This is a genomic window from Nonomuraea sp. NPDC005692 (assembly GCF_040631115.1).
GTDB lineage: Bacteria > Actinomycetota > Actinomycetes > Streptosporangiales > Streptosporangiaceae > Nonomuraea.
Map to the genome: position 1 here is coordinate 451,625 of NZ_JBEXYU010000001.1, position 109,452 is coordinate 561,076.

The following is a 109,452-nucleotide window of genomic DNA, read 5'->3' on the forward strand; positions in this document are numbered from 1 at the left end:
GTCCCCGAGGGCGCCGCGCGGCCCCTGGACGTGCCCGCCGTCCTGGCCGACGACCGCGCCGGCATCCGTACGGCCGTGCGCTACCTGCGTGGCCTCGGCCACCGGCGCATCGCCTTCCTCGGCGGCCCCGGCCACGACCGGCGGGCCGCCGCCTTCCGCGAGGCCGTGGGCGCGCCGGTGGACGAGGAGCTGGTGGTGTTCGGCACCGGCAGCCGCGACTCGGCGTACGCCGCCGCCTCCGGCCTGTTCCAGAGCCGTCCCGACCTGTCGGCCGTCGTCGCGGGCGGGAACGTCCTGGGCGAGGCGGCCGTGCTGGCCGCCCGCGAGCTCGACCTGCGGGTGCCGAAGGACGTGTCGCTGGTGATGTACGACGACGTGCCCTGGGCCGAGCTGTGCGCCCCGCCGCTGACCGTGATCGCCCAGCCGGGCCGGGACATGGGATACCGCGCGTGCGAGCTGGTGCTGCGCGAGGGCACCCGGCGGGCGCGCACGGTGGTGCTGCCCACCGAGCTGATCATCCGCGGGAGCTGCGGCCCCCGCAGGTGACGTCGGCGTCACGGGGGCACGGTCTCAGCTCTCGCCGAGGACGTCCCGCGCATGAGCCTCGATCACCGCGGCCACCTCCCGGGGCGCCCTCAGGTGCGCGCCGTGCCCCTGCCCGTGGAGCGTGACGCGCCGGGCGCCGGGGATCACCTCCCGCAGGGCGTCGAGGCGCGCGCCGAGATGGGCGGGGCTGCGGTCGCCGCCGAGCAGCACCACCGGCGTGCGGATCGCCGCGTACGCCGCCCGCCGGTCGCCCAGGGCGTCGATCGCCAGCAGGTCGTCGATCTGGCGCGGCGCGCGCAGCCGCGTCGGCCGATGGCCGGCCACCGCCACGGCGGTCAGCCAGGAGACCGCCGGCGACAGGCCCACCACGTCCCTGAAGAAGATCCGCATCGCCCGGCCCGGCCGGCCCGCCGCCACCGCGGCCGCGGCCGCCTGGCTCGCCGCGCCGCCGAGCGAGGGTCCGAGGGCGACGGGCGGCTCGTACAGGACCGCGCCGGCGAAGGCGTCCGGCGCGAGGAGCAGGGACTCCAGCGCGGCCACCGCGCCGGAGGAATGGCCCACGAGCAGGACGGGCCCGCCGAGCGCCGCCGCCACCGCCACCGCGTCGGCGGCCTCCTGCGCCATGGTCGCGGGTCCGGCCAGATCCGGCCGGTACTGGCGGCGCCGGACGCGCACCACGCGGAACCGCGGCGCGAGCAGCCCCGCGACCTTGCCCCACTGGGTGCCGTCGTCGAGCCCCGCGTGCAGGACGAGGACGGCCGGGCCCCGCCCCTCCTCGACCACCCGGACGTCGGTCCCGTCGGCGGATGTCACCGTGAGCATGGCGCCTCCTCAGTGCGGCCACTGTACGCCTCCTCAGCCCCGTAATACCTCAGAGCTACGCGGAAGGTGCATCCCCTAGCGGGAAGCCGACTACAAGGCGTGATCCCTACCTTCGGTGCCGGAAGGAAGAACCAGCACGGAAGGGACCATCCGCCATGGCATCGCTCAGGAACCGCCTGCTCGCCGTGCTCGTCACCGCTTCGGTGGCGGTGCCCGCGTCCGGCGCCGGCGGGTCCGCGGGGGTGCCCGCGCCCGTTCCCGCCGCCGTGGCGCCGCTGCGCGCCGCGGCCCCCGCCGTGCTGGCCGCCGCACTGACCGAGCGGTACGCCGCCGGGCGCGCCGCCGTCCTGGCCGCCGAGCGCACCGCCGCCGCGCGGGGGCACCGCCTGCGGGCGGCGGCGCTGCGGGCCATGGCGGACCCCTCCCGCACGTTCCTGTCCTTCGACGGGCGCGACGGCGGCCGGACCGTGGAGGTCTTCGGCGACCTGGCGACGGCCCGGCGGATCGCCGTCCTGGTGCCCGGCTCCGACACGAACCTCGACCGGTACGGCCTCCTGCGCGCCGGCGCGACGCGGCTGCGCGAGACGCTCGGGGACGGCTCGGCGGTCATCGCCTGGGCCGGGTACCGCACGCCCGGCACGCTCAGCCTGGACGTGCTGACGCCCGCGCGGGCCGACGAGGCCGTACCCGGGCTGCGCGCGTTCGTACGGGAGCTGCGCGCGGTCAAGCCCGGCGCCCGGCTGTCGCTCGTGTGCCACTCCTACGGCTCGGTGGTGTGCGGACGGGCCGCGCCCGGCCTGGACGTGGCCGACATCGTCCTGATGGGCAGCCCCGGCGCGGGCGTCCCCGACGTCGCCGCGATGCGCACCCGCGCGGTCGTGTGGGCCGGGTGCGGCGGCGCCGACTGGATCTCCGGGGTGCCCCACGCGCTGGTCGAGCTGCCGTTCGTCACGGTCGGGCTGGGGGCCGACCCGGTCTCGCCCGGGTTCGGCGCCCGCGTCTTCGCGGCGGGCGACGGCGGCCACAGCGACTACCTGCGGCCCGGCTCCCCCGCGCTGACGGCCGTCGCCCGCATCGTCTCGGGAGAGGCCGCCCGCGATGTCTGACTCCTCCCTCCGCGCCCGCTCCGGCCCGCGCGGGCTCACCGCCCGCATCGAGGCCGGGACGCCGCCGGAACGCGACCGGGCCCTGGACGCCCTGCGGGCCCTGGCCATCCTCGGAGTGGTGGCCGGGCACTGGCTGGTGACCGCCGTGGTCAGCGACAGCGGCAGCCTGCGCGTCACCAGCCCGCTCAAGTACCTGCCGCAGCTCGCGCCGATGTCGTGGGCGTTCCAGATGCTGGCGATCTTCTTCCTGGTGGGCGGCCTGGTCGGGGCGAAGGGTCACCGGTCGGCGCGGGCGGCCGGCATCGGCTACGTCCCGTGGCTGCGCGGCCGGTTGGGGCGGCTGTTCCGCCCGGTGGCGGTCGTCGCGGCGGTGTGGGCCGTGGCGGCGGTCGCGATGCTCGCCTCCGGGGTGCCGCTGGAGGACGTGCGGCTGCTGGTCAGGATGGCGGCGGCGCCGATGTGGTTCCTGCTGGTGTTCGCCGCGCTGACGGCGGCCACGCCGCTGGCCGCCCGGCTGCACCCGGCCTGGCCGCTCGCGGCGGTGGCGGCCGCCGACGCGGTGCGGTTCGGGCCCGGCGGCCCGGAGTGGTTGTGGTGGGTGAACCTGGCGGCCGGCTGGCTGGTGCCGTACTGCCTGGGCGCGGCCTGGGCCCGCGGGGAGCTGCGGAGCCGGGCCACCGGCTGGACGCTGCTGGCCGGCGGCGCGGCCACGGCCCTGGCACTGGTGGTGTGGGGCGGCTACCCGGCGACCATGGTCGGCGTGCCGGGCGCCCCGGTCTCCAACCTGGACCCGCCTTCGCTCGCGGCCGTCGCCTTCGGGCTCGCCCAGTGCGGCGCGGCGCTGCTGCTGCTCGGCCCGCTGCGCCGGCTGCTGCGCCGCCCGGCCGCCTGGGCGCCCGTGGCCGTGGCGAACCTGGGCGCGATGACGATCTTCCTGTGGCACCAGACCGCGCTGATCGCGGTGACCGAGCTCGGCCTGCTGGCGGGCCGGGCGCTGCCCGGCCCGCCGGGCGGCGCCGCGCTGCCCGGCCTGCACACCCCGCCCGAGCAGCTCGGATGGGTGGCGGCCCGGCTGGCCTGGCTGCCGGTGTTCGCGGTGGCGCTGCTGGTGTGCTGCGCCGCCTTCCACACCTACGAACGCCGGCGGGCCCGCTAGAGCAGCTTCTCGATGGCCGCGACGACGGCCGGGTCGTCGGGGGCGGTGCGGGGGCGGAAGCGGGCCACGACGTTGCCATCGCGGTCGAGCAGGAACTTCTCGAAGTTCCACTGGACGTCGCCCGCCGCGCCCTCCTCGTCGGCGGTCTCGGTGAGCGCCGCGTAGAGCGGGTGACGGCCGGGGCCGTTGACGTCGGCCTTGGCCAGCAGCGGGAAGTCGACGCCGTAGGTCGCCGAGCAGAACTCCTGGATCTCCTCCGCCGTGCCGGGCTCCTGGCCGGCGAACTGGTTGCAGGGCATGCCGACCACGCTGAAGCCGCGCGGGCCGAAGTCCTGCTGGAGCTGGACCAGGCCGGAGTACTGCGGGGTCAGGCCGCAGCGGGAGGCCACGTTGACCAGGAGCACGGCCTTGTCGCCGGCGAGGTCGCCGAGCGTGGTGGGGTCGTCGGCGAGGGTGCGGAGCGGGATGTCGCGAAGGCTCATGATCTGAAGCTTACAGAACGATGCCGGGCGCAGATTGTGACCTATTCCTCATTTTTCCGGCGAAACCCCTGAATATCAATATGTCGTGATCTTGGAATTGCGCCTAATTTTTCATGGTCAATTAGGAAAGAAGGGAGTTTGTCAGGCAGGGTGACGCGGTCCCCGTCCCCTTCGAAAGGGAATCCGCATGCCCATGCTCCGCCGTACCGGTGTCCTGGTCCTCGCCGCCACGCTCGCGACGGTGACCGGCACCACGGCCGCACAGGCGCAGAGCTCCCAGAGCAGTGGCAGGAACAAAGCCATCGCCAAGTCCCTGGCCGCCCAGCGCGGCTGGGGCGCCGCGAGCTACGGCTGCCTGGTCAGGCTCTGGGCCAGAGAGAGCGGCTGGAACCACAGGGCCGGCAACCGGTCGGGCGCCTACGGCATTCCGCAGGCACTTCCGGGCCACAAGATGGCCTCCTCGGGCGCCGACTGGCGCACGAACCCACGCACCCAGATCCGGTGGGGTCTGGGCTACATCAAGCAGCGGTACGGCTCGCCGTGTCGCGCGTGGGCGCACTTCCAATCCCACAGTTGGTACTGAGCCAAACCCCAGGTACGTCCGCGTTTTTACTCAAGGACATGCCATATAGGCGACGGGCCGGGCAATCCTGGCCCAGCGAGATCGCCCTTTATCCGAATTGAGCGCGCAAACACCTGTCCTTCGCGTGTCGAGATCGCGGCCCGCGGTCACGGCCCGTAATAGGAATCGTGCTTGAGGACACGTCGTGGCGCCTTCCGGGCCGTCCAGCACGATCGGGCGGTACAGATCCCGGGAGGCCGCGCGGACCCTCCGCGTCCGAGCCACGGACGCCGGACCGGCAGGGCGCCCCGAGGGGGCGCCCGTCCGCACGCGACCCGATAGCAAGGATCGCCTTGGACAGCAAACGCGTGCTCAGCGGCACTCTTCTCACTATCAGCGCGTTCGGCGTCAGCACCGGCCCGGCCTGGGCGGAGTCCCGGCCCCCGGTGATCAAGATGCGGACCTGGACAACGTCAGCGCAGCCGAAGATCGCGGCCGTACGGCCCGCCGGAAGAAACAAGAAGATCGCTCTGGGGCAGGTCGTCCAGCGTGCGTGGAACTACCGGGAGTTCCGCTGCCTGGACAACCTGTGGACCAGGGAGAGCAATTGGAACCACCACGCGCTCAACCGGTCGTCGGGCGCCTACGGAATCCCGCAGGCGCTGCCCGCGGGCAAGATGAGCGGCGCGGGCAAGGACTGGCGGTCCAACCCCGAGACGCAGATCCGCTGGGGCCTGGCCTACATCAAGGGAAGGTACGGCAGGCCCTGCGGCGCCTGGGGGCACTGGAGATCACACAACTGGTACTGATCTCCGCTCTGGAGGGCATCCGGGTCACCCGGGTGCCCTCCTACTGACCCGCGTGCACCGCGATGGCCTGGATGAGCAGTTCGACCCCGAACTCGAACTCCGCCTCGTGGTCGCACTCGGCCAGCAGCGGCGCCAGCGCGCTCACCTCGGGGAACAACGCCGGATCGACCACGGCGGCCTCGACCGTGCGGCTGTGGACGGGCGCGAACGTGGGCGTCACGCCGACCTCGCGCAGCAGCGAGCCCACGATGAAGGCGATGAACATGCGCAACATCCGGACGGCGTCGGGCCCGTCGAAGCCCGCGCCGCGCAGCGTGGCCAGCGCCCGCTCGACCGGCAGCAGCCCGGCGTGGGAGTGGAGCTGGCGGCTGACCACCACCATGGTCGAGCGCGGATGGTGGTGGGCGATCTGCCGGAAGGCCCGCGCCTGCGCCCGCACCCGGTCGGTCCAGTGGGCGTCGGGGTCGTCGGTGAACTCGATGCCGCTCAGCACGCTCTCGGCCACGCCGTTGAGCAGGGCGTCCTTGTTCGGCACGTGGTTGTAGAGGGACATCACGCCGACGCCGAGCTCGGCCGCGATGCGGCGCATGGAGACCGCGTCGGCGCCCTCGCGCTCGATGAGGTCGATGGCCGCGGCCACGATGCGGGGCCTGGACAAGGGCTCGGTGGTCATAGCTCATTCTATTGACGCACGTACACCGTACGTGCAAGGGTCGAGCCGTGGACGTACACCGTACGTAATCCCCCTCGCGGAGGTCCCCCATGTCGACGCACGATCTCTACACCCTCCCCGCCGAGCTCTCCACCTGGGACGTCGGGATGGCCGGCGCCAGCCGGTTCACCTGGGAGTACGACGAGGGCCGCGACCGCATGCTGGCCTTGTACCAGAAGGGCAAGGACAAGCAGTGGGACTCGGCCAAACGCATCGACTGGGACCTGGAGGTGGACCCGTACAACGTGCTCGGGATCCCCGACACCACGATCGCCATCCACGACACCCCGCTGTGGCACCGGCTCGGCCCCCAGCAGCGCCAGGACGTGCGGCTGCACGGCGCGGCCTGGCAGTTCTCCCAGTTCCTGCACGGCGAGCAGGGCGCGATGATCTGCTCGGCCCGGATCGTGGAGTCGGTGCCCGACCTGGACTCCAAGTTCTACGCCGCCACCCAGACGATGGACGAGGCCCGCCACGCCGAGACCTACGCCCGCTTCCTCCAGGAGAAGGTGGGGCTGGCGTACCCGATCAACGAGCACCTCAAGGCGCTGCTGGAGAGCACGCTCAGCGACTCCCGCTGGGACATGCCCTACCTCGGCATGCAGGTGCTCATCGAGGGCCTGGCCCTGGCCGCGTTCGGCGTCATGCGCGACATCACCACCAAGCCGCTGCCCAAGCAGATCCTCGCGTACGTGATGCAGGACGAGGCCCGGCACGTCGCCTTCGGCCGGATGGCGCTGCGCGACTACTACCAGAACCTGTCGGAGTCCGAGCTGCGCGAGCGCGAGGACTTCGTCATCGAGGGCTGCTACCTGATGCGCGACCGGCTGCGCGGCGCGGAGTCCTGGGAGCACCTGGGCCTGTCCAGGGCCGAGACCGACGAGGTCATGCGGGCCACCGACCAGTCGGAGTACCTGCGGCTGTTCCGCTCGCTGCTGTTCAGCAGGATCGTGCCGTGCGTCAAGGACATCGGGCTGTGGAGCCCGCGGCTGCAGCAGGCGTACGCCGACATGGGCGTGCTGGAGATGGCCGGCCAGTCGCTCGACGCCCTCATGAAGCAGGACGAGGACATCGCCGACAAACTGGACGAGGCCCGCTTCGCCGCCGAGGAGGCCGAGCGGCACGCCGAGGTCGCCGACACGATCGCCCTCGGCTCGTCCGGTACCGACTGACCGGCGGACGCGCCGCGCCCGCCGCCCTCACCGCGCGCCGTGGAAGCGGCGGTGCAGCTCGTGCACCTGTCCGGCCAGCTCCGGGACGGGCCCGTCCACCGCGACGCCCGGCGCGACGGCGTTGACCGGCAGCGTGCTCACCGGCGGCGCCGGCACGCCCAGCTCCGCCAGCCAGCCGGCGAGCTGCGCCGACGACGCCACGTAGACGATGCGCCCGAGGCCCACCCAGGCGTGGGCCGCCGCGCACATCGGGCAGTGCTCCCCGGAGGTGTAGACGGTGGCCGCCGCCCGCTCGCCCGGTGTCAGGTTGGCCGCCGCCCACCGTGCCAGTTCGAACTCCGGATGCCGGGTGCGGTCGCCCCCGGCCACCCGGTTGTGGTCCTCGGCCAGCACGGCGCCGTCCGCGGCGACCAGCACCGACCCGAAGGGCTCGTCGCCCGACTCCAGCGCCTCGGTGGCCAGCTCGACACAGCGCCGCAGGTACGGCAGTTCACTTTCGTCGATCATTGCGACTTCCTGTCCGGTGAGAAAGGTGAGCGGAAAGGACAGCTCCGCCTTAGCGTGGGCCGCGCCCGAGCCGCAGGTGGACGTGTGCCCGGCCGCCCGGACGACGGCGGGCGCGGGGCCGCCGGACGAGCCGTGAGGGTCTCGTTTCCGCCCGTAACCTGCAGAAACCCCCACATTTACCGCAAAAAATGGGTTGATCCCACGTATTAATCTGGATGGGATGCCTCCCGATACTGACACACCTCGCCGTCCCCTGCTCTCCTCCAACTCCCTGTGGCGGATGAAGTCCTACCTCCGCCCGTACGCCGCCAGACTGGTGCTCATCTGGCTGGCCGCGATCCTCAGCATCGCCGCGAGCATCGCGCTCCCCCTGATCAGTGAGAAGGTCATCGACGGTCCCGTGACGCGGGGCGACTCCGACGGGCTGCTCCCGCTCGGTCTCATCGCCCTGGGCGTGGGCGTCGTGGAGGCCGGGCTGATCTTCCTGCGGCGCTGGACCCAGGTCAAACCCGTCCTCGGGCTGGAGACCGCGATCCGCGACGACCTCTACGAGCACCTGCAGCGCCTGCCGATGGGCTTCCACGGCGACTGGCAGTCGGGCCAGTTGCTGTCGCGGGCCACGACGGACCTGTCCACGATCCGCCGCTTCCTCGGCTTCGGCATGCTCTTCCTGGTGATGAACATTCTCCAGCTCATCACGGTGACCGTGCTCCTGCTGAACAAGTACTGGCCGCTCGGGCTGCTGGTGCTGGCCTCGGCCGTGCCGATCGTGTGGACGTCCCTGCGGTTCGAGAAGCGGTACATCAAGATCTCCCGGCAGGTCCAGGACGAGCAGGGCGACCTCGCCACGCTCGTCGAGGAGTCGGCCATCGGCATCCGTACGATCAAGGCGTTCGGCCGCCGCCACCACGTCTACGACCGGTACGACGAGGCGGCCCGCAAGGTGTACGGCAGCTCGGTCGACAAGGCCACGCTGTCGGCCAGGTTCTTCGCCTTCCTCGAAGTGATCCCCAACGTCACCCTCGCCCTGGTGCTGCTGCTCGGCGCGCTCGCGGTGGGCTCCGGCTCGATGACGCTGGGCACGCTGGTCGCCTTCACCACCCTGATGCTCCAGCTCGTCTGGCCGATCGCCAGCCTCGGCTACATCCTGGCCATGGCCCAGGAGGCGATGACCTCCGCCGACCGGGTCATGGAGGTCATGGACACCGTCCCGGCCATCGAGAGCGGCAGCCGCACGATCGAGCTGCCCCGGGGCCACCTGCGGTTCGAGGGCGTCGGGTTCGCCTTCCCCGGCGCCGACGAGCCGGTGCTGCGCGACGTCTGGCTGGACGTGCGTCCCGGCGAGACGGTCGCGATCGTGGGCGCGACCGGCGCGGGCAAGACCACGCTGACCGCGCTGGTGCCCCGGCTGATCGACGCCACCACGGGCCGCGTCACCATCGACGGCGAGGACGTGCGCGACCTCGACCTGACCACCCTGCGCTCGCTGGTGGCCACCGCGTTCGAGGAGCCGACGCTGTTCTCGATGAGCGTGCGCGAGAACCTCATGCTCGGCCGGCTCGACGCCACCGAGGAGGAGATGGCCGACGCGATCGCCACCGCCCAGGCCGGCTTCGTGTACGACCTGCCCTGGGGCCTCGACACCCGCATCGGCGAGCAGGGCCTGTCGCTGTCGGGCGGGCAGCGGCAGCGGCTCGCCCTGGCGCGGGCGGTGCTGAGCAGGCCGCGGGTGCTCGTCCTCGACGACACCCTGTCCGCGCTCGACGTGGAGACCGAGGCGCTGGTGGAGGAGGCGTTGCGGCACGTCCTGCGCGAGGCGACCGGCATCGTGGTCGCCCACCGCGCCTCGACCGTGCTGCTGGCCGACAAGGTGGCGCTGCTGCGCGACGGCACCATCACGCACGTCGGCCGCCACCACGAGCTGCTGGCCGACGTGCCCGAGTACCGCGAGCTGCTGGCCCAGGACGCCGACTTCGACCCCTCGGAAGGAGCCCTGCGATGACCACCGCCCCCGTCTCCTCCTGGCGCGGCGTCGCCTCCGAGGAGCAGGACGAACTGCCGGAGAAGGTGTCGGTGCTGCTGCGGGAGCGCTCCCGCAGGCTGCTCGGCGACCTGCTGCGTCCCTACCGCAAGGCCATCGCGGTGCTCACCGCGATCATCGTCGTCTCGAACGCCGCGGCGCTGGCGATCCCGTACCTGGTCAAGGTGGGGATCGACGACGGCATCCCGCCGATGACCCGCGGGTCGGGGCCGTCGGTCCTGCTGGTCGTGGTCGGCGTGATCCTGGCCGCGGCCGTCACGCAGGCGCTCACCCGGCAGGCGTTCCTGCGCCTGTCGGGGAAGATCGGCCAGAGCGTGCTGCTGGAGCTGCGCAGGCGGGTGTTCGACCACTTCCAGCGGCTGTCGCTGAGCTTCCACGAGAAGTACACCTCGGGCCGGGTCATCTCCCGGCTGACCTCCGACATCGAGGCCATCTCCGAGCTGCTCCAGTCGGGCTTCGACGGGCTGGTCAAGGCGGTGCTGACGATGTTCGGCACGGCCGCGCTGCTGCTCGTCCTCGACGTGCACCTCGGCCTGGTGGCGCTGGTCCCGCTGCCGCTGCTGCTGCTGTTCACGCGGTGGTTCCGGCGGCAGTCGGTGATCGTCTACCGGCGGACGCGGGAGACGGTCGCCCTGGTGATCGTGCACTTCGTGGAGTCGATGACCGGCATCCGCGCGGTGCAGGCGTTCCGCAGAGAGCCGCGCAACCAGGAGATCTTCGCCCAGCTCAACGACGACTACCGGGACGCCAACGCGCGCAGCATGGTCCTGGGCGCGGAGTTCATGTTCGGCATCAAGCTGATCGGCAACCTGACCGTGGGCGGGGTGCTGCTCTACGGCGGCTACCTGGCGATCCAGGGCGAGGTCACGGTCGGCGTGCTGGCCGCGTTCCTGCTGTACCTGCGGCAGTTCTACGAGCCGATGCAGGAGCTCAGCCAGTTCTACAACACCCTGCAGTCGGCGGGCGCGGCCCTGGAGAAGCTGTCGGGCGTGCTGGAGGAGGAGCCGGGCGTGCCGGAGCCGCGCCGGCCCGAGCCGCTGCCCCAGCAGGCCCGCGGCATGGTCCGCTTCGAGGACGTGCGCTTCGCCTACGTCGAGGAGATGCCGATCCTGCCCGGCCTCGACCTGACGATCCCCGGCGGGCAGAGCGTGGCGCTGGTCGGCGCGACCGGCGCGGGCAAGACGACGCTGGCCAAGCTGATCTCCCGCTTCTACGACCCGACCGCGGGCCGCGTGCTGCTCGACGGGGTCGATCTGCGCGACCTGGACGAGACGACGCTGCGCCAGGCCGTGGTCATGGTGACGCAGGAGAACTTCCTGTTCAGCGGCACGGTCGCGGACAACATCAGGTTCGGCCGGCCGGACGCCACCGACCGGCAGGTCCGCGAGGCGGCCAAGGCGATCGGCGCGCACGAGTTCGTCGCCGGGCTGCCCGACGGCTACGACACCGAGGTCGGCAAGCGCGGCGGGCGCATGTCGGCGGGCCAGCGGCAGCTCATCGCGTTCGCCAGGGCGTTCCTCGCCGACCCCGCGGTGCTCATCCTCGACGAGGCCACCTCCAGCCTCGACGTGCCGAGCGAGCGGCTGGTGCAGCGGGCGCTGCGCACGATCCTCGCCGACCGCACCGCGCTGATCATCGCCCACCGGCTCTCGACCGTGGAGATCGCCGACCGGGTGCTGGTGATGGAGGCCGGCCAGGTCGTCGAGGACGGTCCGCCCGACCGGCTCATCGCCGCCTCGGGCCGCTTCGCCGGGCTGCACCGGGCCTGGCTGGAGAGCCTGAGCCAGTGACCGCGACGCCATCGGCCCACCGCGCGGGCGGGGGGCCGATGGCGGACGGGCGCGCTAGTGGTGGGCGGGCGCGACGGCCACGAGGTTGCGGTACAGCTCGTACCCGACGAAGAGGGCGACGGGCACCCCTACCGCGACGAGCAGCCGACCGGCCGAAGGCATCCCGGACAGGGGCGCCTTCGGCTCCTCCAGCACCGGACCCGACGCGGCGCCGAGCTCGGGCACGAGGTCCGGCAGCACCTCGGGCGCCGGCCGCAGCTCGGGGTGCCTGGCCAGGTAACCGCTGGGGAACGACGTCACGTGATAGGCGCCGCATCCCGGGCAGCACGTGCCCGACCAGGGGGGCTGCACGGCAACGCCGGAGCTGAGCCAGATCTCGACCTGATTGCCGTGGTCGTCGGCGAAATGCCGGACGACGAATTCCTCCTCCCAGACACGCAGACAGCGCAGGCACTCGAAGGGCCAGGTCTCGCGGGTCTCGAACCCGTCGCGCACGAGGATCACCCCCGGCTGGGATTCGGTGGTCTAGACCTGAGTCTGCGCCTGACCCCGCGCCTGCGCAAGGCGCACCTTATGACACTTCAAGCTACGAAACGCTTACCAAGTGTCATGGTTTAGCGCCGTTTTTCGGCACTTGCCCGCCCGCCGTCGCGTCCCGCGTCAGTACGGACGCCGCGGCGGAACCGGGCTGAGCAGCGGCGTCGCGTCCGGCACGACGGGCTCGTCCGACCGGAACAGCTCCGGATGGCGGGCGAGATAGCCGGCCGGGAACGTGGTGGTCTGCTGACAGCCGCAGTGCGGGCAGATCACCCCGTACGACGGCGGCGGCACCACGAGCCCGTCCCTGAGCCAGATCTCGGCGGCGTTCCCGTGTTCGTCGTCGACGTGCCGGACGAGGTAGTCCTCTTCCCAGACGTGCCAGCAACCGCGGCACTCGAAGGGCAGGGTCCTGCGTTCTTCCTCCACTGAGGTCACCCCCTCACTACGAGTGTCCGCCTCCCCTCCGGCACATCGCAAGCCGGGGGTCACCGGACCGTGAGCACGAAGGTGACCGCGCCGAGCACGACGCTGAGGGTGCCGAGCCAGGCGAACAACGCGTCGAGACCCGCGTCGATGGGCCGCCCGCCGTGCAGGGCCTCCTGGACCCGGCGGAAGCGCACGCCCGTCCTGATCAGCAGGACCGCCCCGCAGAGCGCGGCCAGCGCGAACCCCGCGACGGCCACGGCGGGCAGGCCGTGGCGCACCGCGAGCCCGGCGGCGCCGAGCCCGCCCGTGGCCAGCGCCACGGCGGTGCGGACCCAGGCGAGGCGGGTGCGCTCGCTCTGCAGGCCCTCGTCCCAGATCTCCTGTGACATCTACACCGACAGGATGATGAGCACGAGGGCGACGATCGCCACGGTGGCGACGCCGTACCCGAAGACGGCCGCGAGAGCGGGCGGCGGGAGCGGCGCCTGGTTGCGCAGGGCGCGCTGGATGTTGCGCCAGCGCGGATAGGCCATGCCCGCCGCCAGCGCGGACAACGACACCAGCATGACCGCCAGCACCGTGCGGACCCACGGCACGAACACGTCGGAGGGCACCGCCGCCATGGCCACCCCGCCCGCGCTGAGCGCCAGCGCCGTGCTCAGCCACGTCAGGAAGGTGCGTTCGTTGGCCAAGGTGAAACGCGGGTCGGGTTCCATGCCTTATATGGTAATTCGTCCCCTTTTCCCCTAGAGAGAGCGGGATTTCAGCTGCACGCCTTGGCGACCTGCTGGGCGTAGTCGACCGCCTCGCTGCCCACCTTCTGGGCCGCGTCGACGGCGTCGTTGACGTTCTGGACGTTGATCCCGGCCAAAGTCTTGGCAAGGTCTTCGCTGGCCTGCTTGAGCGTGGTGTTGGCGGCCTTGTCGGCCACGTCGTTGAGCTTGCCCGCGGCGTCGTCGAGCGCCTTCTCCATGGCCTTGGGGTCGTCGGTGAGGTCCTTGACCTTGGCGGCCAGCTCGGTGACGATCTTCGGCGCCTCCAGACACGCCTGGGCCTTGTCGATCGTGTCGTTGACCTCGCCGCACCCGGCGGCCAGGACGCATACGGCGAAGAGCGCCAGGGGCACGAACCGGCTCTTGATGAGTCGCATACCTCGACCTTACCCAGCGCCCCGCGCCCGCGGCGGCGCGCGCGTTCAGCGAAGGAGCCCCGATCGAGGGCCGGCGACGGCGAAGGCGGCCGTGATCCGGTCGAGCTGGGCGTCGGTGTGGGTGGCGGTGATGCTGACCCGGATGAGCGCCTGCCCCGGCGGCACCCCCGGCGAGATCATGGCCGTGGTGAACACCCCTTCGTCGAACAGCTCCCGCCACAGCCGGAAACACATCAGGTCCTCCCCCACCGGCACGGCGATGACCGGACGGTCCGACGGCACGACGGCGTACCCCAGCCCGGCCAGCTCGCCGCTCAGCCGCCCGGCCGCCGCCCGCAACCGGCGCCGCCGCTCCGGCTCGGCCGCCACGATCTCCAGGGCGGCCAGCGCGGCGGCGGCGCAGGCCGGTGACAGCGCGGCGGTGAACACCATGGACCGCGCGTGGTGGCGCAGGTAGAGGATGATCTCCTCCGGTCCGGCGACCGCGCCGCCGATCGTGCCGAACGACTTGGAGAAGGTGACGGTCTGCACGTCCACGGCCTCCTCCAGGCCGTGCGCCTCGGCGGCGCCGCGACCGGCGTCACCGAGCAGGCCGGCGTCGTGGGCGCTGTCCAGCACGACGCGGGCTCCGTACGCGCGGGCGAGCTTGGCGATGCCCGGCAGGTCGCACACGTTCCCCGAGGTGGAGAACATGCCCTCGGTCACGATCAGCCGGCCGGCGTCCGGGTCGACCGCGGCCAGCAGCCGTTCCAGGTGGTCCATGTCGTTGTGCCGGTAGCGGCGTAAGCGCGCTCCGCCCAGGCGTACGGCGTCGATGAGGCACGCGTGCACCAGCCGGTCGCCGATCACCACGTCGCCCGGCCCCAGCAGCGCGCCCAGCGCGAGGTTGGCCAGGTAGCCGGCGCTGGTCACCATGACCGCCGGACGTCCGAGGAACTCCGCGAGCCGCGCCTCCAGCTCCTCGTGCAGCGCGAGGGAGCCGTTCGTCAGCCGCGAACCGCCGCTGCCCGCCCCGAGCCGCCGGACCGCCGCGACGGCGGCCTCCTTGACGCGTGAATCCCCCGAGAGCCCGAGATAGTCGTTGGACCCGGCCTGCACCAGCACCCGTCCGCCGACCACCACCTCCCCGCCGCCCGGACGCTCCTGGATCGGGTGGTAGTAGGGATAGACGCCCAGCTCCTTGACCGGCTGGTACCCGGGCAGACGACACTTCGCGAACACATCGGCCATGCCTTCTCACTCCCCTGAGTGCGGCCCCCTGAGAGAAGTCTGGTCGACCACCCCGCGAACCGCGCGGAACCCCTCCGCCGAAGGCCCGGCGCGCACAGTGTTCTGGCTGGTCAGGGCCCGTACAGGAGGTCTGGGCGGAAGGCGACGGCGGCCGGGTCCTAGGATCTGATCCATGGCAATGTGCGAGCATCTTTCCCAGGCCGATGACCCGGCGGCGAAGACCCCAGAGGGCTGCGAGGAGTGCCTGGCCACCGGCAGCCGATGGGTGCATCTGCGGCGCTGCCTGGAGTGCGGCCACGTCGGCTGCTGCGACTCCTCGCCCAACAAGCACGCGACCAAGCACTTCCACGAGACCACGCACCCGGTGATCCAGTCGTTCGAACCGGGCGAGAGCTGGCGCTGGTGCTTCGTGGACAACCAGATGGGCTGACCCGGCCGGCCGATGCCCTCGGCGGCGCCCGGCGGGGTCAGCGTTCGAGGATGGCCTCCTCGAAGTCGAGCTGGGCCATCACCTCGCGCAGCACCTCGTCGTCGAGACGGCGCTCGTCACGCAGGCGGACGAACACCTCGCGCTCGGCCGTGAGCATGTCACGGCGCAGCCGCCGGTAGATGCTGCTGGGGGTCTCGGCGCCGCCCTGCGCGGTGCCGCCGCCCAGCCGTTCCCACGCGGTCAGCGACCGCCGCCACGACTTCTCCCTGAGCTGGTCGATGACCTGCTTCTTGATCTCGTCGGGCTCGCCCTCCTGCTCGACCAGCCGTTCGAGCTCGGCCAGGCCCGCCTCCAGCGCGGCCTGCTGGGCGGCCGCCTCGGCCAGCGTGTCCTCGTAGCGCTCCTGCTCGCTCGACACGCGCAGCTTCCTGATCAGCGCGGGGAACGTCATGCCCTGGATCAGCAGGGTGCCGATCACCGTGGTGAACGTCAGGAACAGCAGCATGGCGCGGTCGCGGGCCGGGATCTCCGGCGGGATCGAGAACGCCGCCGCGAGCGACACCACGCCCCGCATGCCGGCCCAGCCCAGGATCACCGTCTGCTGCGGGCTGGGCGCCGGGCCCCGCCGTACGAGCTTGACCAGCGGGGTGAAGGCGAACACCCACACGAACCTGGACACGATCGTCACCGCGAGCACCGCCAGCGCGTAGCCGGCGACCTGCCAGGGGCTGTAGCCGGTGATGCCCTGGACCACGGTCACGAGCTGCAGCCCGATGAGCGCGAAGACGATCGACTCCAGGAAGAAGTCGGTGACCTTCCACACCGCGTCGGACACCAGCCGGGTGCCGAACCCCCGCTGGTGCATGCGGTTGCCCAGGTAGAGGCCGACGACCACGACGGAGATCACGCCCGAGGCGTGCACCGGCTCGGGCCCGAGCCCGGAGACGTGCACGGACTCGGCCGCGAGATAGGCCGCGAACGGGATCAGCAGCATCAGCGTGTTCTCGACCAGCGAGTCGCGGGTGTGCTGGAACACCCAGGCGAACACGAACGCCAGCGCCAGCCCGATGGCCACCCCGCCGAGCGCCGCGAACAGGAACTGCGCCACGCCCTGGAACAGGTCGATGCTGCCGCCGACGGCCGCCCCGATGGCCACCCGGTAGGCCGTCAGCGCCGTGGCGTCGTTGAACAGGCTCTCGCCGATGAGGATCGTCAGCGACTTGCGCGGCAGCCCGAGCCGCCGGCCCACGGCGACGGCCGCGACGGCGTCGGGCGGCGCGATGATCGCGCCGAGCGCGAAGGCGGCGGCCAGCGGGAGCTGCGGCAGCAGCAGGTGGACGACCAGCCCCACCACGGCCGTGGTGAACAGCACCAGGCCGATCGACAGCAGCGCCACGGCCCGTTTGACGTCACGCAGGCGCAGGTAGGAGCTGTCGAGCGCGGCCGAGTAGAGCAGCGGCGGCAGGAACACGAACAGCACCAGCTCCGGCTGCAACGGCACGGCCGGCACCAGCGGCGAGACCAGCAGGCCGGCCGCGACCAGCAACAGCGGGGCCGGCCAGCCCCGCCGCCGCGCCACGGCCGCGACCGCCACCGCGCCACCGGCCATCAGCAGCAGTTGCAGGCCCATGGTCGGGTTCAACGACGCTCCTCCAGCTCGCCCGGGTGGATGCCGAGAGCGTACCCGGCGGGCGGGAGGAGGGTGTCACCACTCCCGGCGGTCGTGCCCGTCGCCGTAGTCCTGCTGCTGGTCGGGGCGCAGGCGTTCGCCGGTCGAGAACAGGGGGTCCGTCACGTAGGGACGGCCCATGTTCGGGTCGGACGACTGCGGCGGGTACTCCTGGCGGCCGAGCGCCAGCAGCGGGTCCACCGGGTTGGGCGGCGGGGACTGCTGGTAGCCCTGGTAGTTGTCGGCCGCGCGGTAGGAGTCCTGGGCGGGCGCGGGGTTGCGCCTGCGGCCGGCGCCGGGGATGCCGTGCATGGGAGTGCCGAGCCCGGCCGTGCTCTGCGGCTGGGCCTGATGCTGCGGCTGGGCCTGATGCTGGGGCTGGGGCTGGGGCGGGGACGGCGGCTGCTGGTAGGAGCCGTACGGGTCCGCGGAGTACTGCTGGGCCGGCGGGAAGGGGTCGGCGGCCTGGGACGGGAAGCCGAGCGGGTCGGTGCTCAGCGGCGCCGGACGGCGCTGGTCGGCGGGCAGCTGGTAGACGGGCTCGTTGCTGTCGACGTACTGGGGGCCGGTGAAGGGGTCGCCGGTGTACTGGGGGCCGCTCAGCGGGTCGCCGGTGTACTGCGGGCCGCTGAAGGCGTCACCCGTGTACTGCGGGCCGCTCAGCGGGTCGCCCGTGTACTGCGGGCCGCTGAACGGGTCGCCGGTGTAGTGGGGGCCGCTGTGCGGGTCGCCGGGGTACTGGGCGGCGGGCTGCTCGACGTACTGGGGGCCGGTGAAGGGGGTGCGCTCGCCGTACGACGGCGTCTCCCGGGGGCCGGTGGTCTCGCTGTAGGAGGCCACCAGCTTGTCCTGCGGCGCCGGGCCGCGCGCGACCAGCACGTCGTTGGGCGACAGCGACGCGGTGGGCCGCTCGTCGAGCGCCGGCGGCGGAGGCTGCTGCTGGGCGTGCTGGGGCGGCCGATGGTACGTCCCGGTGCCCGGCATGACCTCGGTGCCCGGCATGATCTCGGTGCCCGGATCGGCCGCGGGCACCGCGGGCTGCTCGCCCGTGGCCTCGGCGTAGCCGTCGTCGAGCGTGTCGAGCAGCCTGCCGACGTCCTCCATCGGCATGCGGAAGCTCGCTGTGCACATCTCCCCTCGCCACAGGCTGAGGACCAATGTGCCCTCATGCCACGTGACCCGGAGGCACCGCTCCTGACCTCGTGCATCGAAGAAGACTTCGCCGAACGACGGCAACGGGACAACTTCCGACATGGCAGACATACTGCTTTAACCAGCCTTTATTCGTCCACTCAACCCCGGAAAACCCTACCTAACCGCTCTCACCATCGAGACCGTGAACCCCTTCGATCACACCAGCAAGATCTTCCTGACCAGTTGGAGTTCCGTTCGACAGTGTGCCACGCGAGTCCCGCGGGGAGCCCGGGAACGCCGGGATGCGCATGGCCGGACACGCCGCGTCCCGGCGCGCCGGCCCGGGATAGCGGGTACCGTTGACGACCGTGCCGGACTCCCATCTCCCGTCAGTGGACGAACTGCTCAGCATCGCGGTCGGCGCTCTCGGAGGGAGCGAACGGCAGGGCCAGGTCACCATGGTCAAGGCCGTCCAGAAGGCCATCGACGACGAGGAGCACCTGGCCGTCCAGGCGGGCACGGGCACCGGCAAGTCGCTGGCGTACCTGGTGCCCTCGATCCGGCACGCCATGGACAGCGACTCCCCCGTCGTGATCTCCACGGCCACCATCGCCCTGCAGCGCCAGCTCGTCGACCGCGACCTGCCCCGGCTGGCCGAGGCGCTGGGCAAGGAGCTGCCGCACGAGCCGACGTTCGCCATACTCAAGGGCCGGCGCAACTACCTGTGCCGCTACAAGGCGACGGCGGGCTGGCCCGAGGAGGACGAGCAGGACCAGCTCTTCGACCCGCGCGAGGTGAGCGCGACCGGCCGCATGGTCCAGCGCATCCAGGAGTGGGCCGACGAGACCGAGACGGGCGACCGCGACGAGCTGGTGCCCGGCGTGAGCGAGCAGGCCTGGCGGCAGTTCTCGGTGAGCGCGCAGGAGTGCCTGGGCGCCACCCGCTGCCCGAGCGGCCCCGAGTGCTTCGCCGAGCTGGCCAGGGCGCGCGCGGGCGAGGTCGACGTCGTGGTGACCAACCACGCGCTGCTGGCCATCGACGCCATGGGCGACCTGCCGGTGCTGCCCGAGCACGAGGTCGTGGTCGTCGACGAGGCCCACGAGCTGGTCGACCGGGTGACCTCGGTGGTGACCAGCGAGCTGTCCGAGGCGTCGGTGATGCTGGCCGTGCGCCGCGTCGGCCGGCTGATCGAGCAGCCGCTCGCCGACCAGCTCATGGAGGCGGGCGAAGACCTCAAGGCGCTGCTGGCCGCCGCGCCGCCCGGCCGCATCGACGAGCTGCCGCAGGTGCTCGGGCTCACGTTGCAGCTCATCCGCGACACGGCCTGGCGCTGCATCACCGCCATGGGCCCGCGCAACGCCGACAAGGACGACCCCGACAAGGCGGGCCAGCGCAAGGCCGCCTTCACCGCGCTCGACGAGGTGCACGACACCGCCGTGCGCATGCTCGACGCCTACGGCCACGCCTCCGAGGCCGACCGCGCCGAGGTGGTCTGGCTCGACGGCGCCACCGACCGCCGTCCGCCCATGTTGCGGGTCGCGCCGCTGAGCGTGAGCGGCATGCTGCGCGACCGGCTGTTCGGCGAGCGCACGGTGGTGCTCACCTCCGCCACGCTCGCCCTCGGCGGCACGTTCGAGGGTCTGGCCGCGCAGTGGGGGCTGGGCGACAGCAAGCGCTGGCAGGGCATCGACGTCGGCTCGCCGTTCGACCACCCGCGCGCCGGCATCCTCTACGTCGCCAAACACCTCCCCCAGCCGGGCCGCGACGGGCTGCCGCAGCAGTATCTCGACGAGATCACCGAGCTCATCGAGGCGGCCGGTGGGCGCACGCTGGGGCTGTTCTCCTCGATGCGCGCCGCCAAGGCCGCCACGGAGGCGCTGCGCGAACGGCTCGACGTGCCGCTGCTGTGCCAGGGCGACGACTCGACCATGCTGCTGGTCAAGCAGTTCGCCGAGGACGAGCCGACCTGCCTGTTCGGCACGTTGTCGCTGTGGCAGGGGGTCGACGTCCCCGGGCCGTCGCTGCGGCTGGTCATCATCGACCGGGTGCCGTTCCCGCGTCCCGACGACCCGCTCACCTCGGCCCGGCAGCGGCACGTCGCGGCGCGCGGCGGCAACGGGTTCATGTCGGTGGCGGCCAACCACGCCGCCCTGCTGCTGGCCCAGGGCACCGGCCGGTTGCTGCGCGCCCAGGACGACAAGGGCGTCATCGCGGTCCTCGACCCGCGTCTGGCCACGGCCCGTTACAGCGGTTTCCTGCTGGGATCGTTGCCGCCGTTCTGGCGTACCACCGACCCGGCCGTCCCCCGCGCCGCGCTCAAGCGCCTGTCCACCGAGTCCTGACCGTCGCGGGCCCGCGGGGGCCACGGAGTGGGGCAAGGCGGGCTCGCGTGACGGCGGCCCGCCGGTGAAGGGTCAGCGGGCGTTTCCTGGAAGGCCACCGGCCCCGTACGGCGGGTGGCCTGACCAGGCGAAGCCGTAAGGAAAAAAGCCCGATGCGAAAAGTCGAGCACAGTTCTTGAAGATCGCCCCAGGCGGAGGGAACGCCCCTCAGAGCCGGCCTGATGAGGCCACAGAACAGCCCCTCAGAGCCCGCCTGATCCGGGAACGGCCCTGCAGGGGGAAGTCAGAACGGGGTGAGGTCGGGGCGCTTCGGGGTGAGGCCGTCGCCGGAGGAGGTGCCGCGCAGGCGGCGGGACATCCACGGCACCAGGTGCTCGCGGATCCACTGGGCGTCCTCGCGGCGCCGCGCCCGCGGGTCGACCAGCCGATCCGGCCACTCCTTGCGCCAGTCGTCGAACGGCACCCCCAGCACATCGAGCACGCGGGCCGCCACCAGCCGGTGGCCGTCCTCGTTCATGTGCAGGCGGTCGGTGCTCCAGGCCCGCCAGTCGCGTAGCCCCTGCATCGACCACTGGTCGACCAGCCGGCAGCCGTAGAGGTCGGCGATGGAGCGGATGTGCAGGTAGAAGATGGCGAAACGGCCGCGCAGCCGCCGCATCAGCGGTGTGTCGCGCGGATCGACCCCGGTGAACAGCAGCACGTCCGCGCCTCCGGCTCGCAGGTCGCGCACCGCGCGGGCCAGGCGCTTGGCCATCACGTCGGGGTCGCTGCCCGGCCGCAGCAGATCGTTGCCGCCCGCGCAGAAGCTGACCAGGTCGGGGCCCATCTCGATGGCCCGCGGCACCTGCTCGGTGATGATCTGGTCGAGCAGCTTGCCGCGGACGGCCAGGTTCGCGTAGCGGAACGCCGGGTCGTCGGCGGCGAGCCGTTCGGCCACCCGGTCGGCCCAGCCGCGGTAGTGCCCGTCGGGGCCTGGATCGTTCAGTCCTTCGGTGAAACTGTCCCCGAGGGCGACGAAGGACTTGTATTGCCTCATGAGCTGCTGTTCATCTCCGCGATAGCGTGTAGCGCCAGGACGTAGGACTGTAGTCCGAATCCGGCGATCGTGCCCGTCGCCACCCCGGCGACGACCGAGGTGTGGCGAAACTCTTCCCTCGCCGCGGGGTTGCTGATGTGCACCTCGACGAGCGGGGCGGTGCGCTGGGCGATGGCGTCGCGCACGGCGTAGGAGTAGTGGGTGAAGGCGGCCGGGTTGAGCACGACGGGGATGCGGCCGTCGGCGGCCTCGTGCAGCCAGCCGATCAGCTCGGCCTCGTCGTCGGTCTGGCGCACCTCGACCTGCTCGCCGAGCTTGCGGCCGGTCTCGCGGCACAGCTCGGCGAGGTCCTCCAGCGTCTCGGCCCCGTAGACGTCGGGCTCGCGGGTGCCGAGCCTGCTCAGGTTGGGGCCGTTGAGCACGAGGATCATCGCGCGATCTCCTTGTAGGCGGCTTCGAGCAGCTCTTCGGCGGGGTCTTCCAGACGCCCGGGCCTGGCCAGGTCGTCGAGGACGACGAAGCGCTGCTTGGCGCCCCGGTTCTTCTTGTCCAGCCGCATGTGGTCGCGCAGCCGCGGCCAGGCGCCGGCGTGGTAGGAGACCGGCAGGCCCACGGAGGTGAGGATCGCGCGGGTGCGGGCGGCCAGGTCGGCGCGGCCGGACAGCCGGGACAGCTCGGCGGCGTAGACCATGCCGATGGCGACCGCCTCGCCGTGGCGGATCGTGTAGTGCTCGTCGCGCTCGATGGCGTGGGCGAGGGTGTGGCCGTAGTTGAGGATCTCGCGCAGGCCCTGCTCGCGCAGGTCGGCGCCCACGACGTCGGCCTTGACGCGGATCTTGCGCTCGATCAGCTCGCGGGTGTGGGGGCCGTCGGGCCTGGTGGCCCCCTCGGGGTCGGACTCGACCAGTGTGAGGATCTGCGGGTCGGCGATGAAGCCGCCCTTGATGATCTCGGCGAGCCCCGCCACGTAGTCGGCCTTCGGCATGCCGGGCAGCACGGCCAGGTCGCAGAGCACCCCGGCGGGCGGCAGGAACGTGCCCACCAGGTTCTTGCCCTCGGGGGTGTCGATGCCGTTCTTGCCGCCGACGGCGGCGTCGACCATGGCCAGCAGCGTCGTCGGCACGAGCACGACCTGCACGCCGCGCAGCCAGGTGCCGGCCACGAACCCGGCCAGGTCGGTCGTCGCGCCGCCGCCCACGCCCACGACGGCGTCGGAGCGGGTCAGGCCGTGGCGGCCGAGCGCGGACCACAGGCCGGCGGCCACCTCGGGCGTCTTGCACGCCTCGCCGTCGGGGACGGGCAGGTCGGCCACCTCGTAGCCGGCCTCGGCCAGCGCCGCGAGGACCGGGCGGGACAGCTCGGGCAGGCCCTGCGGGCGGACGACGGCGACCGTGCGCACGCCCGGCCGGAGCAGGCCCGGCAGCTCGGCCTGCACGCCGCTGCCCACCACGACGTCGTAGGGGCTGTCGCCGGAGACGGGGATCCGCGTCGCGGTCATGCCGGCAGGCCCTCCAGGATCTCGTCGGCGAGCTCGCCGGGCTCGCGCTTGTCGGTGGCGAGCGTGACCACGGCCAGGCGCTCGTAGACCGGCCGCCGCTCCTCCATCAGCTTCTTGAGCTGGCTGCGCGGGTTGAGCACGAGCAGCGGCCTGGCCGAGCCGAGCCCGACCCGCTGGACCGCGTCGGCCAGGCCCACCTGCAGGTAGACCACGTGGTGGCCGGCGAGCAGGGCCTGGGTCTCCTTGTTGAGCACGGCGCCGCCGCCGAGCGACAGGACGCCGTCGTGCTCGGCCAGCGCGCGGCGCACGGCCTCGTGCTCCAGCTCGCGGAAGCGGGCCTCGCCGTCCTCGACGAAGATGTCGGAGACCGGCTTGCCGGCCACGGCCTCGACGTCGGCGTCGGTGTCGCGGAAGGCGACGCCGAGCCGCTCGGCCAGCAGCCGCCCGATCGTGGTCTTGCCGGATCCGGGCGGGCCGATGAGCACGGCTCTGGTCACTGGTCGCTCACCCCTTCTCGTTCGCTCCGCGAGGCCGTCACTTGATCACCATCGAGGAGAGGTAGCCGGACAGGTTGCGGGCGACCTCCTCCACCGAGTCGCCGCCGAACTTCTCCAGGGCCGCGTCGGCCAGCACCAGCGCGACCATGGCCTCGGCCACGATGCCCGCGGCCGGGACGGCGCACACGTCGGAGCGCTCGTGGTGGGCCTTGGCCGCCTCGCCGGTCTTGACGTCGATCGTGGCCAGGGCCCTCGGCACGGTGGAGATGGGCTTCATGGCGGCACTGACCCGCAGGACCTCGCCGTTGGTCATGCCGCCCTCGACGCCGCCCGCGCGGTTGGTGATGCGCTTGACGCCGTTCTCGGCGGTGTACTCGATCTCGTCGTGGGCGCGCGAGCCGGGCCGGCGGGCGGTCTCGAAGCCGTCGCCGACCGCGACGCCCTTGATCGCCTGGATGCCCATGAGGGCCGCGGCGAGCCGGGAGTCGAGCCTGCGGTCCCAGTGGGTGTAGCTGCCCAGGCCGGGCGGCAGGCCGTAGGCGAGCACCTCGACGACGCCACCGAGCGTGTCGCCGTCTTTGTGGGCCTGGTCGATGACGGCGACCATGGCGGCGCTGCCCTCGGGGTCGGAGCAGCGGACCGGGTCTTCGTCGATCCTGGCCAGGTCGCCGGGGCCGGGCAGCACCTCGGTGGGGGTCTGCGCGCCGCCGATGGAGGTGACGTGGCTGATGATGTCGACGCCGAGCGCCTGCTTCAGGAAGCGCCTGGCGACCTCGCCGAGCGCGACGCGGGCCGCGGTCTCGCGGGCGCTGGCCCGGTCGAGCACCTGGCGGGCGTCGTCGAAGCCGTACTTCTGCATGCCGGCCAGGTCGGCGTGGCCGGGGCGGGGACGGGACCTCGGCGCGTTGCGGGCCAGGCCCTCCAGCTCGGCCGGGTCGACCGGGTCGGCCGACATGACCTTCTCCCACTTGGGCCACTCGGTGTTGCCGACGCGGACGGCGACCGGGCTGCCCATGGTGCGGCCGTGGCGCACGCCGCCGACGATCGTCACCTGGTCCTGCTCGAACTTCATCCGCGCGCCGCGGCCATAGCCGAGCCTGCGGCGGCGCAGGGCCTCGTCGATCGCGGCCGTGGTCACCTCGACCCCGGCGGGCAGTCCTTCGAGGATGGCAACGAGTTCGGGGCCGTGGGACTCTCCGGCCGTCAACCAGCGCAACATGACTCCAAGTCTTCCACGTGCGGCCGGGTGGGATGTCCGTCGTTCACCAGCCGAGACAGAGCGCCACGAAAGCACCGAGCAGCATGAACGGCCCGAAGGGGAACTGGGTGTGCCGGTCGCCCCGCCCGGTGAGCAGCAGCGCGACCGCGTAGAGCGCGCCGAGCACCTGCCCGGCGAACGCCGCGGCCACCCACGTCTGCCAGCTCATCGCCGCCGCCGCCATGCCGATGAGCCCGGCCAGCTTGACGTCGCCGAGGCCCATCGCGGCCGGCCTGGCGAACCACAGCAGGCCGTAGACGGCCGCCAGCGCCGCCGCGCCGAGCAGCGCGCGCGGCAGCTCCCCGGTGGGCAGCAGGGTCAGTGCGATGATCGGGTACGCGGGCAGCGTGATCGCGTCGGGCAGCAGGCTGGTACGCCAGTCGATGACCGCCAGCGCCGTGCCGGCCAGCGCGAGCCCCGCGTACGGCGGCCCGGCGAGCCAGGCGGTCAGCGCCGTCACCGCGGCGGTCAGCAGTTCGACGCCGGGCGGCCAGGACGGCGGGGACGCGAGGTCGTCGTAGGCGTCGGCCAGCGCCCTGACCTGGTGTCCGGCGACCAGACCGAGCAGCGCCATCAGTGCGACCACGAGCAGACACTAATGCGGCGGCCCGGCGGCCGTCCCGGGATCGCGGCGGGCGGCCCGGGTATGGCGTGCGCCAAGAGCGAACCCCCGTCCCGGCGGGCCCTCGCGCCCCGGACGGAGGGCCGCGACGCGCGCCGGCGGTCATGGGTTCGGGGGCGATCCCCCAAGGAACTTTGATCGTCCGGGCCGGGGTGGCACGCGGCTGCGGGGGTGGTCAGGAACCTACTTTCTGTCGTGGCCCCCCGGAAGAGTGACCGAGAGGAAGACCCATGTTCCGTGGCATCCTGGCCGGCGGCCTCGCGCTGAGCGCCGCAAGCCTCATCATGACCGGCCCCGCCGCGTACGCCGACCTGCAGGCCCCGTACGCGCGGGCCGCGGCGATCGTCGACGCGGACGGCGAGCTGAACAACGGCAAGAACATCCTCAAGACGTGGCGGGCCTCGACCGGCCGCTACTGCGTGATGGTCGACAGGCACGTCACCACGTCCGCCGCGGTGATCCAGATCACCCCGCGGGCGCCCCGCCGCCTGCCGTTCATCGCCTACCGGAACTCGTCGGCGACCTGCCACGAGTCCAACACCATCACCGTCGGCGTCTACGACACCAGCACCGGCCGGCTCGCCGACGGCGGCTTCGACCTGACCATCTCCTGACCGAGAACCGAGGGAGCACCCATATGAACATCATCCGGCGCGCCGCCGGCGTCGCGCTCGTCGCGGCCGCCGTCCTGACGCCTGCGGCGGCGTACGCGGACACTCCGTACGCCCAGGCCTCCGCCACCGTCAGGGCGGACGGCGTGGAGACGGCCAGCAAGAACGTCGAGGAGGTCAGGCGCATGTTCCGCGGGACGTACTGCGTGATCCTCGGCGAGGACGTCGACTACGACGGCGACCTGGCGATCCACGTGACGCCGATCGGCCGGTCCACCTACCCGCGCTCGCTGTCGGTGCAGCGTGAGGCTGCGGTCTGCGGCGGGCACTACCGGGCGGTCGCGGTCTACAGCCAGCTCGCCGACGGCGTGGCGGCCGACACCGGGTTCTACCTGACCGTCTCCTGACGACGTCCGGCGAACGCCCCCGGCCGGTGCCCGCCACCGGCCGGGGGCGTTCGCCGCGCCCGGCTCACGGGAGGGCGCGGTGATCAGCCGCTGCTGTGGGGTGGCGCGGGTTCAGCGTGCGGAAGCAAGCGGTGTTCAGCCGTTACGGCGGGAGAACCAGCGGCGGCGGGGCGGGGCGGGCTCCATCCTGGCGACGGTGACGCCGCCGAGCTGGTCGACGGTGCCGGACTCGACCGCGGCCAGCGCCCTCAGCACCTCGCCCTCGATCACGAACTGCACCGGCCCGGCCACGTCGACCACGACCGCCGCGGCCTCCTCGTGCACGGCCGCCCGGCAGACCTGGAGCGTGCCGGTCTGGATCGGGCGGGCGTCCTTGCGCCACCTGGTCAGCGCGTCGGTGCCGGTGAAGGCGAGCACCGCGTGCCGGCCGTCCTGGCCGACGAGCTTGGGCAGCGCCATCTCGCTCTCCTTCTCCTGGCGCAGCCCGTGCTCACCGACCTCGGACTCGGTCAGCAGGGCGACCACCGGCACCAGCAGCCGCGCGCCGCTCAGCGCGGCCAGCACGTCGGCGGGGCCGCACGCGCCCGCCTCGTAGGCGGCCAGGGCGGCGGCCACGGCGGGGGCGGCGCTGCCGTCGTCGTCGGGGTCGAGTGGCTGTGGGATGGTCGGCACAACGAACGAGACTACCCGCGGGCCCCACCGCCCCCGTTCCTGGAGGCGCCCGAACGGCGGTCCGGCGGTGTTCTGTCGGGGCGGGGTGCTAGACAGGGGCGGTGCGGATCTCTCGGCTCCCCCTCGACGAGCAGACGGCGGCCGTGCGGGCCGTGCTGGAGACCGACCCGGTCCTGGTGCGGGTGCTCGGCGGAGCTCTCGCGCTCGGCCTGCCCGGCTGGTGGCTGGCGGCGGGCGCGGTCGTCCAGGCGATCTGGAACCACGTGACCGGCCGACCGCCGGGCTACGGCGTCAAAGACTACGACCTGATCTATTACGATCCGTCCGACCTGTCGTGGGAGGCGGAGGACCGCGCGATCAGGGCCGGGCGGGAGCTGTTCTGCGACGTGCCGGTGGAGATCCGCAACGAGGCCCGCGTCCACCTGTGGTACGAGAGCCGCTTCGGCGTGCCGTGCCCGCCCTACGACAGCTCCGAGGCCGCGATCGACTCCTTCCCCAGCACCACGAGCGCGATCGGCGTCCGGCTCACCCCTTCGGGGGCGTGGCGGATCTACGCCCCCTACGGCGTGGCCGACGCCTTCAACCTCGTGCTGCGTCCCAACCCCCGGCAGGCGCCGCGCGAGGTCTACGAGGCCAAGGCGGCGCGCTGCGCCGAGGCGTGGCCCGAGGTGACCGTGCTCCCCTGGTGCCCGCCGAGTCCGGCCGGTTAGCCGAGGTCGGTCAGCCGAGGTGGGTCAGCCGAGGTCGGCGATGGCCGCGACCGGCCCGCCGCCCGACGGCCCCTGGTGCACGGCGGCCACCGAGACGAACACCGCGGGGTCGCCGGTGACCGAGGCCGCCACCCCGCCGACGGCCGCCTTGATCTGCCGGTGCCAGTGCACGTCGGAGTCGTCCAGCATGATGTTGCGCCGGCCGCGCACCCGTCCCGACGGGTCGGCCTCGCACTTCATGAACACGTTGACCAGCCGTCCGCCGAGGTCGGAGGGGTGGGGGCGGTCCGGCAGCGGCAGCCCGGAGTCCCTGATGGCCTCCCAGATGCCGTCGGCGTCGAGCGCGTCCTTCATGACGCTGTGCCCGATGCGGTAGCGCCCGCCGATGCCGCGTACGTTCCCCACCAGCACGATCTGCGCCCGGTCCAGCTCCACCCCCGACGAGCACGACGCCACCGACGAGTACAGCGACAGGTCCTTGTGGATCTGGTCGGCCCGCGGCATGTCGATCTCGCCGAGCGCGACGGCGATGCCGAGCGCGGTGGTGGAGTTGGACAGGTCCATCGACGGGCCGGTCTCCTCGATGGCGGTGTCCTGGCCGCGGCTCCTGGCCTCGGTGATCGTGGCCAGGGTGAGCAGCGGCGTCTTGGTCTGCACGTAGTGCACGTCGCGCGGGTCGTCGATGCCGGCGATCTTCATGGCCTCCCGCACCCCGGCGGCCACCTTCTCCACCATCGCCGGACGGCCGATGTCCTCGGGCAGGATCACCTCGCTCATCGCCACGCCCACCGACAGGCGCGGCTCGTCGCTCATCGGCGCGTCCGCCGTGGTGGCGAAGACGGTGGCGTGCGGGCTGAGGACGCCGTCGGTGCCGCCCGACCACACCAGCGGCACGCTCTCGGGGGCCGGGTGGCCGTGCTCGGCCAGGACCTCGCGGAAGGCCCGGTCGGCCAGGATGCGCGTGTAGTCGTTGACGCCGCCGTTGCCCTCGGTCTTGCCGATCACCGCGAGCACCCGGTGCGCCTCGATCACCCCGTCCGCGATGAGCCGCGACAGCCCGGAGGCGTCGGTCACGCTCTCGATCGGCACCTTTCGCACTTCAATCGGGTCCGGCATGCGTTGCCCCTTCTCCAGTACCGGCTTCCCCACCGTCGCGACGCTAGCCGAGCGGCCCGGCGGGGTTCATGGGCAATGTCTGCCCATGAACGGCCGCGGCGATGTCAAGGTCCGCTGGCTGGTCAAGCTCTCGGCGGAACCTTGAAGCGCTCAAAGGCACCGAAGGTAGTGTTCCCGGATGTGATTCGCGAAGCCCACGTCAACGGCATCAAGCTCGTCTACCGCGAGGAGGGCGATCCCGCCGCTCCGCCGCTGGTCCTGCTCCACGGCCGTACCGCGAACCACAACGACTGGAACGGCATCACCCAGCACTTCGCCGCCCGTCACCACGTCCTCGCCCCCGACCTGCGCGGCCACGGGGCCAGCGACCGTCCGGGCGAGTACGCGGTGGGCACGATGGCCGAGGACGTCGTGGCGCTCCTCGACCACCTGGGCCTCGACCGCGTCCGGCTGGTCGGGCACTCGCTCGGCGGCATGGTCTCCTACCACGTGGCCATGCGCCACCCCGAGCGGGTCGAGCGGCTGGTGCTGGAGGACGTCACGGCGCCGTACCCGATCGAGGGACGGCAGCCGCTCGTGGAGGACGACTCCACCGGGTTCGACTGGCGGATGATGCACCAGACCGAGCCGTACATCGTCGACCCCGACCCCGCGCTGGCCGCCGAGCTGGGGAAGATCACGGCGCCCACGCTGGTGCTGTCGGGCGGGCGGCTGAGCCCGTTCGACGCCCCCGGGCTGGCCCGCCTGATCCCCGGCGCCGAGCTGGTCACGATCGAGGCCGGGCACCTCGTCCACGCCACCGAACGGGCCGCCTTCCTGGCCGCGGTGGACGCCTTCCTGGACAGGTGAGCCCCGGGACGTCCGGGCCTCTATGCTGGTCACCCCCCACGATCCACGGAGACCCGCTGTGTCCAGCCCCCCACAGGCCCCCCGTCCCGGCATGACCCCGGAGCGGGTCGGGATGTTCAGCGACGCGGTCTTCGCGATCGCGATCACGCTGCTCGTCCTGGAGATCCCCCGCCCCGCGGAGGACGACTTCCGTGACCTCGCGGGCTTCCTGAGCCATCACCAGGGCTCGTTCGCGGCGTTCGTGCTGGCCTTCCTCATGTTGTGGTTCAGCTGGCGGGCCCACCACACGCTCTTCGACCAGCTCCACCGGGTCTCCCAGCCGGTCCTGCTGCTGCACGTGCCGCTGCTGCTGTTCTCGGCGTTCCTGCCGTACACGATGAACCTGTGGAGCGAGATGTCGGCGGCCGACGTCGACGTCCAGGCGTCCAAGGGGCTGGCCCTGGCGCTGTTCGCGGGGACGGAGGCGATCCTGATGTTCTGCCAGGGCGCGCTGTTCACGCTGGCCCTGACACAGGGGCTGCTCAACGCCAACGCGAGCAGGCGGCGCATGGCCACCTCGGCCTGGGTGTACTGGGGCTGCGGCGTGCTCTGGGCGGTCAGCGCGGTGCTGGCCTTCGGCGTCGGCGAGGACTCCACGTACGTGTGGATGGCCACGCCGGTCGTGGTCGCGGTCATCGTGTTCGTCCGCAGGCGGCTCGCCCCCGGCGTGGTTCAGCCGGACGTGACTGGGCAAACGTGACCTCAATGTCACAAAGATCCGCCAGGGTGAAAAGGTGCGAACGAGGCTCAGCGATCACGTAAGGGAACGACTGGGCACGTTCGGTCTCATGGCGCCCTCGATCGCGCAGTGCGCGGTGGGCGCGGCGCTGGCCTGGATCGTCGCCGTCGACCTGCTCGGGCACGCCCGGCCGTTCTTCGCGCCGATCTCCGTGCTGATCTGCGTCGGCGTGGGGCTCGGCCAGCGGTTGCGGCGCGTCGCCGAGCTGGTGGTGGGCGTGAGCCTCGGCGTCGGCGTCGGCGACCTGCTGGTGTCCTGGATCGGCTCGGGGCCCTGGCAGCTCGCGCTGGTCGTCGGGCTGGCCATGGCCGTCGCGCTGCTGCTCAACGGCGGGGCGCTGTTCGTCGCGCAGGCGGGCTCCTCGGCGGTGCTGGTGGCCACGCTGCTGCCCGGCGAGAACGCCGGCGGCCTCGACCGCATGGCCGACGCCCTCACCGGAGGCGTCATCGGCGTCGCGGCGGTCGCGCTGATGCCCGCCAGCCCGTTCACGATCGCGGCCAAACACCTGTCGGGAGTGCTGGACGCGCTGTCCACCGTCCTGGAGCAGGCGGCGGAGGCGATCGAGAAGCGGGACGTCGACCTGGCCGCCGAGGCGCTGGAGGAGGCGCGGACGACGCAGGCCGCCGTCGAGGAGTTCGCGATGGCGCTGGAGACCAGCAAGGAGATCACCATGATCTCGCCGCTGCACTGGCATCGCCGGGCCGCCCTGGCCCGGTACGAGACCGCCGCCACGCCCGTCGACCTGGCCCTGCGCAACGCCCGCGTGATGGTCCGCCGCACGCTGGCGGCGCTGGGCGAGGCGAGCCCGCCGCCCACGGCGCTGGCCGAGGCGATGCGGGAGGTCTCGGAGGCGGCGCTGCTGCTGCAACTGGAGCTGGCCGCCGGACGCGATCCCCTGCTGGCGCGGCAGGCGCTGCTCGCGGTGGCCGGCCGGGAACGGCCCGAGCGGCTGGGCTTCTCGGCGCACGTCATCATCGCGCAGCTGCGGTCGATCGCGGTGGACCTGTTGCAGGCCACGGGGCTGGAGCACGAGCAGGCCAGCCAGGCGCTCACCCCGCTCGACGAGCCCCAAAGCAGCTAGGCCACAGAGCAGCCAGGGCCGCCCTCCCGCGCACGTCTCCCATGCGCGCCTCCCGCGCACGCCTCCCCGCGCACGTCGAAGGCGGGCACCCGTACGGGCACCCGCCTTCTCGGTTCTGCGCTGTCGCGGTTCCACGCTTCCGTGGTTCCGCGGGGAGGTCAGACCGTCTGGAGCGCGGCCTCGGCCTCCACCGTCGCGGCGGTGGCGTTGATCACCGCGGCCACCCGCAGCGCCTCCTGGACCTGCTCACGCGGCATCCCCGCGCCCCGCAGCACCTGCTCGTGCGACTCCAGGCAGCGGCCGCAGCCGTTGATCGCGGAGACCGCCAGGCACCACAGCTCGAAGTCCGTCTTGTCCACGCCCGGGTTGCCGATCACGGTCATCCGGAGCCTGGCCGGCAGCGTCGCGTACGTCTCGTCGCCGATCAGGTGGGTGGCGCGGTAGTAGACGTTGTTCATCGCCATGATCGACGCGGCCGCCTTGGCGGCGGTGAACGCCTCGGCCGACAGGTTGTCGGCGGCGTCCTGCGAGAGCTCGGCGATGACCCGCGCCGACCTGGTGGCCAGGGCGCACGCCAGGACGGTGCCCCAGAGCTGCTGGTCGGTCAGCGACGAGGTGGTCGTGACCGAGCCCAGGTTGAGCCTGGTGTCCTTGGCGTAGTCGGGCAGGAGCGACTTCAGGGTGTCGACGCTCACTGGGCCAGCAGCTTCTGGGCGTCCAGGCCGGCCTCGCCCTTGTTCCAGTTGCACGGGCACAGCTCGTCGGACTGCAGGGCGTCGAGGACCCGCAGGACCTCCTTGACGTTGCGGCCCACGGAACCGGCGGTCACCATCGAGAACTGGATCTCGTTGTTCTGGTCGACGATGAACGTGGCGCGCTGGGCGACGCCGTCCTGGCCGAGCACGCCGCAGGCCTGCGACAGCTCGCGCTTGATGTCGCTCAGCATCGGGAAGGGCAGGTCGCGCAGGTCCTCGTGGTTCTTGCGCCAGGCGTGGTGCACGAACTCGGAGTCGATCGAGACGCCGAGAACCTGGGCGTCACGGTCGGCGAACTCGCCGTTGAGACGGCCGAACTCGGCGATCTCGGTCGGGCAGACGAACGTGAAGTCCTTCGGCCAGAAGAACACCACGCGCCACTTGCCCTCGTAGGTCTTGTGGTTGATCTCAGCGAACGCCTTGTCGGGGTCGAGGTCGACACAGGCCGTGAGTTCGTACTCGGGGAAGCGGTCACCGACGGTGAGCAAGTTCCTACTCCTTCGGAGGAAGTGCGGGTCAGGGCACCTACGTTGCCGCACCTACCATTGATTCGAGAAATCGAGTAGTTGGACCAATCTGAGAGGTGATTCCTATCAGTGAGCCCATGCCCACCCTCGCTCAGCTGCGTTCCTTCCTCGCCGTGGCCGAGCATCTCCACTTCAGGGAGGCGGCGACGGCACTGAAGATGAGCCAACCCACCCTGTCCGGAAATATCTCCTCATTGGAGGAGATATTGGACACGCAGCTGCTGGAGCGGACCACCCGGAAGGTGCTGCTCACCTCCGCCGGCGAGCGCGTGGCCGAGCACGCCTGGCGGGTGCTGGCCGCCGTGGAGGACCTGATGGGCGAGGCCGCCCAGAACCGCGAGCCCTTCAGCGGCCCCGCCCACCTCGGCGTGATCCCCACCGTGGCGCCGTACGTGCTGCCCGCGCTGCTGCCCATGTTCGCCCAGCGTTTCCCGCAGCTCAAGCTGACCGTCCACGAGGCCAAGACGGACACGATCCTGGAGGAGGTCCGCGAGGGGCGGCTCGACCTGGTGCTGCTCGCCCTGCCGACGGACGTGGGCGGCCTGGTGGAGGCGCCGCTCTACGACGAGGAGTTCCTGCTGGCCCTCCCGCACGACCACCCCCTGGCCGCCGACCCCGCGCCGCTCGACCGCGACGCGCTCAAGGGCCTGGACATCGTACTCCTCAACCAGGGCCACTGCCTGCGCGAACAGGCCATCGACGTGTGCCGCGAGGTGGGCGCGCGGGCCACCGCGACCACGTACGCGACCAGCCTGCCGACGCTGGTGCAGCTCGTGGCGGGCGGCCTCGGCGTGACGCTGCTGCCGGAGTCGGCCGTGCCGGTGGAGACCGGCAAGCGGGTACGCCTGGCGCTGCGCCGCTTCGCCACCCCCGCCCCCGGGCGCACGATCGGCCTGGCCTACCGCGCCTCCTCGGCCCGCGCGGCCGAGTACGACCAGCTCGCCAAGGCCGTCCGCACCGCCATCCGCCAACGCCGCCTCCCGGTCAAACTCACCTCATGAACGTGCGCAGCGCCTCAGCGATCTCCGTCACGTCGTCGAGCTTGCCGGAGGCGACGGCGACGACCAGGTCGTAGGCGTCGTCGTCGGCCGGGTCGAGCTCGATTCCGTTCTTCGCGAGGAAGACGTAGGTCGTGAGCCAGCCCGCGCGCTTGTTCCCGTCGACGAGCGGATGATTGGTGACGATCGAGTGGAGGAGGGCCGCGGCCTTGGTCATGAGGTCGGGATAGGCATCATGCCCGAACAGCGAGGTCCGCGGCCGCAGGAGCGCGGCCTCCAGGAGCCCGAGGTCGCGCACCTGAACGGGGCAGCCCACCGCGACCCGGGCGATCCGAAGCCCTTGTTCGAGGCTGACGTGGCGGATCACTCGCCCAGCCTGCGCAACAGGTCCGCGAATCGCTTGGCGCCCTTCTCCGCCAGAGCGTCGGTGATCTCGTCGTCGGAGGCGCGCTCCAGGTATTCCTCGATCGCACGCAGCACGATCTGCTGCATGCTGCGCCCCTCCGACTCGGCACGCTTGCGAAGAGCCTCGGTCTGTTCGTCGTTCAGGCGAAGGGTCATGGCCATGCCCTCATCGTAGGTCGGAGACGGTATCACGGCGATACCACGGAGGACACTTTACTCTCCGCGACCTTTCGGTTACGCCGGTTCGGGGTCAGCGGGGGACGAGGTGGAAGGAGGAGGCGTCGGCGGGGGTGTGGGCGGGGTCGGAGAGGTCGTCCAGGTGGGTGACCGCCTCCGGCGGGAGGGTGAGGTCGAAGGCGGCCAGGTTCTCCCGCAGCTGCCGCACCGAACGCGGCCCGAGCAGCACCGACGTGACGCCGGGACGCCCCGCGACCCAGGCCAGGGCGACCGCGGCGGGGTCGGCCCCCAGGCCGGCCGCGACCTCGGCCAGCCCCTCGGCGACGGCCAGGTTGCGGTCGTTGAGCAGCGACTGCGCCCAGCGGGCCGCGCCGGGCATCGCGGCGCCGAGCAGGCGGCCCATGCGGCTGTCCGGGTCGGGGATCTCGCCGCGCCGGTAGCGGCCGGTCAGGACGCCGCCGCCGAGCGCGCCGTACACGACCGCGCCGAGACCGAACCGGGCGCAGGCGGGCAGGATCTCGGCCTCGACGACCCGTTCGAGCAGCGAGTACTGCGGTTGCAGGCTCACGAACGGCGTGCCGCCCACCCGCTCGGCCGCCCACTGCGCCTCGACGATCTGGGCGGCGGTGAAGTTGGAGCAGCCGAGGTAGCGCACCTTGCCCGAGCGGACGAAGCCGTCGAGGGTGGCCATCGTCTCCTCGATCGGCGTGCCCGGGTCCCACTGGTGGCACTGGTAGAGGTCGATGTGGTCGGTGCCGAGGCGGCGCAGGCTGGCCTCCAGGGCGCGGGTCAGGTGTCGCCTGGACAGGCCCCGCCGCTCCGGGCCGACCGGCATGGCGCCCTTGGTGGCCAGCACGACCCACTCGCGCCTGCCGCGCAGCGCCCGGCCGATGATCTCCTCGGTCTCGCCCCGGTGGTAGAGGTCGGCGGTGTCGATGAAGTTGCCGCCCACGTCGAGGTAGGCGTCGATGACGCGGCCCGCCTCGGTCGCGTCGCCCGCGGCCAGGCCGTGCTCGGTGCCGAAGTTCATGGTGCCGAGGCAGGCGCGGGAGACGCGCAGCCCGGAACGTCCCATGGTCTGGAAGTCCACGAATGCCCCTAGAATCGGAATGACTGTTCCGCTTGGATGCCGGGAACGATACGGAACAACGGTTCCGGATGTCAACGCGAGGAGGGGCCCATGCGTGCCGACGCCCGGCGTAACCGCGCCCGCGTGCTGGAGGCGGCCGAGGTCGTGCTGGCCCGCGACGGGCTCGACGCCTCGATGCGGGAGATCGCCGCGCTGGCCGGCGTGGGCGTGGGGACGATCTACCGCCAGTTCCCCACCAAGGAGGCCCTGTACGCGGCGATCGTGACCGACCGGCAGGAGCGCCTGGCCGAGATGGCCGAAGAGCTGGCCGGCGCCGCCGACGCCGGAGCGGCCTTCTTCGAGTTCTTCGACCGCATCGTGGCCTACTCGACGGTCAAGAAGATCCTGGTCGACGCCCTGACCAGCGCGGGCATCGACGCCAAGGCGGGCGCGCCCGACATCAAGGGCGCGATCAGCGCGCTGCTGGAGCGGGCGCAGCGGGCGGGGGCGGTGCGGCCGGACGTGGGCATGGCGGAGCTGCTCGCCCTGCTCAGCGCCGCCTGCCTGGCGGCGCAGCACCACGACTGGAGCGACGACCTGCGGGCCAGGGCCCTGGCCGTGCTGTTCGACGGCCTGCGCCGGGCTACCCCTGCGACAGGCGCTTGAGCCGGGTCACCGCCTCGTCGATGACCTCGTCCTTCTTGCAGAACGCGAACCGGACGAAGTGCCGGCCGCGTTCGGGATGCTCGTAGAAGACCTGCGTGGGGATGGCCACCACCCCGGCCAGCTCGGGCAGGCGGCGGGTGAGCTCCAGGCCGTCGGTGAAGCCCAGCGGCCGGATGTCGGTCTGCACGAAGTACGTGCCCGCCGGCCCGAACACCTCGAAGCCCGCCGCCGTCAGCCCGTCCATCAGCCGGTCGCGCTTGTCCTGGAGCCCGGCGCGCAGCGCGGCCACCCACTCCAGCTCGGTGCGCAGCCCGTACGCCACCGCGAGCTGCCAGGGCGCGCTCGCGGTGAAGGTGAGGAACTGCTTGACCGTCGAGACCGCCCGCACCAGCTCGGGCGGCGCGCACACCCAGCCGGTCTTCCAGCCCGTGACCGAGAACGTCTTGCCCGCCGAGGAGATCATGACCGTGCGCTCGCGCATGCCGGGCAGCGTGGCCAGCGGGACGTGCTCGACGCCGTCGAAGGTGAGGTGCTCGTAGACCTCGTCGGTGATCGCGATCAGGCCGTGCTCCTGGCACAGCTCGGCGATGACGGTCAGCTCGTCCCTGGTGAAGACGGTCCCTGTCGGGTTGTGCGGTGAGTTGACCAGGATCGCCCGGGTACGCGGCGTGACGGCGGCGCGCAGCTCGTCGGGGTCGAAGGTGAAGCGGCCGTCCACCGGACGCAGCGTCACGGCCGCGAGCCTGGCCTGGGCCAGCGCGATCGAGGCCGCGTAGGAGTCGTAGTACGGCTCGAACGCGATCACCTCGTCGCCCGGCTCGCACAGCGCCAGCACGCTGGCCGCGATGGCCTCGGTGGCGCCCACGGTGACCAGCACCTCGCCCGCCGGGTCGTAGTCGAGCCGGTAGTGGGCCATCCGGTGCTCCGAGACCGCCTGCCGGAGCTCCAGCACCCCGGGCCCCGGCGGGTACTGGTTGGCGCCCGTGATGATCGCCTGCACGGCGCGGTCGAGCATGGCGGCCGGGCCGTCGGTGTCGGGGAAGCCCTGTCCGAGGTTGATGGAACCGGTCTGCACGGCGAGCGCGCTCATCTCGGCGAAAATCGTCGTGCCGAAAGCGCGCATCCTGGAAACAAGTGGTTCGGTCACGCCCCCACACTATTAGTCTCGTCTCGTGATCATCCGGGTCGTGCTAGCCCTCGCCCTGAGCGTTCCCCTCGTCACGCGTGACACGCCCCCTCCCGTGGAGGCCGCGCCCTGCCCGGTCGCCGTGCCGGAGCACACCGTCTGCGGATTCCTGCTGGTCCCCGAGCGCCGCGACGCGCCGGGCCGGACCATCAAGGTCGGGTACGCCGTGCACACCTCGACCGCCCCCGGCCGCAGGCCGGACCCGATCGTCTACATGGGCGGCGGGCCGGCGTCGTCGTCGCTGCAGCTCACCGGGTTCCTGAGCCAGATGTTCCCCGACCGCGACGTGGTGACGATCGAGCAGCGCGGCGGGAAGTACTCCCGCCCGGTGCTGGGCTGCCCCGAGACGGCCGAGGCACTGCTCGGACGGCTGCGCAGACCGCCCGCCGACGTGGGCGCGGCGGCCCGGCGCTGCCGCGCCCGCCTCCAGGAGCAGGGCATCGACCTGCGCGGCTACAACACCAAAGAGATCGCCGCCGACGTGGTCGCCCTGCGCCAGGCGCTCGGCCACCCCTCCTGGAACCTGTTCGGCGTCAGCTACTCCACCCGCGTCATGACCGACGTCGCCGCGGCGGACCCGCAGGGCGTGCGGTCGGTCGTGCTGGACTCATTCCTGCCCGAGTCCGTGGCCTGGTACGACGACGCCGACCGCAACCTGCGCGACACCATGGCCGCGCTCGGCGCGGGCGACGCCTTCGACCGGCTGGTGGCCAGGCTCAACCGCTCCCCCGCCCGGGTGCCGACCACCGATCCGCTGCTCGGCCGGCCGTTCACGGCGACGATGTCCGGCGACGACGTGGCCACCGTCCTCGCCGAGGCGCTGCACGAGGCCGACGTGTCGGCCGTGGCGCCCGCGCTGGTCGGCGGGCTGGCCGAGGGGCACGACGAGCTGCTGCGGCCGCTGGCCGACGCGGTGGGCGAGGGGCTGGTGTCGCACGAGTTCGGGCTGTACCACGCGGTGCAGTGCCAGGACGAGGTGCCGTTCAACACCTTCACCACCAGATCCCGACTTTTCACAGTAAATGGGGACAAAGCGGTGTGTGATGCGTGGCAACTTCCCAAATCCGCCCCCGTGAACGCCGTCCCCGAGACCCCCGTCTACGTCGTCGGCGGCGAACAGGACCCCACCACCCCCGCGAGGACGGCCGGACCCGCCGCCAGGGCCATCCCCGGAGCCCGGTTCGAGACGTTCCGCGGCAGCCACGCCGTCTTCCTCAGCAGCGCGTGCGCCAGGAAGCACATCGCCGAATTCGTCGAGGCCCCGGGACGCGTGCCGCCGAAGCCGTGCGAGCCCGACCCGGCCCAGCCGCCGACGCTCCGGCTCGCCGACACGCACGTCACCGGCGCGCCGTACGGGATCTCGCAGGCGCCCTGGCTGGCCGCGCCCTTCGCGCTGTTCGTGCTCGTCGCGCTCGTCCAGCTCGCCGCCGGCGCGCTGCGCGGCAGGGCGATGACCGCCTTCGCGGGGCTGGCCGGCGTGGCGTTCGCCGGGCTGACCGGCCAGGCCGTCTACGGTATGGCGAGCAGGAACGAGACGGCGCTGGCCGTCGGCGTCCCCGGTTCGGTCGGCGGCCTGTACACATGGATCGCGGTGGCCTCGGCCGTGCTGAGCGTCGCGGCCCTGTTCCAGGCACGGCGGTGGCCGCACATCGTGGCGGCGGTCGCCGGCGCCGGATTCCTCGTATGGTGGTTCACCTGGTTCCTGTGACGCGCATCCGTGAGCTGGACGCCCTCCGCGGCTTCGCGGTGGGCGGCATCATGCTGGTCAACACCTGGCAGCACGCGAGCCACGAGCCCTACACCGGCATCGACCGCACGATCGAGGCCCTGTTCCAGAGCCGCTTCTACCCGATCTTCTCGCTGCTGTTCGGCATCAGCTTCGTGCTGTTCCTCGACCGTTCGGGAAGCCGCTGGGCGCTGGCCCGCAGGCTGGCCTGGCTGGCCTGCTTCGGCCTGCTCCAGCACACCTTCTACGAGGGCGAGGTGCTGACCGACTACGCCCTCTACGGCCTGGTGGTGCTGCTGCCCGCCTCGTTCCTGCCGGGCGGCCTGCCGGTGCTGGCGCTCGGCGTCGTGGCGACCGTCTGGGCCACCTGGCACGGCGCGGGCCCGTCGCTCATCCCGGGCCTGTTCCTGGTCGGCATGGGGCTGATGCGGCTGCGGCCGCCGAGAAGCCTGCTGGCCCCCGTGTTCGCGGCCGCGGCGCTGACCTCCCTGGTCCTGACGGTCACCTGGGCGGGCGTCGCGGAGGCGCCGGGGGCGGGCGACTGGACCGTCTACAGCGTGGCCGCGCTGTCGGGGGCGGCGGCGTACACCAGCGGGTTGCTGCTGGCGCTGCGGCCGTGGTCGTCGGCCCTGCTGGAGCCGCTGGGCCGGATGGCGCTGACGAACTACGTCACGGGCACGGCGGTGATCGCGCTGTGCACGGTCCCGCTGAAGACCGGCGCCACCCGCTGGCCGGTGCTCGCGGTGGCGCTGACGACCGTGGTGGCGCAGACGTTGTTCAGCGGATGGTGGCTCACCAGATTTCGGTACGGCCCACTTGAGTGGATCTGGCGGTGCCTGACCTGGTTTCGACTGGTGCCCAACCGGTTAGAGTCGGGCCGTGACCACAATCGCCCTCTGCCAGATTCCGGTCTCTCCTGACCCGGCCACCAACCTCAAGAGGGCCAGGGAGGCGCTCGCCCGCGCCGAGGGCGCCGACCTGGCGATCTTCCCCGAGGCCACGCTCACCCGTTACGGCAGGCGCGTCACCGAGCTGGCCGAGCCGCTCGACGGGCCGTTCGTGGCGGGGCTGTCGGAGGCGGCCCGCACCCACGGCCTGGCGGTGATCGCCGGCGTGTTCGAGCCGGGCGAGGGCCCGGCCGGCGCCAAGGTGCACAACACGGCCGTGGCGATCGGCCCCGACGGCGAGATCAAGGCCGCCTACCGGAAGATCCACCTGTTCGACTCCTTCGGCTCCAAGGAGTCCGACATGGTGGCGCCGGGCGCCGAGCCGACCGTGGTCGAGCTGGCCGGGCTGCGCGTCGGGCTGGTCACCTGCTACGACATCCGCTTCCCCGAGCTGACCAGGGCGCTGGTCGACAAGGGCGCCGACCTGTTCGCGGTGATCGCCGCCTGGGGGTCGGGCCCGCTGAAGGAGGACCATTGGGTCACGCTGGTCCGCGCACGGGCCCTGGAGAACACGATGTGGACGGCCGCCGTCGGCCAGGCGCCCAACCCGGAGGAGTCGAAGGACGGGTTCGGCGTGGGGCGCAGCATGCTGGTCGATCCGCTCGGAGTGGTCCGGGCCGACCTCGGCACCGGTCCTGGGGTCCAGCTCGTCCGCCTCGACACCGAATGGACGGCGACCGCCAGGGCCATGCTCCCGTGTCTGGATCACCGGGTGCTCAAGGGTCAACCGACCGTAAAGTAGAGCCATGAGCGGAACGCAGATGCAGAAGGTCGTGCCGCCGCGTCTGCTCGTGCCGTACCTGTCGGGCAAGCGCACCGTGATCTCCGGCTACGTCTACCGTGTCCAGGACTGCGTCAGGCTGACCACGCCGGCGGCCCTCTACCACGGCCTCGACCTGTCCTTCGACGGCTCGGAGCTGTTCCCCGAGGTCCCCGAGCTCTACCTGATGCGCTGGCACGCCCGCGACGTCGACACCTACGCGGTGCCCTACGGCCCGCACATGGGCGGCGACTGGAGCGACGTGCCGCCGTTCGCCGGCAACGGGTTCACCACCTCGCCCGACCACGTGGTGCCGCAGTTCCACACCGTCCCGATGCCGATCCCGGCGGGGGCGGAGATCGTCCACGTCGCCGGCGAGGGCGAGCGGCCCTTCGCCGGCTACGACGGCCTGACCTGGCGGCCCGCCGCATGAGCGAGGAGATCACGCCGGTCGCCTCCGGCTTCGTGGCCCGCTTCGGCGAGCGTACGCTGCCGGCCGCGCTCGGCCCGGACAACGACCAGGTCGTGCTGTTCAGCGAGGTGGAGCTCGACGGCTTCGAGCCCGCCTCGGGCTACTGGCGGCGGGTGGTGGCCAGGTCGCGGCTGGAGTGGCTGGTGCTCGTCCGCACCGTCGGCGCCTTCGGCGGCGAGCCGTGCATCGTGCTCGACGAGGACGACGACGGCCTGCACATCGCCTACACCGGCCACAGCGGCATGAAGGCCGAGGCGCTCGGCTACTGGATGGTCGACCACGGCGCGTACGAGGTGGTCGTGCCGCGCGAGGAGGTCTTCTCCATCCGCGTCGAACGCATCCCCGTGCCGTAGGCGGTCAGCCCAGGGCGCGGTAGCGGGCCAGACGGGCCGCCAGGCGGTCGGCCGGGGCCACCTCCAGCAGCTTGGCGATCTCGTGCTCCAGCGCCCGCCCCACGCGCTCACAGAACTGCCTGGGCTCGTAGGCGGCGTCCGGCAGCTCGGGGATCACCCGGTCGACGATGCCGTCGCGCCGCAGGTCGGTGGCCCGGATGTGCTGGGCCTGGGCGATCTCGGGGGCGAAGTCGACCGACCGGTAGAGGATGGCCGAGGCGCCCTCCGGCGGCAGCGGCGACAACCAGGCGTGCTGCGCGCACAACACCCGGTCGGCCGGCAGCAGCGCCAGCGCCGCCCCGCCCGCGCCCTCGCCGAGCAGCAGGCACACGGTCGGCGCGTCGAGGGTGACCAGCTCGGCCAGGCAGCGGGCGATCTCGGCGGCCAGCCCGCCCTCCTCGGCCGACTTCGACAGGTCGGCCCCCGCGGTGTCGACCACGGTGACCAGCGGCAGCCCCAGCTCGGCCGCCAGGCGCATGCCACGCCTGGCCACCCTGAGCCCGGCCGGGCCGAGCGGCGAGCGCCGGCGCTGTCTGCGCCGGTCCTGGCCGAGCACCACGGCGGGCGCCGACCCGAACCTGGCCAGCGCCAGCACGAGCCCCGGCTCGTTCTCGCCGGCGCCGCTGCCGCTGAGCGGCGTCACGTCGGTGGCGGCGAGCTTGAGCAGCGTGCGCACGCCCGGACGGTCGTCGCGGCGCGAGCGGGTGATCGCCTCCCACGCCTCCACCGGCCGCAGGTCCTCCGCGGGCGGCTCGCCCGCCTCGACGCCGGTACGGACGGCGCACAGCACGGAAAGGGCCCTGATCGCGACCCTGCGGGCGTCGTCGGCCGACACGACGGCGTCGACCAGGCCGTGCTCGTAGAAGTTCTCGGCCACCTGGACGCCCTCGGGAAAGGGGTAGCCGTGCAGCGCCTCGAACACCCGCGGCCCGAGGAACCCGATCAGCGCCCCCGGCTCGGCCGCCGTGACGTGCCCGAGCGAGCCCCAGGAGGCCAGCACACCGCCCGTCGTCGGGTGGCGCAGGTAGACGACGTACGGCAGCCCGGCCGCGCGGTGCTCCTGCACCGCAACGGTGATCCGGACCATCTGGACGAACGCCAGCGCGCCCTCCTGCATCCGGGTGCCGCCCGAGGCCGGGGCGGCCAGCAGCGGCAGTCGCTCACGCGTGGCGCGCTCGACCGCGGCCGCGATGCGGGTGGCCGCGGCGACCCCGACCGACCCCGCCATGAAGGAGAACTCGCAGACCACGACGGCGACCCTGCGGCCGTCGAGCAGCCCCTCGCCGGTGATCACCGACTCGTCGTAGCCGGACTTCACGCGGGCCGCGGCCAGCTCCTCGGCATAGGAGGAGCCGGGCTCCGCCGGGTCGGCGGGCGGCGCGTCCCACGACTTCCACGACCCCCTGTCGAGGACCGCTTCGATCAGTGTGCGCGCGTCCGGACGGCTCACTATCGCTCCTAACGATCAACCGATGATGCCATGGTGACGCACGAGGGTACATGCCGGAGCCGGGAATTGCCGATCATCCCTCCCGCTCTTCGAGCCAGGCGAGCACGGCCTCGCCGTCCTGGCCGAGTGCGGGGGGCGCGGTGTGCTCGGCCGCGGGCAGGCCGTCGAAGCGCAGCGGCGGCCCGGGAAGCTCGATCGGGCCGAGCACGGGGTGGTCCACCTCGACCAGCAGCCCCTGGGAGCGGGTCTGCTCCCAGGCGTAGACCTCGTCGATCGACCTGATCGCGCCCGCGGGCACACCGGCCTCGCCCAGCCTGGCCAGCCAGTGGGCGCGGTCGTGGTCGGCCAGGGCCTTCTCCATGTCGGCGATCAGCTCGTCCCGGTGTGCGAATCTCTGCCTGTTGGTCGCATATTTCGCCACATCAGGGTCGATGTCGAGTAGCTTGGCGACCTTCTTCCACTGGCCGTCGTTCGCCACGGCGATCTGCAGCATGCCGTCGGCGCAGCGGAAGGCGCCGTAGGGGGCGATGGAGGCGTGGTGGTTGCCGTTGGCGCCGGGGACCTGGCCGCCGACCGTCCAGGCCGTGCCGTGGTAGGAGTGGACGCCGGTGACCGCGGCCAGCAGGGACGTGCGCACCACCCGGCCCCGGCCGGTGCGCTCGCGCTCGTACAGGGCCGCCGCCACGCCGTACGCGCCGTGGATGCCGGCCAGCAGGTCGGCGATCGATGCGCCCACCCGGTACGGCTCCTCGCGCGAGGGCCCGGTCAGCGACATCAGCCCCGCCTCGCCCTGGGCGATCACGTCGTAGCCCGGCCGGCCGCCCTCGGGCCCGTCGTGGCCGAACCCGGTGATCGACAGGACGACCAGCCGCGGGTTGAGCTCGTGCAGGCGCTCGACGGGGAAGCCCAGCCGGTCGAGCACGCCGGTGCGGAAGTTCTCGATCAGCACGTCGCTCTGGCGGACGAGCCGCTCGATGAGCTGCCTGCCCTCGGCGGACTTGAGATCGACCGCGATGGACTGCTTGTTGCGGTTGGCCGCCAGGAAGTAGGTCGAGATGTCGTGGTCGGGCCCGACGAAGGGCGGCCCCCATCCGCGCGAGTCGTCACCGCCGTCCGGATGCTCCACCTTGATCACCCGGGCGCCCAGGTCGCCGAGCATCTGCGCGGCGTGCGGCCCCGCGAGGGCCCTGGACAGATCGAGGACGACGACGTCGCCGAGGGGTCCGAGCAAGGTCAACCTCCAGCTTGCGTTGGGCCGGAAGAATATTCTCTCAGGCGGCCGTCCACCATCGCCTACCCTGGTCCGGTGAATTCCCTGGCCCGCCGCATCCAGGCCCTGCCGCCCTCGTGCGGGCCCGTCCGCCTGGTGGCCGTCGACGGCCCGGCGGGCTCGGGCAAGACCACGTTCGCCGGCCGGCTCGGCGCGGCGCTCGGCTGCCAGGTGATCCACAGCGACGACTTCCCCGTCCACTGGGACGACGGCCCCGGCGCCTGGTTCCGCCTGCTGGACGAGCAGGTCCTGCAACCGCTGCGGCACGGCCGCCCGGCCGGTTTCCGCAGGTACGACTGGGTGCGCGAGCGCTACGCCGACCAGGTCGCCGTGCCGGCCGCGCCCGTGCTGGTCGTCGAGGGCGTCGGCACCGCCCGCCGGTCGGCCGCCCGGATGCTGGCCTTCACCGTCTGGGTGGAGGCCCCCGAGGCCGTGCGGCTGCGGCGCGTCCTCGACCGCGACGGCCCCGAGCTCGAACCCCGCTGGCGGCAGTGGTTCGCGGCCGAACGCGCCTGGTTCGCCGCCGACCGCACCCGCGAGCGCGCCGACCTCGTCGTCGAGACGTGAACCGGGTCGCCCTCCCGCCCGACTGAGCAGGGTGACGGAAGGACGACATGACCGATGAGCTGCTCGTCGTACGCGCCCAGCTGGGCGAGCGTGCGGCGATCGACGAACTCGTGCACCGCTGGCACACGCCGGTCTGGACCTACGTCCGGCGCATGCTGGACGCCGGGCGGGCCGACGACGTCACCCAGGAGATCTGGGCGGCCGTCGTGCGCGGCCTGCCCCGGCTGCGCGACCCCGGACGGTTCACGCCCTGGGTGTTCACCATCGCCCGCCGGGCGGTCACCGACCGCCTGCGCGCCGAGTACGCCCGGACCGAGAGCACGACCGAGAACGCGGCCGGGCCGGAGCCGGTGACCGACGACCCGGCCGACGCCGTCGTGGACCGCGCCGGCCTGGTCGCCGCCCTGTCCGCCCTGCCCCTTCCCGAGCGGGAGATCCTCGTCCTGCACTACCTGGAGGACCTGCCGGTCGAGGAGTGCGCCCAGATCTGCGGCATTCCGGCGGGGACCGTCAAGTCCCGGCTCAGCCGCGCCCGCCGCCTCCTGCGCGTCCACCTGAAGGAGATCGACCATGACCGATGAGCCGCGCCTGACCGCCGACCAGATCATCGAGCGCCTCGAACCGTCGCTGTCGCCGTGGCGGCGCGTGCGCGCCCTGACCGCCCTGCTCGCCGGCGCCGCCGGGACGGTCTTCGTCTGCGCCCTGTGGTGGACCGAGCCCGGCCCGCTGCCCGGCCGCACGCACCTGGCCTTCGCCGCCCTCACCGCGTTCTGCCTGGCCTGGGCCTGCTACGGCGGCTGGCTCAGCACGCGCAGGACGCCGCTGTTCGCCCGCGACCGGGTGATCGCCGGCTGGATCGCCCTGGCCGCCGCCCTGCTCACCGCCGCGCTCGTCGCCGCCGTGGCCCCCGGCGCGCTGGCGCTCGGGCTGGCGTTCGTGGTGGTGAGCGCCGTGCTGGCCGGGCAGGCCCACGCGCGGCGGGCGCGGCTGCTGCGGCTCAAGCGGGATCTAGGTGGGTGACGTCGTTGAACGCCACCACCTCGAACCCCGCGCCCGCGGCCCGCCAGACCGACACCGAGGCGTTCAGCACCGGCGCGAACCGCAGGACGTCGGCCAGGTCGGCGTCGTCCCGCCCGGCCACGACGTGCCGCAGGGCCAGCACCACCGAGTCGTGGGCGACGATCAGCACCCGCCGCCCGTCGGCCGCCGCGCTCAGCCCGTGCAGGAAGTCCTTCAGCCGGACCACCACGTCGGCCAGCGACTCGCCGCCGGGCGGGCGGTAGGCGTAGGCCCCCTCGGCCCGCATCCGCCGCACCTCGCCGGGGAAACGCTCGCCGATGGCGGCCAGGTTGAACCGCGCGAACGCGCCCGACTCCTGGTCTCTGAGCCGCTCGTCCACGGTCACCGGCAGCGCGCCGGCGCCCCAGGTCTCCTGGGCGGTCTTCCAGGTGTCGAGCGCCCGCAGGTAGGGGGAGCACCACACCTCCTCGGGCGCCTCGCCGGCGGGCAGCCCGGCCAGCATCCGGCCGAGCGCCCGCGCCTGGAGCCGGCCGAGCTCGGTCAGCGTCACCTCGTGGTCGCCCCGCTCGTAGACCAGTGGCCGGTCGCCGGCCTGCGCGTGTGCCAGGTTCGCCTGGCTCTCCCCGTGGCGTACGGCGACGATCCGCGAAGGTCCCATGGCCGCCATCCTCGCATCCGGACGCCGTACCTCGCCGAAGCCGCCGGACGGGGCCGTCGTAGGGTGATCCTCATGACTGAAGTCGCAGTACTCGGGACCGGGCTCATGGGCGCTCCCATGGCCCGCAACCTGCTCAGGGCCGGCCTGCCGGTCAGGGTGTGGAACCGCACGCGGGACAAGGCCGAGCCGCTGGCGGCCGACGGCGCCGTCGTCGCCGGCTCCCCCGCCGAGGCGGTCGAGGGCGCCGACGTGATCGTCACGATGCTCAGCGACGGCGACGCCGTGCACGCGGCGATGACCGCCGCCGCGCCCGCGCTCCGCCCCGGCCAGGTGTGGGCGCAGATGAGCACGGTCGGCGTGGCGGCGGTCGACCGCCTGGCCGCCCTGGCCGCCGAGCACGGGCTGACCTTCGCCGACGCGCCCGTCCAGGGCACCAGGCAGCCGGCCGAACAGGGCAAGCTGGTCATCCTGGCGGCCGCCCCCGAGCCGGCCAGGCAGGCGCTCGCCCCGGTGTTCGACGCCGTCGGCTCGCGCACCCTCTGGCTCGGCGAGGACGGCGCCCAGGGCACCGGCACCAAGCTCAAGATGGCCGCCGTCAGCTACGCCATCTCGATGACCGGCATCGTGGCCGAGGCCCTGGCCCTGGCCAAGGGGCTCGGCCTCGATCCCGGCCTGATCCGCGAGGTGATCACCGGCGGCCCGCTGGACAACGTCTACTTCCAGGCCAAGTCGAAGGCCATCCAGGAGGGCGACTTCGAGCCGTCCTTCACCGTGCACAACGCCGAGAAGGACACCCGGCTGATCACCCAGGCGGGCGAGTCGGCCGGGGTGCGGCTGGACATGGTGGCGGCGGCCGGTGAGCGCCTGCGCCGCGCCGAGGCGCAGGGGCACGGCGACAAGGACATGGTGGCCACCTACTTCGCCAGCTTCGACAAGGAGTAGCCCTCGCCGGTTCCTTACAGTTCGTCCACCTCCGCGAACGTCCTGCCGCCGGACAGCCTCGGGTAGCCGGGGCCGCGGTCGAAGAAGCGGTCCGCGGGCGGGCGGAGGCGGGCGCGGAGCTCGGCGGTGCCGCGTTCGTCGATGCGGTCGCCGTCCAGGACCACGCCGTAGTCGCCCAGGGCGCCGGCGATCGAGACCTTGCCGTCGCGGACGTCGGCCGCCACCGCCCTCGGGTCGCGGTCGTAGGGGGAGCCCCAGCCGCCGCCGCCCGTCGTGCGGATGCGGATCAGGTCGCCGGCCTGGACGGGGTGGTCGTCCACCAGGCCGTCCATCTCCTTGCCGGCGATCTCCACCCGGAACGGGCGCCCGGCCAGGCCGCCGTTGACGCCCCAGCACGACAGGATCGACCGGTCGGCGATCGACATGTACGACGCGTCCCGAAGCATCCTGATGTGCTTGTCGTAGCCCAGGCCGCCGCGGAACATGCCGGGGCCGCCCGAGTCGCAGGCCAGCCCCAGCCGCTCCACCCGGAACGGCCAGCGCGCCTCGGCGAACTCGACCGGGATGTTGCGCGAGTCGGGGACGACGTGGATGGTGTCCTCGCCGTCGGCGTACCAGCGGCCGCCCGAGCCGCCGCCCAGGACCTCGCGCATCAGGTACGGCATGCCGCCCGCGTCGCTGCCGTACACGCCGGTGTAGCGGATGGTTTCCTGGTCGGCGGGCATGCGTCCGCCGGTGGCCTTGGCCAGCACGCCGGCCAGCACGCCGAGCAGGCGCAGGATGACGAACGTGCGGGCGTTCGTGGGCGCCGGGAAGACCGGGGTGAGCAGCGTGCCCTTCTCCGGGAAGACCATCTTGATCAGCGGCACGACGCCCTCGTTGACGTCGAGCTCGGCCATGCGCTCGGGCGTGTCGGCGAGGTTGCGCAGCACCGGCGCCAGCCACTTCTTCAGGAAGACGCCGTCGGCGTAGTCGCCCGCGTGGTTGATCGGGCCCTTGGCCTGGGGCGAGGTGCCGGTGAAGTCGATCGTGAGCGGCGCGTCGGCGGCGTGGTCGACGGTGAGCGTGATGCGCTGGGCGTGCAGGCGGGGCTCGTCAACGCCGTCGTGCTCGGCGTAGTCCTCCCAGACGTACGTGCCTTCGGGGATCTTGGCGAGCAGTTCCCTGCGGAAGGTCTCGGTGGTCTTGGAGACGATCGCGTCGAAGCACTCCTCGACGGCCTGCCTGCCGTACCGGTCGAACAGCTCGCCGAGGCGGCGGGCGCCCATGAGGCAGGCCGAGCACTCGGCGTCGAGGTCGCCGGCGAGGGAGTCGGGCATGCGGGAGTTGCGGGTCATGATGCGCAGCGCGGTCTCGTTCGGCACGCCCTGGTCCCACAGCTTGATCGGCGGGATCATCAGGCCCTCCTCGTACACCGAGCGGGCGTGCGAGGGCATCGAGCCGGGCACCGCGCCGCCGATGTCGTCGTGGTGGCCGAACGCCTGCACGAACGCCACCACGGCCCCGTCGTGGAAGACCGGCACGGTGACGCACAGGTCGGGCAGGTGGCCGATGCCGCCCTCGGACAGGTAGACGTCGTTGTGGAAGTAGACGTCGCCGGGCTTCATCGTCTCGATCGGGAAGTCGCGCACGATCGGCTGGACGAGCGCGCTGTAGGAGCGGCCGGTGAGCTTGCGCAGCCGGGCGTCGTGGATGCCGGCGCGGAAGTCGTGCGCGTCGCGGATCATCGGGGAGCGGGCCGTACGGGCGATGGCCGTCTCGACCTCCTGCTCGACGGAGGCCAGCGTGCCCTCGACGATCTCCACCAGAATCGGATCAATCACGTCGGATCTCCACATTTCCGTATTCGTCCACCTTCGCGGTGAAGCCCGGGTGCACGGGGATCGTCGATCCGTACTCCTCGATGACCGCCGGGCCCTGGACGGTGGCGCCCGGCCCGAGCGCGGCCCGCTGGTGGATCGGGGTGTCGCGGGTCTCCTCGAAGTGCACCGGACGGACCGAGGTGGCCCCCTCCCCCGGCTTGTCGAGCCGCCGGATCGCCGGACGGGTGATGGGACCGATGCCCGAGACGCGCAGGTTGACCCATTCGACGCCATGGCGGGGGTCGTCGCGGTAGGCGTACCCGTACAGCTTCTCGTGGGCGTCGTGGAAGGCGTCGATCACCGTGCGCGTCCAGTCGTCGTCGAGCGGGCCCGCCGGGGCGGTGACACGCACCTCGAACGCCTGCCCGTAGTAGCGCAGGTCGGCGCTGCGCACGTAGACCGGGTCGTCGAAGCCCTCGCGGTCGAGCGCCTCGGCGGCCTGGCCCTCCAGCTCCTGGAAGATCTGGGCGGCGGTCTTGAGCGCGAGGTCGCGGGTGACGTACGTGCGCACGTAGTCGTTCTTGACGTCGACGGTGAGCAGGCCGAACGCCGAGACGTTGCCCGGGTCGCGCGGGACGACGACGGCGGGCAGGCCCAGGATGTCGATCAGGCGGCAGGCCAGCAGCGGCCCCGACCCGCCGAACGTCACCAGCGGGTAGTCGCGTACGTCGAGGCCGCGCTTGACGGTGAGCTGCCGGATCGCGTTGCTCTGGTTGAACGCGCTGATCTCCAGGATGCCGGTCGCGGTGCGCTCGGGGGTGAGCCCGAGCTTGTCGGCCAGCGCCTCGACGCCCTGGCGGGCGGCGTCGGCGTCGAGCGGGATCTCGCCGCCCAGCAGGTGGGGCGGGATGCGGCCGAGGAACACGTGCGCGTCGGTGACCGTGACCTCCGAGCCGCCCTTCCCGTAGCACAGGGGCCCCGGATCGGCGCCGGCCGAGCGGGGGCCGACCTTCAGCGTGCCCTCGGGCGAGATCCAGGCCACCGAGCCGCCGCCCGCGCCGACCGTGACGATGTCGATCATCGGGATCTTGCACGGGTACCGGCCGATCGTGCCCTCGGTGGTCAGCGACGGCTCGCCGTCGATCACCACGGCCACGTCGGTCGAGGTGCCGCCGCCGTCGAGGGTGATCACCGACGGATGCCCGGCCGTGGAGGCGATCAGCGCCGCGCCGAGCGCGCCCGCCGCCGGGCCCGACAACACGGTGGTGATCGGCTGGTTGACGACCTCGCGCGCCGACAGCACGCCGCCGTTGGACTTCATCACCGAGAACGGCATGCCGAGCCGGTTGGACAGGCCGGCGATGTACCCGCGCATGGCGGGCTTGACCGCGGCGTCCACCAGGGTGGTGATCGAGCGCTCGTACTCGCGGTACTCGCGCAGCACGTCGCTGGAGAGCGAGATCACCGCCTCCGGGTGCTCGCGCCAGAGGATCTCGCGCATGCGGCGCTCGTGCTCGGGGTTGGCGTAGGAGTGCAGGAAGCACACGCCGACCGCGTTGATCCCCTTCGACCTGAGCCAGCGCGCCGCCTCGACGGCCTGCTCCTCGGAGAACGGCCGCACCTCGTTGCCGAGGTGGTCGAGCCGGCCGCCGACCGTCCTGACGAGGTGCACGGGGACGATCCGCGGCGGTTTGACCCAGAAGTAGGAGTTGCCGTAGCCGTCCGGCACACTCTGCCTGGCGATCTCCAGGATGAACTCGAAGCCCTCGGTGGTGATGAACCCGAGGTTCGCGATGCGGTCTTCGAGCAGCTGGTTCGTTGCGACGGTGGTGCCGTGGACGATGGAGGCGACGTCGAGCTCGCCCAGCTTCCCGATGCCCGCGACGAACCCGTCGGCCGGGTTCGCGGGCGTCGAGGGGGTCTTGGTGGTGACGATCTCACCGGTCTGCTCGTCCACCGCCACGACGTCGGTGAACGTGCCCCCGGTGTCCACTCCGATTCGGACGCTACGCATGGCTCCTCAGCTTCGGCGACGGCCGAGAACTTCGTCGATGACCCGGGGCGCGTTCTGGGTGCCGACGTAGGCCGCCAGGCGCACCACCAGCTCTTGGGATTTTGCCAGTTCGGCCTCGACTCTGGCCTTCCCCGACTGGCCCGCCTGCACGCCGAAATAGGCGCCCATGATCGTGCCCACCACCCCGGCCACGCCCGCGAACAGCGCGGCGAACTCCTTGGTGGCGAACACCGCGGCGCCGAAGGCGATCAGGATCGCGACGATGCCCGCCACGACGACCAGGAAACCGTACCGCCATCGGGTGGCGTCGGCCTGGGCGGCCGTCACGTCGTCCTGTGTCAGCATCGCGTCGAGCGTCGGTGGATTGTCGGTGACCACAGTTCCTCCTGATAGTCCAGGGGAGAAATGTCCCACGAGGTCATGGAACAAGCCAAGCCGCTAAGCTGGCCTCCTGTGACCGAACTGTCTGCCTTGTCAGCCGTGCCATCTGGAGCCCGGGACGCCGTACTGAAGTTCTACTTCGGCCCCATGGACTGCGGGAAGTCCACTCTGGCGCTCCAGATGAACTACAACCACGGCCGCCAGGGGCGGCGCGGACTGGTCCTGACCAAGCACGACCGCTCCGGCGGCCCGAAGGTCACCAGCCGGATCGGGCTGGGCCTCGAGGCGATCGAGGTGGAGGACTCACTCGACCTCGTCGGCCTGGTCACCTCGCACGAGCGCATCGACTACCTGATCTGCGACGAGGCCTGCTTCTACACGGTCGAGCAGATCGAGCAGCTCGCCGACCTGGTGGACGAGCACGGCATCGACGTCTACGCCTTCGGGCTGGCCTCCGACTTCAGGTCGGTCATGTTCCCCGGCGCGCAGCGGCTGTTCGAGCTGGCCGACGAGGTGTGCCGGCTGCAGGTCGAGGTGTTGTGCTGGTGCGGACGCCCCGGCCAGCTCAACGCGCGCGTGGTGGGCGGGGTGCTGGCGCGGACGGGCGAGCAGGTGGTGATCGGCGACACCGACGCCTCGCCGGTGCGCTACCAGGTGCTCTGCCGCCGCCACCACCGCTCCGGCCAGCTCGGCGAGGGCGGCGCCCCGGCCTGAGCCGGGCGCCTTGAGCCGGGGCCTGGAGCCGGTGGCCTTGAGCCGGGCGCCTTGAGCCGGGGGCTTCACACCAGCCTGACCCGCGGGCCTCACACCAGCCGGTCGAGGGCGCCGCGGAACAGGCGTCGCTCGTCCACCGGCAGGGCGGCCAGGAAGGCGCGCTCGGCCTCCTCCACGGCCGGCACCGCGAGGCGCACGGTCTCGCGGCCGCGCTCGGTCAGCTCCACCGCGTTCTTGCGGCGGTCGCCCGGATGCGGCCGCCGCGCCACCAGCTTCTTGCCCTCCAGCGCGTCGACCATGGCGACCATCGTCGTGCGGTCGATGCCGAGCCGCTGGGCCGCCTCCTGCTGCGACAGCGGCTCGGGGGCGTCGATCACCGACAGCACCGCCAGCTCCCGCCCGTCGATCCCGTAGGGCGCGAGCGCCGGGCCGGTGAACTCGGCCAGGCGCAGCGCGGCATGCTTGAGCAGGTAACCAAGGCGGCGGCTCGACACCTTCCGATTGTCGCACCGCCGCGGGCGGGGCCGTTCAGACCGCGCAGTAGCCGTCGTCGTCGCACCCGTCGGCCGGCGGGGCGAGCTGGATGATCGGCGTCTGGCCGGTACGCTCGGCGACCTCGTCGATCGCCGCCGCGAAGGTGTCCTCGGGCTGCGCGCCCGACACCGCGAACTTGCCCTCGAACAGGAACAGCGGCACCCCGCTGACCCCCAGCGCGCCGGCCCTGGCGAGCTGCTCGCGCACCTGCTCGGCGCCCTCGCCGGTGTCCTGGACGCCGACCTCGCCGGCCAGGCGGCTCAGCACGCCGGGGTCGCCGACGTTCGCGCCCTCGCTGAAGTACGCGCGGAACAGCCGGTCGGCCATCTCCTTGCCGAGCCCCTGGGCGGTGGCGACCTCGATGAGCCGGTGGGCCTCGAAGGTGTGGGAGCTGACGGCCCGCTCGTAGTCCATCTCCAGGCCCTCATCGGCGGCGGCGGCCCGGACACGTTCGGTCATCTGCCGCGCGCCCGGCCCGAACTTGCGCTCAAGGGCCGGGATCAGCGGCTCGCCCTCGACGGGGGCGTCGGGGTTGAGCTGGAACGGGCGCATGGTCACCTCGATCGTGCCGCCCTTGGCACGGAAACGCTCGGCGGCGCGGGCGAACCTGACATGCCCGATGTAACACCAGGGGCACACGACATCGGAGAAAATCTCGATTTTCACCCCATCGACAACCACGCGGCCCGCACGGCGATTCCACCGGCCGCGGGTCAGCCGGCGGCCAGCTCCTCCAGCCGGTACGGCAGGTAGGCCGAGTCGTCCACCAGGGCGGACGCGCCGCGCCACCAGCCGAACCACTCGCCGCTGCGCCACATCCAGTCGACCCGCTCGATGGCGGCCACCACGTCGCCGACGGTCCCCCAGCGCTCGCCCAGCTGCTCGCGGGTGACGCCGTGGCGGACGGCCCAGGCCCGCAGCACCCCCGCGGCGGCGGCCGGGATCTCGCGGGCGTACGGGTCGGGCTTCTCGCCGGGCAGCCGGTGGGGCCCGAGCCCGGCGGCCACCCCCCAGCTCCACTGGGCCTCGGCGGGCCTGGAGTAACGCAGCGACTGGAAGTCGAGATTGGACCCCAGCGCGTCGTCGGGACGGCGGGCGACGACCGCGTCGAGCCGGCCGCCCGCGTCGAAGTGCACCACGAGCCGCTGGCCCGGCCTGACCCCCGGCGGCAGCTCGAAGCGGTCCTCGGCCTGCCAGGAGTTGAGGTCGACCGCGGCGACGGGCCGGCCCCAGAGCTGGTCGGCGGCGTCGTCGGCGATCCAGGCGGCCAGCATCTCCAGCGCGGTCAGGTCGGTCCACGGCTCGATCGCGACGGCCGTGCGCAGCACCTCGTCGGGCGGCGGCAGCTTGCCGCCCCTGGGCCGCGTCCACCAGCCGGCGCCCAGCTCGCGGATGCCGACGAGGAGCGCGGCGATGGCGGCCAGTTCGGCCGATCGGCGGGTGAGGGAGGCGCCGAGCGCGAGCCCGAGCGCGCGGTCGGTCCGCTGGTCGCCGAACACCGGCCGCGCCTCGGCGACCAGGGACTCGGCGGTGGGGCGCTCCTCCCCCAGCAGGTTGCGTACGATGCGCCTGGCTTCGTTCCGTGCGTCTTCAGCGTGTGCCTGCCGCATACCGCCACGCTACGCCCGGAGATCCTTTTCCGCGAGAGCCGTCGTGGCGCGTCCCTCAGCCGCGCCGGCCGCTTGTGTCGCGGCCGAGCAGCCGGCCCACGGCGACTCCGGCGAGCGCGGCGGCCGCGCCCATGCCGAAGGCGGCCAGCAGCGCCCACGGGCGGGTCTCGGCGTGCCGGGCGGGAGGCCGTTCGTAGACCGCCGGGGCGGCCGGCCCGGCCGGGGTGGCGGTCGGGGCCGCCGGGGCCGGGGGTGGGGCGCTGAGGTGGCCCTCGACGGCGGAGAAGAACTCGCCCGCCGTACGTTTCGCGACCGAGCCGAGCATGCGCTGCCCGACGCCGCCGATCATCCCGCCGATCACCGCGTCGGCGTCGTAGTCCACGCGGGTGCCGCCGTCGATCTCGCTCAGCCGGACCAGGACGGTGGCCTCGACCGTGCCCGGCGCGCCCTGGCCGCGGGCCCGCAGCGTGAAGCTCTCGGGCGCGCGCGGCTCGGCCAGCGCGACCTCCCCCTGGTAGACGCCCTTGATGGACGCCACGCCCGCGTTGACCGTCATCCTGTAGGTGTCCGGCCCGGTCTCCTCCAGGCGCTCGCAGCCCGGGATGGTGCGCACGAGCACCGCCGGGTCCTGGAGCGCGGCCCACACTCGATCTCGTTGTACGCCGATCACGGCGCTGCCCGCCACCTTCATGCGGCCACTCTAGGCACCGGCGACCGGCTGGTTAAGGGCAAGACCTGCCAGTCGGGCGACGCGTCGTGTGGATCAGGGCTGGCAAGATGGTGCTCCATGTGCTGGGGGCGTGGAACGGTCATGGGCGGGGCCGGGCGTGGCGGGCTGGGGCCGGCCGTGCTCGCCGGGGTGCTCGCCGGGGTGCTGGTGGCGCTGGCCGCCGGGTGTGCCGGCGGCGGCACCACCGGCGACACCGGCGGGGTCGTGACCGGGCCGTCGGCGAAGCCGTCCGCGACCGGGGGCCCCGCGTCCCGGCCCACCCCGCAGGGCCCGCCCGGGGCGCTGCCGCGCGCCGGGGAGGTGGGCCCGATCAGGGGCGAGAACGGCCTGCCCCCGGTGATCAGCTCGATCCCCACCAAGCGCAAGGTCGTCTTCCTGACCATCGACGACGGCTGGGAGCAGGACCCCGGCTTCGTCAAGCTGGTACGCGACCGGCGCGTCCCCATCACCGCCTTCGCCATGCGCGACGCGGTCGAGGCCAAGGGCAGCCCCGACCCGGCCGGCGGCCCCGGCCGCTACGTGGGCGCCGGCAAGTGGGGATATTTCCGGCAGCTCCGCGACGTCCACGTGCCCGTCGAGAACCACACCCTCACCCATCCCGACCTGCGCCGCCTGCCCCTCGACGGCCAGCGCCGCGAGATCTGCGGCGCGGCCCAGGTGGTCGGGAAGGAGATCGGGGCCCGGCCGACGTTGTTCCGGCCGCCGTTCGGCAGCTACAACACCGACACGCTGCGGGCCGCCCGGCGGTGCGGGGTGCGGGCCGTGCTGCTGTGGACCGCCACCGTCCAGCCGGGCGGCAAGATCGCCTACCAGGTGCCCGACAAGCGCCTGCGTCCGGGCGACATCCTGCTCCTGCACTTCCGGCCCAACCTGGCGGCGGACTTCCGGGTGCTGATCGACAAGATCAGGCGGCGCGGCTTCGAGCTGGGCAACCTGCGGGCCTACCTCGACGCCACGGGCGGGGTCCGCCGGGCGGGGTAGTACGCAGTCCGCCCGGCGGGTGACGCGCCGGGACGTACCCGTACGGGATCCTCGAAAAGTAGGCAGAACCGGGGGATGTGACCAACGTCGCATCGCGATGCTCTACGGCCTGTAGTACTACTACAGGTAGAAGTACTACAGCTTGTAGAGCTATGAGCGGGTGGGGATTGATGGACGCGCTTGACCTGGCACGGTGGCAGTTCGGGGTCACCACCGTGTACCACTTCTTGTTCGTGCCCCTGACCATCGGTCTGGGCATCTTCGTCGCGGGCCTGCAGACGGCCTGGCACCGCACGGGCAAGGAGCACTACCTCAAGCTCACGAAGTTCTTCGGGAAGCTGTTCCTGATCAACTTCGCCATGGGCGTGGTGACCGGCATCGTGCAGGAATTCCAGTTCGGCATGAACTGGAGTGAGTACTCCACGTTCGTCGGTGACGTTTTCGGCGCCCCGCTGGCCATGGAGGCGCTGCTGGCCTTCTTCATGGAGTCCACGTTCCTCGGCCTGTGGATCTTCGGCTGGGACCGGCTGCCGAAGAAGGCGCACCTGGCGAGCATCTGGGCCGCCGCCATCGGCTCCAACCTGTCGGCCTACTTCATCCTCGCGGCCAACGCCTGGATGAAGCACCCGGTGGGCTACGAGGTCGTGGACGGCAAGGCCAGGATGACCGACCTGTGGGCCGTGGTGACCAACTCCACGGCGATCGCGCAGGTGCCGCACGTCATCGGGGCCGCGTTCATCGTGGCGGGCGGGTTCGTGCTGGCGGTGAGCGGCTACTGGCTGCTGCGGACGCGCGCGCCGATGTGGCGCAGCGCCGCCCGCGGCGCGCTGATCATGACGGCGATCGCGGGGGCGGTCGTCGCGGGCACCGGCGACATGTCGGCCAAGCTGATGTACGAGCAGCAGCCCATGAAGCTGGCCGCGGCCGAGGGCCTGGAGCGCGACACCGCGGGCGCGGCCTTCTCCCTCGCGCCCGGCATCGAGATCCCCAAGGTGCTCAGCTTCCTGGCCACCAACGACCCCAACGCCACCGTCCAGGGCACCGAGGACCTGCAGAAGCGCTTCGAGCAGCAGTTCGGCCCCGGCGACTACCGGCCCGACCCGACGATCGTGTTCTGGTCGTTCCGCGTGATGATCGTGTTCGGCATGGCCACCGCGGGGCTCGCGCTGCTCGGACTCTGGCTGACCCGGCGCCGGCGCGAGGTGCCGTCCTGGCTGGCTCGGGCGCTGCTGCTGGCGCTGCCGCTGCCGTTCGCGGCGGTGATCGCGGGCTGGCTGCTGAGCGAGATCGGCCGGCAGCCCTGGACGGTCGCCGGCGAGCTGCTGACCGCCTCGAGCGTCTCGCCCGGGGTGAGCCTGGCCGAGGTCGCCATCTCGCTGACCGTCTTCACACTCCTGTACGGCGGCCTGGCCGTGGCCGAGGTCGTCCTGCTGGCCAAGCACGTGCGCAAGGGCGTCGAGGAGCGGCAGCCCGCTCCCGAGGCGCAGCCGCTCGAACCGTCGCTGATGTACTAGAGGGACCAGACCATGATCAACCTGTGGTTCGTCATCATCGCCTTCCTCTGGACCGGGTACTTCGTCCTCGAAGGCTTCGACTTCGGCGTCGGCCTGCTGGCGCCGCTCCTGAGCAGGAACGCCGCCGAGCAGCGCCAGAGCCTGCAGACCATCGGCCCGGTCTGGGACGGCAACGAGGTGTGGCTGATCACGGCGGTCGGCGCCATGTTCGCCGCTTTCCCCGCCTGGTACTCCGGCCTGTTCAGCGCGTTCTACCTGCCCGTCACGCTCATCCTGGTCGGCCTGATCGTGCGCGGCGTCGGGCTCGAATGGCGCGGCAAGGTCGCCAACCCGATCTGGTGCGACCTCGGCATCCTGATCGGCAGCGGCCTCCCGGCGTTCCTGTGGGGCGCGATCTTCGCCGACGTGCTGTTCGACAGCGGCCCGGCGGCCCTGCTCGGCGGCGCGTTCACGCTGACGCTCTGCGTGCTGCACGGCGCGGTCTTCCTCGCGCTGCGCACCACCGGCCCGGTGCGCCGCCGGGCCAGGACCGCCGCCATGGCCGCGGCGGCGGTGGCCATCCCGGTGGCCGTGCTGGCCCTGTCGAACCTGGGCTCGCTGCCCGCCCTGGCCTCCATGGCCGCGCTGGCCGCCGCGGCGGCGCTGATCTGGCGGCGCAGGGAGGGCTGGGCGTTCGGCGCGACCGCCGCGGGCATCGTGCTGGCCACGCTGGCGGTCTTCATGGAGCTGCGCGTCGCGCCGCTGCCCGGGCTGACCCTGGCGGGGGCCGCCTCGGGGCCGTACACGCTGACGATGCTGAGCTGGATCGGGCTGATCACGCTGCCGTTCGTGCTGGTCTACCAGGGCTGGACGTACTGGGTGTTCCGCAAGCGGGTCATGCCGGCGGCGGCGTAGGGCTCGTCAGCCGACCGTGCGCATCTGGTTCGTGCGGTGGTCCTTCAGGTGGAGGTCGCCGCCGAGCCGCTCCTTCAGCAGCTCCAGCACCTTGCGGCTGGACAGCACGGTCCACAGGTTGCCGACCAGGTGCGGGTTGTACTCGGGGGCGGCGTCCATCCAGGCGTCCTTGCCGGACTGGCTGGCGAACGTCGTGACGAAGAACTGGCCGTCGGCGGTCCGGCAGTAGCCCGTACGGATCTCAGCGGCGTCGACCTGCATGCGCGGCTTGCAGCCGACCTTGGCGGCGAGCTGCTCGACCGTCTGGGGCGCCGCCGCCCGCGGGGCGTTCTGGCCGGCCGCCGCCGGGCCGCCGGAGCCGCCGCCGGAGCAGGCGGCGACCAGCCCGGCCAGCAGCGCGAGGACGGCCAGACGTGGAAGTGTCGTCATGTGCGGAGGTACGCACGCTAGCCCGCCCCGGTTCAGCGTCGGTTGGGCGCCGGCTCAGCGCAGGACGACGCAGCCCCGGGCGCGCAGCAGGTCGAGCACCGGCGGGTCGTCGTAGAGCTTGTTCCAGCGCAGGTCGAGCTTGCGCAGGCCGGTCAGCGCCGCGACCGCGGCGGGCAGCTCGCGCAGCCGGTTGTTGCGCAGGTCGAGATGGGTCAGGCCGGTCGGCAGCGCGGGCAGCTCGCTCAGGTGGTTGTTGCGCAGGTCGAGCACGCGCAGCTCGGTCAGCGCCGCGAGGGCGGCGGGCAGCCGGGTCAGCCGGTTGCCCTGCAGGTGCAGCTCGCGCAGGCGGCCGAGCCCGCCGACGGTCTCGGGCAGCGTCTCCAGCCGGTTGTTGTACAGGCGCAGCTCCACCAGCGACGCCATCGACCCGAGCGCGTCCGGGAGCCCGGTCAGCCGGTTGTCGGTGAGGTTGAGGTAGGCCAGCCGGTCGAGGCGGCCGAGCGCGGCCGGGACGTCGGTGAAGCCGTTGTCGCTCAGGTAGAGGTAGTCGGTGAGCGGCAGGTCGCCCACCTCGGGCGGGATCGAGGCGAGCCGGTTGTGGCCGAGGTCGAGCATGCGCAGCCGGGTCAGGCCGCCGATGGCCGCGGGGATCTCGGTGAGGGCGTTCTCGGCGAGGTTGAGGGATTCGAGCGCGGTCAGCTTCCACAGCGCGGCGGGCACGGAGGTCAGCCGGTTGCCGCCGGCCGCGAGGTGGCGCAGGCGCGGGCCGAGGTCGCCGGGCAGGCGCTCGATCCGGTTGCCGTAGAGGAAGAGGGTCTCCAGGCCGGGCGGGCAGCCGGGGACCTCGCTCAGCTCGTTGCCGTCGAGGTGCAGGGCGCGCAGCGCGGTCAGGCCGGACAGGCCGGGCAGCTCGCGCAGCCGGTTGCCGTCGAGCCGCAGCTCCTCCAGCGCGGCCAGCCCGGCCACCCGAGGGGGCACGTGCGCGATCTCGTTCCAGGCCAGGTCGATCGTCCGCACGTCGTCGGGCACGTCGGGGAAGCGGGTCAGGCCGGCGCCGGGAGCGAGCATGGCGCCGATCATCGCATACGCAGCTCGAACAGGTCCGACGGCGAGATGGGCATACGGTCGATCTCGATGCCCTCGGCGTCCTCGATCGCCGAGGCGATGACCGCCGACACCGGGATCACGCCGGCCTCGCCCGCGCCCTTGATGCCGAGCGGGTTGAGCGGCGAGGGCGTCTCCAGGTGGGCGGTCTCGATCGGGGGGATCTCGGTGGCGTACGGCATGAGGAAGTCCATGAACGAGGCGTTGACGAGCTGGCCGTGCACGTCGTACTCCATGCGCTCGTACAGGGCGCCGCCGATGCCCTGGGCCACTCCCCCGTGGATCTGGCCCTCCACGATCATCGGGTTGATCAGCCGGCCGCAGTCGTGCACGACGGCGTACCTGACGACCCTGATCTCGGCGGTGTCCGGATCGGTCTCCACGACGGCCGCGTGCATGCCGGAGGCGAACGTGGACCTGATCGGCGAGTAGAACTCGCGTCCCTCCAGGCCCGGCTCGTCGCCCTCGGCCACCGGCGGGCGGGCCGGGTCGGCCGCGCCGGAGAACTGGGTCGCCCTGGCCGTCTCCTCGTCGAAGGCGTAGCGCAGCGGGTTGGCCAGCACCGCCACCGTCGAGAGCGGGATCGCGGCGGTCGGCGCGCCCACGACGTGCACCATGCCGTCGTCGATCTCCAGGTCGGCCGGGTCGGCCTCCAGGGCGTCGGCCGCGATGCGCAGCGCCTTGTCCTTGACCTTCCGGCAGGCCAGGGCGATGGCGTTGCCGCTGACGACGGCGGCGCGGGAGGCGAAGGTGCCCACCGCGTACCCGAACCTGCGGGTGTCGCCGGTGACCACGCTGACGCGTTCGATGGGCACGCCCAGCTCGGCGGCGGCGATCTGGGCGAAGGCGGTCTCGTGGCCCTGCCCCTGGGAGGTCAGGCCGGTCGAGACGTGCACCCGGCCGTCGGAGGTGATCTGCACGTGCCCGCCCTCGTACGGGCCGACGCCCGTGCCCTCGACGTAGCAGCCGATGCCGATCCCCCGGCCCGGACGCCGCTCGAAGGAGTCCCAGCCGATCAGCTCCTTGATCATGCGGAGCATCTCCGGGTAGTCGCCGCTGTCGTAGATGAGCGGGCGGCCGTCCTGGAAGGTCATCCCCTGGTCGTAGGGGAACTCCTCGGGCCGGATGAAGTTGGCCGCGCGCACCTCGGTGCGGTCCTTGCCCAGGTAGCGGGCGATCTTGTCCATGGTCCGCTCCATGCAGAACACGCCCTGCGGGCGACCGGCCCCGCGGTACGGCGTGACCTGCACGGTGTTGGTGTAGACCGCGGTGAACTCGACCCGGTAGGCCCCCGGCTTGTACGGCCCCAGCAACTGCGTGGACGTGACGATGGGCACGATGATCCCGTACGGCGTGTAGGCGCCGTGATCATGCAGGATCGTCACGTCCAGGCCCAGGACGCGGCCGTCGTCGTCGAAGCCGACGCGTACGTGGTGGATCTGGGCGCGTTCGTGCGCGGAGGAGATGAAATGTTCCCTGCGGTCCTCGGTCCACTTGATCTCGCGGCCGAGCGTCATCGCGGCCCACGGCACCAGGATCTCCTCCGGCCACGGGTGCACGATCTTGACGCCGAAGCCGCCGCCGACGTCCGGGGCGATCACCTCGACCTGCGGCAGCGGCAGCCCGAGCGTGGCGGCGACGGCCATGCGCACGCTGGTGGAGGTCTGGGTGCTGGAGTGGACGCGCAGGTCGCGGCCGTCCCAGCGGGCGTGCACGCCGCGTCCCTCCAGCGGCATGCTGGCGCTGCGCTCGATGTCGAGCCGGAAGGCCAGCGTGTGCGGCGCGCTCTCGACGGCCTCGCGCGCGCCCCTGCCGTCGGCCCCCGGCACCTCCTGGACGAGGTGCGCCCCCACGTTCCCCGGCACGTCCTCGTGCACGAGCTGGGCGCCCTGCACCGCCTCGGCCAGGCCGACGACCGGCTTGAGCGGCTCGTAGGCGACCTCGATGAGCGCGCAGGCGTCCTCGGCGGCGTACCTGTCGGCGGCCACGACCATGACCACGGGCTCGCCGACGTGCCGGACGACCTCCCTGGCCAGCGGGTACGCCGTGCGCCCATGGGTGAGCGCCGGGTGCGGGATCAGCAGCGGCAGCGGCCGGCCCACCCGCTCGGGCAGATCCTCCCAGGTGTAGATCGCGACCAGGCCCGGCACGTCGAGCGCGGCGGACACGTCGATGTCGCCGACGCGGGCGTGGGCGTGGGGTGAGCGGACGAACGCGGCGGCGAGCGCGTCGCGGCCCAGGTCGTCGAGGAAGCGGCCCTGGCCGGTGAGCAGCCTCGGGTCCTCCCGCCGTTGCACCGGCTCGCCGAACATCCTGGTCGTCACGATCCCCCCACCCGCGGCCCGCCGGCCCGCCCGAAGCTCACGACTCCTCCGCCAGCAACTCGGCGGCGCGGTGGACGGCCTTGACGATGTTCTGGTAGCCGGTGCACCGGCACAGGTTGCCGGACACGCCTTCGAGCACCTCCTCGTGGGTGGGCGCCGGATTGTCGGCCAGCAGGGCGGTCACCGTGCACAGGAAGCCCGGGGTGCAGAAGCCGCACTGCAGGCCGTGGCACTCGGCGAAGGCCCGCTGCACCGGTGAGAGCCCGTCCGGGCCGGCCAGGCCCTCGACGGTGGTGATCTCGTGCCCGTCCACGGTGACCGCGAAGGTCAGGCACGACCGGACCGGCTCGCCGTCGAGCAGCACCGTGCAGCAGCCGCAGACGCCGTGCTCGCAGCCGACGTGCGTGCCGGTCAGGCCGAGGTCGTGGCGCAGGCAGTCGGACAGCAGGCGGCGTCCGGGGACGCTGACCCGCCGGGCCGTGCCGTTCACGGTCAGCGTGATCTCATGTTCCACCGGTCGCCGTCCCCTCCCGTGCCGCCTCGCGCAGTGCCCGTTCGGCCAGCACGCCCACCAGGTGCCGCCGGTAGGCGGCGGTGGCGTGGATGTCCCCTTCGGGGTCGGTCCCCTCCCGCACGGTCCGCGCGACGGCGGGCCAGTCGACGCTCGTGGCCGGCCGGTGGCCGCACGCGCGCGTCACGTCCATCAGGACGGGGACCGGGCCCACGCCGACGCAGGCGACCCTGGCCGCGGCGACGCGCAGGTCCTCGTCGAGCGTGACCACGGCGCAGACGCCGGCCAGGGCGTAGTCGCCGTGCCGCCGGGACACCTCCTCGAACGCCGTCCCCGCGCGCCCGCCGAGCGCCGGGAAGTAGGCCGACACGGCCAGCTCGTCCGGCCGGACGACGGACTCCATGGGCCCGACGAAGAACTCGTGCGCCGGCACGTCCCGTTCGGTGACGCCGTCGGGGGTCCAGCGGGCCAGCCGCACCGAGCCGCCCAGGACGGCCAGCACCGCGGGCAGTTCGGCGGCGGGATCGGCGTGCACCAGGCTCCCGACGACCGTGCCCCGGTTGCGGATCACGGGGTGGGCGACCAGCCGCAGCGCCTTCGTCAGCAGCGGGTGCGCGCCGGACCGGGCCACCCGCGAGTGCCGGGCCAGCGCGCCCACCCGCACCCCGTCGCCGCCCGACTCCACCGTGTCCAGGGCGGTCAGGCGGTTGATGTCGACGATGTGCTCGGGCGCGGCCAGCCGCATGTTGAGCATGGGGATCAGGCTCTGGCCACCGGCCAGCACCTTGCCCCGCACCTCGGCGAGCGTCCGCAGCGCCGCGCCGACGTCGCCGGGGGCGTGGTGGGTGAACGGCGGCGGCTTCACCCGGCCTCGCCCGGGGCCGGATGCGCTGCTCGTCCCCGGGAGCGCCCGGCTATGACCCGCAGCAGGTGGTAGCCGCCCACCACCACGACGGTGCCGAGCGCGATGCCCTCCAGGGAGAAGTCTCCGCCGATCATGTGCGTCACCGGTCCGATCGCCAGGATGATGCCCGCGCCGATCGGGACCATGTTCACCGGGTCGGCGAAATCCACCCGGTTCTCGATCCAGATCTTGGCGCCGAGTAGTCCGATCATGCCGTAGAGGATGACGGTGACGCCGCCGAGCACGCCGCCCGGCGTGGCGGCGACCAGCGCCCCGAACTTCGGGCACAGGCCGAACAGGATCGCGATCAGGCCGGCGATGTAGTAGGCGGCCGTGGAGTAGACCTTGGTGGCCGCCATGACGCCGATGTTCTCGGCGTACGTGGTGGTGGGCGAGCCGCCGACGGCGCTGGTGACGACGGTGGCGGCGCCGTCGGCGATGATCGCCCGGCCGATGTAGGGGTCGACGTCGGTGCCGGTCATCTCGCCGACGGCCTTGACGTGGCCGACGTTCTCGGCGATGAGCGCGATCACCGCGGGCAGCACGAGCAGCACGGCGGAGAACCGGAAGTCGGGCGCGTGGAAGTCCGGCAGCCCGAACCAGTCGGCCCTGGCGACGGCGTCGAAGCTGACCCGGTCGTGCGGGAAGGCCGTGGCCACGCAGTACGTGCCCTCGGCCGGGCAGGCGGCGCCGGCCGCGTCGCGCAGGTTCTGGCCGGGCAGCACGGAGGTGACCGGCCCCGCCACCAGGTCCAGCACCCAGGACAGCGCGAACCCGGTGACCAGCCCGATGAGCACCCCGACACGCCCGGCGAAGCCCTTGAACGCCACGATCACCACGAACGTCACCAGCATCGTGACCAGCGCCACCCACTGGTCCTGCCCCCAGTAGACGTCCGCGACCACGTACGCCAGCCCGAAACCGATGAGCATCACCACCGCGCCGGTGACGACGGGCGGGAAGACCCGGTGGATGATCTGCACCCCGAGCACGTGCACGGCCAGCCCGGCCAGCGCCAGCACGAGCCCGGCCACCAGGATCGAGCCGGTCACGAGGGCGTCGGCGATGCTCTGGTCGGTGCCGACGGCGGCCCTGATGGCGAACACGCCGCCGACGAACGACGCGCTGGTGCCCAGATAGCTGGGCACCTTGCCCTTCACGATCAGCAGGAACATGATCGTCGCGACGCCGGACATCATCACGGCGACGTTCGGGTCGAGCCCCATCACCAGCGGGAACACGAACGTGGCGCCGAACATCGCGATCACGTGCTGGGCGCCGAAGCCGACCATGCGCGGCCAGCTCAGCCGCTCGTCGGGCCTGACCACCTCGCCGGGCGCCAGATGCCTGCCGTCACCGTGTCTGGTCCATCCGAAAACCATCTGCGCCCTCTCTTCCGGGCCGGCGACCGTGCCTTTGCGGGCACATTAGGACCGCTGGGATGCGGCTACACGGGCATGATCTGCCAAATATCCCGCGGTCACCAGAGCGAACCTCCGTACGGAGGAAGTCGCCGGCCTCTCAGAGAGGGGGTTATCGGCCGGTTTCGGGCACCGGTTCGCGGCGCGTGGCGCGCAGCAGGTGGTAGCCGACGAGCAGCACGATCGTGCCGAGCGCGATGCCGCTGAGGGAGAACGTGCTGGTGATCGGGAACGCGACCGGGCCGATGGCGATGATGATGCCGGCGCCCACCGGGACCAGGTTGACCGGGTCGGACAGGTTCACCTTGTTCTCGATCCAGATGCGGGCGCCGAGCAGGCCGATCATGCCGTACAGGATGGTCGTGACGCCGCCGAGCACGCCGTCGGGGGTCGCGGCCACCAGCGCGCCGAACTTGGGGCACAAACCGAACAGGATCGCGATGACCGCGGCGATGTAGTAGGCGGCCGTGGAGTAGACCTTGGTGGCCGCCATGACGCCGATGTTCTCGGCGTACGTGGTGGTGGCCGGGCCGCCGACCGAGGTGGCGACCACGGTGCCGACGCCGTCGGCCATGATGGCGCGGCCCATGTAGCCGTCGACGTCCGCGCCGGTCATCTCGCCGACGGCCTTGACGTGGCCGACGTTCTCGGCGATGAGCGCGATCACGACCGGCAGCACCAGCACGATCGCCGACACCTCGAAGACCGGCCCGTGCAGCGACGGCAGGCCGATCCAGTCGGCCTTGGCGACGCCCTGGAGGTCGACGCGGAAGTGCTCGGTCACCTTGCCGGTGGCGTCGGGGGCCAGGATCTTGCCGCCCACCATGTCCCAGACCCACGACAGCACGAACCCGAAGACCAGGCCGAGCAGCACGCCGATCCGGCCGAGGAAGCCCTTGAAGACCCCGATGAACACGAACGTGGCCGCCATCGTCAGCAGCGCCACCCACGGGTCCTTGGGCCAGTAGACGTCGGCCGCGACGTAGGCCATGCCGAAGCCGATCAGCATCACCACGCCGCCGGTGACGATCGGCGGGAAGACCCGGTGGATGATCCGCACGCCCAGCAGGTGGATGGCCAGGCCACAGGCGGCCAGCACGACGCCGACGGCCAGCAGCGCGCCGGTGACGGTCGCGTCGCCGCCCCCGGCCGCCCTGATCGCCACCACGGCCCCCACGAAGGACGCGCTCGACCCGACGTAGCTGGGGATCTTGCCCTTCACGATGAGCAGGAACAGGATCGTCGCGACGCCGGACATCATCACGGCCAGGTTCGCGTCGAGCCCCATGACCAGCGGGAACACGAACGTCGCGCCGAACATGGCGATGACGTGCTGGGCGCCGATGCCGACCATCCTGGGCCAGGAGAGCCGCTCGTCAGGCTTGACGACCTCTCCCGGCGTCAGACGCTTCCCGTCGCCGTGCAGCTTCCACCCGAACACCGCGAACCCACCTCAATCTTCCGCCTGACCAGCGGCGACGTCTTCCGAAGTATGTCGGAGAGCACAATAAGGGGTGTCGCGGCCATCCGGATACGGTGGGCCGTTATTGCACGTGGATCGTGAACCCGTCGCCGCTCACCACCTGGCCGGTACGGATCTTCGCCGTCTTGCGCAGCTCGACCTCGCCGTCGACCTGGACCAGGCCCTCGGCGATGAGGTGTTTGGCCATACCGCCGGTCTCGGTGACCCCGCAGTACTTCAGCAGGTCGCACAGCGGGATGTACTCGGAACGCAGTTCGAAATCCAGATCCACGAGCCCCAAGCCTAGATGCCGCGCATGCGCAGCACGTGCAGGGCCAGGGTCAGGTTGAGCCGCAGGTGGGGGTCGTCGGTGAAGTTGCCGAGCAGGCGCTCCAGCTTCCCGATCCGGTAGCGCAGCGTGTTGTAGTGGAAGTGCAGCCGGCGGGCGGTCTCGGCGACGTTGAGGTTGGTCTCCAGCAGCACCTGCAGCGTGCGCCGCAGGTCGGCGTTCTCGGCGTCCTCGTCCCAGGCCAGCGGGCCCAGCGTCTCGCGGACGAACGCGTGCAGCTCGCCGGTGTCGTTCACCAGCGACAGCAGCCGGTAGACGCCGAGCTGGTCGAAGTGCGCGACCGCGCCCGGCCCGTGGAGCTGCCGGCCCACCCGGGCCGCCTTCATCGCCTGCGCGTACGCCTCCGGCAGCGTCCCGGCCCCCGGGCTCGGCCGCGAGGTGCCGGTCGAGAACGTCGCGGGCGGCAGGTCGGCGAACGCCGAGGCGGCGTCCTTGGCCACCCTGGCGGCGTCGAGCGAGGCGTCCACGACGGCGACGACCTCGTGCGAGAACCCGGCCACCGCGCCGCGCGGGTCGTGCCGCCGCACGGCCGCCGTCCAGCAGGACACCAGCCGGTCCTGGGCGCTGCGCTCGTCGCCGTCGGGGTCGAGCTCGGCCACCAGCACGATCACCGGCCGCGCCAGGTCCCAGCCGAACGCCCTGGCCCTGGCGTCGACCCGCTCGGGCGTGCCGGCCCGGCCGGTGAGCACGTCGCGCAGGAAGTCGGCCCGGTACTTGCTCTCGACCGCGTTGACCGCCTCCTGCCGGGTCACGACCAGCGCGGCGACGGTGGCGGCGCGTTCGAGGATGCCGATGTCGCTGTCCCTGATCGCGCCGGTGGCGCTGTAGGCGACGATCCGGCCGTGGTGGTGCCCGCCGGCCAGCACGGGGGCCGAGGCGAACGCCCGGCCGCGGCCGGGCGTGTCGGCGGCCCGCGCGGGCGGCGGCCCCTCGCGGGAGATCGACTCGCGCAGGGCGGCGACGTGCTCGGCCGCCCCGGCGGTGGCCAGGACCCGGCCGGAGCCGTCGACGGCGGCCACGGCCACGTCGAGGAGCTGGGCCACCTCGGCGGCGACCTCGTTCAGCCCGCCGCCGGCCAGCACCACGTGGACCAGCGCCCGGTGCGCCTCCTCGGCGCGGGCGAGCACGGCGGCCTGGCGGTTGAGGATGTCGGTGAGCACCTGGTTGAGGATGTCGTCGAAGCCGACGTCGTTGGGCAGCAGGATGAGCGGGAAGCCGAGCCGGTCGGCCTGCTCGGTCATCTCGGCGGGCAGCTCGTCCACGTACCGGCCGAGCTTGATCGCCAGGGCGGCCAGGCCGCGCTCGTCCAGGTCGGCGACCAGGCGGCCGAGCGACTGCGGCGTGTTGCGCAGCGGGTAGCCGGTGGTCAGCAGCAGCTCGTGCGGCTTGACCCAGGCCAGGATGTCGGGCACCTCCATCACGTTGAGCCGCTGCACGATGCGCCCGAGCCCGCTCTCCCCCGCGATCAGCCTGGCCTCGGCCAGCGTCGAGACGCCGAGCACCTCCCCGACCGAGACGCCATGGATGATCGTTCCGGTGCTGGCCAGACGCACGGGGGGCTCCATGTGGTGATTGTGACTCCACAGATGGTCTGTCAGGAAGAGCCAACCTTCCCGCTGACTGTTGGCAAATTTCTCCGTACGGAGGGTTCCGCGGCCGTTCTACGGTCAGGACCAGGGTCCGATGGGAGGTTCGGTGACCGTCAGTACTCATGCGCGGCGTGCGCGGGTCCGCGTGACGGGCGCGGCGAGCACCGCCGTGCGTCCCGTGCTGGAGGCCCCGCGCAGCCCGGCCCGGGTGCTCGCGGCGTTCTCCGCGGGGATATACCTGGAGGTCAGGACCGACTGCGAGCCTTCGGTGATCGCCCTCATCACCGGCGAGGCGGCCCGGCTGCCCAACTCGGTGCTGCTGGCCACGCCGCTGCCTCGGGTCACCGTGGGTGACGACGCCTCCGTGGGCGACCGCGGCATCGAGCTGGGCTCGCTGAGCCTCGGCGTGCGCCGCTGGTGGGACCCGGCTCCGGCGCTGGGCCCGGTCGACCCGCTGAGCCTGGCGGACGTCGTCCTGGACGGCCCCGGACGGCCCGGCCTGGCCGGGAACGACGCGGTCGAGCTGCTGGCGCGCAGTTGCGCGCAGGCCCGGCTGCTGGACGCGGTGACGGCGGCGGAACGGCTCGTGGGGCTCGGTCCAGGGCTCACGCCGAGCGGCGACGACGTGCTGGCCGGGCTGCTGGTGACGCTGAGGCACCTCGGCACGGCGACCGGCACGCGGCGGGCGGTCTGGCTGGCCGACTGGCTGGCGGCGACCGTCACCTACGACGCGCGCACCCGTACGACGCCGATCTCGGCGACGTTACTGCACTGCGCGGCCAGGGGCGAGGCCAGCCCGGAGGTGACCGGCGTGCTGCGCGGCATCGCGGGCAGGCAGGCGCTCGAACCGGCGCTGCGGCGGTTGCACCGGCTCGGCCACACCTCGGGCGCCGACCTGGCCCAGGGCATCTCGATCGGGCTGGCCTCGGTCCGGGCGTTGAGCGGGCGCCCGTGAGCGACGACCTGATCCAGCTGAGAAAAGGGACGTACCACGACTCCGTCACGTTGATGCGAATAAGTCGGGCGCTGACCGAAATGCCGGGCGTGGAGGTGGCGATGGTGGCCATGGCCACCGAGCTCAACCTCGCCATCGTCCGCGACCTCGGCTTCGAGCCCCCGCCCGCGGGCCCCGGCGACCTGCTCATCGCCCTCCGCGGCGCCGACCCCGCACGGGCCGTCGAGGAGCTGGACGCCCGTCTGACCGCGCGAGCCACCACCTCCACCGGGGCCACGGCCGCCGAAGAGCAGCCGCCGCTCACCACCCGCTCGGCCGCCAGGACGCCGGCCGACCTGGTCCTGGTGTCCGTCCCCGGCGAGCACGCCTTCTGCGAGGCCTACGACGCGGTCGAGGCCGGGCTGCCGGTGATGATCTTCAGCGACGGCGTGCCCCTCGCCCAGGAGCGGTGGCTCAAGGAGCTGGCCGAGGAGCGCGGCGTCCTGGTCATGGGGCCCGACTGCGGCACCGCCTCGATCGCGGGCGTCGGGCTCGGCTTCGCCAACGTGCTGCGCCCGGGGCCGGTCGGCCTGGTCGCCGCCTCCGGCACCGGCGCCCAGCAGGTGTCCTGCCTGCTCGACTGGGCCGAGGCCGGGATCAGCCACATCCTCGGCGTGGGCGGCAGGGACCTGTCGGCCGAGGTCGGCGGGCTGGCCACGATGCGCGCCCTGCGGCTGCTCGACGACGATCCGGCCACCGAGCTGATCGTGCTGGTCGGCAAGCCGCCCGACCCCGGCGTGGCGGAGGCCGTCCGGGAGGTGGCCGCCGGGCTGCGCACGCCGGTGGTGGAGGCGGTGCTGCCGGAGACCGACCTCACCGAGGCGGCCGGGCGGGCGCTGCGGGCGCTGGGCCGCAGCGTGCCCGGATGGCCGTCGTGGCCGGGTGCGCTGCGCGGGGAGCCGCGCAGCGTCAGGGGCCTGTACTCGGGCGGCACGCTCTGCGCGGAGGCCGCCGTGCTGGCCGGGCCCGGCGAGTTCACCGACTTCGGGGACGACGTCTACACCAGGGGCAGGGCGCATCCGATGATCGACCCGACGCTGCGCCTGGAGGCCCTGTCGCGCGTCCGGGCGGACGAGGTGGTGCTCATGGACGTCGTGCTCGGCCACGCCGCCGACCCCGACCCGGCGGCCTCGCTCGCGCCGGCCGTCGCCCGTACGCCGGCCACGGTCGTGGTGGCGCTGGTCGGCAGCGCGGGCGACCCCCAGGACCTGCACCGGCAGGCCGCGGCGCTGCGCGAGGCCGGGGCGGCCGTGTTCGTCTCCAACGCCGAGGCCGCCGGTCACGCCCGGAGCCTCCTGTGACCCCGCCCGCCGTTCGCCCGTTCGCCGTTCGTCGTGTTGCCGGGAGGGTGTCGTGAGCCTGTTGTCCGGGCCGCCGCGGGTGATCACCGTCGGCGCGGGGCTGCTCGACGAGGCGCTGACGGCCCAGGCCGTGCCGACGACGCCGGTGGCCTGGCGGCCGCCGCTGCCCGGCACCGCCGACGCCCTGGCCAGGGTGCTGGCCGACCCGCGCAGGACGGCCGCCAACGAGCTGGCCGTGCGCAGGCTGACCGGCGCGCGGCCGTACCTGGTGGGACTGCGAAGGGCCGCCGAGGTGCTGCCCGCGAGGACGTTCCTGCACGCCGGGCCGCCGATCGAGTGGGACCGCGCCTCGGGCCCGATGCGCGGCGCGCTGATCGGCGCGATGTTGCTGGAGGGCCTGGCGGGCGACGAGCGGGAGGCCGAGGCCGGGCTGGCGGCGGGCGCGGTCGCGCTGCGGCCCTGCCACGAGCACGCCACGGTGGGGCCGATGGCGGGCGTGGTGAGCCCGTCGATGTGGCTGCTGGAGGTACGCGACGAGGAGCACGGCGGCACCGCCTACTGCTCGCTCAACGAGGGCCTGGGCAAGGTGCTCCGGTACGGCGCGTACGGCCCCGAGGTGCTCGACCGGCTGCGCTGGATGGAGGAGGTGCTCGGCCCGGTCCTCGCCGCGACGCTGGCCCGTACCGGCCCGATCGACCTGCGCTCGCTGATCGCGCAGGCCCTGCAGATGGGCGACGAGCTGCACAACCGCAACCGCGCGGCCACCTCGCTGCTGCTGCGCGAGCTGGCCCCGGCCCTCGTGGAGGCCGCGCCCGCGCAGGCGGCGCAGGTGCTGCGCTTCATCAACGGCAACGACCACTTCTTCCTCAACGCGGGCATGGCCGCGGGCAAGGTGAGCACGGACGCCGCCCGCGACATCCCCGGCTCCTCGCTGGTCGTGGCCATGGCCAGGAACGGCACCGACTTCGGCGTGCAGGTCTCCGGGCTCGGCGGACGCTGGTTCACCGGCCCGGCCGGGGTGCCCGACGGCCTATACCTCGGCGCGTACGGCCCGCAGGACGCCAACCCCGACATCGGCGACTCCACGATCACCGAGACCTCCGGGCTGGGCGGCTTCGCGATGGCCGCCGCGCCCGCGATCGTGCGCTTCGTCGGCGGCGAGGTGGCCGACGCGGTACGGGCCACCCGCTCGATGTACGAGATCACGCTCGCCGAGCATCCCGCGTACCAGATTCCCGGGCTCGGATTCCGCGGCACGCCCGTCGGCATCGACGTGACGCTCGTCGCCAGGACGGGCATTCTGCCGGTCGTCAACACCGGCATCGCGGGACGCGTCGCGGGCACCGGCCAGGTCGGCGCGGGGCTGGTGGAGCCGCCCGCACAGGCGTTCACCAGCGCCTTGATCGCACTCGCCGCTGAGTAAGTGATCAGTTTGAAAAGCCGTATATCTGCACGTCAGAGCAGCTGTAAAGGGTCTTCGCCTTCCATTACTGATTTTCCGCCGATATCGTGGCGAACCTCATAATCTGCAAGTAGCGCATGGCGCACGGTGGCGCGTACGGCGATCCACCGCACGAAGTGGTCACGCTCTGATGTGACGGATGAGGCTGAATGGGGGCGGCAAGATGGCAGCCGACCGCTTGCTCGGCGGGCCCGGCCCGGACCAGGGTGCGCCGGGAGGTGACCCGCAGAGCCAGGGGCGACTGGTCGGCAGGCGTTACCGCTTGATGTCGCCGGTCGGCAGGGGCGGCATGGGCATGGTGTGGCACGCCCACGACGTGCTGCTCGACCGGGACGTCGCGGTCAAGGAGCTGATCCTGCCGTACGGGCTGGATCAGGCGGGCAAGCAGATGGCGCACCGGCGCATGCTGCGCGAGGCCAGGTCGGCGGCCCGGCTGACGCATCCGGGCATCGTCACCGTCCACGACGTCGTCGAGGAGGACGGCCGGCCGTGGATCGTGATGGAGCTGGTCCGCGCCTGGTCGCTGGAGCAGGCCGTGCGGCAGAGCGGCCCGCTGCCGGTGATCCAGGCCGCCGAGATCGGCATCCGCGTGCTCGACGCGCTCCGGCACGCGCACGCGGCCGGCATCCTGCACCGCGACATCAAGCCGGGCAACGTGCTGCTGACCTCGGACCGCGTGGTGCTGACCGACTTCGGCATCGCCGCCATCGAGGGCGACGTGACGATCACGCAGACCGGGCTGCTCATGGGCTCGCCCGCGTACGTGCCGCCGGAGCGGCTGTCCGGGCAGCCGATCGGGCAGGCGGCCGACCTGTGGTCCTTCGGCGCGACGCTGTACGCGGCCGTGGAGGGGCGGCCGCCGTACGAGGGGCCGGACGCGATCGCGGTGCTGGGCGCGGTGCTCACCCAGGAGCCGATCAGGCCGCAGCGGGCCGGGGCGCTGCTGCCGGTGATCGAGGGACTGCTGCGCAAGAACCCGGCCGAGCGGCTCACCGCGGAGCAGGTCGCCGACCTGCTGGAAGCGGTGCTGCGCGCCCACGGCTCGGCCCGTCCGCGCCCGCCCGAGACGCTGCCGGCCGAGTCCGACCCGACGCCGCTGGGGATGCTGCCGCCGCTGGAGCACCCGTCCGGGCCGATGCCCTCGCGCATCGTGGAGACCCCTTCGGGGCCGGTGCGGGTGCCGTACGACCCGCTGGCCGGCCCGGCGGGCGGGTACGCGGTGCCGCCCTACGACGGCCTGTCGAGCCCGTCGGGCAGCCATCGCACCGACCGGCTCCCGTCCCCGGCCGGCGGCTTCGACGCCTTCGGCGGCCCGTCCGGCCCGCACCGGATGGAACCGCCCGCCGAGGACCTCGACGACCTCGACGCGCCCGTCCCGCCCGCGCCGCAGCCGATCCTGCCGCTGACCACGGACAGCAGGGCGGCCGCCGTCCCGGCCCCGTGGCCGCTGGCCTCGGCCGACGAACTGCGCGAGCACTCGCGCGACCTGTCGCACGACATCAGCCACAGCCGCCTGGCGACCCTGCCCGGCTCCGGCGCCGGAGCGCGCGCCGGCTCGTCGGGCACCGGCTCCACCCGGACCGGTTCCTCGCGCACCGGCTCCACCCGGACCGGCCCCACGCGCAACGGCCCCGCGCGCAGCGGTCCTTCGCGGGCGGGCACGAGCCGCCGCAGGGTCCAGGAGGGCGACGGCCCCTGGATGCGTGGCGGCAGGCCCACGCCGTTGCTGATCGCCGGCGCGGTCGCGGGCGTGGCCGTGGTGATCGGCGCGATCGTGGTCATCCTGTCCGGCGGCTCGCCGCAGGTCTCGCCCGGCACGCAGTCGACGGCCGCCGCCAGCCAGGCGCCGCGGAAGTCCGGGCCGTCGCCGGTGCCCGACGGCTACAAGGAGCACACCCCGCCCGGCTTCGCGGCGGCGGTCCCGGACGGCTGGAAGCTGGCCGCCTCGGGGGACGCGGCCACCTTCACCGGCCCCAAGGACTCCGGCACCCGGATCGTCGTCGAGCAGGCCGCCCCGCAGGCCGACGGGCTCGCCGAGCTGAGCCGGCGCGAGGCCGACGGCGGCGTGGAGGGCTACATCCAGGTGCAGCTCCAGGCCGTCGACTACCGCGGCTGGAAGGCCGCCGACTGGGAGTACACCTACACCTCCAAGGACGGCGTCCCGATGCACGCCCTGACCCGGTACGTCACGCTCGACGACAAGACCGCCTTCACGATCGCGTTCGACATGCCCGAGCTGAAGTGGGACGACCAGGCCGGGGCCCGCAAGGTGTTCCTGGACACGTTCCGCCAGACCACCTGACCCATATTGCACTGATCATTCCAAAACGTGCTAGCGTGCTCGTCATGGCACGACCACGGACGTTCGAGGAGGACCGCGCCGTCGAGGCGGCCATGCGCGCGTTCTGGGACGCGGGCTACGAAGGCACCTCGACCCAGGACCTGTGCGAGGCCACCGGCCTGGGCCGCAGCAGCATCTACAACACCTTCGCGAACAAGCGCGACCTCTACGAGCGGGCCCTGCGCCGCTACCAGGAGGAGCGCACGTCCGCGCTGATCGAGCTCATGGCCTCCGACGCGCCCGCCGTGGAGAAGATCAGGACCGTGCTGTGGCAGGCGGTCGACCCCGGCGCCGGCGACCCGGCCGGCTGCCTGGTGGTCAACGCCCTGGTGGAGCTGGCTCCGCACGACCCGGAGATCGCCGTCCTGCTGCGCCGCGACGGCGAGCGGCGCGTGGAGGCGATGCGGGGCGCGATCGAGCGCGGCCAGGCCCGCGGCGAGATCGCCGCGGACAAGGACGCCCTGGCGCTCGCGCACTTCGTCGTGGCCACGGTCAGCGGCCTGCGCGTCGCGGCCCGGGGCGGGGCGGGCCGGGCGGTGCTCGAATCCATCGCGACGACGGCGCTGACCGCTTTCTGACCCCCACCCACCTGCTTTTTTCGTGCTCGAGTTTTGTACTGAGCGTTCTAAAATAGAGGAGTTCTCATGCCGCTGGCGGTGTTCATCCTGGGGCTGGCGATCTTCGCCCAGGGGACCTCGGAGCTCATGCTGGCCGGACTGCTGCCGGAGATGGCCGCCGATCTCGGCGTGTCCGTCCCCGACGCGGGGCTGCTGATCTCGGCGTTCGCGATCGGGATGCTGGTGGGGGCGCCGGTGCTGGCCGTCGTGACGATGCGCTGGCCCCGCCGGACGGCACTGCTGACGTTCATGGCGGTCTTCGCGCTGACCCACGTGGCCGGAGCCCTGACCACCAGCTACGGCCTGCTGTTCGCCACCCGCGTGGCGGGCGCCTTCGTCTACGCCGGGTTCTGGGCGGTCGCGGCCTCCACGGCGGTCGGCCTGGTGCCGCCGAACGCCAGGGGCAGGGCGATGAGCATCGTGGCGGGCGGGCTGACCGTGGCCACCGTCGTCGGGCTGTCCCTGGGCACGGTCATCGGCCAGCACCTCGGCTGGCGCGCCGCGTTCTGGGCCGTGGCCGCGCTGTCGGCGCTGGCGGCCCTGGGCGTGCTGGCCACGATCCCCGGCGGCCGGCCGGAGCGGGAGTCCGCGCCGGGCGTGGCCGAGCAGCTCCGCTCGATGCTGAGCCCGCGCCTGTGGCTGGCCTTCGCCACCACCGCCCTGGCGACCGGCGGGCTGCTGGTCTCCTTCAGCTACCTGAGCGCGATGCTCGTCGACACGACCGGCCTGCGGGCCGCCTGGGTGCCCGCCGTCCTGGCGCTGTACGGGGTCGGCGCGGTGATCGGCATCACGATCGGCGGGCGCACCGCCGACACGCGCCCCTTCGCGACCCTGTACGCGGGCATCGCCGGGCTGGTCGTGACCTCGGTCCTGCTGGCCCTGGCCGCGCCGGTCGCGGTGCTGGCCGTGCCGCTGGTCCTGCTGCTCGGTGGGTTCGGCTTCGCCACCAACCCGACGCTGAACACCCGCGTCTTCGCCCTGGCCAAGGACGCCCCCACGATGGCCGCCGCGATGAACGTCTGCGCCTTCAACGTCGGCATCACCGTCGGGCCGTGGCTCGGCGGGCTGGCCATCGGGGCGGGCGCCGGATACCCGTCCGTCGGCTGGATCGGCGCCGCGCTCGGCGTGGCGGCCCTGGGCGTGGTGGCCCTGTCCGCCCGTCCGGGCCGGGAGCCGGTCGCCGCGGCCCACCGGGCCGAGGCCGTCCCGAGGCCGTGAGGTACGGTCCTGGCCATGGAACTGGCGAGCATCCACTTCTATCCCGTCAAGTCCACCGCGGGGCACGACGTCCATGAGGCCGAGGTGCAGCCGTGGGGGCTGGCCGCCGACCGGCGTTACCTGGTGACCGACGGCCAGGGCGGCCTGCTGACCGCCCGCGAACACCCCATGCTGCTGGCCTGCGTGGCGCAGCTCGACGGCGACACCCTCACGCTGACCGGCCCGCACGCGCCCCCGCTGCGGGTCACCCCCACCATGCCCGCCGTCATGACCACCGTGGACGTCTGGCGCACGCCGGTCGAGCTCACCGACTGCGGCGACGACGCGGCGCGCTGGTTGTCGGACCTGATCGGCCGCCCGGCGCGGCTGGCCTGGCTCGACGACCCGACCCGCCGTCCCGTCAACCCCGAGTACGGCCTGCCCGGCGACCGGGTGAGCCTGGCCGACGGCTACCCCCTGCTGCTGACCACGACCGCCTCCCTCGGCCGGCTCAACGACTGGATCGCCGAGACGGCGGCCGAGCGCGGTGAGGAGGTCCCCGCGCCGCTGCCCATGCACCGCTTCCGGCCCAGCGTGGTGATCGACGGGGTGGAGCGGCCGTTCGCCGAGGACGACTGGAAGCGGCTGCGCATCGGCGCGGTCACCTTCCGGGTGACCAAGGGCTGCGACCGCTGCGTGCTGACCACGATCGACACCGCGACGTACACCAAGGGCAAGGAGCCCATCAGGACGCTGTCCCGCCACCGCAAGTGGGACGGCAAGGTCTGGTTCGGCATCAACCTGATCCCGGACGCCCCCGGCACGATCACCGTGGGGGATTCCGTCACCATCCTCTGAAAAGGGCACCTTTCCCAATAGAAATGGATGCCTGTCCTCTTTGGGTGGATGTCGGGGGCTATGCGAGACTTCACAGGTGACCAGCACCCCCACGAAACCCCCCGTTGCCCTGCCTGACCTCGCCGGCGTCCAGCGTCGAACCCTGGTCGTCCTGTCCGCCGCGCAGATCGTGGGCGGTGTGGGGGTGGCCGTCGGGCTGGCGCTCAGCTCGGTGGTCGTGGACGAGCTGTCCGGCTCGACCGTGATCAGCGGGTTCGCCGGAACGGCGACCGTGCTCGGGGCGGCGCTGCTCGCGCTGCCGACCGCGCGGCTGTCGAGCCTGGGAGGCCGCCGGGTCGGCCTGTCGCTGACCTACCTGGCCGCGCTGGCGGGCTGCGCGATCTCGGTGGCCGCGATCAGCCTGGGCAACTGGCCGCTGCTGCTGGCCGGCCTGGTGCTGGTCGGCGGCGGCAGCGCGGGCAGCCTGGCGGCCCGCTACTCGGCCACCGACCTGTCACCAAAGGGCCACGCGGCCCGGCACCTGTCGCTGGTGGTGTGGGCCTCGACCGTCGGCTCGGTCGCCGGGCCCAACCTGGCCGAGCCCGCCGACCGGATGGGGATCGAGGCGGGGCTGGCGGCCAAGGCGGGGCCGTTCGCCTTCGCGGCGCTGGCGTTCGCCGTGGCGCTGGTGATCATCATCGGCGGCCTGCGCCCGGACCCGCTCAAGCTGGCCCGCGAGCTGGACGGCGCCCCCGAGCCCGGCCCCGGCCGCCACCGCACGATCAGGACGGGCCTGCGCACGCTGCGCGAGACTCCCATGGCCCGCCGCGCGCTCGTCATGATCGCGGTGGCCCACACCGCGATGGTCTCGATCATGTCGATGACCCCCGTCAAGCTCCACCACGACGGCTCGAACCTCAACGTCATCGGCTTGGTGATCAGCCTGCACATCGCCGGCATGTACATGTTCTCGCCGGTCGTGGGCTGGCTGGCCGACCGGGCGGGCAAGGTGCCGGTGCTGGTGCTCGGCTCGGCGCTGCTGCTGGCCGCGGCCGTCCTGGCGGGCACGGCGGGGCACCGGGTGTGGCAGGTGACGACGGCCCTCATCGTGCTCGGGCTCGGCTGGTCGTGCGGGCTGGTGGCCGGGTCGGCGCTGGTCACCGAGTCGGTGCCGATCGACCGCCGGCCCGCCGTGCAGGGCCTGTCCGACCTGCTGATGAACGTCTGCGGCGCCACCGGGACGATCATCGCGGGCGCCATCGTGGGCATCCTGTCCTACGGCGTGCTCGGCCTGGTCGTCGGCGTCATGGTCACCCTGGCCGGGCTCTGGCTGGTCTCGGCCCGGTACCGCGACCGCGCCCGACCGGCCTGAACGCTCACTTGGCGGCGCCGTGGCAGCCCACGGCGACGGTCTCCAATCGGTCACTTGGCGTCGCCGTAGCACCCCACGGCGACGGTCTCCATCGGGAAGCGCACCGGGGTCGAGCCGAACAGCAGCCTGCTCGCCTCGGCCGCCGCCGCCGTCACCGCCGCGGCGACCTCCTCCGCCTGCTCCAGCGGGCAGTGCACCATGACCTCGTCGTGCTGGAAGAACACCAGCCTGGCGGGCTCGGGCAGCAGCCCGCGCAGCACCGCCAGCAACGCCAGGGCCCATTCGGCCGCGGTGCCCTGCACCACGAAGTTCCTGGTGAACCTGCCCCGGTCGCGGGCCGCCCGGCCGCCCTCAGGGCCGGACACGAGCTCCTTCCACCGCCCGGACGGCGGCGGGCTGGTACGCCCGAGCCACGACCGCACCAGCCGCCCCTCCTCTCCCGCCTTGGCCGCGTCCTCCACGAACTGGTACGCCTTGGGGAAGCGCTGCCGCATGACGGCCAGCAGCTTGGAGGCGTCGCCGCTGGTGCCGCCGTACATGGCGGACAGCATCGCGATCTTGGCGTTCCCGCGCTCGCCGCCGAACGACTGGGCCAGCGCCGAGTACAGGTCGATCTCCCCCGCCGCCCTGGCCAGCCCGCCGTCGCCGGCCATCGCGGCCAGCACCCTCGGCTCCAGCTGGGCCGCGTCGGCGACGACAAGCGTCCACCCCTCGTCGGCCACCACGACCCGGCGCATCACCTTGGGGATCTGCAGCGCCCCGCCGCCGCTGGTCGCCCACCGGCCGGACACCACGCCGCCGACGACGTACTCGGGGCGGAAGCGCCCGCCGCGCACCCACTGGTCGGCCCACACCCAGCCGTGGAAGCTGTAGAGCCGGGCCAGCTCCTTGTAGGCCAGCAGCGGCGCGACGGCGGGGTGGTCGATCTTCTTCAGCTCCCACGACCGGGTCGTCTTCAGCGCCACCCCGGCCCCCTTGAACGCCTTGACGAGCTGCTGCACCGAGTCGGGGTTGACCGGGCGCCCGAAGGCCGCCGCCACCTCGTCGGCCAGCGCCTGGAGCTTGGCCGGGCGCATGCCGTGCACGGGCCGTGGGCCGAGCATGTCGGTGAGCAGCGCGTCGTGCACGTCCCGGCGCCAGGGCATGCCCTCGTGCGACATCTCGGCGGCGACCAGCGCGCCCGCGGACTCGGCGGCGACCAGCAGCCGGAAGCGGCCGGGCTCGGGCAGCTCCTCGATCCGGCGGAGCTGGTCGGCCAGCACCTCGGCCACCGCCTCGGCGGGCAGCGGCTCGGGCGCGAACAGCGTGCCGGGCACGCTCGGCTGGTCGTCGGGCACCGGCAGGCCGTGCAGCCGGGCGTGGGCGGCCCGCGCCGAGCGCGGCTCGCCGTAGCGGCCCTCGTGGGCGAGCAGCAGCCCTTCGGTGAGCGCGAGGTCGTGGCAGCGCGCGACCCGCACGCCCTGCTCCAGCAGCGGCGGGTACGTCTCCCGCGTGTCGGCCCAGACCCACCGCGGCCCGCCTCCGGACTCCAGCTCCCGCACCGCGGACGCCGGGCCGGCCGCGCGCCGGGCCCTTCCACCGACGGGGAGCACCGTCTCCCCCGCTACCACGACATACACGCACATAAGGGTGCCAAACAGCTACGACAAATCGATGTGCACCTCGTCCTCCAGCGGCGGCCGGAGCTCCTGCTCCAGGCAGCCGGTGGCGGCGAAACAGCGCAGGGTCAGCCGGTCGGGCGTGACCGACACGTGCAGGAACTGCTTGAAGAACGGCGGCTGATCCCAGTCGGACAGCTCCGACAGGAAGCGGTGGAACACCTTGTCCACCGGCAGCCTGAACGGCCACGGCCAGGCCCCGAGCAGCCGCGCCGCCCAGCGCATCCGCCGGGTGACCGTGACGGCGCCCTCGACCGGCCGGGCCGGCCGGTTGCCGATCTGGCTGGACATGATGCACACCGCCTCGTCGGGGGTGAGGCAGAGCCACTTCATCCGCAGCCGGCGGGCGTAGAGCTGGCTGTAGAAGGACAGCGAGTCGCCGCGCAGCGGGTAGCACTTGAACTCGTCCTCGGCCACGCCGGCGACGTCCACCCTGCCGATGATGTGGGTGGCGTGCATGAAGGCGCCGCCGCCGCCGGTCACGATGTACTGGATCACCCGGTCGCCCACCTTGACCGGATAGCGCTGGTAGTTGTGCACGTCCCCGCCGATGGCCGCGACGTACCGGTGGGCCGGGTCGCGCACGATGTCATCGATCGTGCCGCCTTCCTCCAGCGGTGACGGCTTGTGGACGTTGCCGGTGTAGATGGGCTTCCCGGTCACCAGGATCTTCGGCCGCGGGTCCAGCGAGACACGGCGCAACCAGGCCGTCTGCGCCTTGTCCAGGACGTTCTTGATGCCGGTGTCCACGCCCACGACCAGCAGGCTGTCGCTCTCGATCACCCAGTACGGCGCCGGCTGCGCGGCCTGCTGGGCCGGCCGCCCCCGGAGCTTGCGCGCCTCGGCCAGCCTGCCCTCGTCGATCGTCTCCGGCTTGCGCCACAGCAGCCCGCGCAGCCCGCGGTCCGGCGTCGGCTTGAGCGGCGGGGCGTCGCAGAAGACCCGCATGAAGCCGCCGAGCCCGTCGTACCAGTCGTGGTTGCCGGGGATCGCGTAGATCGGCGCCTCGTAGTCCTTGTACGGGCGGAAGAACTTGTCCCCGTACTCGTTGCCCGACCCCGTCGGGTAGATGACGTCGCTGGCGATGACCGCGAACGAGGTGTCCTGCCCGAGCCTCAGCATCCCGGGGACGACGGCGTACTGGGAGGCGTCGCCCTCGCCGGTGTCGCCCAGAATCAGGAAATTGAAATTTCCCCCGACGCCGGGCTTGATGCGAAATTCCGGATCTATCCCGCGGGCTTCCTGTGCCGCGATCCACCGTTTCCGCACCTCCCCCGAAGGATCACCGAACAAGCTCGCCAGGATCTCGTTCCTGGACAACCAGAGTGTGCGTAAATTCAGCCAGGTGAATCCGCCCTTGTCCGGTCTGAGCTGGGCAAACGTCCCCGGTTCCGCACAGGCCCAGCCGGCCCCCGCCTTCGACACCCGTGAGGAATGCTGCTTCCCGCGCTCGGCCGCGACTTCCACCATGACCACATCTTTACCGGCATCCACCATTCGCGCACACTCCACTCTCCGTACTCCCGGAAACACAGATGGTGCGGCATGGTGTAACCTCACGTCCCCAAGCAAGCCCTTGGGACGCGGAGGTGGGCTCCCATGAACCGGAACGGCCCGGACGACGCGACCCGGATGGGCAGCCCCGACGCGGCGGCCGTGCAGGCGTTACTCGCCTACGCGCTCACCCTCCCCCGGCGGGGCGGCCGGGGCGTCGACCGGGCGCGCGAGGCCGTCGCCCAGAGCCGGGCGCTGGCCGCCCGCTCCCCCGCCGAGTACACCGGCCTGCTGGCCCACTGCCTGCGCACGACGGCCAGGCTGCTGCTCGACCGCTCCCGCGCCACCGAGGCGCTGCCCATGGCGCAGGAAGCGGTGGCGCTCAGCCGCGGGCTGGACGGCGGCCACCTCGCGGTCTCCCTCTACCGGCTGGCCGAGGCGTACGAGGCACTCCACCGCTACAGCGACGCCGCAGAGACGCTGGCGGAGGCCGATCAGATCCCCGGCGGCGACTGAGGGACGAGCACCCCCGGGTTGAGTATCCCGGCCGGGTCCAGCCGGTCCTTGACGGCCTGGAGCACGCCCACGCCCAGCGGGCCCAGCTCCGCGCCGTAGGCGTCCCGGTGGTCGCGGCCCACCCCGTGGTGGTGCGAGATCGTCCCGCCGGCCTCGACGATGGCCGCGTTCACCGCCTCCTTGGCCCGCTCCCACTGCTCGACCGGGTCGCCCTGCTGCGGGGTCACGACGGTGAAGTACAGCGAGGCGCCGGTCTCGTACACGTGGGAGACGTGGCACATGACCAGCGGCGAGCCGAGCGCCCCGAGCAGGGCCAGCCGGACCGCGTCGTACAGACGCGGCAGGTTCGACCAGAAGCCGGCCGTCTCCAGGGTCTCCACGGTGGCGCCCGCGCCGAGCAGCGAGTCACGCAGGTACGGCGCGGAGAAGCGGCCGTGCTCCCACGCCTGGCCGGGCTCGGGTCCCAGCGGCTCGCCGCCGTGCCGGGCCAGCACCGCGGCGGCCGCGGCGTGCCGGTGGCCGATCCAGTCGCCCTCGACGCCGAGGATCACCAGGCAGCCGGAGCCGCCGCCGCCGATCGCGTCCGGCCGGGCCAGGCCGATCATGGTCTCGGTCTCGTCGGAGAGCCGCAGCACGGTGGGAAGCGGGCCTTCCTGGGCGAGTGCCCGCACGGCGGCCGTCCCCGCTCGGAACGACTCGAACCGCCAGCCCTCGTAGCGCCGCTCGGCCGGCCTTCTGCGCACCCGCAGCCGCAGCGACGTGATGACGCCGAACGCCCCCTCCGAGCCGAGGACGAGCTGGCGCAGGTCGGGCCCGGCCGCGGACTTGGGCGCGCGGCCGAGCTCCAGCGTCCCGGACGGCGTCGCCAGGGTGAGGCCGACGACCATGTCGTCGAAGCGCCCGTACCCGGCCGAGGCCTGGCCGCTGGAGCGGGCCGCGGCGAAGCCGCCGAGCGTGGCGTACTCGAAGGACTGGGGGAAGTGCCCCAGCGTGAGGCCGTGCTCGGCGAGCAGCCGCTCGGCCTCGGGGGCGCGCACGCCGGGCTCGAAGTCGGCCACCATCGACTCGGCGTCGACCGAGCGGAGCCGGTCGAGCCTGCCCAGGTCGAGCGCGATCACGCCGGTGAAGCCGGCCCGCGCGGCCACGAGCCCGCCGACGACGGAGGTGCCGCCGCCGAACGGCACGACCGCGACCCGCTCGGCCGCGCACAGCCGCAGCAGCTCTTCCACCTCGTCGTGCGAGCCGGGCAGCACGACCGCGTCGGGGGCGTCGGAGCCGTCTCCCGCGCGCATCCGCAGCAGGTCGGGCGTGGACTTGCCGCGCGTGTGCCGCAGCCTGGCCTCGTGGGAGGTCAGCACGTGCGCGGGCCCGGTGACGGCCGCGAGCGCGGCCAGCACCGGCTCGGGCAGCGCGACCGGGGGCAGCCGGACCTCCTCGATGGCGGCGGCCGGGGTCTCGGGCGCGCGCACGCCGAGCAGGTCGTGCAGCAGCTTGCGGATCTGTTCGGGCAGCTCGCGGGCCTTGGCGGGGTCGCCCCAGCCACTCCACAGCATGGGTTCACCGGTCACGCATACACTGTGACACATGACGTCGAATCGTCACAATGAGGGCGTGCTGGACGCGGCCCGCGCGTGCGTGCTGGCCTACGGCGTGCGCAGGACCACGCTCACGGACGTGGCCAGGCGGGCGGGCGTGTCGCGGATGACGATCTACCGCCGCTGGCCGGACGTGCGCTCGCTGGTCGCCGACCTGATGACGCGGGAGTGGGTCGCGGTCGTGTCGGGGCTCGACCTGTCCGACCCGGTGCCCGCGATCGTGGCGGGCGTACGCGGGCTGCGCGGGCACCCGCTGTGGCGGAAGATCGTGGAGGCGGACCCGGAGCTGCTGCTGCCGTACCTGCTGGACCGGCGGGGGGCGAGCCACGAGGCGGTGCTGGCCCTGCTGGAGCCGGCGGTCGGCGGGCCGGCCAGGGCGCGGGCCGTGCTGCTGGTCGCCCAGTCGTTCCTGCTGTCGGCCCCCACGATGCTCGACCCCGTGACGCTCGACGACCTGGACGCCGAACTCACCGCCCTGCTGGAGGCCTACCTTGGATAGCTCGCTGAACGCCCGCAGAAGGTCGTACGAACTGGGCGTGGTCGCCGCCGAGCGGCTGGACGTGCTGGTGGTGGGGCTCGGCGCGACGGGAGCCGGCGCGGCCCTCGACGCCGCCTCCCGCGGGCTGAGCGTAGCGGCGGTCGACGCGCACGACCTGGCTTTCGGCACGTCGAGGTGGAGCTCCAAGATGGTCCACGGCGGGCTGCGCTACCTGGCCAAGGGCCAGGTGGACGTGGCCTACGAGAGCGCGGTCGAGCGCGGCATCCTGCTCAGGACGACGGCTCCGCACCTGGTCAAGGCCCATCCGTACCTGCTGCCGCTGACGCCGGCGGTCTCCCCGCGGCAGGCCGCCCTGGTGATGACCGGCTACCGGCTCGGCGACGGGCTGCGGACCGCCGCGCGCACGCCGCGCCGCCTGCTGCCCGGCCCCACGCGGCTCGGCGCGGCGCGCGCCCACACGCTCGCGCCGGTGCTGGCGCGCGACGGCCTGCGCGGCGGCCTGCTGTCGTGGGACGGCCGGCTGCTCGACGACGCCCGCCTGGTCGTGGCGCTGGCCAGGACCGCCGCCGGGCACGGCGCCCGCGTCCTGACCCGCTGCCGCGCCCTGCGGCTCACGGACGAGGGCGCCGAGGTGCGCGACGAGCTGACCGGCGAGCGGTTCACCATCCGGGCCAGGGCGGTGGTCAACGCGACGGGCGTGTGGGCCGGGCAGCTCGACCCGGCGGTACGGCTGCGGCCGTCCCGGGGCAGCCACCTCGTGCTCGACGCCGGGACGCTGCCGGGGCTGATCGCCGGCATGCACGTGCCCATTCCCGGAGAGAGCAACCGATTCGCGCTCGTACTCCCCCAGGGCGACGGCCGCGTCTACGTCGGGCTGACCGACGAACCGGTGGACGGGCCGGTGCCCGACGTCCCCGAGGTGCCCATGAAGGACGTCACAGCGCTCCTGGAGGTGCTGAACGGCATTCTGGAGACTCAGGTGACCCCTGAGGCGGTCGCGGGCGCGTACGCGGGCCTGAGGCCGCTCCTGGCCGCGGACGGCCGCACGGCGGACCTCTCCCGCCGGCACGCGGTCCTGTCGGACGGCGGTGTGGTCACGGTCGTCGGGGGCAAGCTCACCACATACCGGCGAATGGCCGAGGACGCCATCGACCGGGCCGTCTCCCTCAAAGAGCTCAGCGCCGGACCGAGCCGGACGAAGCAGATCCCACTGGTCGGCGCGGGCCCGCAGCCGGACGGGGTGCCGCCCCGGCTGGCCGAGCGGTACGGCAGCGAGGCCGCGGCGGCGTACGAGCTGGTCAAGGCCCACCCCGAGGAGGTCGGGCTCGGCCTGACCGAGGGCGACCTGCTCTGGTCGGTCCGGCACGAGGGCGCGCTCGACGAGGCCGACCTGCTGGACCGCAGGACCAGGATCGGCCTGGTCGCCACCGACCGCGACCGGGCGCTGCCCGCGACACGCGACGTGCTCGGGATCACCTGACCCCGACCCCAAACCCGCCAATGCGTTAGGTTATCCTTACCTAATTCGTCGGGAAGGGGGAGGCGTTGGCGAGGGGATGCGAGCATCCGGCGGGCTGCCACACGGGAGCCATGCCCACCCTGGCCAGCGCCACCGTGGGAGCCCGGCTCTGGCTGCTCGTCGAGTACGCCGGCGCGTGGCCGTCCCACCTGGAAAGCTTGCAACTTCCTGAAGAAATCTCCGAACTCGTGCGCAGAGCGCTCGAACGCGGTATCAGGCCCCAGCTCATCAGGCGTCCGGGCAGGCGAACCCGCCAGCGGGACCAGGGCATCCGTGTGCTATTGGCGTACGCGGCGGGCGACCACCCCTGGTTGGCCAGCGGTGTCGTCGCAGGTCCGGACGATCTTGACCTGGACGCCTTCGTGGCCGGAGTGCTCCCGGAGTCCTGCATACTTGATGACGAGCCGGTATTTCTGGTCTGCACGCACGCCAAGCGCAATGCGTGCTGCGCCCGCATTGGACTACCCCTCGCTCGGTCGCTGGCCGAATCTTTGCCCGACAGAGTGTGGGAAACGTCACACGTTGGCGGCGATCGCTACGCCGCCAACCTCGTGTGCTTGCCACACGGAATTTTCTACGGCAGCATGTCTCAGGCTGCTGCACTGGCAGCGGCTAACGCGTACCGGTCGGGCGAGGTCATCCTCGACCGTCTCCGGGGGCGCGCAGGCATCCCTGAGCCATTGCAAGCCGTCGAGCATTTTGCCCGAGCCCATACGGGAGAGTGCTCCGTCGGCGCAGTGGCCGTGGAATCCTCCAGGTCGGACGGCGACGTCACCGAAGCAGTCGTGCGCTGCGGAGACGTCCGGTTCCAGGTTGTGGTTGAGCCATCGGCGTTCACAGCGCCGTGTGGTACGGCTTGCGCCGAGACGATCACCACCTACCGGCTGGTTTCGCTGGACAGGCTCACGCCTGTGCGGTACGCCACGCCCGCCCTCGCCTGACTAGGGAACATCACGGCCCGTCCTTGCGTTGGAACAGTGACGCCAAAAGCGTCCAATGCGGCTCAATTACCGAAATACCTCTCACGAAGGTGGTTTTCTCATGTCTCAGGTACGTCGGCAGCTCGCCCGCCCGCGCCCCAGCTGGGGTTGGCAGGATGATGCCGCGTGCCGGGGTGAGGATCTCGTGCTCTTCTTCGGCCCCGACGGGGAGCGGCAGCCCGAGCGTGACGTACGTGAGCGGAAGGCCAAGGCGATCTGCGCCGGGTGCCCTGTCCGCAACGAGTGCCTAGACTACGCGCTGTCCCGGCCGGAGAAGTACGGCACGTGGGGCGGTCTCAACGAGGACGAGCGCGCCAGCGAGCGTCGCCGTCGCATGCGCCGCGCCGCCAGCGCCGGCATCTCCGCCGCCTGACACACCTCGGCAGCATCAACGATCATCGCGTGATCACTCAGTTGTCCCGATGAACCGGAGCCTGGCCTTCCATGCCCAGGCTCTGGCGAACCCGGTCGGGGCAACTGCCTGATCAGGCCCGAGATCGTCATCCCGCACAAAGCATCGCCCGGCCACCCCCGCCCGACCCAGGGCAGGGGTGGCCGTCGCGTTTCCCATCGTCCGCGCCTTTCGTCCAGGCATGTGCGCAGGTCATCGGGCTCGGGACTGACTGGCAATGATGTCCGATTCATCCATGAGCGTCCCTGTAGGTCGTCTCGTGTTCGGAATGCCGTCATGTGCCGCCTCTAGCGTGCCCGCCATGAGACGCATCACCACTCTGACGTGCGCGGCGGCCGTCGCGCTCGCCCTCGCCGCCCCGGCCACCGCCGCCATGGCCGATCCCGCCCGGCCCGAGGACCGCGGACCCGCCACGTTCGGCCGGGCCACGCTGACCGGCTTCGCCGCGCTGCCCGCGCAGACCTACGTGCCCGGCAGCGAGCCGTCGGGCTCCCTCCTCGGCACCGCGCCGGTCAACGGCGTCACCCCGCCCTTCCCCGGCCAGCCCGTGCAGGGCTTCAGCGGCATCGCCCGCCGCCATGACGGCACCTTCGACGTGCTGTCCGACAACGGCTTCGGCAACAAGGCCAACAGCGCCGACTTCCTCCTGCGCGTGCACCGCGTCAAGCCGGACTTCGCCGCCAAGAGGGTCGAGGTGCTCGGCGGCTTCAACCTGAGCGATCCGCGGGGGCTCGTCCCGTTCGCCCTGACCCGCAAGGACCGCACGCTGACGGGCTCCGACTTCGACGTCGAGTCGATCGTGCGCGCGACGGACGGCACGTACTGGATCGGCGACGAGTTCGGCCCGTTCCTGCTGCACTTCGACCGCAAGGGCCGGCTGCTCGACGCCCCGGTCGAGCTGCCCGGCGTCAAGGCCCCCGAGAACCCGTGGCTGAACGGCGCCCAGCCCGACCTGGCCAGCTCCAAGGGCTTCGAGGGCATGGCCAGGTCGGTGGACGGCCGCCGGCTCTACCCGCTGCTCGAAGGCACGGTGAACGGCGACCCCGCGGGCACTCTGCGGATGAACGAGTTCGACCTGCGCAAGCGCGCATACACCGGGCGCACGTGGACGTACCGGCTGGAGGACCCCTCGCACTCCATCGGTGACGCCGTCGCCGTGGACGCGAACCGCTTCCTGATCATCGAGCGGGACAACCTCCAGGGCGACGCGGCCAAGGTCAAGCGCGTCTACCTGGCCGACACGCGCGACAGGGACCACGACGGCGCCCTGGACAAGACGCAGGTGGCCGACCTGCTCGACCTGGCCGACCCGCGCGGCCTCGGCGGCACGCCCGGCACGTTCAGGTTCCCGTTCCAGACCATCGAGGACGTCGTCGTCCTCGACGACCGCACCCTCGGCCTCCTGGACGACAACAACTTCCCCTTCTCCAACGGCCGTACGCCGGGCCGTCCCGACGACAACGAGTTCATCACCGTCCGGCTCTCGCGCGGCCTTCAGGCCGATCCGCGAATTTTCCGGTAGAAGCATGTAGAGAAGCGTGGGACGGCTCCGACCTCCTCGTGACAGGAGCCCGCAGAAGGAGTTCGACATGCAGTCCACGGTTCAGACCGTCGCCTCGGCCGACGGCACCCGCATCGCGTTCGAGAGCAGCGGCGAGGGCCACCCGGTGATCCTGGTGGGCGGTGCCTTCAACGACCGCACCACCGTCGCCGCCCTCGCCGCCGCGCTCGCCCCCGGCTTCCGCGCGATCGCCCACGACCGCCGCGGCCGGGGCGGCAGCGGCGACGCGCCCGCCTACGCCGTGGAACGGGAGATCGAGGACCTCGCCGCGGTGATCGAGCACGCGGGCGGCTCGGCGAGCGTCTTCGGCCACTCCTCCGGCGCCATCCTCGCGCTGGAGGCCGCGGCGTACGGGCTGCCGATCGCCCGCCTGGCCGTCTACGAGCCGCCGTACGTCGTGGACGGCGCGCGCACCGCGCCCGGCGGCGACTTCGCCGAGCGCCTGCGCGCCCTCGTCGAGAGGGACCGCCGCGACGAGGCCGTGGCGCTGTTCCTGATCGAGGGCGCCGACGTGCCCGCGGAGGCCGTGGCGGGCATGCGGTCGGAGCCCGTGTGGGGCTGGTTCACCGCTCTGGCGCACACGCTCGCCTACGACGCCGCCGTGTGCGGTCCGGGGCAGTCACTGCCGGTCGAGCGGCTGTCCCGCATCCCCGTGCCCACCCTGGCGATCGGCGGCGACCAGTCCCCGAAGTGGATGCTGGACGCCGTGCGGGCCGTCTCCGACGCCGTGCCGGGCGCCCGGCACGTGGTCCTGCCGGGCGAGGACCACGGCGTGCTCGGCCGGCCTGAGGCGCTGCTTCCGACGCTGACCGACTTCCTGTCCTGAGCGGGTCCGCCACGAAAGAGCCTGTCTGAGCGGGGTCATCCGCTTCCGGGGTGCTGGCCGAGTGCATCCCGCAGCTCCGCCGCCGCCTCCGGGGTCAGCAAGGGGTGGGAGTAGAGGTCGAGCAGGGTGAGCGCGAGCAGGTGGGCGCCTTCGGGGCTGAACACGTCCACGCCGAGGCCGCGGGAGACGTGCCTGTGCAGCACGCCGACCGACAGCGACATGGCCGTGGACACGGTCGCGCGCGCCCTGCGCCCGGCGAACGGCTCGTCGGTGCGGGTCTCGTCGAGCTCCTCCAGCCACCGCTCGCTCAGCTCGGCGATGCCGTCGAACAGCGGCGCCGCCCAGCCCTCGGCCAGCGCCCGCGCCACGTACAGCCGGTAGGGCGCCAGCGCGTCGAGCGCCGCGGCCACGGGGTTGCGCCCGGCGGGCACGGCGCCGGCGCGGACGTCGTCGTCGATCCGCCGGACGACCCTGATCAGGTGTTCGTCGCACGCCTCGCGCAACGCCTGCTTGGAGCCGTAGTGGTGGCGCAGCAGCCCCGGGGACACCCCGGCGGTCCCGGCGATGGCGCGGGTCGTGGCCCCCTCGAAGCCGTACTCGCCGAAGTGCAGCAGCGCCGCCTCCCTGATGCGGGCGCGCGCGGTGAGGTCTTCGGGCTCGGTCATGCGGTACGGCTCCCGTCCGGACGTGCGGATCGTGACGACCCTACACGCGGGTACACGAAGCGGACGGCGATAAGGTGCCCTTCATGCCGGACTCAGCACTCGTGACCGCGGACGACCTCGACGAGGCCGTCGCCCTCGCCGTCGACACGCTGCGGGCCGCGCCGCCGCAGGCGTGGGAGGCGAAGGCGGGCTCACTGGAGTGGACCTGCTGGGAGACCGTCGAGCACCTCGCCGACGACCTGTTCGCCTACGCCGCCCAGCTCGGGCTCAACGTGCCGCCGCTGGACACGTACGTGCCCTTCGCGCTGGAGCGGCGCAGGCCCGGCGGCCCGAACAACACCATCCACGCCGACCGCGCGGCCGGGCCCACCGGGCTGCTGCAGGTGCTCCAGGCCTCCGGCGCGCTGCTGTCGGCCATGGTCCGCACCGCGCCGCCGCAGGCGCGCGGTCATCACATCTTCGGCATGGCGGACGCCTCGGCGACCGCCGCGATGGGCCTGGTGGAAACGCTCGTGCATCTGCACGACGTGTCCGAGGGGCTGGGCCTGGCCTGGGAGCCGCCCGCGGACCTGTGCTCGCGGGTGCTGGCCCGCCTGTTCCCCGACGCCCCCGTGGACACCGCCCCCTGGGCCACGCTGCTGTGGGCGACCGGCCGCGGCGAGCTGCCCGGACGGCCACGTCAGACCCGGTGGCGCTGGTACAACGAACCCCGCTGATCAGACGATCAGGTCGTCGAACTCCCCGTCCTTGGCCCCCAGGACGAACGCGCTGATCTCGGCCTGCGTGTACACCAGCGCGGGGCCGTCGGGGAAGCGGGAGTTGCGCATGGCGATCTCACCCGTGGGCAGGCCCGCGACCTCGACGCAGTTGCCGTTGGGATTGCTTCGCCTGCTCTTGCGCCACACGACGGGAAGGTGACCGGCGGGGGTTCCGTTCCGGAACTCGTGCATGGGGGAAGCTCCTAGCGATCTTACGGATGCACGTGCATCCGCGTTTGCGCTGACCATACGACAGCACGACAGACTCCATATACCGGATGACCAAAAATCCGACTATGGAGTGGATCACAGGAGTTTCAGCAGCTCATCCGGAAATGAGCTGTTCCAGAAAGCGCCGTGTCTGCTTCGGCTCCAGGGCCTGGATGCTCAGCCGGTCCATGACCTCCATGTAGTGGTCGGAGTCGACCGGCTTGTCCAGATACAGGGCGCTGGTGAGCTGCTCCATGTAGACCACGTCGGGCAGCTCGCGCTCGGGGAAGCGCAGGATGCTGAACGAGCCGCCGGCCGCCGCGTGCCCGCCCCTCTCGAACGGCATCACCTGCACGGTGACGTTACGCTCCTCCGTGGCGTCGAGCAGGTGGCGGATCTGCTCGCGCATGACGTCGGCCCCGCCGAGCCCCCGCCGCAGGACGGCCTCGTCGATCACGGCCCACAGCTTGAGCCCGCTCTCCAGGCGCCTCTGCCGGGTGGTGCGCAGGGTGACGCGGCGGTCGAGCTCGGGGTCGAGCGCCTTCTCGTTGCCGAGCCGGATCACGACCTTGGCGTAGGCGGGCGTCTGCAGCAGGCCGGGGACGAACTGGTTCTCGAACGTGCGGATGGCCGAGGCGGCCCCCTCCAGCCCGATGTAGACCTCGAACCAGCCGGGCAGCAGGTCGCCGTACTTGTGCCACCAGCCCGGCGCGTTGGCCTGCCGGGCCAGGGCGAGCAGCGGCTCGCGGTCCTCCGGGGCGGTGACGCCGTAGAGGGTGAGCAGGTCGGCGACGTCCCGCTGCTTGAAGCTGACCTGGCCGAGCTCAAGTCGGCTGATCTTCGCATGAGATGCGCGAATCGAGTACCCGGCATCCTCCCGGGAGATACCCTTCTCGGTACGGAGCCTGCGCAGTTGCGTACCCAGCAGGATCCGCAGCACCGTCGGGCTTCCCGGCGTGTAGCTGAGAAGCTTTCCCTCCGCGCTCTGTGCGCTCACTCGACCGCTCCTAGATCATCTGCACGTGCAGATGGTATTCGCATCGGTAAAACACGAAAAGTCTTGCATCACTACCCACACCCCGTAAAGATGGGCACTGGATCACCAGACCGCGCTTCGGGGGCCAGAATGACGACTTTCGACGCTCGGCCGCAAGCCGCCATCGGTTCCCGGCCACCAGGGTGGCTCGCCACCATTCTGGTGGATGGGCGCGCCGGAGAGTGCGACGCGGTGTTCCCGTTCCACGAACGCACCGCGTTCGAGCCGGCGTGCGTGGCGACGGCCCGGCGGTTCGTCGACCAGACGCTCACCTCGTGGGCCGCCGCCGACCTGGCCTACGACGTGCAACTGGTGGTCTCGGAGCTGGTCACGAACGCGATGCGGCACGGCGGCGGAGCCGTACAGCTCCGGCTGCTCTTCCGCCGGCCCGAGCTGGCCTGCGTGGTGACCGATCACAGCGAGACCGTCCCGGTGGCGGCGCCGGCCGACGTGTTCGCCGAGTTCGGGCGCGGGCTGCGGCTGGTCGACGCGCTCTGCAACGCGTGGGGCTGGTTCGCCCCCGGCGGCTCCCGGAAGCTGGTCTGGGCGGTCCTGTCCGCATAGACACCGGTACGAGCGGCGCCGTCCGGTGAAGGTCACCTCCGCTCCAGGAGGTCCAGCACGTCGTCGTCGGTGAGCTGGTCGAAGTGTTCGTACCACTGGCCGACCGCCCTGAAGTCGATCGGGGTCAGCAGCACCACCACCTCGTCGGCCTCCGCACGCATCATCTCGACGGTCTCCTCGGCGCCGACCGGCACGGCCAGCGTCACCCTCGCGGGGCCGGCCGCGGCCACCGCGCGCAGGGCCGCCCGCGCCGTCACGCCCGTGGCCAGGCCGTCGTCCACGACGATCACCTCACGTCCGGCCAGCGGCGGCAGCGGCCGGTCACCCCGGTAGGCCCGCACCCGCCTGGCCAGCTCGTGCCGCTCCCGCTCGACCACGTCGGCCACGTCCTCGGGCGTCAGGCCCAGCCGGTCGAGCATCGTCAGGTCGAACACCGGCTCGCCGCCCTCGGCGATCGCCCCCACGCCCAGCTCGGGAGCGGGCGGGTAGCCGATCTTCCGGGTGACGAGCACGTCCAGCTCGCCGCCGAGCCGGCGGACGACCGGCACGGCGACGGCGACCCCGCCACGCGGCAACGCCAGCACGACGGGGTCGCGCACCTCCGGCAGCCGCTCGGCCAGCAACGCCCCGGCCTCGGCCCGATCCGCGAACACCTGCATGACCTGTGCATACCCGCACAACCCCCTCTACTCGCCTCCCTCCTGCACCAGGCAGGAGGAAGGGAAGAGAAGCCCGGTCCCGCCGAACAGGGTCCGGGCCCGCCGGACGCGGCCGGGGCCCGGCGAGGCCGGGCGGTCAGGGACCGGCAGGACGGTCGGCGACGGTCAGGGGCGGTTGCGGCTGGTGCGGCGCATCTCCTTGTGGATGATCTTCCACTTGTTCTGCTGCTCCTTGCGCAGCCGCGCATCCGTGCGGGACGCCATCCAGGCGGCCTCGCGTTGCAGCTTGCGCCAGCTCTGCAGCCGGCGTTCGGGCAGCTCGCCGTTCTCCATGGCGTCCAGGACGGCGCATCCCGGCTCGCTCACGTGCCCGCAGTCGGCGAAGCGGCACCGCTCGGCCAGTTGCTCGATGTCGGCGAAGACGAGGTCGACGCCCTCGCCGATGTCGTAGAGCCCGATCCGGCGGATGCCGGGGGTGTCGATGATCAGGCCGCCGCCGGGCAGCGGGATCAGCTCCCGGTGGACGGTCGTGTGCCGCCCGCGCCCGTCGGCCGCGCGTACCTGCTGGGTGTCCATCACGCCCGCCTCGGCCAGCGCGTTGACCAGGGTGGACTTGCCCGCGCCGGAAGGCCCGAGCACGACCGCCGTACGGGAGCCGTGCAGGTAGCTCGCGGCCAGCGAGACCCCCTCCCCCAGCAGCGAGGAGACGGCGTGCACGTCGACGCCCGGCGCGGCGGCGCGCACGTCGGCCATCAGCTCTTCGAGGCCCGCCTCGAACAGGTCGGACTTGGTCACCAGCACGACGGGCGTGCCGCCGGACTCCCAGGCCAGGGCCACCAGGCGCTCGATGCGGCCGAGGTCGGCGAAGTCGGTCGAGTGCATGGACGGCTCGGCCACGAAGACGACGTCGACGTTGGCCGCGAGCACCTGGCCCTGGCCGTCGCCGGACAGGCCGCCGGTCGAGTGGCGGCTCACGCCGCCCCGGATGAACGCGGTGGTCCTGGAGAGCACCTGGTCGAGCTCGTACCGGCCTTCGGGCAGCCATCTGAGTGCGACCCAGTCGCCGACGCACGGCAGGGCCACCGGGTCGTCGGCGGAGGAACGGCGCACGCGGGCGCCGTAGCGGACGTGGTGCTGGCCGTCGGCGGCGATCACCTCGGCGGCGCCGCGGTCGACGCGGGCCACCCGCGCCGGGACGGTGTCAGCAGGAAGCTCGGTGGCGCGCAGATCGGTCCAGCCGAGCAGGGAAAGATCGTAAGACAAGACGGTGAAACCTTTGATCGAGAAGGAAACGGGCAGCTCAGGCGAGGGCCCGGAGGTAGACGGACGACAGGCGGAACAGAACGACCCGCATAGCCCTCACCTCCTCGATCGGTTGCAAATGCGACTCTAACCACCCTGTCCCGGCAGATGCAATCGGATTATGTTCGGCGATCCGTTGAACCCCGCCAGGGCGGCCGAGCGTACTCCCTCCCGACGGACGCGAGAAAGGGGAATGATGCGGATCAGCACGTATCCCCCGCCCTCGGCCGAGGGGACGGCCCCGGTGGGCAGGCCGCGCCTACGCCACCTGATCCGGCGGGTGCGACCGGACGACGAGGTGGTCGTGTCCGCGCTCTACCGGGAGTACCACCGGCCGTTGCTGGCCTTCGTGGTACGGCTGACGGCGGGCGACCGGCAATGGGCGGAAGACGTGGTGCAGGAGACGATGATCCGGGCCTGGCGCAGCGCCGAGCGGCTGGACCCCGACTCGGTCTCGCTCATGCCCTGGCTCGCCACGGTGGCCAGGCGCATCGTGATCGACGACCGGCGGCGCAGGGAGGCGCGCCCACCGGAATCGGGCGACGGGGCGCTGGACACCGTGCCGGTGCCGGACGAGCTGGAGGGGTTGCTGCGCCAGGTGGTCGTGTCGGAGGCGCTGAAGGCGTTGTCACCGGCGCATCGCGAGATCCTGAACGAGACGATCCTGCGGGACCGGTCGGTCAACGACGCCGCCGCGGCGCTCGGCATCCCGGTGGGCACCGTGAAGTCGCGGATCTACTACGCGGTCCGCGCGCTGCGGGTCGCGCTGGAGGAGCGGGGGGTGACGGCGTGACCGCGGGAGTCGAGCACACCGACGTGGGCGCCTACGCCCTCGGCCTGCTGGAGGAGGACGACCGGCTGGCCTTCGAGTCCCACCTGCGCACCTGCCCCTCCTGCCGCTTCGAGCTGTCGGACCTCGCAGGGGTCGCCGGCGTGCTGCACGGCATCGGCCCGCTGGCGACCGCCGACCCTCCTCCCCGTGAGGGGCAGGCCGGCGTGGTCGACCTGCTCCGCCGCAAGAAGGCGGCCGACCGGCGGGCCCGCAGAGGGACGTTCCTGCTCGGGATGGCGGCGGCGGTCGCGCTGGCGACCGGCGGGCTGACCGTCGGCACGCAGCTCACCGGCGGCGGCGACCCGCCGCAGGCGATGGCGGGACGCGCCGACCACATGGGCCCGGCCGAGCAGTTCTACGCCGACGGCACGCCGATCGCGGGCAAGGGCGTCGGCGGGGTGTCGGGCGGGCTGGTGGTGGAGTCGAAGGGCTGGGGCACGCACGCGGCGCTCAAGCTGTCGGGGGTGAAGGGGCCGCTGGAGTGCGAGCTGGTGTCGGTGGGCAAGTCGGGCGAGCGGCGGGTGATGACCGGGTGGTCGGTGCCGGCGCCGGGTTACGGCGTGCCGGGCTCGCCGGCCCCGCTCTACATGCACGGCGGCAGCGCGACGCCGCTGGCGGAGATCGACCGCTTCGAGGTGGTCACCAGGACGGGCACGACCCTGCTCACCGTCAGGACCTGAGGTCGCGAACCCCGCGTGAGGCCCTTCCGCCGCCGGCGGGAGGGCCTCACGGCGTTCGGCGGGACGCGCGGTCGGCGGTGACGACGGCGTCGAGCAGGCCGGGGAACGCCTGGTCGAACTCGGCCCTGCGCAGGGTGTTCAGGCGGGAGGTGCCGGCGTAGTGCTGCCGGATGAGGCCGGCCTCGCGCAGCACCCGGAAGTGGTGGGTGGCGGTGGACTTGCTCACCGAGATGTCGAACCCGCCGCAGCTGATGTCGCCGGCGGCGGCGTCGAGCTGGGTGACGATGCTGCGCCGGACCGGGTCGACGAGGGCTTCGAGAACCCGCTGCAGGGTGACTTCGCGCAGGTCGGGGTGGTCCGGGGTGCGGTCGGCGTCCATGGGTCCATAGTACGACATTCATCGAAGTTTGACGGCAATCGTACTTTAGCGGTTGAATGGCGGCCTCTGACGCGGAAGGACGATGTGATGACCAGGACGGTGCTGTTCCACGAGCTCGGCGGCCCCGAGGTGCTGGAGCTGGCGGACGTGGCGGCCGGCGAGCCGGGGCCGGGCGAGGTGCGCATCCGGGTGGACGCGATCGGCCTGAACCGGGCCGAGGCGCTGTTCCGCAGCGGCCATTACATCGAGCCCGTCCGGCGTTTCCCCGCCCGGCTGGGCACCGAGGCCGCCGGGGTGGTCGAGGCGGTGGGCGAGGGCGTCACCGGGTTGCGGGCCGGCCAGCCGGTGAGCACGGTGCCGGCGTTCTCGCAGAACGACTACGGCGTGTACGCCGGGCGGGCGGTCGTGCCGGCGGCGGCGGTGCTGCCCCGCCCCGAGGGGGTGGACCCGGTGGCGGGCGCGGCCGTGTGGATGCCGTACGTGACGGCCTACGGCGCGCTGGTGGAGGTGGGCGGGATGCGTCCCGGGGACACGGTGGTGCTGAACGCCGCCTCCAGCAGCGTGGGCCTGGCCGCCATCCGGGTCGCCGACCGGATGGGCGCCACGCCGATCGCACTCACCCGCACCGCGGCCAAGAAGGAGGCCCTGCTCAAGGAGGGCGCCGCCGAGGTGATCGTCACCGAGGAGGAGGACGTGACCGAGCGGGTGCTGGCGGCCACGGGCGGGCGCGGCGCCGAGTTCGTCTTCGACGCCGTGGCCGGGCCGGGCGTGACGGACCTGGCCAGGGTGGTCGCCCCCGAGGGGCTGCTGCTGGTGTACGGCGCGCTGAGCGGCGAGCCGACGCCGTATCCGGGGATCGACCTCGGCATGCCGGCGCTCAACATGCGGACGTACACGATGCACGAGACGACGCGGGTGCCCGAACGGCTGCGGCGGGCGGCGGCGTTCGTGGCGTCGGGGCTGCGCTCGGGGGCGTTCCGGGCGGTGGTGGACCGCACGTTCGACCTGGAGGAGATCGTGCAGGCCCACCGGCACCTGGAGTCGAACGCGCAGTTCGGCAAGATCGTGGTGACGGTGCGGCACTGACCGTCCGGCCGCCCGCCGCGAGGGGCGGGACGGGCCGGACGGGCGGGCCGCGGGATCAGGACAGGCCGGGGGCGGGGAACTGGGCGGTCAGCTCGCTGACCTCGTGGTGGACGCGGGTGATGACGTCCTCGGCGTCGCCCTTGGCCAGGGCCGTGACGACCTCGTCCATCCAGGCGCCGATCTGCCGCATCTCGGCCTCGCCCATGCCGCGCGAGGTGACCGACGGGGTGCCGATGCGGATGCCCGACGGGTCGAACGGCTTGCGGGTGTCGAACGGCACCGCGTTGTAGTTGGTCTCCAGGCCGGCCCGGTCGAGCGCCTGGGCGGCGGGCTTGCCGCCGATGCCCTTGGGCGTCAGGTCGAGCAGGATCAGGTGGTTGTCGGTGCCGCCGGAGACCAGGTCGAAGCCCCGGCTGGACAGCTCGTCGGCCAGGGCCTTGGCGTTGGCGACGACCTGGTGGGCGTAGTCGCGGAAGGACGGCTGGGCGGCCTCGTGCAGCGCGACGGCGATGGCGGCGGTGGTGTGGTTGTGCGGGCCGCCCTGGAGGCCGGGGAAGACGGCCTTGTTGAGCGCCGTGGCGTGCTCGTCGCTGGTGGCCATGAGCATGGCGCCGCGCGGGCCGCGCAGCGTCTTGTGGGTGGTCGTGGAGATCACGTCGGCGTGACCCACCGGGGACGGGTGGGCGCCGCCCGCGACCAAGCCGGCGATGTGCGCAATGTCGGCCGCGAGCACGGCGCCGACCTCGCGGGCGATGGAGGCGAAGCCCTCGAAGTCGATCGTGCGCGGGATCGCGGTGCCGCCGCAGAAGATCAGCTTCGGCCGGTGCTCCAGGGCCAGCTCGCGGACCTCGTCGAGGTCGACGCGGCCGGTGTCGCGGCGCACGCCGTACCGGACCGGGTTGAACCACTTGCCGGTGGCCGAGACCGACCAGCCGTGGGTCAGGTGGCCGCCGAACGGCAGGCCCATGCCGAGCACGGTGTCGCCGGGCTGCAGGAAGGCCAGGTAGACGGCCAGGTTGGCGGGCGAGCCCGAGTACGGCTGGACGTTGGCGTGGTTGACGCCGAACACGGCCTTGGCCCGGTCGATCGCCAGCGTCTCGATCTGGTCGATGACCTGCTGGCCCTCGTAGTAGCGCTTGCCCGCGTAGCCCTCGGAGTACTTGTTGGTCAGCACCGTGCCGGTCGCCTCGAGCACGGCCTTGGACACGTAGTTCTCGGACGCGATCAGCTTGACGGTGTCGGCCTGGCGGCGCTCCTCCGCCTTGATGAGCTCGGCGAGCTGCGGGTCGGCGCTAGCAAGAGAACTCATGACTCCCCTGTCATCATTGACAATTGGCGAAGACCCAGGCGCTCGGCCTCCGCTCCCGGTTGATTCGCTCCCTGGTGGTCGATCCCACCGAATGCGCCAGTCGCGTCGCCCTAGACGATAGCGGATGCGCAACCGGCCGCTCGTCCCGCTACTTGGTCCGGCTCACACCCGGCCAGAGCCGGTCGACCTCGGCGTTGAGGATGGCTCCGATGAGCACGGCCAGGGCGGTGATGTACAACCACAGCAGCAGCGCGATCGGGGCGGCCAGGGAGCCGTAGACGGACACGGGCGAGAACCAGGCCGCCAGCACCGCCCGCAGCACGGCGGCGCACACGATCCACAGGAACAGGGCCAGGATCGCGCCGGGCAGCTCCCGGTACCACTTCGTCCGCACCGGCACGCTGACGTGGTAGAGCACGGTGAGGAACAACACCGAGCCGCTGATCACGACGGGCCAGTAGAGGATGTCGATGAGGATGCCGTACTCGCCGGGGAGCGCGTCCTTGAGCAGGGTGGGGCCGATGACCAGGATCGGCATGACGATGATGCCGATGATCAGGCCGACGACGTAGAGGCCGAAGGACATCAGCCGGGTGCGGATGATGCCGCGCTCCTCCCCCAGCCCGTACGCGACCGAGATGAGGTCGACGTAGACGTAGAGCGCCCGCGAGCCCGACCACAGCGACAGCAGGAAGCCCAGCGAGATGATGGACACCTTGTTGGCGTCGTCCCTGAGCACGTCGGTGATGAGCGGGTTGATCACCTTCTTGACGGCGTCGTCGGTGAACAGCAGCCCGGCCTGCTCGATCACCCAGCTCTTGACCTCGTTGACGACGCCGCCGCCGAGCCAGGTGCCGAGCTTGCCCAGCACGCCGATCAGGCCCAGCACGAACGGCGGCAGCGACAGCAGCGCGAAGAACGCGGCCTCGCCGGCCAGGCCGGTGACCCGGTAGTTGACACCGGCGTTCGTGGCCGCGCGCACGATCGCCCACGCATTGGTGTCGAGCACCCAGTTCAGCCTGGCCCGGGCGTTCGAGGCGAGCCGCCTCCTGGACCGGGAAGGCGCATTGGTGGACGTCATGGCACCCAACGGTATTTCGCAGTGACTCTCCGGGACAGCTTACGTCCCGGCTCCTGCCCTAGTCGTTGTCCACGATGCGCGCGCCCAGCGGGAGGAGGGAGACGGGGATCAGCTTGAGGTTCGCGATGCCCAGGGGGATGCCGATGATGGAGATGAACAGCGGGATCGAGGTGACGACGTGCCCGATCGCCAGCCAGATGCCCGCGACCACGCACCAGATGATGTTGCCGATGAGGGAGAAGACGCCGGCGTCGGGATCGCGCACGACCGTACGGCCGAACGGCCACAGAGCGTAGGCGGCGATCCTGAACGAGGCGATGCCGAACGGGATGGTGACGATGAGGATGCAGCAGATGATCCCGGCCACGGCGTAGCCGATCGCCAGCCAGATCCCGGCGAACACGAGCCAGATGACGTTCAGAATGGTCCGCATGCTCACAGCATGTCACCGGCCGTGCCGCCGACGTCATCCGGTACGACCCTGAACTTACCCTGACCGGGGCGGCCGCCCCGGCCCCGGCGGCCCCGCGAAGGCCTGGGCGATCTCCAGCCAGGCGCGGGCGGGCTCGCCGGCCGGCTCCAGGGCCGTGTCCGACAGGTGCACGCGCTGGGTGACGAGCAGGCAGAAGTCGAGCATCGGGCCGCGCACGGCGGCGGGCGCGTCCGCCGGGCCGGCGGTCCACAGGTCGCCGCCTGGGGTCGTGAGCTCGACGCGCACCGGCCCGGTCGGCTCGGGCAGGCCGCGGGCGGCGAAGCTGTAGGGCCGGGCGCGGACGCCGAGCAGGGCCACGTGCCGCAGCCGTTCGGTGGGCTCCCTGGCGACGCCGAGCGCGTCGGCCACGTCCTGGCCGTGGGCCCAGGTCTCCATCAGGCGCGCGGTGACGAAGGACGCGCCCGACATCGCCGGCCCGAACCACGGCACCCGCACGCGCGCGCCGAGCGTTCCGAACGCCGCCAGCGACCGGTCACGGGACGTGCGGAACCAGGCGTGCAGCTCGCCCGATGGCAGGCCGCGCGCGGCCTCGGCGAGGTCGTCCACCGAGCCGGCCCGCGCGGCCAGGGCCCGGAAGCCGTCCGGATCGGTGACCGACACCACGGCGGCGTCGTCGAACCAGGCCAGGTGGCTCACCTGGTCGCGCACGGCCCAGCCCGCGGCGGGCGTGGGCGTCTCCCAGTCGGCGGGGCGCAGCGGCGCCAGCAGCGCCTCCAGGGAATCGGTCTCGGCCCGGAGGTCGGCCAGCAGTCCGGCCATGAGGTCCACGCGCGCCAGCCTAACCCGAACAACGTTCTGGGAGAATAATCGAGACGTGATCTGCGAGAGCTGCAAGGACAAGCGTCACGACGACTGCCGCGGCGGCTCCTGGTGCGACTGCCAGCACCAGAGCGAGGAGCGGCCGCAGGAGTCGCCGCTCGACTGGCCGCGCCAGGGTTAGGGGCCCGCGGAGTCCAGACTCTGGACCCCATCTTGGACATCCGGGATCTCCGGAGTATCTTCAAGGTATGCCAGCGGACCCCATGCTCGTCGGTCGACGCCACGTCGACCTTCAGCGTGTCCGCAGTGCCATCTGTTGCGACGCCCGCTAACTCATCTTCTCCACCGCAGAGCGCGTCGCACCCACCTGAACCCCTGCACTCGACGACGAGGCAGGAGGAACGCTGCGCGCGCCCACAAAACGAAGGACGCGCAATGAGCACCCCTGCCAGCCGGCACCACAAGCGCCCGCGCGGCGAGGGCCAATGGGCCCTCGGTTACCGGGAACCGCTGAACAAGAACGAAGAGAACAAGAAGAACGACGACGGGCTCAACGTCCGCCAGCGCATCATCGACGTCTACGCCAAGCGCGGCTTCGACTCGATCGACCCCGCCGACCTGCGCGGGCGGATGCGCTGGTACGGCCTCTACACCCAGCGCAAGCCCGGCATCGACGGCGGCAAGACCGCGGTCCTGGAGCCGGAGGAGCTCGACGACCGCTACTTCATGCTCCGCGTGCGCATCGACGGCGGCCAGCTCGACCTGCGCCAGCTCCGCACGATCGCCGACATCGCCAACGAGTACGCGCGCGGCACGGCCGACCTCACCGACCGGCAGAACATCCAGCTCCACTGGATCGAGATCGAGTCGGTGCCCGACATCTGGGAGCGCCTGGAGGCCGTGGGCCTGTCCACCACCGAGGCGTGCGGCGACACCCCGCGGGTGATCCTGGGCTGCCCGCTGGCCGGCATCGACGCCGAGGAGGTGCTGGACGCCACCGACGACATCCACGCGATCAACCGGCAGTTCATCGGCAACCCCGAGTACTCCAACCTGCCGCGCAAGTTCAAGAGCGCGCTGAGCGGCTGCCCGGCCCACTGCACCGTGCACGAGATCAACGACGTCGCCTTCGTCGGCGTCGTCAACGAGCACGGCGAGGCGGGCTACGACCTGTGGGTCGGCGGCGGCCTGTCCACCAACCCGATGCTGGCCAAGCGCCTCGGCGTCTTCGTCAGCCCCGACCGCGTCGACGACGTGTACGCGGGCGTGATCGGCATCTTCCGCGACTACGGCTACCGGCGGCTGCGGCACAGGGCCCGGCTGAAGTTCCTGGTCAACGACTGGGGCGTGGAGAAGTTCCGCGAGGTGCTGGAGACCGAGTACGTCAAGGAGAGCCTGCCCGACGGCCCGGCGCCCACCCTGCCGCGCGGCAGCCGCCGCGACCACGTGGGCGTCTACCCGCAGAAGGACGGCAACTTCTACGTGGGCTTCGCGCCCAAGGTGGGCCGCCTCGACGGCGACAAGCTCAACGCGATCGCCGACATCGCCGAGCGGCACGGCTCCGGCCGGGTGCGCACCACCGTCGAGCAGAAGATGGTCGTCCTCGACGTCGCGCCGGACCGGGTGGAGTCCATCGTGGCCGAGCTGGAGGCCAACGACCTGCAGGTCAACCCCTCCACGTTCCGCCGCCAGACGATGGCCTGCACCGGCATCGAGTACTGCAAGCTCGCCATCGTCGAGACCAAGGCCACCGCCGCGCACCTGATCGACGAGCTGGAGCGGCGGCTGCCCGACTTCGAGCAGCCGCTCACCATCAACGTCAACGGCTGCCCCAACTCCTGCGCCCGCATCCAGGTCGCCGACATCGGCCTGAAGGGCCAGCTCGTCGTGGACGAGAACGGCGACCAGGTCGAGGGCTACCAGATCCACCTGGGCGGCTCGCTCGGCGTCGACTCCGGCTTCGGCCGCAAGGTGCGCGGCCTGAAGACCACCGCCAAGGCCCTGCCCGACTACGTCGAGCGCGTGGTGAGCAACTACGACGCCCAGAAGAAGGAAGGCGAGTCCTTCGCCGACTGGGTGCAGCGCGCGGACGAGGCGGACCTGAAATGACCACGCGAGCGGTCCCCTTCCACTGCCCGTACTGCGGCGACGAGGACCTGGAGCCCTACGAGGGGGACGGCGGCTGGTACTGCCGCGCCTGCGCCCGCGCCTTCAAGCTGAAGTTTCTCGGAATCGGAGTGAAGATATGACGCTCGTCGACATCGAGGTGGGTCTGCGAGATCAGCGTGGCACGCTCGATCTGCAGGACATCGTCGAGTCCGCCGCCACGTTCCTTGAGGGCGCCCCGGCCCGGGAGATCATCCGGTGGGCCGCGGCGACGTTCGGCGACCGGTTGTGCCTGACGTCCTCCATGAGCGACGCCTTGCTCATCGACCTGGTGAGCCGCGTCAAACCGGGCGTGGACGTGCTGTTCATCGACACCGGCTACCATTTCGCCGAGACGATCGGCACCCGTGACGCGGTGCGGCAGGTCTATGACGTCAACGTGATCGACATCAAGCCGTCCAGGACGGTCCAGGAGCAGGATCGCGACCTCGGGCCGCGCCTGTTCGGCCGCAACCCCGACCTGTGCTGCTACCTGCGCAAGGTCGAGCCGCTCAACCGGGCGCTGGAGCCGTACCTGGCGTGGATCTCCGGCATCCGCCGGGACGAGTCCTCCAGCCGTACGAGCACCAGGGTCGTCGAGTGGGACGCCAAGCGCCAGATGGTGAAGGTCAACCCGATCGCCGCCTGGACGCAGGAGGACGTCGACAACTACATCGCCGACAACGGCGTGCTGATCAACCCGTTGCACTACGACAACTACCCCTCGATCGGCTGCGTGCCGTGCACGCGCCAGGTCGCCGAGGGCGAGGACCCGCGCAGCGGCCGCTGGGCGGGGCTGGGGAAGGTCGAATGCGGCATTCACCTGTGATCCCCGGCAGGGGCCGCGTCCCGTTGGCAGGTGGGCCGGCCCCCGGGCGCGTGCCACTGGTGGCGGTGGCGCACGGGTCGCGCGACCCGCGTGCCGCCGCCACCGTGGCCGCGCTGCTGGACCGCGTGCGCCTGGCGCGTCCCGACGTGCCGGTGCGGGTGGCCTACCTCGACCACTGCGCGCCCACGCTGGGGCAGGCGCTCGACGGGCTGGGCGAAGCCGTGGTGCTGCCGCTGCTGCTCACCGAGGCCTACCACAGCCGCGTCGACCTGCCGGCCGCGCTCAACGAGGCCCGCGCGCGCGATCCGCGCCTGCGGGTCCGCTACGGCACGACGCTCGGCCCCCACCCGCTGCTGCTGCCGGCGCTGGAGCGGCGGCTGGCGGAGGCGGGCGTGCCGGCCGGTGATCCGGAGACGGCGGTCGTGCTGGTCTCGGCCGGGTCGAGCGACGCCAGGGCCAACGAGGTGATCGCCGGGATGGCCCGCGGCTGGCGGCGCGCCGGCTGGTGGACGGTGACCGCGGCCTACGCCTCGGCCGCCGGCCCGACGCCCGGGGAGGCCGTCGCGCGGCTCAGGGCGGCGGGCGCCCCCCGCGTGGCCGTCGCCCCCTACCTGCTGGCTCCCGGCTTCTTCGCCGACCGCATCCGCCGGGTCACCGCCCCGGCCGTCTGCGCCGACGTGCTCGGCCCGGCGCCCGAGCTGGTGGACGTGCTGCTCGAACGGTACGACGCGGCCCTGCGCGAGCGCCTGCCCGTGGCCGGTTGAGCGCTCAGCACTGGGCTTTGATCTCACCGGTCTTCGGGTCGACCTTGACCACGTCGGTACGGCACGACCGGGTGCGGGCGTCGGCCAGGATCAGCCGCCAGTCGGCGGGATAGGTGGCGGTCCAGGCCAGCAGCTCGTCGGCGCGCTCGCCCGTCATCGTGCCGGTGCCCGCGTCCGAGAGCTTCACCATGGCGGCGCTCAGCTCGTTCAGGCCGGCGCGGGCCATGCCCTCGCCGAACCAGCCGGGCGGCTGCCTCACCGTGGGACCGCACGGGCCGGCGGCGACCAGGTCCCCGTTGAGCCAGATGAGGCCGTACCCGCCGGGCGGGCAGGTGAGGGCGAAGGACACCTTCCCGGCCTTCGACTCGAAGGTGAACGTCTCCCGCCTGCCCCCCTTGGTGTAGCCGTGGAAGAGCGGTGGCGTGGGCTGGGCGCGCGTCGGCGCGGGCTGGGCCAGGGCGCCGGCCCACACGTCCCCGGCGGCGGGGGCGGGCGCGGGAACCGGCCGGGCGTCCACGGTGAGCACCGTGACGGCCGTGACCGTCAGGGCCGCCGCCGCCACCGAGGCCGCCGCCCGGCCCCGGCGCCGCCGGATGCGGCGGACGCGGGCGTCCACGTCGGCCAGCCGCACCCCGCCCGGGGGCGCGCCGGCGGTGTCGTCGTCGAGCAGGTCGCGCAGTCGCTGTTCTGTCATGGTTCAGCTCCCCGTCTCCGCCGCGGCCCTGGCCGCGGGGTCGAGCCGCAGCTTGGCCAGCGCGCGGCTGGCCTGGCTGCGTACGGTGGACACCGAACAGCCCACGATCTCGGCTATGGCCTCGTCGGGCAGGTCCTCGAAGTACCGCAGCACGACCACGGCCCGCTGCTTGGCCGGGAGCGCGGCCAGGGCGGCCCTGAGCGCGTCCCGGGTGCCGAGCCCGGCCGTGTCGTCCCGGTCCTGGGGGCGGTCCGGGAGCTCGCCCGTGGCCACCTCGCCCCGCCAGCGCCGCCGCCACCAGGAGGCGTGCGTGTTGGTGAGGATGCGGTAGACGTAGGGGTCGGGGTTCGCGCCCACCCGCCGCCAGGCCAGCCAGGCCCTGGCCAGCGCGGTCTGCGTCAGGTCTTCCGCCGTGGCCCAGTCGCGGCACAGCAGGTACGCCGTCCTGAGCAGGCGGGCCGAGCGCTGCTCGACGTAGCGCTCGAAGTCGGCACGATCCCGCATCGAGGGGTCCTCACTGTCCGGTGATGTTCACCGATCACTACGCCGAAGCCCCCCGCCCGCGTTGCACGGCCTCAGTAACCCCGGGAGTCGCGGCGGCGGTCGCGGCGGTCGCGCTCCAGGGCACGGTGCTCGTCGCGGATCTGCCGGCCGACCTCGCGGGCGTCGTCGCGCATCTGGCGGCCGATCTCGCGCCAGTCGTCGCCGTGCAGCGCCCGCCAGTGCTCCCGCCAGGCGGCCAGGCCGCGCTTGAGCGGCTGGGCGCGGGAGTCGCCGAGCACCTTGACGTCGCCCATCACGGCGTAGGCGCGCACCCGGATGACCGGCACGTTCATGCCGGGGGCGGCCTCCAGCACGTCGACCTTCTTGTCGCCCATCACGGCGACGCCGTCGAGGTCGACGTTCACGCCGTCGGGCACGATGATCTTGACGTCGCCCATCACGGACACCGCCGTGACGTCGACCACGTCCGTGCGCACCTCGGCCTCGCGCAGGTCGAGCAGCACGTCGCCCATGACGGCGACGGCGCCGAGCTCCTGGTCGATGCGCCAGGTGCCGCGCCGCTTGGTGTCGCCCATGATGCCGACGAACCAGCGCCGCTTGCCGCCCTCGCGGGCCGGGGCGGGCGTGGGGGCGGGCCCCGCGCCCACGGGCAGGTCCTGGGTGAGCAGGGCGAGCTCGGCGTGCGTGGTCGCGGTGTAGGCGGCCTCGGTACGGTCGGTCAGCTCGGCGAGCGTGAGCCGGCCCTCGACGGAGGCGACACGGAGCTGTTCCACGACGGCCTCGCGCTCGGCGTCCGACGCGCGCACCTCACCCGGATCTGTCATAGACGCAACATATCGCGTCTTGGCCGGGTTGGGGCTCCTCCCCTGGGAGGAACATCCGTACACCCTTGGATGGGTCCCGCCGCCCGCCCTGCCGCCCGCCCCTGCCGCCCGCCCCTGCCGCCCGCCCCTGCCGCCCGCCCCTGCCGCCCACACTGCCGCCCACACTGCCGCCCAGCCCGCCGCCCGTCAGCGTGCTCCGGCGACCGCGGGCTGCGAAGACGCTAGGGTCCTGTCATGCATGAGGAACAGCTCTATCGCGCGGCGTTGAACGGCGAGACCGAGACCGTGGGCAAGCTGCTCACCGGCGGCGCCGACCCCAACAAGGCCAGCGAGGGCGAGGAGGCCGGGCTGCCGCTCTGCGCGGCCGCCGCCTGGGACCGCGTCGAGGTCGCCGAGGCGCTGCTGGCGGCCGGGGCCGACGTCAACGGCCGCGAGGCCGGCGGCTGGACGGCGTTGCTGTGGGCCGCCGCCAACGGCCACGCCGCGACCGCGGGCGTGCTGATCGAGGCCGGGGCCGAGGTCGACGCGGCCAACGACGACGGCGACACGCCGCTCACGCTGGCGGCCAGGCGCGGGGCGCTGGGCGTGGTCCAGACGTTGCTGGAGGCGGGCGCCGACCACGAGAAGTTCGACGGCGACGGCGACAGCCCGCTCGACATCGCGGCCGACTGGGTGGGCGTGCACCTGGAGTCCGCGCTGCTCGACCAGATCGCCCAGGAGGGCTGGGAGTACGTCGTCGGCCGCCAGTACGCCAAGGACGGCACCGAGCTGGTCACCGTGGCCGGCCGCTCCCCCGACGGCTCGCAGACCGAGCAGGTGCAGGCCCAGCGGGGCCACGCCGCCGTGGCGACCGTCCTGGAGGACGCGGCGGGCGTCTACACGCCGGTCGACCAGCTCGTCGCCAGGGCCGTCGCCCACCGCGACGTCGACGAGGACGCCGAGACCTGGTGGATCGTGGCCGACTCGCTCGGCCGGCGGGCCGACGACGAGACGTACGAGGCCCTGGCCCGGCTGTGCGTGAGCGAGGACGCACGCGAGCGGGAGTTCGGGGTCGATGCGATCGCCCAGTTCGGGTTCGCCGACGGCGAGAAGCCCTACCTCGACCGCACGCTCGCGCTGCTGCAGAAGATGGTGACCACCGAGGGCAACCCGCAGGTGCTGCGCTCGGTGCTGGCCGCGCTCGGGCACCAGGGCGACCCGCGCGCGCTGCCCGCCGTGCTCGACATCGTCGGCCGGCCGGGCCACAAGCGCACGATGACGGACGCCATCGCGCTGGCCGACGTCCTGCCCGACGACCACGAGGAGGGCCTGTCGCTGCTCATCGAGATGTCCCGGGACGAGGAGGCCGAGATCCGCGACTGGGCCACGGCCGGGCTGGCCGGGCTGTCGGCGGACACGCCCCGCATCCGGGAGGCGCTGGCCGACCGGCTGGGCGACGCCGACCTGCGCACGGTGGCCGAGGCGGCGCGGGGGCTCGCGGCGCGCGGCGACGAGCGGGCCGAGCAGGGCGTCCGGCGGGTGCTGGAGGAGAGCGACGACGACTACGCCAGAGACCTCGTCACGGGGATCGGCGCGGAGTGACCCTGTCGCCCCCGGCGGCCGCCCGCTGGGCGGGGCCGCCGGGGGCGCGGGTCCTGGCCCTGGAACAGGGGCCGCCCGCCCACCCGGTCAGTCCGACAGGGC

The 109,452-nt window shown here is 72.5% G+C and carries 119 protein-coding genes and 1 pseudogene (2 of these 120 only partly in view); 58 read left to right on the forward strand and 62 right to left on the reverse strand.

Annotated features, from left to right (window positions below; translation table 11 throughout):
- On the forward strand, positions 1-546 hold the 3' portion of the coding sequence (locus ABZ459_RS02095) for a LacI family DNA-binding transcriptional regulator (RefSeq protein WP_357964699.1). The gene continues 537 nt to the left of window position 1, outside the view; the window shows 546 of its 1,083 coding nt (coding positions 538-1,083); its start codon lies beyond the left edge, outside the window; the stop codon is at positions 544-546.
- A gap of 24 nt (positions 547-570) precedes the next feature.
- On the opposite strand, the gene ABZ459_RS02100 is transcribed toward ABZ459_RS02095, so the two are convergent.
- Positions 571-1,368 carry an alpha/beta hydrolase gene (locus ABZ459_RS02100; RefSeq protein WP_357964701.1) on the reverse strand — a complete coding sequence of 266 codons (798 nt, stop codon included), beginning with the start codon at positions 1,366-1,368 and terminating at the stop codon, positions 571-573.
- A gap of 155 nt (positions 1,369-1,523) precedes the next feature.
- Here ABZ459_RS02100 and ABZ459_RS02105 point away from each other — a divergent pair, with 155 nt between their 5' ends.
- Together ABZ459_RS02105 and ABZ459_RS02110 are read left to right on the forward strand one after the other, a co-directional pair.
- Positions 1,524-2,474: an alpha/beta hydrolase gene (locus ABZ459_RS02105; RefSeq protein ID WP_357964703.1), complete on the forward strand. Its 951-nt coding sequence runs from the start codon at positions 1,524-1,526 to the stop codon at positions 2,472-2,474.
- Positions 2,467-3,630, forward strand: a complete 1,164-nt coding sequence (locus tag ABZ459_RS02110) for an acyltransferase family protein (protein ID WP_357964704.1) — start codon at positions 2,467-2,469, stop codon at positions 3,628-3,630. The genes ABZ459_RS02105 and ABZ459_RS02110 overlap by 8 nt, the downstream gene beginning before the upstream one ends.
- On the opposite strand, the gene ABZ459_RS02115 is transcribed toward ABZ459_RS02110, so the two are convergent.
- Positions 3,627-4,112 (reverse strand): glutathione peroxidase, encoded by a 486-nt coding sequence (locus ABZ459_RS02115; protein WP_357964706.1) that lies wholly within the window; start codon positions 4,110-4,112, stop codon positions 3,627-3,629. The two genes, ABZ459_RS02110 and ABZ459_RS02115, sit on opposite strands and share 4 nt — an antisense overlap.
- Before the next feature lie 283 nt (positions 4,113-4,395).
- Between ABZ459_RS02115 and ABZ459_RS02120 the strand changes: the two are divergent.
- Both ABZ459_RS02120 and ABZ459_RS02125 read left to right on the forward strand, forming a co-directional pair.
- Positions 4,396-4,695: pseudogene (locus ABZ459_RS02120) on the forward strand (transglycosylase SLT domain-containing protein); the annotation flags it as partial.
- Positions 4,696-5,027: 332 nt separating this feature from the next.
- On the forward strand, positions 5,028-5,483 hold the full coding sequence (locus tag ABZ459_RS02125; protein WP_357964708.1) for a transglycosylase SLT domain-containing protein: 456 nt from the start codon (positions 5,028-5,030) through the stop codon (positions 5,481-5,483).
- 40 nt (positions 5,484-5,523) lie between these two features.
- On the opposite strand, the gene ABZ459_RS02130 is transcribed toward ABZ459_RS02125, so the two are convergent.
- Complete coding sequence (locus ABZ459_RS02130) at positions 5,524-6,156, reverse strand: TetR/AcrR family transcriptional regulator C-terminal domain-containing protein (RefSeq protein ID WP_352357184.1); 633 nt, start codon at positions 6,154-6,156, stop codon at positions 5,524-5,526.
- An 89-nt stretch (positions 6,157-6,245) separates the two neighbouring features.
- Between ABZ459_RS02130 and ABZ459_RS02135 the strand changes: the two genes are divergently transcribed.
- Positions 6,246-7,367 carry a ferritin-like domain-containing protein gene (locus ABZ459_RS02135; protein WP_357964710.1) on the forward strand — a complete coding sequence of 374 codons (1,122 nt, stop codon included), beginning with the start codon at positions 6,246-6,248 and terminating at the stop codon, positions 7,365-7,367.
- Between the two features lie 27 nt (positions 7,368-7,394).
- Here the strand turns inward: ABZ459_RS02135 and ABZ459_RS02140 are convergent, their stop codons facing one another.
- Positions 7,395-7,874 carry a nucleoside deaminase gene (locus ABZ459_RS02140; protein WP_357964712.1) on the reverse strand — a complete coding sequence of 160 codons (480 nt, stop codon included), beginning with the start codon at positions 7,872-7,874 and terminating at the stop codon, positions 7,395-7,397.
- A gap of 220 nt (positions 7,875-8,094) precedes the next feature.
- Between ABZ459_RS02140 and ABZ459_RS02145 the strand changes: the two genes are divergently transcribed.
- Together ABZ459_RS02145 and ABZ459_RS02150 are read left to right on the forward strand one after the other, a co-directional pair.
- Positions 8,095-9,876, forward strand: a complete 1,782-nt coding sequence (locus tag ABZ459_RS02145; RefSeq protein ID WP_357964713.1) for an ABC transporter ATP-binding protein — start codon at positions 8,095-8,097, stop codon at positions 9,874-9,876.
- Entirely contained in the window at positions 9,873-11,705 is a 1,833-nt protein-coding gene (locus ABZ459_RS02150) for an ABC transporter ATP-binding protein (protein ID WP_357964715.1), read from the forward strand. Before ABZ459_RS02145 ends, ABZ459_RS02150 begins: the two co-directional genes overlap by 4 nt.
- Before the next feature lie 54 nt (positions 11,706-11,759).
- Here ABZ459_RS02150 and ABZ459_RS02155 read toward each other — a convergent pair whose 3' ends face one another.
- The 6 genes from ABZ459_RS02155 to ABZ459_RS02180 all read right to left on the reverse strand — a co-directional run bounded on the left by ABZ459_RS02155 (position 11,760) and on the right by ABZ459_RS02180 (position 15,051).
- Positions 11,760-12,200: a hypothetical protein gene (locus tag ABZ459_RS02155; protein ID WP_357964716.1), complete on the reverse strand. Its 441-nt coding sequence runs from the start codon at positions 12,198-12,200 to the stop codon at positions 11,760-11,762.
- Between the two features lie 165 nt (positions 12,201-12,365).
- Complete coding sequence (locus ABZ459_RS02160) at positions 12,366-12,680, reverse strand: hypothetical protein (RefSeq protein ID WP_357964718.1); 315 nt, start codon at positions 12,678-12,680, stop codon at positions 12,366-12,368.
- A gap of 50 nt (positions 12,681-12,730) precedes the next feature.
- Positions 12,731-13,060, reverse strand: coding sequence for a DUF202 domain-containing protein (locus ABZ459_RS02165; RefSeq protein WP_357964720.1), 330 nt, complete (start codon positions 13,058-13,060; stop codon positions 12,731-12,733).
- On the reverse strand, positions 13,061-13,387 hold the full coding sequence (locus ABZ459_RS02170) for a DUF202 domain-containing protein (protein ID WP_357964722.1): 327 nt from the start codon (positions 13,385-13,387) through the stop codon (positions 13,061-13,063).
- A gap of 47 nt (positions 13,388-13,434) precedes the next feature.
- Positions 13,435-13,821, reverse strand: a complete 387-nt coding sequence (locus tag ABZ459_RS02175) for a hypothetical protein (RefSeq protein WP_357964723.1) — start codon at positions 13,819-13,821, stop codon at positions 13,435-13,437.
- Between the two features lie 45 nt (positions 13,822-13,866).
- Positions 13,867-15,051: an aminotransferase class I/II-fold pyridoxal phosphate-dependent enzyme gene (locus tag ABZ459_RS02180; RefSeq protein ID WP_357964724.1), complete on the reverse strand. Its 1,185-nt coding sequence runs from the start codon at positions 15,049-15,051 to the stop codon at positions 13,867-13,869.
- Between the two features lie 172 nt (positions 15,052-15,223).
- Here ABZ459_RS02180 and ABZ459_RS02185 point away from each other — a divergent pair, with 172 nt between their 5' ends.
- Complete coding sequence (locus ABZ459_RS02185) at positions 15,224-15,481, forward strand: UBP-type zinc finger domain-containing protein (protein ID WP_357964725.1); 258 nt, start codon at positions 15,224-15,226, stop codon at positions 15,479-15,481.
- Between the two features lie 37 nt (positions 15,482-15,518).
- On the opposite strand, the gene ABZ459_RS02190 is transcribed toward ABZ459_RS02185, so the two are convergent.
- Positions 15,519-17,123: a Na+/H+ antiporter gene (locus ABZ459_RS02190; protein WP_357964727.1), complete on the reverse strand. Its 1,605-nt coding sequence runs from the start codon at positions 17,121-17,123 to the stop codon at positions 15,519-15,521.
- 63 nt (positions 17,124-17,186) lie between these two features.
- Positions 17,187-18,260: a hypothetical protein gene (locus tag ABZ459_RS02195; RefSeq protein ID WP_357964729.1), complete on the reverse strand. Its 1,074-nt coding sequence runs from the start codon at positions 18,258-18,260 to the stop codon at positions 17,187-17,189.
- A 392-nt stretch (positions 18,261-18,652) separates the two neighbouring features.
- Here ABZ459_RS02195 and ABZ459_RS02200 point away from each other — a divergent pair, with 392 nt between their 5' ends.
- Positions 18,653-20,626 carry an ATP-dependent DNA helicase gene (locus ABZ459_RS02200; RefSeq protein WP_357964730.1) on the forward strand — a complete coding sequence of 658 codons (1,974 nt, stop codon included), beginning with the start codon at positions 18,653-18,655 and terminating at the stop codon, positions 20,624-20,626.
- Between the two features lie 283 nt (positions 20,627-20,909).
- Here ABZ459_RS02200 and ABZ459_RS02205 read toward each other — a convergent pair whose 3' ends face one another.
- The 6 genes from ABZ459_RS02205 to ABZ459_RS02230 are packed head-to-tail and all read right to left on the reverse strand — an operon-like array spanning position 20,910 to position 25,501.
- Positions 20,910-21,662: an SGNH/GDSL hydrolase family protein gene (locus ABZ459_RS02205; protein ID WP_357964732.1), complete on the reverse strand. Its 753-nt coding sequence runs from the start codon at positions 21,660-21,662 to the stop codon at positions 20,910-20,912.
- A complete protein-coding gene (aroQ, locus tag ABZ459_RS02210) occupies positions 21,659-22,093 on the reverse strand; it encodes a type II 3-dehydroquinate dehydratase (RefSeq protein ID WP_352363963.1) in 435 nt (144 codons plus the stop codon). The genes ABZ459_RS02205 and aroQ overlap by 4 nt, the downstream gene beginning before the upstream one ends.
- Positions 22,090-23,160: a 3-dehydroquinate synthase gene (gene aroB, locus ABZ459_RS02215; RefSeq protein ID WP_357964734.1), complete on the reverse strand. Its 1,071-nt coding sequence runs from the start codon at positions 23,158-23,160 to the stop codon at positions 22,090-22,092. The genes aroQ and aroB overlap by 4 nt, the downstream gene beginning before the upstream one ends.
- Positions 23,157-23,657 (reverse strand): shikimate kinase, encoded by a 501-nt coding sequence (locus ABZ459_RS02220; RefSeq protein WP_357964736.1) that lies wholly within the window; start codon positions 23,655-23,657, stop codon positions 23,157-23,159. Before ABZ459_RS02220 ends, aroB begins: the two co-directional genes overlap by 4 nt.
- A 37-nt stretch (positions 23,658-23,694) precedes the next feature.
- Positions 23,695-24,876 carry a chorismate synthase gene (gene aroC, locus ABZ459_RS02225; RefSeq protein WP_357964738.1) on the reverse strand — a complete coding sequence of 394 codons (1,182 nt, stop codon included), beginning with the start codon at positions 24,874-24,876 and terminating at the stop codon, positions 23,695-23,697.
- Positions 24,877-24,919: 43 nt separating this feature from the next.
- Positions 24,920-25,501, reverse strand: a complete 582-nt coding sequence (locus ABZ459_RS02230) for an A24 family peptidase (protein WP_357964740.1) — start codon at positions 25,499-25,501, stop codon at positions 24,920-24,922.
- Positions 25,502-25,767: 266 nt separating this feature from the next.
- Between ABZ459_RS02230 and ABZ459_RS02235 the strand changes: the two genes are divergently transcribed.
- Both ABZ459_RS02235 and ABZ459_RS02240 read left to right on the forward strand, forming a co-directional pair.
- Positions 25,768-26,151: a hypothetical protein gene (locus tag ABZ459_RS02235; RefSeq protein ID WP_352363953.1), complete on the forward strand. Its 384-nt coding sequence runs from the start codon at positions 25,768-25,770 to the stop codon at positions 26,149-26,151.
- A 23-nt stretch (positions 26,152-26,174) separates the two neighbouring features.
- Positions 26,175-26,555 carry a hypothetical protein gene (locus tag ABZ459_RS02240; protein WP_357964741.1) on the forward strand — a complete coding sequence of 127 codons (381 nt, stop codon included), beginning with the start codon at positions 26,175-26,177 and terminating at the stop codon, positions 26,553-26,555.
- A 135-nt stretch (positions 26,556-26,690) separates the two neighbouring features.
- Here the strand turns inward: ABZ459_RS02240 and ABZ459_RS02245 are convergent, their stop codons facing one another.
- A complete protein-coding gene (locus ABZ459_RS02245; RefSeq protein WP_357964742.1) occupies positions 26,691-27,227 on the reverse strand; it encodes an SseB family protein in 537 nt (178 codons plus the stop codon).
- Positions 27,228-27,328: 101 nt separating this feature from the next.
- Between ABZ459_RS02245 and ABZ459_RS02250 the strand changes: the two genes are divergently transcribed.
- Complete coding sequence (locus ABZ459_RS02250; RefSeq protein ID WP_357964744.1) at positions 27,329-27,937, forward strand: nucleotidyltransferase family protein; 609 nt, start codon at positions 27,329-27,331, stop codon at positions 27,935-27,937.
- Positions 27,938-27,961: 24 nt separating this feature from the next.
- Here ABZ459_RS02250 and ABZ459_RS02255 read toward each other — a convergent pair whose 3' ends face one another.
- On the reverse strand, positions 27,962-29,053 hold the full coding sequence (locus ABZ459_RS02255; RefSeq protein ID WP_357964746.1) for a ring-opening amidohydrolase: 1,092 nt from the start codon (positions 29,051-29,053) through the stop codon (positions 27,962-27,964).
- A 180-nt stretch (positions 29,054-29,233) separates the two neighbouring features.
- Between ABZ459_RS02255 and ABZ459_RS02260 the strand changes: the two genes are divergently transcribed.
- The 3 genes from ABZ459_RS02260 (at position 29,234) to ABZ459_RS02270 (ending at position 31,761) form a co-directional block, all read left to right on the forward strand.
- Positions 29,234-29,902, forward strand: a complete 669-nt coding sequence (locus ABZ459_RS02260; protein WP_357964747.1) for an alpha/beta fold hydrolase — start codon at positions 29,234-29,236, stop codon at positions 29,900-29,902.
- A gap of 58 nt (positions 29,903-29,960) precedes the next feature.
- Positions 29,961-30,641, forward strand: coding sequence for a TMEM175 family protein (locus ABZ459_RS02265; RefSeq protein WP_357964749.1), 681 nt, complete (start codon positions 29,961-29,963; stop codon positions 30,639-30,641).
- A gap of 88 nt (positions 30,642-30,729) precedes the next feature.
- On the forward strand, positions 30,730-31,761 hold the full coding sequence (locus ABZ459_RS02270; RefSeq protein WP_357964751.1) for an FUSC family protein: 1,032 nt from the start codon (positions 30,730-30,732) through the stop codon (positions 31,759-31,761).
- Between the two features lie 158 nt (positions 31,762-31,919).
- On the opposite strand, the gene ABZ459_RS02275 is transcribed toward ABZ459_RS02270, so the two are convergent.
- Together ABZ459_RS02275 and ABZ459_RS02280 are read right to left on the reverse strand one after the other, a co-directional pair.
- On the reverse strand, positions 31,920-32,456 hold the full coding sequence (locus ABZ459_RS02275) for a carboxymuconolactone decarboxylase family protein (RefSeq protein WP_357964753.1): 537 nt from the start codon (positions 32,454-32,456) through the stop codon (positions 31,920-31,922).
- Entirely contained in the window at positions 32,453-33,004 is a 552-nt protein-coding gene (locus ABZ459_RS02280; RefSeq protein WP_357964755.1) for a peroxiredoxin, read from the reverse strand. Before ABZ459_RS02280 ends, ABZ459_RS02275 begins: the two co-directional genes overlap by 4 nt.
- A gap of 116 nt (positions 33,005-33,120) precedes the next feature.
- Between ABZ459_RS02280 and ABZ459_RS02285 the strand changes: the two genes are divergently transcribed.
- The gene (locus ABZ459_RS02285) at positions 33,121-34,044 is read left to right on the forward strand and encodes a LysR substrate-binding domain-containing protein (protein ID WP_357964757.1); all 924 of its coding nucleotides are present in this window, start codon (positions 33,121-33,123) and stop codon (positions 34,042-34,044) included.
- Here ABZ459_RS02285 and ABZ459_RS02290 read toward each other — a convergent pair.
- From ABZ459_RS02290 to ABZ459_RS02300, 3 genes are all read right to left on the reverse strand, one after another.
- On the reverse strand, positions 34,034-34,408 hold the full coding sequence (locus ABZ459_RS02290; RefSeq protein ID WP_357964759.1) for a type II toxin-antitoxin system death-on-curing family toxin: 375 nt from the start codon (positions 34,406-34,408) through the stop codon (positions 34,034-34,036). The two genes, ABZ459_RS02285 and ABZ459_RS02290, sit on opposite strands and share 11 nt — an antisense overlap.
- On the reverse strand, positions 34,405-34,608 hold the full coding sequence (locus ABZ459_RS02295; protein WP_357964761.1) for a DUF6290 family protein: 204 nt from the start codon (positions 34,606-34,608) through the stop codon (positions 34,405-34,407). Before ABZ459_RS02295 ends, ABZ459_RS02290 begins: the two co-directional genes overlap by 4 nt.
- An 88-nt stretch (positions 34,609-34,696) precedes the next feature.
- Positions 34,697-35,713, reverse strand: a complete 1,017-nt coding sequence (locus tag ABZ459_RS02300; RefSeq protein WP_357964763.1) for an aldo/keto reductase — start codon at positions 35,711-35,713, stop codon at positions 34,697-34,699.
- A gap of 90 nt (positions 35,714-35,803) precedes the next feature.
- On the opposite strand from ABZ459_RS02300, the gene ABZ459_RS02305 reads away from it, so the two are divergent.
- Positions 35,804-36,358, forward strand: coding sequence for a helix-turn-helix domain-containing protein (locus ABZ459_RS02305; protein WP_357964765.1), 555 nt, complete (start codon positions 35,804-35,806; stop codon positions 36,356-36,358).
- On the opposite strand, the gene ABZ459_RS02310 is transcribed toward ABZ459_RS02305, so the two are convergent.
- A complete protein-coding gene (locus ABZ459_RS02310) occupies positions 36,336-37,505 on the reverse strand; it encodes a pyridoxal phosphate-dependent aminotransferase (RefSeq protein WP_357964767.1) in 1,170 nt (389 codons plus the stop codon). The two genes, ABZ459_RS02305 and ABZ459_RS02310, sit on opposite strands and share 23 nt — an antisense overlap.
- A 25-nt stretch (positions 37,506-37,530) precedes the next feature.
- On the opposite strand from ABZ459_RS02310, the gene ABZ459_RS02315 reads away from it, so the two are divergent.
- Genes ABZ459_RS02315 through ABZ459_RS02335 form a run of 5 tightly spaced genes read left to right on the forward strand, consistent with a single transcriptional unit; the run spans position 37,531 to position 41,802 of the window.
- Complete coding sequence (locus ABZ459_RS02315; RefSeq protein ID WP_357964768.1) at positions 37,531-39,252, forward strand: alpha/beta fold hydrolase; 1,722 nt, start codon at positions 37,531-37,533, stop codon at positions 39,250-39,252.
- Positions 39,249-40,190 carry a DUF418 domain-containing protein gene (locus ABZ459_RS02320; RefSeq protein ID WP_357964769.1) on the forward strand — a complete coding sequence of 314 codons (942 nt, stop codon included), beginning with the start codon at positions 39,249-39,251 and terminating at the stop codon, positions 40,188-40,190. Before ABZ459_RS02315 ends, ABZ459_RS02320 begins: the two co-directional genes overlap by 4 nt.
- Positions 40,150-40,959: a carbon-nitrogen hydrolase family protein gene (locus ABZ459_RS02325; protein ID WP_357964771.1), complete on the forward strand. Its 810-nt coding sequence runs from the start codon at positions 40,150-40,152 to the stop codon at positions 40,957-40,959. Before ABZ459_RS02320 ends, ABZ459_RS02325 begins: the two co-directional genes overlap by 41 nt.
- A 4-nt stretch (positions 40,960-40,963) precedes the next feature.
- Entirely contained in the window at positions 40,964-41,410 is a 447-nt protein-coding gene (locus ABZ459_RS02330) for a hypothetical protein (protein ID WP_357964773.1), read from the forward strand.
- On the forward strand, positions 41,407-41,802 hold the full coding sequence (locus ABZ459_RS02335) for a hypothetical protein (RefSeq protein WP_352363918.1): 396 nt from the start codon (positions 41,407-41,409) through the stop codon (positions 41,800-41,802). The genes ABZ459_RS02330 and ABZ459_RS02335 overlap by 4 nt, the downstream gene beginning before the upstream one ends.
- 4 nt (positions 41,803-41,806) lie before the next feature.
- Here the strand turns inward: ABZ459_RS02335 and ABZ459_RS02340 are convergent, their stop codons facing one another.
- A complete protein-coding gene (locus ABZ459_RS02340; protein WP_357964775.1) occupies positions 41,807-43,291 on the reverse strand; it encodes a carboxyl transferase domain-containing protein in 1,485 nt (494 codons plus the stop codon).
- A gap of 73 nt (positions 43,292-43,364) precedes the next feature.
- Positions 43,365-44,522 carry a CoA transferase gene (locus tag ABZ459_RS02345; protein ID WP_357964777.1) on the reverse strand — a complete coding sequence of 386 codons (1,158 nt, stop codon included), beginning with the start codon at positions 44,520-44,522 and terminating at the stop codon, positions 43,365-43,367.
- A 75-nt stretch (positions 44,523-44,597) separates the two neighbouring features.
- On the opposite strand from ABZ459_RS02345, the gene ABZ459_RS02350 reads away from it, so the two are divergent.
- From ABZ459_RS02350 to ABZ459_RS02360, 3 genes are read left to right on the forward strand one after another with little or no spacing between them, the layout of a single operon-like run.
- Complete coding sequence (locus ABZ459_RS02350; protein ID WP_357964779.1) at positions 44,598-45,128, forward strand: AAA family ATPase; 531 nt, start codon at positions 44,598-44,600, stop codon at positions 45,126-45,128.
- A 47-nt stretch (positions 45,129-45,175) separates the two neighbouring features.
- On the forward strand, positions 45,176-45,709 hold the full coding sequence (locus tag ABZ459_RS02355; RefSeq protein ID WP_357964780.1) for a sigma-70 family RNA polymerase sigma factor: 534 nt from the start codon (positions 45,176-45,178) through the stop codon (positions 45,707-45,709).
- Complete coding sequence (locus ABZ459_RS02360) at positions 45,699-46,148, forward strand: hypothetical protein (protein ID WP_357964782.1); 450 nt, start codon at positions 45,699-45,701, stop codon at positions 46,146-46,148. Before ABZ459_RS02355 ends, ABZ459_RS02360 begins: the two co-directional genes overlap by 11 nt.
- Here ABZ459_RS02360 and ABZ459_RS02365 read toward each other — a convergent pair.
- Positions 46,126-46,806, reverse strand: coding sequence for a histidine phosphatase family protein (locus ABZ459_RS02365; RefSeq protein ID WP_357964784.1), 681 nt, complete (start codon positions 46,804-46,806; stop codon positions 46,126-46,128). The two genes, ABZ459_RS02360 and ABZ459_RS02365, sit on opposite strands and share 23 nt — an antisense overlap.
- A gap of 72 nt (positions 46,807-46,878) precedes the next feature.
- Between ABZ459_RS02365 and ABZ459_RS02370 the strand changes: the two genes are divergently transcribed.
- A complete protein-coding gene (locus tag ABZ459_RS02370) occupies positions 46,879-47,748 on the forward strand; it encodes an NAD(P)-dependent oxidoreductase (protein ID WP_357964786.1) in 870 nt (289 codons plus the stop codon).
- Positions 47,749-47,762: 14 nt separating this feature from the next.
- Here ABZ459_RS02370 and ABZ459_RS02375 read toward each other — a convergent pair whose 3' ends face one another.
- The 3 genes from ABZ459_RS02375 to ABZ459_RS02385 are packed head-to-tail and all read right to left on the reverse strand — an operon-like array spanning position 47,763 to position 51,909.
- Positions 47,763-49,571, reverse strand: a complete 1,809-nt coding sequence (locus ABZ459_RS02375; protein WP_357964788.1) for a hydantoinase B/oxoprolinase family protein — start codon at positions 49,569-49,571, stop codon at positions 47,763-47,765.
- Positions 49,564-51,564: a hydantoinase/oxoprolinase family protein gene (locus ABZ459_RS02380; RefSeq protein WP_357964790.1), complete on the reverse strand. Its 2,001-nt coding sequence runs from the start codon at positions 51,562-51,564 to the stop codon at positions 49,564-49,566. Before ABZ459_RS02380 ends, ABZ459_RS02375 begins: the two co-directional genes overlap by 8 nt.
- A gap of 6 nt (positions 51,565-51,570) precedes the next feature.
- Positions 51,571-51,909 carry a hypothetical protein gene (locus ABZ459_RS02385; RefSeq protein ID WP_352363898.1) on the reverse strand — a complete coding sequence of 113 codons (339 nt, stop codon included), beginning with the start codon at positions 51,907-51,909 and terminating at the stop codon, positions 51,571-51,573.
- A 135-nt stretch (positions 51,910-52,044) separates the two neighbouring features.
- Between ABZ459_RS02385 and ABZ459_RS02390 the strand changes: the two genes are divergently transcribed.
- Positions 52,045-52,659 carry a thymidine kinase gene (locus ABZ459_RS02390; protein WP_352322400.1) on the forward strand — a complete coding sequence of 205 codons (615 nt, stop codon included), beginning with the start codon at positions 52,045-52,047 and terminating at the stop codon, positions 52,657-52,659.
- Between the two features lie 89 nt (positions 52,660-52,748).
- On the opposite strand, the gene ABZ459_RS02395 is transcribed toward ABZ459_RS02390, so the two are convergent.
- The 4 genes from ABZ459_RS02395 to ABZ459_RS02410 are packed head-to-tail and all read right to left on the reverse strand — an operon-like array spanning position 52,749 to position 55,494.
- Positions 52,749-53,153, reverse strand: coding sequence for a MarR family transcriptional regulator (locus ABZ459_RS02395; protein ID WP_357964792.1), 405 nt, complete (start codon positions 53,151-53,153; stop codon positions 52,749-52,751).
- Positions 53,154-53,187: 34 nt separating this feature from the next.
- Complete coding sequence (locus ABZ459_RS02400; protein WP_357964794.1) at positions 53,188-53,859, reverse strand: DsbA family oxidoreductase; 672 nt, start codon at positions 53,857-53,859, stop codon at positions 53,188-53,190.
- Positions 53,860-53,906: 47 nt separating this feature from the next.
- Positions 53,907-54,803, reverse strand: coding sequence for a hypothetical protein (locus tag ABZ459_RS02405; RefSeq protein ID WP_357964796.1), 897 nt, complete (start codon positions 54,801-54,803; stop codon positions 53,907-53,909).
- Positions 54,804-54,858: 55 nt separating this feature from the next.
- The gene (locus tag ABZ459_RS02410; RefSeq protein ID WP_357964798.1) at positions 54,859-55,494 is read right to left on the reverse strand and encodes a carbon monoxide dehydrogenase subunit G; all 636 of its coding nucleotides are present in this window, start codon (positions 55,492-55,494) and stop codon (positions 54,859-54,861) included.
- Positions 55,495-55,590: 96 nt separating this feature from the next.
- Here ABZ459_RS02410 and ABZ459_RS02415 point away from each other — a divergent pair, with 96 nt between their 5' ends.
- The 3 genes from ABZ459_RS02415 to cydB all read left to right on the forward strand — a co-directional run bounded on the left by ABZ459_RS02415 (position 55,591) and on the right by cydB (position 58,922).
- The gene (locus tag ABZ459_RS02415; RefSeq protein ID WP_357964800.1) at positions 55,591-56,514 is read left to right on the forward strand and encodes a polysaccharide deacetylase family protein; all 924 of its coding nucleotides are present in this window, start codon (positions 55,591-55,593) and stop codon (positions 56,512-56,514) included.
- A 170-nt stretch (positions 56,515-56,684) separates the two neighbouring features.
- Positions 56,685-58,028 carry a cytochrome ubiquinol oxidase subunit I gene (locus ABZ459_RS02420; RefSeq protein WP_357964802.1) on the forward strand — a complete coding sequence of 448 codons (1,344 nt, stop codon included), beginning with the start codon at positions 56,685-56,687 and terminating at the stop codon, positions 58,026-58,028.
- Between the two features lie 12 nt (positions 58,029-58,040).
- Positions 58,041-58,922: a cytochrome d ubiquinol oxidase subunit II gene (gene cydB / locus ABZ459_RS02425; protein WP_357964804.1), complete on the forward strand. Its 882-nt coding sequence runs from the start codon at positions 58,041-58,043 to the stop codon at positions 58,920-58,922.
- A 6-nt stretch (positions 58,923-58,928) separates the two neighbouring features.
- On the opposite strand, the gene ABZ459_RS02430 is transcribed toward cydB, so the two are convergent.
- From ABZ459_RS02430 to ABZ459_RS02470, 9 genes are all read right to left on the reverse strand, one after another.
- Entirely contained in the window at positions 58,929-59,351 is a 423-nt protein-coding gene (locus ABZ459_RS02430; protein WP_357964806.1) for a hypothetical protein, read from the reverse strand.
- A gap of 54 nt (positions 59,352-59,405) precedes the next feature.
- On the reverse strand, positions 59,406-60,419 hold the full coding sequence (locus ABZ459_RS02435; protein WP_357964808.1) for a leucine-rich repeat domain-containing protein: 1,014 nt from the start codon (positions 60,417-60,419) through the stop codon (positions 59,406-59,408).
- Between the two features lie 8 nt (positions 60,420-60,427).
- Positions 60,428-62,779 carry an aerobic carbon-monoxide dehydrogenase large subunit gene (gene cutA / locus ABZ459_RS02440; protein ID WP_357964810.1) on the reverse strand — a complete coding sequence of 784 codons (2,352 nt, stop codon included), beginning with the start codon at positions 62,777-62,779 and terminating at the stop codon, positions 60,428-60,430.
- A 37-nt stretch (positions 62,780-62,816) separates the two neighbouring features.
- Entirely contained in the window at positions 62,817-63,293 is a 477-nt protein-coding gene (locus ABZ459_RS02445; RefSeq protein WP_357964812.1) for a (2Fe-2S)-binding protein, read from the reverse strand.
- Positions 63,283-64,155 (reverse strand): FAD binding domain-containing protein, encoded by an 873-nt coding sequence (locus ABZ459_RS02450; protein WP_357964814.1) that lies wholly within the window; start codon positions 64,153-64,155, stop codon positions 63,283-63,285. The genes ABZ459_RS02445 and ABZ459_RS02450 overlap by 11 nt, the downstream gene beginning before the upstream one ends.
- Positions 64,152-65,576: a solute carrier family 23 protein gene (locus tag ABZ459_RS02455; protein ID WP_357964816.1), complete on the reverse strand. Its 1,425-nt coding sequence runs from the start codon at positions 65,574-65,576 to the stop codon at positions 64,152-64,154. Before ABZ459_RS02455 ends, ABZ459_RS02450 begins: the two co-directional genes overlap by 4 nt.
- A 151-nt stretch (positions 65,577-65,727) precedes the next feature.
- On the reverse strand, positions 65,728-67,056 hold the full coding sequence (locus ABZ459_RS02460; RefSeq protein ID WP_357964818.1) for a solute carrier family 23 protein: 1,329 nt from the start codon (positions 67,054-67,056) through the stop codon (positions 65,728-65,730).
- Between the two features lie 103 nt (positions 67,057-67,159).
- Complete coding sequence (locus tag ABZ459_RS02465) at positions 67,160-67,369, reverse strand: RNA-binding S4 domain-containing protein (RefSeq protein ID WP_352363868.1); 210 nt, start codon at positions 67,367-67,369, stop codon at positions 67,160-67,162.
- An 11-nt stretch (positions 67,370-67,380) separates the two neighbouring features.
- Positions 67,381-68,991 carry a PucR family transcriptional regulator ligand-binding domain-containing protein gene (locus ABZ459_RS02470; RefSeq protein ID WP_357964820.1) on the reverse strand — a complete coding sequence of 537 codons (1,611 nt, stop codon included), beginning with the start codon at positions 68,989-68,991 and terminating at the stop codon, positions 67,381-67,383.
- A 130-nt stretch (positions 68,992-69,121) separates the two neighbouring features.
- On the opposite strand from ABZ459_RS02470, the gene ABZ459_RS02475 reads away from it, so the two are divergent.
- The 8 genes from ABZ459_RS02475 (at position 69,122) to ABZ459_RS02510 (ending at position 79,136) form a co-directional block, all read left to right on the forward strand.
- The gene (locus ABZ459_RS02475; RefSeq protein WP_357964822.1) at positions 69,122-69,970 is read left to right on the forward strand and encodes a DUF2877 domain-containing protein; all 849 of its coding nucleotides are present in this window, start codon (positions 69,122-69,124) and stop codon (positions 69,968-69,970) included.
- Positions 69,967-71,310, forward strand: coding sequence for an FdrA family protein (locus ABZ459_RS02480; RefSeq protein WP_357964824.1), 1,344 nt, complete (start codon positions 69,967-69,969; stop codon positions 71,308-71,310). The genes ABZ459_RS02475 and ABZ459_RS02480 overlap by 4 nt, the downstream gene beginning before the upstream one ends.
- Before the next feature lie 52 nt (positions 71,311-71,362).
- Positions 71,363-72,733 carry a DUF1116 domain-containing protein gene (locus tag ABZ459_RS02485; RefSeq protein ID WP_357964826.1) on the forward strand — a complete coding sequence of 457 codons (1,371 nt, stop codon included), beginning with the start codon at positions 71,363-71,365 and terminating at the stop codon, positions 72,731-72,733.
- A gap of 202 nt (positions 72,734-72,935) precedes the next feature.
- A complete protein-coding gene (locus tag ABZ459_RS02490) occupies positions 72,936-75,074 on the forward strand; it encodes a protein kinase (RefSeq protein WP_357964828.1) in 2,139 nt (712 codons plus the stop codon).
- Positions 75,075-75,118: 44 nt separating this feature from the next.
- Positions 75,119-75,691 carry a TetR/AcrR family transcriptional regulator gene (locus ABZ459_RS02495; RefSeq protein ID WP_357964830.1) on the forward strand — a complete coding sequence of 191 codons (573 nt, stop codon included), beginning with the start codon at positions 75,119-75,121 and terminating at the stop codon, positions 75,689-75,691.
- A gap of 66 nt (positions 75,692-75,757) precedes the next feature.
- Entirely contained in the window at positions 75,758-76,948 is a 1,191-nt protein-coding gene (locus tag ABZ459_RS02500; RefSeq protein WP_357964832.1) for a Cmx/CmrA family chloramphenicol efflux MFS transporter, read from the forward strand.
- 15 nt (positions 76,949-76,963) lie between these two features.
- Entirely contained in the window at positions 76,964-77,785 is an 822-nt protein-coding gene (locus ABZ459_RS02505; RefSeq protein ID WP_357964833.1) for an MOSC N-terminal beta barrel domain-containing protein, read from the forward strand.
- A 76-nt stretch (positions 77,786-77,861) separates the two neighbouring features.
- Complete coding sequence (locus tag ABZ459_RS02510; protein WP_357964835.1) at positions 77,862-79,136, forward strand: MFS transporter; 1,275 nt, start codon at positions 77,862-77,864, stop codon at positions 79,134-79,136.
- Positions 79,137-79,186: 50 nt separating this feature from the next.
- Here the strand turns inward: ABZ459_RS02510 and ABZ459_RS02515 are convergent, their stop codons facing one another.
- Together ABZ459_RS02515 and ABZ459_RS02520 are read right to left on the reverse strand one after the other, a co-directional pair.
- Positions 79,187-80,746, reverse strand: coding sequence for a bifunctional 3'-5' exonuclease/DNA polymerase (locus tag ABZ459_RS02515; RefSeq protein WP_357965851.1), 1,560 nt, complete (start codon positions 80,744-80,746; stop codon positions 79,187-79,189).
- Positions 80,747-80,776: 30 nt separating this feature from the next.
- Positions 80,777-82,087, reverse strand: a complete 1,311-nt coding sequence (locus tag ABZ459_RS02520) for a metallophosphoesterase (RefSeq protein ID WP_357964837.1) — start codon at positions 82,085-82,087, stop codon at positions 80,777-80,779.
- A gap of 306 nt (positions 82,088-82,393) precedes the next feature.
- Between ABZ459_RS02520 and ABZ459_RS02525 the strand changes: the two genes are divergently transcribed.
- Positions 82,394-82,804: a hypothetical protein gene (locus tag ABZ459_RS02525; protein WP_357964838.1), complete on the forward strand. Its 411-nt coding sequence runs from the start codon at positions 82,394-82,396 to the stop codon at positions 82,802-82,804.
- On the opposite strand, the gene ABZ459_RS02530 is transcribed toward ABZ459_RS02525, so the two are convergent.
- Positions 82,783-84,357 carry an FAD-binding oxidoreductase gene (locus tag ABZ459_RS02530; RefSeq protein WP_357965853.1) on the reverse strand — a complete coding sequence of 525 codons (1,575 nt, stop codon included), beginning with the start codon at positions 84,355-84,357 and terminating at the stop codon, positions 82,783-82,785. The genes ABZ459_RS02525 and ABZ459_RS02530 overlap by 22 nt on opposite strands.
- 31 nt (positions 84,358-84,388) lie before the next feature.
- Here ABZ459_RS02530 and ABZ459_RS02535 point away from each other — a divergent pair, with 31 nt between their 5' ends.
- From ABZ459_RS02535 to ABZ459_RS02560, 6 genes are all read left to right on the forward strand, one after another.
- A complete protein-coding gene (locus ABZ459_RS02535) occupies positions 84,389-84,898 on the forward strand; it encodes a helix-turn-helix domain-containing protein (protein ID WP_357964840.1) in 510 nt (169 codons plus the stop codon).
- Positions 84,891-86,378: a glycerol-3-phosphate dehydrogenase/oxidase gene (locus ABZ459_RS02540; RefSeq protein ID WP_357964842.1), complete on the forward strand. Its 1,488-nt coding sequence runs from the start codon at positions 84,891-84,893 to the stop codon at positions 86,376-86,378. Before ABZ459_RS02535 ends, ABZ459_RS02540 begins: the two co-directional genes overlap by 8 nt.
- Before the next feature lie 110 nt (positions 86,379-86,488).
- A complete protein-coding gene (locus ABZ459_RS02545) occupies positions 86,489-87,358 on the forward strand; it encodes a sucrase ferredoxin (protein WP_357964844.1) in 870 nt (289 codons plus the stop codon).
- 100 nt (positions 87,359-87,458) lie between these two features.
- The gene (locus tag ABZ459_RS02550; protein WP_125634885.1) at positions 87,459-87,770 is read left to right on the forward strand and encodes a WhiB family transcriptional regulator; all 312 of its coding nucleotides are present in this window, start codon (positions 87,459-87,461) and stop codon (positions 87,768-87,770) included.
- Between the two features lie 340 nt (positions 87,771-88,110).
- Positions 88,111-89,331, forward strand: a complete 1,221-nt coding sequence (locus ABZ459_RS02555) for an esterase-like activity of phytase family protein (protein WP_357964846.1) — start codon at positions 88,111-88,113, stop codon at positions 89,329-89,331.
- Between the two features lie 67 nt (positions 89,332-89,398).
- Positions 89,399-90,196, forward strand: coding sequence for an alpha/beta hydrolase (locus tag ABZ459_RS02560; RefSeq protein ID WP_357964849.1), 798 nt, complete (start codon positions 89,399-89,401; stop codon positions 90,194-90,196).
- Between the two features lie 35 nt (positions 90,197-90,231).
- Here the strand turns inward: ABZ459_RS02560 and ABZ459_RS02565 are convergent, their stop codons facing one another.
- The gene (locus ABZ459_RS02565) at positions 90,232-90,861 is read right to left on the reverse strand and encodes a TetR/AcrR family transcriptional regulator (RefSeq protein ID WP_357964851.1); all 630 of its coding nucleotides are present in this window, start codon (positions 90,859-90,861) and stop codon (positions 90,232-90,234) included.
- A gap of 83 nt (positions 90,862-90,944) precedes the next feature.
- On the opposite strand from ABZ459_RS02565, the gene ABZ459_RS02570 reads away from it, so the two are divergent.
- Positions 90,945-91,577, forward strand: coding sequence for a maleylpyruvate isomerase N-terminal domain-containing protein (locus ABZ459_RS02570; RefSeq protein ID WP_357964853.1), 633 nt, complete (start codon positions 90,945-90,947; stop codon positions 91,575-91,577).
- Here the strand turns inward: ABZ459_RS02570 and ABZ459_RS02575 are convergent, their stop codons facing one another.
- Both ABZ459_RS02575 and ABZ459_RS02580 read right to left on the reverse strand, forming a co-directional pair.
- Positions 91,578-91,811 (reverse strand): DUF397 domain-containing protein, encoded by a 234-nt coding sequence (locus ABZ459_RS02575; protein WP_352327185.1) that lies wholly within the window; start codon positions 91,809-91,811, stop codon positions 91,578-91,580.
- A gap of 133 nt (positions 91,812-91,944) precedes the next feature.
- Positions 91,945-92,826, reverse strand: coding sequence for a helix-turn-helix transcriptional regulator (locus ABZ459_RS02580; protein WP_357964856.1), 882 nt, complete (start codon positions 92,824-92,826; stop codon positions 91,945-91,947).
- A gap of 231 nt (positions 92,827-93,057) precedes the next feature.
- Here ABZ459_RS02580 and ABZ459_RS02585 point away from each other — a divergent pair, with 231 nt between their 5' ends.
- The gene (locus ABZ459_RS02585) at positions 93,058-93,429 is read left to right on the forward strand and encodes an ATP-binding protein (protein ID WP_357964858.1); all 372 of its coding nucleotides are present in this window, start codon (positions 93,058-93,060) and stop codon (positions 93,427-93,429) included.
- 32 nt (positions 93,430-93,461) lie between these two features.
- On the opposite strand, the gene ABZ459_RS02590 is transcribed toward ABZ459_RS02585, so the two are convergent.
- Both ABZ459_RS02590 and rsgA read right to left on the reverse strand, forming a co-directional pair.
- Positions 93,462-94,088 (reverse strand): phosphoribosyltransferase family protein, encoded by a 627-nt coding sequence (locus ABZ459_RS02590; RefSeq protein WP_357964861.1) that lies wholly within the window; start codon positions 94,086-94,088, stop codon positions 93,462-93,464.
- 165 nt (positions 94,089-94,253) lie between these two features.
- Positions 94,254-95,351, reverse strand: a complete 1,098-nt coding sequence (rsgA, locus tag ABZ459_RS02595) for a ribosome small subunit-dependent GTPase A (RefSeq protein WP_357964864.1) — start codon at positions 95,349-95,351, stop codon at positions 94,254-94,256.
- Between the two features lie 343 nt (positions 95,352-95,694).
- Between rsgA and ABZ459_RS02600 the strand changes: the two genes are divergently transcribed.
- Both ABZ459_RS02600 and ABZ459_RS02605 read left to right on the forward strand, forming a co-directional pair.
- Complete coding sequence (locus ABZ459_RS02600) at positions 95,695-96,183, forward strand: sigma-70 family RNA polymerase sigma factor (protein WP_357965856.1); 489 nt, start codon at positions 95,695-95,697, stop codon at positions 96,181-96,183.
- Positions 96,180-96,902, forward strand: a complete 723-nt coding sequence (locus tag ABZ459_RS02605; RefSeq protein ID WP_357964867.1) for a zf-HC2 domain-containing protein — start codon at positions 96,180-96,182, stop codon at positions 96,900-96,902. Before ABZ459_RS02600 ends, ABZ459_RS02605 begins: the two co-directional genes overlap by 4 nt.
- 46 nt (positions 96,903-96,948) lie before the next feature.
- On the opposite strand, the gene ABZ459_RS02610 is transcribed toward ABZ459_RS02605, so the two are convergent.
- Positions 96,949-97,281 (reverse strand): helix-turn-helix domain-containing protein, encoded by a 333-nt coding sequence (locus tag ABZ459_RS02610; protein WP_357964869.1) that lies wholly within the window; start codon positions 97,279-97,281, stop codon positions 96,949-96,951.
- An 87-nt stretch (positions 97,282-97,368) separates the two neighbouring features.
- On the opposite strand from ABZ459_RS02610, the gene ABZ459_RS02615 reads away from it, so the two are divergent.
- Entirely contained in the window at positions 97,369-98,367 is a 999-nt protein-coding gene (locus ABZ459_RS02615; protein WP_357964871.1) for a zinc-dependent alcohol dehydrogenase family protein, read from the forward strand.
- Between the two features lie 55 nt (positions 98,368-98,422).
- On the opposite strand, the gene glyA is transcribed toward ABZ459_RS02615, so the two are convergent.
- From glyA to ABZ459_RS02635, 4 genes are all read right to left on the reverse strand, one after another.
- A complete protein-coding gene (gene glyA / locus ABZ459_RS02620; RefSeq protein ID WP_357964874.1) occupies positions 98,423-99,676 on the reverse strand; it encodes a serine hydroxymethyltransferase in 1,254 nt (417 codons plus the stop codon).
- Between the two features lie 148 nt (positions 99,677-99,824).
- Positions 99,825-100,757, reverse strand: coding sequence for a YihY/virulence factor BrkB family protein (locus tag ABZ459_RS02625; RefSeq protein ID WP_357964876.1), 933 nt, complete (start codon positions 100,755-100,757; stop codon positions 99,825-99,827).
- Positions 100,758-100,815: 58 nt separating this feature from the next.
- On the reverse strand, positions 100,816-101,190 hold the full coding sequence (locus ABZ459_RS02630; protein WP_357964879.1) for a YccF domain-containing protein: 375 nt from the start codon (positions 101,188-101,190) through the stop codon (positions 100,816-100,818).
- Between the two features lie 54 nt (positions 101,191-101,244).
- Entirely contained in the window at positions 101,245-102,009 is a 765-nt protein-coding gene (locus ABZ459_RS02635; RefSeq protein ID WP_357965858.1) for a TIGR03084 family metal-binding protein, read from the reverse strand.
- Positions 102,010-102,064: 55 nt separating this feature from the next.
- Here ABZ459_RS02635 and ABZ459_RS02640 point away from each other — a divergent pair, with 55 nt between their 5' ends.
- The 6 genes from ABZ459_RS02640 to ABZ459_RS02665 all read left to right on the forward strand — a co-directional run bounded on the left by ABZ459_RS02640 (position 102,065) and on the right by ABZ459_RS02665 (position 105,747).
- Entirely contained in the window at positions 102,065-102,190 is a 126-nt protein-coding gene (locus ABZ459_RS02640; protein WP_352328175.1) for a hypothetical protein, read from the forward strand.
- A 67-nt stretch (positions 102,191-102,257) separates the two neighbouring features.
- Complete coding sequence (locus tag ABZ459_RS02645; protein WP_311132608.1) at positions 102,258-102,341, forward strand: putative leader peptide; 84 nt, start codon at positions 102,258-102,260, stop codon at positions 102,339-102,341.
- Between the two features lie 103 nt (positions 102,342-102,444).
- Complete coding sequence (locus ABZ459_RS02650) at positions 102,445-104,118, forward strand: nitrite/sulfite reductase (RefSeq protein ID WP_357964881.1); 1,674 nt, start codon at positions 102,445-102,447, stop codon at positions 104,116-104,118.
- A complete protein-coding gene (locus ABZ459_RS02655; RefSeq protein WP_103955276.1) occupies positions 104,115-104,258 on the forward strand; it encodes an Insertion element protein in 144 nt (47 codons plus the stop codon). Before ABZ459_RS02650 ends, ABZ459_RS02655 begins: the two co-directional genes overlap by 4 nt.
- Complete coding sequence (locus tag ABZ459_RS02660) at positions 104,255-104,983, forward strand: phosphoadenylyl-sulfate reductase (protein WP_357964884.1); 729 nt, start codon at positions 104,255-104,257, stop codon at positions 104,981-104,983. Before ABZ459_RS02655 ends, ABZ459_RS02660 begins: the two co-directional genes overlap by 4 nt.
- A complete protein-coding gene (locus ABZ459_RS02665) occupies positions 104,965-105,747 on the forward strand; it encodes a sirohydrochlorin chelatase (RefSeq protein ID WP_357964886.1) in 783 nt (260 codons plus the stop codon). Before ABZ459_RS02660 ends, ABZ459_RS02665 begins: the two co-directional genes overlap by 19 nt.
- A 4-nt stretch (positions 105,748-105,751) precedes the next feature.
- On the opposite strand, the gene ABZ459_RS02670 is transcribed toward ABZ459_RS02665, so the two are convergent.
- The 3 genes from ABZ459_RS02670 to ABZ459_RS02680 form a co-directional block, all read right to left on the reverse strand.
- Entirely contained in the window at positions 105,752-106,441 is a 690-nt protein-coding gene (locus ABZ459_RS02670; RefSeq protein ID WP_357964888.1) for a hypothetical protein, read from the reverse strand.
- Between the two features lie 3 nt (positions 106,442-106,444).
- Entirely contained in the window at positions 106,445-106,945 is a 501-nt protein-coding gene (locus tag ABZ459_RS02675) for a SigE family RNA polymerase sigma factor (RefSeq protein WP_357964890.1), read from the reverse strand.
- 71 nt (positions 106,946-107,016) lie between these two features.
- Complete coding sequence (locus tag ABZ459_RS02680; protein WP_357964893.1) at positions 107,017-107,769, reverse strand: DUF1707 domain-containing protein; 753 nt, start codon at positions 107,767-107,769, stop codon at positions 107,017-107,019.
- A gap of 234 nt (positions 107,770-108,003) precedes the next feature.
- On the opposite strand from ABZ459_RS02680, the gene ABZ459_RS02685 reads away from it, so the two are divergent.
- Entirely contained in the window at positions 108,004-109,350 is a 1,347-nt protein-coding gene (locus ABZ459_RS02685) for an ankyrin repeat domain-containing protein (RefSeq protein WP_357964896.1), read from the forward strand.
- Positions 109,351-109,437: 87 nt separating this feature from the next.
- On the opposite strand, the gene ABZ459_RS02690 is transcribed toward ABZ459_RS02685, so the two are convergent.
- Positions 109,438-109,452: the 3' portion of a SigB/SigF/SigG family RNA polymerase sigma factor gene (locus ABZ459_RS02690; RefSeq protein WP_357964898.1), read on the reverse strand. The gene runs 756 nt beyond the window's last position; 15 of the gene's 771 nt are visible here — the last part of the coding sequence; its start codon lies off the right edge, out of view; it ends in the stop codon at positions 109,438-109,440.

Excerpts from the sequence above, each read along its gene's own strand:
- ABZ459_RS02100 (WP_357964701.1), bottom strand. The coding sequence starts at position 1,368 with ATGCTCACGGTGACATCCGCCGACGGGACCGACGTCCGGGTGGTCGAG.
- ABZ459_RS02105 (WP_357964703.1), top strand. The coding sequence starts at position 1,524 with ATGGCATCGCTCAGGAACCGCCTGCTCGCCGTGCTCGTCACCGCTTCG.
- ABZ459_RS02110 (WP_357964704.1), top strand. The coding sequence starts at position 2,467 with ATGTCTGACTCCTCCCTCCGCGCCCGCTCCGGCCCGCGCGGGCTCACC.
- ABZ459_RS02115 (WP_357964706.1), bottom strand. The coding sequence starts at position 4,112 with ATGAGCCTTCGCGACATCCCGCTCCGCACCCTCGCCGACGACCCCACC.
- ABZ459_RS02130 (WP_352357184.1), bottom strand. The coding sequence starts at position 6,156 with ATGACCACCGAGCCCTTGTCCAGGCCCCGCATCGTGGCCGCGGCCATC.
- ABZ459_RS02135 (WP_357964710.1), top strand. The coding sequence starts at position 6,246 with ATGTCGACGCACGATCTCTACACCCTCCCCGCCGAGCTCTCCACCTGG.
- ABZ459_RS02140 (WP_357964712.1), bottom strand. The coding sequence starts at position 7,874 with ATGATCGACGAAAGTGAACTGCCGTACCTGCGGCGCTGTGTCGAGCTG.
- ABZ459_RS02145 (WP_357964713.1), top strand. The coding sequence starts at position 8,095 with ATGCCTCCCGATACTGACACACCTCGCCGTCCCCTGCTCTCCTCCAAC.
- ABZ459_RS02150 (WP_357964715.1), top strand. The coding sequence starts at position 9,873 with ATGACCACCGCCCCCGTCTCCTCCTGGCGCGGCGTCGCCTCCGAGGAG.
- ABZ459_RS02165 (WP_357964720.1), bottom strand. The coding sequence starts at position 13,060 with ATGTCACAGGAGATCTGGGACGAGGGCCTGCAGAGCGAGCGCACCCGC.
- ABZ459_RS02170 (WP_357964722.1), bottom strand. The coding sequence starts at position 13,387 with ATGGAACCCGACCCGCGTTTCACCTTGGCCAACGAACGCACCTTCCTG.
- ABZ459_RS02175 (WP_357964723.1), bottom strand. The coding sequence starts at position 13,821 with ATGCGACTCATCAAGAGCCGGTTCGTGCCCCTGGCGCTCTTCGCCGTA.
- ABZ459_RS02180 (WP_357964724.1), bottom strand. The coding sequence starts at position 15,051 with ATGGCCGATGTGTTCGCGAAGTGTCGTCTGCCCGGGTACCAGCCGGTC.
- ABZ459_RS02185 (WP_357964725.1), top strand. The coding sequence starts at position 15,224 with ATGGCAATGTGCGAGCATCTTTCCCAGGCCGATGACCCGGCGGCGAAG.
- ABZ459_RS02195 (WP_357964729.1), bottom strand. The coding sequence starts at position 18,260 with ATGCCGATGGAGGACGTCGGCAGGCTGCTCGACACGCTCGACGACGGC.
- ABZ459_RS02205 (WP_357964732.1), bottom strand. The coding sequence starts at position 21,662 with ATGAGGCAATACAAGTCCTTCGTCGCCCTCGGGGACAGTTTCACCGAA.
- aroQ (WP_352363963.1), bottom strand. The coding sequence starts at position 22,093 with ATGATCCTCGTGCTCAACGGCCCCAACCTGAGCAGGCTCGGCACCCGC.
- aroB (WP_357964734.1), bottom strand. The coding sequence starts at position 23,160 with ATGACCGCGACGCGGATCCCCGTCTCCGGCGACAGCCCCTACGACGTC.
- aroC (WP_357964738.1), bottom strand. The coding sequence starts at position 24,876 with ATGTTGCGCTGGTTGACGGCCGGAGAGTCCCACGGCCCCGAACTCGTT.
- ABZ459_RS02235 (WP_352363953.1), top strand. The coding sequence starts at position 25,768 with ATGTTCCGTGGCATCCTGGCCGGCGGCCTCGCGCTGAGCGCCGCAAGC.
- ABZ459_RS02240 (WP_357964741.1), top strand. The coding sequence starts at position 26,175 with ATGAACATCATCCGGCGCGCCGCCGGCGTCGCGCTCGTCGCGGCCGCC.
- ABZ459_RS02255 (WP_357964746.1), bottom strand. The coding sequence starts at position 29,053 with ATGCCGGACCCGATTGAAGTGCGAAAGGTGCCGATCGAGAGCGTGACC.
- ABZ459_RS02270 (WP_357964751.1), top strand. The coding sequence starts at position 30,730 with ATGGCGCCCTCGATCGCGCAGTGCGCGGTGGGCGCGGCGCTGGCCTGG.
- ABZ459_RS02285 (WP_357964757.1), top strand. The coding sequence starts at position 33,121 with ATGCCCACCCTCGCTCAGCTGCGTTCCTTCCTCGCCGTGGCCGAGCAT.
- ABZ459_RS02295 (WP_357964761.1), bottom strand. The coding sequence starts at position 34,608 with ATGGCCATGACCCTTCGCCTGAACGACGAACAGACCGAGGCTCTTCGC.
- ABZ459_RS02305 (WP_357964765.1), top strand. The coding sequence starts at position 35,804 with ATGCGTGCCGACGCCCGGCGTAACCGCGCCCGCGTGCTGGAGGCGGCC.
- ABZ459_RS02330 (WP_357964773.1), top strand. The coding sequence starts at position 40,964 with ATGAGCGGAACGCAGATGCAGAAGGTCGTGCCGCCGCGTCTGCTCGTG.
- ABZ459_RS02335 (WP_352363918.1), top strand. The coding sequence starts at position 41,407 with ATGAGCGAGGAGATCACGCCGGTCGCCTCCGGCTTCGTGGCCCGCTTC.
- ABZ459_RS02355 (WP_357964780.1), top strand. The coding sequence starts at position 45,176 with ATGACCGATGAGCTGCTCGTCGTACGCGCCCAGCTGGGCGAGCGTGCG.
- ABZ459_RS02360 (WP_357964782.1), top strand. The coding sequence starts at position 45,699 with ATGACCGATGAGCCGCGCCTGACCGCCGACCAGATCATCGAGCGCCTC.
- ABZ459_RS02365 (WP_357964784.1), bottom strand. The coding sequence starts at position 46,806 with ATGGGACCTTCGCGGATCGTCGCCGTACGCCACGGGGAGAGCCAGGCG.
- ABZ459_RS02370 (WP_357964786.1), top strand. The coding sequence starts at position 46,879 with ATGACTGAAGTCGCAGTACTCGGGACCGGGCTCATGGGCGCTCCCATG.
- ABZ459_RS02380 (WP_357964790.1), bottom strand. The coding sequence starts at position 51,564 with ATGCGTAGCGTCCGAATCGGAGTGGACACCGGGGGCACGTTCACCGAC.
- ABZ459_RS02385 (WP_352363898.1), bottom strand. The coding sequence starts at position 51,909 with ATGCTGACACAGGACGACGTGACGGCCGCCCAGGCCGACGCCACCCGA.
- ABZ459_RS02405 (WP_357964796.1), bottom strand. The coding sequence starts at position 54,803 with ATGCGGCAGGCACACGCTGAAGACGCACGGAACGAAGCCAGGCGCATC.
- ABZ459_RS02410 (WP_357964798.1), bottom strand. The coding sequence starts at position 55,494 with ATGAAGGTGGCGGGCAGCGCCGTGATCGGCGTACAACGAGATCGAGTG.
- ABZ459_RS02415 (WP_357964800.1), top strand. The coding sequence starts at position 55,591 with ATGTGCTGGGGGCGTGGAACGGTCATGGGCGGGGCCGGGCGTGGCGGG.
- ABZ459_RS02420 (WP_357964802.1), top strand. The coding sequence starts at position 56,685 with ATGGACGCGCTTGACCTGGCACGGTGGCAGTTCGGGGTCACCACCGTG.
- cydB (WP_357964804.1), top strand. The coding sequence starts at position 58,041 with ATGATCAACCTGTGGTTCGTCATCATCGCCTTCCTCTGGACCGGGTAC.
- ABZ459_RS02430 (WP_357964806.1), bottom strand. The coding sequence starts at position 59,351 with ATGACGACACTTCCACGTCTGGCCGTCCTCGCGCTGCTGGCCGGGCTG.
- ABZ459_RS02435 (WP_357964808.1), bottom strand. The coding sequence starts at position 60,419 with ATGCTCGCTCCCGGCGCCGGCCTGACCCGCTTCCCCGACGTGCCCGAC.
- ABZ459_RS02455 (WP_357964816.1), bottom strand. The coding sequence starts at position 65,576 with ATGGTTTTCGGATGGACCAGACACGGTGACGGCAGGCATCTGGCGCCC.
- ABZ459_RS02470 (WP_357964820.1), bottom strand. The coding sequence starts at position 68,991 with ATGGAGCCCCCCGTGCGTCTGGCCAGCACCGGAACGATCATCCATGGC.
- ABZ459_RS02490 (WP_357964828.1), top strand. The coding sequence starts at position 72,936 with ATGGCAGCCGACCGCTTGCTCGGCGGGCCCGGCCCGGACCAGGGTGCG.
- ABZ459_RS02495 (WP_357964830.1), top strand. The coding sequence starts at position 75,119 with ATGGCACGACCACGGACGTTCGAGGAGGACCGCGCCGTCGAGGCGGCC.
- ABZ459_RS02500 (WP_357964832.1), top strand. The coding sequence starts at position 75,758 with ATGCCGCTGGCGGTGTTCATCCTGGGGCTGGCGATCTTCGCCCAGGGG.
- ABZ459_RS02505 (WP_357964833.1), top strand. The coding sequence starts at position 76,964 with ATGGAACTGGCGAGCATCCACTTCTATCCCGTCAAGTCCACCGCGGGG.
- ABZ459_RS02525 (WP_357964838.1), top strand. The coding sequence starts at position 82,394 with ATGAACCGGAACGGCCCGGACGACGCGACCCGGATGGGCAGCCCCGAC.
- ABZ459_RS02530 (WP_357965853.1), bottom strand. The coding sequence starts at position 84,357 with ATGCTGTGGAGTGGCTGGGGCGACCCCGCCAAGGCCCGCGAGCTGCCC.
- ABZ459_RS02535 (WP_357964840.1), top strand. The coding sequence starts at position 84,389 with ATGACGTCGAATCGTCACAATGAGGGCGTGCTGGACGCGGCCCGCGCG.
- ABZ459_RS02545 (WP_357964844.1), top strand. The coding sequence starts at position 86,489 with ATGCCCACCCTGGCCAGCGCCACCGTGGGAGCCCGGCTCTGGCTGCTC.
- ABZ459_RS02550 (WP_125634885.1), top strand. The coding sequence starts at position 87,459 with ATGTCTCAGGTACGTCGGCAGCTCGCCCGCCCGCGCCCCAGCTGGGGT.
- ABZ459_RS02555 (WP_357964846.1), top strand. The coding sequence starts at position 88,111 with ATGAGACGCATCACCACTCTGACGTGCGCGGCGGCCGTCGCGCTCGCC.
- ABZ459_RS02560 (WP_357964849.1), top strand. The coding sequence starts at position 89,399 with ATGCAGTCCACGGTTCAGACCGTCGCCTCGGCCGACGGCACCCGCATC.
- ABZ459_RS02565 (WP_357964851.1), bottom strand. The coding sequence starts at position 90,861 with ATGACCGAGCCCGAAGACCTCACCGCGCGCGCCCGCATCAGGGAGGCG.
- ABZ459_RS02570 (WP_357964853.1), top strand. The coding sequence starts at position 90,945 with ATGCCGGACTCAGCACTCGTGACCGCGGACGACCTCGACGAGGCCGTC.
- ABZ459_RS02575 (WP_352327185.1), bottom strand. The coding sequence starts at position 91,811 with ATGCACGAGTTCCGGAACGGAACCCCCGCCGGTCACCTTCCCGTCGTG.
- ABZ459_RS02590 (WP_357964861.1), bottom strand. The coding sequence starts at position 94,088 with ATGCAGGTGTTCGCGGATCGGGCCGAGGCCGGGGCGTTGCTGGCCGAG.
- ABZ459_RS02610 (WP_357964869.1), bottom strand. The coding sequence starts at position 97,281 with ATGGACGCCGACCGCACCCCGGACCACCCCGACCTGCGCGAAGTCACC.
- ABZ459_RS02615 (WP_357964871.1), top strand. The coding sequence starts at position 97,369 with ATGACCAGGACGGTGCTGTTCCACGAGCTCGGCGGCCCCGAGGTGCTG.
- glyA (WP_357964874.1), bottom strand. The coding sequence starts at position 99,676 with ATGAGTTCTCTTGCTAGCGCCGACCCGCAGCTCGCCGAGCTCATCAAG.
- ABZ459_RS02625 (WP_357964876.1), bottom strand. The coding sequence starts at position 100,757 with ATGACGTCCACCAATGCGCCTTCCCGGTCCAGGAGGCGGCTCGCCTCG.
- ABZ459_RS02630 (WP_357964879.1), bottom strand. The coding sequence starts at position 101,190 with ATGCGGACCATTCTGAACGTCATCTGGCTCGTGTTCGCCGGGATCTGG.
- ABZ459_RS02635 (WP_357965858.1), bottom strand. The coding sequence starts at position 102,009 with ATGGCCGGACTGCTGGCCGACCTCCGGGCCGAGACCGATTCCCTGGAG.
- ABZ459_RS02645 (WP_311132608.1), top strand. The coding sequence starts at position 102,258 with ATGCCAGCGGACCCCATGCTCGTCGGTCGACGCCACGTCGACCTTCAG.
- ABZ459_RS02650 (WP_357964881.1), top strand. The coding sequence starts at position 102,445 with ATGAGCACCCCTGCCAGCCGGCACCACAAGCGCCCGCGCGGCGAGGGC.
- ABZ459_RS02655 (WP_103955276.1), top strand. The coding sequence starts at position 104,115 with ATGACCACGCGAGCGGTCCCCTTCCACTGCCCGTACTGCGGCGACGAG.
- ABZ459_RS02660 (WP_357964884.1), top strand. The coding sequence starts at position 104,255 with ATGACGCTCGTCGACATCGAGGTGGGTCTGCGAGATCAGCGTGGCACG.
- ABZ459_RS02665 (WP_357964886.1), top strand. The coding sequence starts at position 104,965 with ATGCGGCATTCACCTGTGATCCCCGGCAGGGGCCGCGTCCCGTTGGCA.
- ABZ459_RS02670 (WP_357964888.1), bottom strand. The coding sequence starts at position 106,441 with ATGACAGAACAGCGACTGCGCGACCTGCTCGACGACGACACCGCCGGC.
- ABZ459_RS02675 (WP_357964890.1), bottom strand. The coding sequence starts at position 106,945 with ATGCGGGATCGTGCCGACTTCGAGCGCTACGTCGAGCAGCGCTCGGCC.
- ABZ459_RS02680 (WP_357964893.1), bottom strand. The coding sequence starts at position 107,769 with ATGACAGATCCGGGTGAGGTGCGCGCGTCGGACGCCGAGCGCGAGGCC.
- ABZ459_RS02685 (WP_357964896.1), top strand. The coding sequence starts at position 108,004 with ATGCATGAGGAACAGCTCTATCGCGCGGCGTTGAACGGCGAGACCGAG.